We start from the raw sequence: 115,343 nt of genomic DNA on the forward strand, positions 1-115,343 counted from the left end.
AACCGTACAACTCATTGATACTCAAGGAGTTTTCCGTTTCGACTGCGCCGGAAGTGGGGCGAATTATAGGCCGTTAGAATTTTGAGTCAAGGGTTAATTTTGACTTATATGACGGCATCGGATTTCTTCTTATATAGACGGGTAATTCCACGCTTCACCGCCGGCAATCGCATCAACATCAGACCACCCCCCATAACCGCATAGATAGCCCACTCCTTGAGATCAGCTCGCACAATCCACAGCATATGCAGCAAAGCCAACCCCAAAACCACGTATACCAAACGATGTAGCGTCTTCCAGCGCGCTCCTAAGCGTCTTTGGCTATATCGATTGGATGTCACCGCCAATGCCAATAGGCAAACAAATCCCAAGCTCCCCACAATAATGTACGGTCGCTTACGCAGCTCCACGCCCAACTGCGACCAATCAAGTCCCAACACAAAAACTAAATAAGCACACAGGTGCAACCCCACGTAAGCAAAACACCACAATCCAAGCTGACGACGCACAGCAATCCAGCCCGACCAACCTGTCAGCCTCTGCATTGGCGTCATGCTGAGCGTCAAAAGCAGCAAGATCAACGCACCCAACCCAAGTCGATCAACCAAAACCTTTCCTGGATCAGGCCCCAAAGTAAAACTCCACGCTTCATACAACCAATACAAAGGCCACATAGCAGCAGCGATGAAGACGATCAGGCGCCAAAAAGTAAATCGCATCAATAGTTCGCCTTCAAATCCAAGCCTCTATATAAAGAAGCGACCTCATCGGCATAACCATTGAACATTTGAGTATCACGAACATTAGGACTGAAGAGGCTACTCGGCAGTCGCCGCTCTCTCGCTTGAGTCCAACGAGGATGATCTACCTGCGGATTCACATTCGCATAAAACCCATACTCATCCGCCGCAATGCTTTGCCAAGTGGTTTTAGGCTGATGCTCCACCAAACTGATACGCACAATAGATTTCACGCTTTTGAAGCCATATTTCCACGGAACCACCAAACGCAGCGGCGCACCATTTTGATTGGGCAGTTCGCGCCCATACATCCCCACTGCAAGGATGGCCAATGGATTCATAGCCTCGTCCAAACGCAAGCCTTCCACGTAAGGCCATTCAATTAGCGCAAATCCTGAACGTTGCCCCGGCATGACTTTTGGGTCCTGCAACGTTTCAAAACGTATGTATTTGGCCTTGGAGGTTGGCTCAACCTGCTTAAGAAGCGCCGACAATGGGAATCCGATCCACGGGATCACCATTGACCACGCCTCCACACAGCGCAATCGATAAATCCGCTCCTCCAACTGATAGGGCTTCATGAAGTCCTCAAGTGCGCACCTCCCCGGCTTGGCCACCTCACCATCGACCACCACAGTCCAAGGCTCGGTCTTCAGCGCGCCCGCATTTTGAGCGGGGTCCCCTTTATCGACGCCAAATTCATAGAAGTTGTTGTAGTGCGTTGCATCCTTGAAAGGCGTAATGGCCTCCCCTTGGACGGTAATCGCCTGCCATTGGGTCTGCGGGAGTTTTTCAAGAAACCAACCTGGCGCCTTGCCCGGCTCAACATCCGCATAACGCACAACCTCATCTGCACTCGCCCATCGAGGAATAGCGCCCACAGCTAATCCCGTAAGCGAACTGCTCAACAATGTACGACGAGATAAATAGAAGGATTCAGGCGTGACTTCCGACTCTGTACAGTCAGACGCCCTAGGAAGCTTGATAAGCATGGCAACTCCGTAGCATTGGAGGACTGATGCTCCAATAGACTACGGAGTTTAGGGAAAATTACATTACTCGCCGCTTTTGTGACGACGCAAATGCAATAAATACTGAACCGGGCCCGACGCTGCATACGCAAGGAAAACCAGCAACAAAATGCGCGGAGGGTCACTGAACACAACAGCAAACACCAGCACAACAGCCAAAATCGCTACGAACGGGACGCGCCCCTTCAAATCCAACTCTTTGAAGCTGTTGTATTTGATATTGCTCACCATCAGCATGCCTGCCGCTGCCACAAGCAACGCAACCAGGAACGACATTTTCGACCCCTGAATCCCGTAGTCGCTGAACGCCCAAACGATACCTGCAACAACACCCGCAGCCGCAGGGCTGGCCAAGCCAATAAAGTAGCGTTTGTCGGCCGTGCCAACTTGCGTATTAAAACGCGCCAAACGCAGTGCTGCCCCCGCGACATAGATGAAGGCGACCATCCAGCCGACCTTACCCATATCACCCAACGCCCAACCAAAAGCCAACAGCGCAGGCGCAACACCAAAAGCAACCATGTCAGACAAAGAGTCGTACTCGGCACCAAAAGCGCTTTCGGTATTGGTCATACGTGCAACTCGGCCATCAAGGCCGTCCAGCACCATCGCCACAAAAATCGCGATGGCTGCAAAAGCAAAATACTTGCTGGCTCCTGCGGCATCTCCAGCACTCATGGCGCTTTGTGCGCTCATTGAGTTAATAATCGAGTAAAAACCGGCGAACAAATTCGCAGTTGTGAAAAGATTCGGCAGCAGATAGATACCACGATGCCGGACTTTACGGCCTTCGGCGTCATGCCCTTCTTCGACATGCTCATCGATAGGCAGGAGGCTATCGGCGTCAGAAGCCTGTTTTGGCTCTTCGGGACGTTCGCTCATGGACATTACCTTGCAACGATATGGAAAGTTTCAATAGAGGCTTGGGGCAAAAAATCACCCACAAACGATCCAGCTTTATACCAGATGCCGACGCTTAAACGAAAAAACGCGGCCTAGGCCGCGTTTTCTCTACACTCTATTAGCTTAGTTCTTTGCTTTGTCGACGATTTTGTTCGCGCCGATCCAAGGCATCATTGAGCGCAGTTGCTCGCCGATAACTTCGATACCGTGAGCCGCGTTGTTACGACGCTTTGCCGTCATCGATGGGTAGCCAGTAGCCCCCTCGCTGATGAACATCTTCGCGTACTCACCATCTTGAATACGCTTCAGAGCGTTACGCATTGCTTGACGGGACTCAGCGTTGATCACTTCTGGCCCAGTAACGTACTCACCGTACTCAGCGTTGTTGGAGATCGAGTAGTTCATGTTGGCGATACCGCCTTCGTACATGAGGTCAACGATCAACTTCAGCTCATGCAAGCACTCGAAGTAAGCCATTTCTGGCGCGTAGCCTGCTTCAACCAGCGTCTCAAAACCGGCCTTAACCAGTTCAACAGTACCGCCACACAGAACAGCCTGCTCACCGAACAAGTCAGTTTCAGTCTCGTCTTTAAACGTCGTCTCGATGATGCCGGTACGACCGCCACCCACGCCAGCCGCATACGACAGCGCTACATTTTTAGCGTTGCCCGAAGCGTCCTGATAGATTGCGATCAGATCAGGGATGCCGCCGCCTTTCACGAACTCGGAGCGAACAGTGTGACCCGGTGCTTTTGGCGCGATCATGATCACGTCAAGATCAGCGCGCGGCACAACCTGGTTGTAGTGAATTGCGAAACCGTGGGAGAACGCCAAAGTAGCGCCCTTCTTGATGTTTGGCTCAATTTCGTTTTTGTACAGCGAAGACTGGAATTCGTCCGGGGTCAGAATCATGACCAGATCAGCAGCTGCAACAGCGCTGGCAACGTCAGTCACTTTCAAACCATGAGCTTCAGCCTTGCCAACAGTGGCCGAACCTTTACGCAGACCTACAGTAACGTCTACACCGGAGTCTTTCAGGTTGCACGCTTGAGCGTGGCCTTGAGAGCCGTAACCAATGATGGCTACTTTTTTGCCCTGGATGATCGAAAGGTCGCAGTCTTTGTCGTAATAAACTTTCATGATTTTCCCTTATATCCAGGCCATTCAGGCCATTAGCACTTATTAGTTTTAGATGCTGAGTACTTTGTCGCCACGGGCAATCCCGGTGACGCCACTGCGAACTGTTTCCAGGATCGAAGCGGTACCAATCGACTGAATGAAGCTGTCGAGTTTGTCACTGGTGCCGGTCAATTGCACGGTGTAAACACTGGCGCTGACATCAACTATCTGCCCACGGAAAATATCCGTAGTGCGTTTGATTTCCGCGCGCTGAGCACCTGTTGCCTTGACCTTGACCAACATCAGTTCACGCTCAATGTGAGCACTCTCCGACAAGTCCACCAGCTTGACCACTTCGATCAGCTTGTTCAGGTTTTTGGTGATCTGTTCGATGATCTCATCGTGCCCTACAGTGGTCAGCGTCAGACGCGACAAAGTCGGGTCTTCAGTAGGCGCCACTGTCAGGCTTTCGATGTTGTAGTTACGTTGCGAAAAAAGCCCGACAACACGAGACAAAGCACCGGGTTCGTTTTCAAGAAGCAAAGAAATAATGTGCCGCATGATTAAGTACGCTCCGTCTTGCTCAGCCACATGTCGCGCATGGAGCCATCTTTGATCTGCATCGGGTAAACGTGCTCACTGGTATCGACCTGAATATCCAGGAACACCAGACGATCTTTCATGGCAAAGGCTTCTTCCATTTTCGGCTTCAGATCTTTCAGATCGGTGATCCGAATCCCCACATGCCCATAGGCCTCAGCCAGCTTGACGAAGTCAGGTAGCGATTCCATATAAGAGTGCGAGTGACGACTGCCGTAGTTCATGTCCTGCCACTGACGCACCATACCCAGAACACCGTTGTTCAAGCTGATGATTTTTACTGGCAAGTCATACTGCAAACACGTCGACAATTCCTGAATGTTCATCTGAATACTGCCCTCGCCTGTCACACAGGCAACGTCAGCCTCAGGGAAATTCAGCTTCACACCCATAGCCGCCGGGAAACCGAAGCCCATCGTGCCCAAACCACCCGAGTTGATCCAGCGATTAGGCTTGTTGAACCGGTAGTACTGAGCAGCAAACATCTGGTGCTGACCTACGTCGGACGTTACATAAGCATCGCCCTTGGTCACCTCACAAAGCATTTCGATCACAGCTTGTGGCTTGATCTTGCTGCCGTCGCCCTTGTCATAAGGGAACAGACCGCGGTCACCACGCCATTCGTCGATTTGCTTCCACCAACTGGCAACCGCCTCAGCATTTGGCTTCTCGCCAATGTCTTTGAGGATGGCGACCATTTCGGTCATCACGCTCTCCACAGGACCGACAATCGGCACATCAGCCTTAATGGTTTTGGAGATAGATGCCGGATCGATATCCACATGGATGATCTTGGCATTTGGGCAGAACTTGGAGGGACCATTGATTACACGGTCATCAAAACGAGCGCCCACCGCCAGAATGACGTCCGCGTTATGCATGGTCATGTTGGCCGTGAAGCTGCCGTGCATACCGAGCATGCCGATGAACTGACGATCCGTGCCAGGGTATGCCCCCAAGCCCATCAACGTATTGGTCACTGGGATGTTGAGCATTTTCGCCAACTCGGTCAGCGGTGCTGCACCGCCACCCAAGATAACGCCGCCGCCTGCGTAAAGAACCGGACGTTTGGCCGCCAGAAGCATTTCTGCTGCTTTGCGGATTTGGCCCGAGTGACCGCGCACAGCCGGGCTGTACGAACGCAGCTTGGCTTTTTTCGGGAAAACGTATTCGAACTTTTCAGCCGGGTTGGTCATGTCTTTGGGGATATCGACCACAACTGGGCCTGGACGACCTGACTGCGCGAGGTAGAACGCCTTTTTCATGACTTCCGGGATTTCCGAAGCATGCTTGATCATAAAGCTGTGCTTCACGATCGGCCGGGAGATACCGATCATGTCGGTTTCCTGGAATGCATCGGTTCCGACCATAGTGCTCGCCACTTGACCGGAAATGATCACCATTGGAATGGAGTCCATGTAGGCCGTCGCGATACCGGTGATGGCGTTGGTAGCCCCCGGCCCAGAAGTCACCAGCACTACACCGGCTTTACCGGTAGCACGGGCATAGCCGTCAGCCATATGGGTAGCAGCTTGTTCGTGACGAACCAGAATGTGGGTAACTTCCGGCTCTTTGAACAATGCATCGTAAACATGCAGAAGAGCACCACCAGGGTACCCGTAGATATGTTTGACACCTTCGTCGCGCAAAAAGCGGACAAGCATCTCACCGCCAGATAAAAGCTCCACGTTGTTCACCTCTAAAACGCCAGAATACCGTCCACTAAAAGGCGAACGGGTCTTAATAGGTTTACTTTTTCAGCAGAGCATGAGCGACGGTAGTCGCCGACTACGTCAGCACTGACTGAGCAAGTATTGGGAACTCCCCAAGTATTGCGGGGGTTTCCCACCCAGCGCGAGGTAACGCGTTGCGGGTGTAGCAGGTCGGCGCGGGTGTGCGCCTCATGATCTGCTGAGAGGGTCTGCTTCTGGCAATCCCTCTACAGCGGACTTTCGATTCTTCTCATTCACCCCATCCAAGTCAAGTCATGAATTCAATTAATTCGCATAATTTGACAAGAACGCACAAAAAAACGCGTCTAACGGCAAAAAACGACAAGAAAAATAAAGGCTGCCAGCTAAAACTGGCAGCGACAGTCTCACCCCGAAGGGCTAATTAACAGGTCAAATGCTTCAAAATGTTTAAGCAATGGCTTCCAGTTTCCGCGACGCTGGCCAAAAACATGTTCCGCCATATGCCGAATCCCCGAAACATTGGGCAGGGTCTGCCCTTCCTCAATGATGCGCTTCATTTTTGGCAAGAAAATCCACTGCACCCACTGCTCGAAGTCCAGCCTGTCCACACTGAATGGCTCCGGGCTGGACAAGTCTTGCTCGCTGGGGATCGCGTCACTCCACAACCCCTGCGTGCGCATCTCTTGCTCAATCAGCAACAAATACTCGGCAATTTCGGAAATTCGCGAATCCATGGCCATCAGAGGCTCACCTTGGCTTTTTGACGGGCCAATGCAGCGCCAGCCGCATCACCTTGCTTATCACGGGCTTGAGCGATCAGGCCCCACAAGCTGGCCTGCAAATCAGGACGGCCATTGGCAAAGCTCAGGCCACGACGAGCAAACTGCTCGGCTTGAGCGGCATCACCTTGAGCCATGCGCACCTGCGCCAAACGATAAAGCACTTGCGGCTCACGAGGGGCCACACGTTGCGCACGCTCAAGACTTGAGGATGCGCCGTTTAAGTCGCCACTGGCTTGCTGTTGTTGAGCAGTAGTCAGCAATGCCAATACCGGACCATCAAGCTGCTCATCCGCAGCCAGCCCGCCACCGTTGGACGGAATGCCGCTGGGCGTAATCGGCGCTGGGGCGCTGTAGGTGGTGTTCGGCGTGTAACTGCCTGTACTGATTGGCGCTGCTGCCGGGCCGGGAGTAATCGGCCCTGGCGTGAACGGCTCACTGCTGATGGGCGTTGAAACGGCCGCCCCGCCACCCGGAATCATCACGACAACGCCCGAGTCTTGAGGAATGGCCTGCGCCTGCGTTGTACGCGGCGCAGTGGCCTGTGGATAACTACCGGCTGTACGTTGAGCCGAAATACGTTCGTTATTCGACACCGGCACACCAGAGTCGACCACAGGGATCGAACCCTGCGGCACGCTGGCACAACCATTGAGCAAAGCCAGGGCTGAAACAGCCGGAATCCACCACTTATTCACGTCAAACCCTCATTGCTTAATTCAACCAGCCCTTGACCCAATCCATCACGGCATCACCTGTAGCGGGCTCTTGCCCAGCACAACTGGCCCCGGCGGGTGGCTCACTGCCGCGAATATACGGCATCTGCACTGCGCCCGGGCAGTTGGCATCAGAGCCTTGCCCTGTATGCGGATCAATCCAGGCTTGAACGATGTTATCGGGCTGCGGCATGTCCAATGGCAACGGATCAGCTTTACTCATAAAGCTGGTCCAAACCTGTAGGGCACCGGTCGCACCAGTGAAGGGCGTTTTACCGTTGTCATCTCGCCCCAGCCAAACCACTGCCAGCAAATCCTGACTGAAACCCGCAAACCAACTGTCGCGCGAATCGTTGCTGGTACCGGTTTTACCCGCAAGCGCCAAATTTTTAGGCAAGACGTTGTACACCGAACGCCCTGTACCTTCGCGCATCACGTGCTGCATCGCGTTCTGGATCAAATAGATTGAGGCCGGATCAAAGCGTTGCTGGATCTGGAACGGGTAGCGTTTAAGGGGCTCTCCCTCAGCAGTCAGTACACTGCGAATCCCGCGCATTGGGGTATTGAAGCCCCCGTTGGCCAACGTCTGATACATGGCCGCAACTTCCATCGGGCTCAACGCGCCCGCCCCCAGCAACATCGACGGAAACGCCGGAAAATCACGTTCAACACCAAGCCGCGCAAGGGTTTTGAGCACGTTAGGCACACCCACTTCCTGCCCCAGCCTCACCGTCCCCAAGTTGTAGGAGTTCATCATCGACTGATAGAGGAAGACCGTACCGTGCGAGCGGCGATCATAGTTCTGAGGTTTCCAGACCTGGCCATCCGCACCTTTGATCGACAAAGGCTCATCCGACAACCAACTGGTCAGCGTGTACTGACTCGGCCGCTCAAGTGCCGTCAGATAAACCGCAGGTTTGATCAACGAGCCAATCGGACGTACAGCGTCCAACGCGCGGTTAAAGCCTGCATAGCCCGGCATACGGCTGCCAATCAGTGCCTGAACTTCACCCGTTTCGGGGTTGGTCACCACCATTGCAGCTTCAACTTCATCCGCCCCCTTACGCCCTGCAAGGCGTTTGAAGGTCTCACCTACAGCTGCTTCTGACTTCATTTGCAGAATAGGGTCAAAGCTGGTGAAAATCCGCAGCCCTTCTTCGGTCAAATCTTCGTCGCGATAATCTTCACGCAGTTGTCGCTTGACCAAATCCAGAAAACCCGGGAACGAACTGTCTGCCAAGCTACCGCGCTTGGTCACACCCAACGGCATCTTCTTGGCGGCGGCAACTTGTTCAGCCGTGGCAACACCTTGCTGCTCCAGCAAATCGAGCACCAGATTACGACGCTCTAACGCACGTTCCGGATAACGACGCGGGTTGTAGGCAGACGGCCCTTTGACCATGCCCACCAACAACGCTACTTGGTGCAGCTTTAGCTCTGAAAGCGGCTGACTAAAGAAGAACTGACTGGCCAGACCAAAACCATGCACCGCGCGCTGGCCATCCTGACCAACAAACACCTCATTGAGGTAAGCCTCAAGGATCTCGCGTTTGTCGTAATGCAATTCAAGCAGTAACGCCATCATCGCTTCAGTCAGCTTGCGCGAAAGGCTGCGCTCATTGGTCAGATAGAAGTTTTTGACCAACTGTTGAGTTAGCGTACTGCCGCCCTGACGCATCTGCCCGGACGAGGAGTTAACCCAGATAGCACGGGCGATCGACTTCGGTGAAACACCCAAATGATGATAAAAATCGCGATCTTCAACCGCCACCAGCGTTTCCAACAGGAACGGCGGCACCTGATCAATATTGATCAAAATCCGATCTTCAAGGTTTTTCGGGTAAAGCCCGCCAATCAGCAATGGCTCAAGGCGTACCACTGGCAGTTTTGAACCATTGGTCGACGAAAGCTCGGCCACGTAATCGCCAGAGAAGCGAACGCGAACCGGCTGAGCCTTTTCTGCGCCTTCATAAAACTGGAAGCCGCGCGTATTAAGGTCAACCGTATTGCCATTGACGGCCGCCGCGCCAGGGCCATTGACCACGCTTTCGCGGCGATATCCCAGCGCATCAAGCTCTGTGAGGAAATCATTCTTGCCCAGCTTTTGGCCGACGAACAACTCCAGAGGCCGTGCATAAACCTTGGCCGGAATCGTCCAGCGCTTGCCAGAAAACTTCTCCTGAACGATGGCATCGAGGTAAACAGCAAAGCCTGCCAGCACAACCAGGCCCACCAGACTGAGCTTAAGCGCCCAGCCCAGCCAGGGGCGAAGGCCGCCAGAGGGACGTTTGGAACGGGAACGAGGGGATCGGGTACGAGTCATGGCGCCGGATTATACGCACTTTATTGATGTTCATCATGCGCAGCCCAGCGGTTTGCAGTACCGCTGTCAACCGCCATAATGGCGCATTGAATTTTCCAGACTTGAAGGATCAACCGTGAGCCAGAACCTGATTGCCGCGCTACAGAACCCGAACCTCTACCCTCATGAAGTCGAAGGGTTTCAGGTTATCGAAACGCACATTTCCTGGGTGATCCTCACAGGCCCATACGCCTACAAGATGAAGAAGCCTGTCAATTTCGGCTTTCTTGATTTCACTGAGCTCAGCGCTCGAGAGTTCTTCTGTCACGAAGAGTTGCGCCTCAACCAGCGCCTGACCGAGGGTTTGTACTTGGAAGTGCTGCCAATTACTGGCACCGCCGAACAGCCAGTATTGGGCGGCGAAGGGCCCGCCATTGAGTACCTGCTCAAAATGCGTCAATTCCCTCAGAGCCAATTACTCAGCACACTGCAGGCCAACGGCGAACTGAACGCGGCGCATATCGACGAAATGGCTCAGCAAATCGCCCGCTTCCATACGCATGCCCCCCATGTCCCGCTGGAGCATTACCAAGGCACGCCAGAGGCGGTCATGGAGCCAGTACGTCAAAACTTCGATCAAATTCGTCCGTTTCTGACAGACAAAGCAGACCTGTTGCAACTGGATGCCCTTCAAGCCTGGGCAGAGGCCAGCTTTACCCGCCTCAAGCCCCTCTTGGCACAACGTAAGGCTGAAGGGTTTATCCGCGAGTGCCACGGTGATATCCACCTGGGTAACGCGACCCTCATTGATGGCAAAGTCGTTATTTTTGACTGCATCGAATTCAACGAGCCTTTCCGCTTCACTGACATCTATGCTGACGCCGCGTTCCTGGCGATGGATTTGGAAGACCGTGGCCTCAAATGCTTGGCGCGACGTTTTATCAGTCAATACTTGGAATTGACGGGCGACTATCAAGGCCTTGAGCTGCTGAACTTCTACAAAGCCTACCGAGCACTGGTTCGCGCCAAAGTCAGCTTGTTCAGCATGCCCGCCGAAGCCAGTGCCGTTCAACGTGCCGCAACCCTGCGTCAATACCGCAACTACGCCAATCTGGCCGAAAGCTACAGCACCATCCCTTCTCGCTTTTTGACCGTTACCCACGGTGTATCTGCCGTAGGCAAAAGCTCAGTGGCCATGCGTTTGGTCGAAGCGCTAGGCGCCATTCGCCTGCGCTCAGACGTCGTGCGCAAGCAGATGTTTGGCGAGCAAGTGAATAACAACCCGGTTGATGGCGGCATCTATGTCCCTGAAGCCAGCGTTGCAACCTACAACAAGTTGCATGAACTGGCAGGTATTGTGCTGCGCGCAGGCTTCCCGGTTGTGATTGACGCCACCTACCTTAAACGCGAGCAACGCGATGCGGCTGCCAAAGTGGCAGAAGCAACAGGTGTGCCGTGCTTGATTCTTGATTGCACCGCCCCCGACGCTGTGATCGAAGGCTGGCTGGCTCATCGCAAAACTTTGGGCACCGACCCGTCTGACGCAACAATGGAAGTGGTCAAGTTGCAGCAGTCCAGTCGTGAAGCGTTGGGCGAAGATGAAATCCTGCGCACCAAGCGGGTTGAAACTCACAACAGCGCCAGCCTCGACAGCCTGATCGCTGACATTCGCCAGCGCTTACCAGGCCTGTAAACGTATGCGTGCGCCGTGAAATCTCAAAGGTTTCACGGCGCCGCAATAGTGGCACTATAATGGCGTCATAATTCCAACAGGAGACGCATCATGAGTCGCCCAACACTGCTTGATTCAGCGCTCTACGCTTTGCTGCATAAAGACGACATCCAAGGCTTTAACCAGCAGCGCCCCCAAGGCTCTATCGACATGCGTGGCGGTGATTTTCGCGGGCTGGATTTGCGAGAGCTGAACGCCGACGGCATTGATTTTACCGACGCTTACTTTCGTTCAGCCGACTTGCGTGGTCTGGATTTACGCACCGCCAGTATTGAAGGTGCCAGCTTGGCGCACGCACAAATTTCGGGAGCTTACTTCCCAGTTGAACTGACCGCAGACGAGATTTTGATGTCCGTTAACTTCGGCACCCGCCTGCGCTACCGCACAAAATAGTACAAATGCGACATCTGGTCCGACGCTATCGCGTCGCAGTGGACCAGCCCCTCTCATCGTCATGATCGCTCTAGCATCGTGCGCTCCCGCGCTCGTAAGTTTTCTCTTACGACCAAAAAAGACTATTCAGCATGCCTCCTTGCTTCAAAACCGACTAACAGACAGCGCTTTTCCTACGTAGCGCTACACTTCACTGAGGTCGCTTTATCTCGTAAACGCTGTGATCGCGCCGTCGCAAGGAGGCTTGATGAACGATGAACTCCAGCATTTGAGAAATCTGGGAAAGACATCGGCGCAATGGTTGCACGCTGTAGGTATTCACAGTATTTCGGATTTAAGACGCTTGGGAGCGGTTGATGCTTATCGTGCCGTCAAGGCACGGGGTTTCAGAGCCTCGAAAGTGTTGCTCTATGCCATTGAAGGCGCTCTGCTGGATGTTCACTGGAACGACATACCGCCAGAACGCAAAGATTTCTTGAACAAACAGGTGGAAGTTTTAGCCAATCAAAACAAAGCCTGAAGTGCCGTTTATCGGAGCCGTTTAAAAAGCCGAAAAACAGGTGTTGACTTGGAAATGAGAATTGTTATGATTACGCCATCTGGTCGCGAGACCAGCCGATTTTCTGAAAGACCCTTGGTTCGGACTCTCAGATAATCTCCTCATCAGGCTAATCACGGTTATTTGACCCGGCTCTTGCCGGGTCTTTTTTTGCCTGAAAAAAAGCGCCGAAACTCATGTCTGGCGCAATGACTCAGCGTGCAATGATCAGCGGATGCCCAAGTTCGGGGTGCGGCTGCACCAGCACGTCCAAACCAAAAACAGCTTTTAACGCCTCGGGCTGCAACACCTCTTGCGGACAAGCCAGCGCACGCGGACGCCCTTCTTCAAGCAGCAATAGACGATCGCAATAGCGCGCTGCCAGATTCAGGTCATGCAGGATGATCAACACTGCCGCACCGCGATCAGCAAATGCCCGAATCGCCTTCAGCGTCGTGTGCTGATGCAACGGGTCGAGCATCGAAGTCGGCTCATCCAGCAATAACGTTTGGCCGCTCTGCCCCGGCCACAGCTGCGCCAGCACTCTGGCCAAGTGAACCCGCTGTCGTTCACCGCCCGACAACGCCAAATAACTGCGCCCTGCTAAATGCTCAACATCTGCCGCCTGTAATGAGGCTTGTACAATTTCGGCATCCCGCACTTGCCCGGTCTGATGTGGCAAGCGGCCCATTCCCACAACTTCTTCTACACGGAATGCAAAATCCAGCGTCGAGGTTTGCGGCAATACTGCCAAGCGCTGAGCCCGCAGCGCACCACTCCAGTGATTCAAGGGTTTGTGATCCAGCCAAATTTGCCCTTGGCTGGGCGACAATTCACCACATAACGCCGCAAGCAATGTGCTTTTACCAGCACCATTGGGGCCCAGCACGCCCAAGACCTCGCCCGGACGCAGATCCAGCGTGACATCCGCCAGCACCACTTTCTGCCCACGACGAATCTGCAAGTTTTCTGTGCGCAGCATCAGTGGCGGCCTCGCAGCAGTAAATAAAGAAAAAATGGCGCACCTAAAAACGCCGTGACAATGCCAATCGGTAATTCTGCCGGGGCCAAGGCCAGTCGCGCGATCAGGTCTGCGAACAGCAGCAAACTCGCACCCGCAAGCACTGACGCAGGCAACAGCACCCGATGATCAGGCCCCGCCAGCAGCCGCACCAAATGCGGAACCACCAACCCGATAAACCCAATCATCCCCGCCGCTGCCACAGCGGCACCCACACCCAGCGCCGTGCAGAACACCAGCTCACGCTTAAGGCCTTCGACATTAATCCCAAGATGATTGGCCTCCGACTCCCCCAACAGCAACGCATTGAGCGCATCAGCCCGACGAGGTAACCACAATGCGACCCCGACCGTGACCACCAGCAGCGGCCATAATCGTGCGTAACTGGCGCCATTGAGGCTGCCCAAGTTCCAGAATGTCAGTGTGCGTAATGTCGCGTCGTCCGCCATATAAGTGAACAAACCCACGGCCGAGCTAGCCAGCGCAGTTAAGGCAATACCTGCCAACAGCATGACCGCGACATTGGTTTGGCCATTACGCCGCCCCAGCCGATACACCAGCGCGGTAACACCAAGCCCACCAAGGAATGCGCAAAGCGACAACAAATACGGGCCGATAAACTCTGGCAACCCACCAAAAGCAGCCCCGCCGACAATTGCAATCGCCGCACCGAGCGCCGCGCCACTGGAAACCCCTACCAGCCCCGGATCAGCCAGTGGATTGCGAAACAGCCCTTGCATCGCCACACCCGACAACGCCAACACACCTCCAACAGCCAACCCCAGCAAGGTGCGCGGCAAGCGAATCTGACCAAGGATTAACTCGGCCTGCTCCAGCCCCTCGCCTTGAATGGGCACACCCAACAAGCGCAGTGCGGCACGCAGCGTGTCCAACAAAGGCAAACTCACCGGCCCCAACGCCAGCGACAACCACGTCGCTAACAGGCACAACGCACCCAAGCCTATAAATAAAGAACGCGGTTTAACCAACGTCCTCATGGGTTAACCGAGGCCGTAGGGTAAAAATCAGCCGTCAGTTGCTTCAAACTCGTGGGCAAACGCGGCCCCAAACCACCCACTAATAAGGTGGGGTCCAACTCATAAATCCGTCCGTCCTTGGCCGCTCGGATAGATGCCAAAATCGGGTTTTCTTTCATTAGCGCTTGTCGAGCGGCCTCGCCTGTCAGGCTGCGATCAGCAAACACCAACACCTCGGGGTTCAGCCCCGCCAATGCTTCAATCGAAAACGGCTTGTAACCCGTATGAGTGGCGAGGTTATGCCCGCCCGCTTGCGTCAGCAGCCAATCAGCGGCAGTGTCTTTGCCAGCAATCAAGGGTTTGCCACCTGCATGCCCCAGCAACAGCAAAACGCCGGGCGCCTTGTTCTGGGCCTGAAGTCGGGCAACCTGCTGCCCGTGCAACGTCAGTTGCTGTTGGTAATCCTTGAACAATTGCTCAGCCTGAGCCTCATCCCCCAGCAAACGGCCCAAATGCTTCAACGTAGCGTGCAGGTTGTCGAGATCGGGCTGCGCCGAAAACATCTCAACTGGCACGCCTGCGCTACGGATTTGCGCCAGCACCGGCGGCGGCCCCATCTCGTCAGTCCCGATTAATACATCAGGCTTTAAGCTCAAAATGCCTTCTGCCGACAACTGACGTTGATACCCAATGCTGGGCAGCAATTTAAGTGATTCAGGATGTTGGCTGGTAGTATCAACCCCAACCAATTTAGACTCTGCGCCTAACGCACTGACCCATTCTGAAAGTGCCCCTCCGGCACTGACCCAACGTTGTGGCAACTCGCCAGCCACGCTGGCATGACTAATCAGAAGGCCTGCACAAAGCGTCATCAGGCGGGTACTCAAGCGCATACAGAGAAGTTCCTTGAAAAGAGGGCTCGACGGGACATGTCTAAATCCCGTGCAGTAAGAACAGCACATCGCGGAGCAAGCGGTCATTTGATAATTGTTTGCATTTGCACGTCAACCTATTAACCCGCTCTAACGCACGCTAGCGCTACAAACCTGCGCGTGGCTTAAGGACTGTAATGATATTTTTATGCCCTTCACAGGCATTGCCCGAAGGTACGAGTCGCGGCTTCGAATACGAAGAGATGCGCCTGCTCGCAGTGCGTCGGGAGGGGCAAGTGTATGCCTACAAAAATCGCTGCCCGCATCGGGGTGTCCCTCTTGAATGGCTGCCAGATCAATTCCTCGATACCAGCGCCAGCCTGATCCAATGCGCCACACACGGGGCATTGTTTTTGATCGAAACGGGAGAGTGCGTTGCCGGGCCTTGCGCCGGGCAAATGCTCATACGCCTTGACTGCCAAGAAGACAGCCAAGGTATTTGGGTTAGCGCAGCGCAGTCAGAGGATGACGTCTAATCGGCGATCCACCACCACGGCTTGCGGTGTCAAGCTGACGCCATACGCCAACACCTGCACCCCGGCTTCAACGGCTTCACGCAAGGCGCCAGCGTAACCCGGATCAATCTCTTGGGCCGGGCGAACAGCATCGATCCCTGTGAGGTTGACGCAATACAGTTGCACCGCGCGCACGCCCTCACGCGCCAAGGTCGCAAGTTCACGTAAGTGTTTGGCACCACGTTGTGTCACCGCATCCGGAAACGCTGCTACCCGCGTGTCGTTAAACCCCAAAGTGACACTTTTAACTTCGACAAAAGCAAAACCCTGCGGGTACTCCAGACGGAAATCAATGCGGCTTTTTTCCTGCCCATACGCCACTTCACGCTTGAGCGCCGTAAAGCCGTTAAGCTCAGTAATCACGCCTCCCAGCAACGCCTCCTCAATCAAACGATTAGCCCGCCCAGTGTTCACACACGCCAGCCGTCCTTGCGGGGTTTCACTGATCTCCCAAGTGCCCGGCAACTTGCGTTTGGGGTCGTTTGAGCGGCTGAACCACACTTGCCCGCCTTCAACCATGCAGTTGAGCATCGACCCCGTATTGGGGCAGTGAATCGTCATTAACTCGCCGCTGGTTGTTTCAATGTCGGCTAAAAAACGCTTGTAACGCTTGAGCAAACGCCCCTCTTCCAGCGCGGGTGAAAACTGCATCAGTGACTCCAACTTTTTAGGCCGCGAGCGATTCGCTCCACAGCCTCCTGCAGGCGCGGCAGGCTTTGGGTGTATGCAAATCGAACATGGTGCCCAGCCTGAAAACGGCCAAAATCCAGACCTGGCGTAAAGGCCACGTGTTCGGTTTCAAGAAAGTGTCGGCAAAAGGCAAAAGCATCGCCGCCAAACGCGCTGATATCGGCGTAAAGGTAAAACGCCCCTTCAGGCTCGACTGCAATGCCAAAACCCAATTCGCGCAAGGCGGGTAACAAGAAGTCACGGCGGCAGGCGAATTCAGCGCGGCGCTCTTCAAGAATGGCCAGTGTGTCTGGCTCAAAACAGGCCAGCGCAGCGTACTGCGCCATGCTCGGGGCGCTGATGTAAAGGTTTTGCGCCAGTTTCTCAAGATCAGCCACAGCCTCTGGCGGAGCCACCAGCCAGCCCAGCCTCCAGCCGGTCATACCGAAGTACTTGGAAAAGCTATTAAGCACAAAAGCGCTGTCATCGACTTCCAGCACACTGGCGGCATCGCAACCATAGGTCAGGCCGTGATAGATCTCATCCACTACCAAATGCCCATTACGGGCCTTGATTGCGGTTGAAAGCGAGGCCAATTCGTCACGGGTCAAAATAGTACCGGTCGGGTTGGCAGGTGAGGCGACCAAAGCACCCACACTGTCCTGATCCCAATAACGCTCTACCAAATCCGCAGTCAGTTGATAACGCACGTCTGGCCCGACCGGCACCAACTGCGCAGCCCCTTCAACCAAGCGTAAGAAGTGTCGGTTACATGGGTAGCCGGGATCTGCAAGAAGCCAATGCTTTCCCGGATCTACCAGTAGGCTACTGGCTAATAACAGCGCGCCAGAACCGCCCGGCGTAATCAGAATTCTCCCAGGATCAATATTCAAGTTGTAACGCTGCTGATAAAAACCTGAAATCGCTTCACGCAGCTCCGGCAAACCACGGGCTGCGGTGTAGCGCGTCTTGCCAGCCGCCAAAGCCGCCTGCCCGGCCGCAATAATCGGCTCTGCCGTGGTGAAGTCAGGCTCTCCGATCTCCAGGTGAATCACATCGTGTCCTGCCGCCTGCAACTCGTTGGCCCGCGCCAACAACGCCATCACGTGGAAAGGTTCGATCGCGCGACTGCGCGCACTGTAAGACTGAGCCATGAGCCTGCCTTCCTGGGTAAGCAAAAGGCTGATTCTACCCAAGCGCCGACTCAAGAGAGAGCTAAAAGCAGTCTTAGCGTGCCCGTGAGTAGAACCAAAGGGCGCAAGCCCCGGTCATAGCTCGACTAAAATTATTATTCAGCCACTAATCTCAAGCATCACAGGCTCTGCACACAATCACAGGCCACAGGCCAGACAACAGGGAGTAGCGCGGCCCGATTTGATCTGGTAAGTTCGCCCGCTTGCAGCCGCAGGGCCGGCAGGTGTCGGTGATGTTGCAATCCTGCGCAATGGATTAGAAGAATGAGAGGCGGTCCATTTCATGCCCACACAAGCAAAGCAACAGAATAGTCAACTTAGCGGCTTCGAACCCTACGTTGAAAAGAAGGGTGAAGAGTACATGGGCGAACCCATGCGCAAACACTTCACCAAGATTCTGCAAAAGTGGAAACAGGACTTGATGCAGGAAGTCGACCGCACCGTTGATCACATGAAAGACGAAGCGGCAAACTTTCCTGACCCGGCCGACCGCGCTAGCCAGGAAGAAGAATTCAGCCTGGAACTGCGTGCCCGCGATCGCGAGCGCAAGCTGATCAAGAAAATCGACAAAACGCTGCAACTGATCGAAGACGAAGAATACGGTTGGTGTGAATCCTGCGGTGTCGAAATCGGTATCCGCCGACTCGAAGCCCGCCCTACTGCTGACATGTGCGTAGACTGCAAAACCTTGGCTGAAATCAAGGAAAAACAAGTCGGCAAGTAATCGCCGGGTTGACCAAATGGGGCGTGCGAACGCCCCATTTTTGTTTCTGAAATTTGATCGCGGCACGCCTCATACCCTGTAGGCGCCGAGCGTGCTCGCGACGAGGCTATCGCGAGTAAGCTCGACGCCTACAGGAGGTTCCTCATGATTGCACCCTCGCCCTACATCGGGCGCTTCGCCCCAACGCCCAGCGGGCATTTGCACTTTGGCTCGTTGGTGGCCGCCCTCGCCTCCTACCTTGATGCCCGTGCTGTCGGTGGACGCTGGCTACTGCGCATGGAAGACCTCGACCCTCCGCGCGAAATGCCCGGTGCTCAAGCGGCGATTCTCGATGCTCTGGAGCGTTATGGCTTTGAGTGGGACGGCGAACTGGTTCGCCAAAGCGAGCGGCATGACGCCTACGCCTATGTGCTTGATCGTTTATTCAGCCAAGGCTTGGCGTATGCCTGCACCTGCTCGCGCAAACAACTAGAAGGCTATAACGGGATTTACCCGGGCTTATGCCGCAATGCGGGCCACTCTATGGAAAACGCGGCCATTCGCCTGCGGGTTCCTGAGTTGGAATACGCAGTTCAAGATCGCGTGCAGGGTGAATTTCGCCAGCATTTGGCCCGCGATGTCGGCGATTTTGTCATTCGCCGCCGTGATGGGCTTTACGCCTACCAATTAGCTGTCGTGCTTGATGATGCCGCACAAGGTGTTACCGATATCGTGCGCGGCGCCGATCTGCTGGACTCCACGCCGCGCCAGCTCTATGTGCAAGAACTGCTGGGCTTGTCTGAACCGCGTTACCTGCATGTGCCATTGATTGTTCAACCTGACGGCCACAAGCTGGGCAAGTCCTACCGCTCGCCCCCCTTGACTCCCGATCAGGCGTCGCCATTGCTGCTTCGCGCCTTACGTGCACTGGGGCAAAATCCTGACGAAGCGCTAAACAATGCCCCCCCGCGAGAAATCCTGGACTGGGCCATTGCTCACTGGAACCCCGGGCTTATCCCGCGCACGCCAACCTTGGCCGAAGCGCAATTACGCTGACAGCCCTTGCAGGTTGCCAGCCATCCGTTAACATCGCCGCACGTTTTTGGGCATGCGGCCTGTAAAAGTGAGGGCGGGATGTATATCTATCGATTGGTCCTGTTGCTGGTAGTCGGGATCTACCTGTTTTCTCCCGCCATCATGGATTGGTGGATTGACGCGACAGGTGCCTGGTACAGGCCTTATCTGCTCTGGCTGATTCTGATCGTCGTGACCTTTATTCTTCAGAGCCAAAAAGATGCCGATGAGCTTTAGCCTGACCCAGATGATCCTGATCAGTGCCGCCTACTTGCTGGTGCTGTTTGGCGTAGCCTGGATCAGCGAACGCGGCATGATCCCGCGCTCCATCATTCGTCACCCGCTGACGTACACCCTGTCGCTAGGTGTTTACGCCAGTGCGTGGGCTTTTTACGGCACAGTCGGGCTGGCTTACGAGTATGGCTACGGCTTTTTATCCAGCTACCTCGGAGTTTCGGGGGCGTTTCTGCTGGCGCCGGTGTTGCTCTATCCCATTTTAAAAATCACCCGCACCTACCAACTGTCCTCGCTGGCCGACTTGTTTGCGTTCCGTTTTCGCAGCTCATGGGCCGGAGCGCTGACCACCATTTTTATGTTGATCGGTGTGTTACCGCTGTTGGCCCTGCAAATTCAGGCGGTGGCTGACTCCATCAGCATCCTGACCCGCGAGCCAGTACAGCACCGCGTGGCCCTGAGCTTTTGCGCGCTGATTACCCTGTTTACGATTTTCTTCGGCTCGCGCCACATTGCGACCCGCGAGAAACACGAAGGTTTGGTGTTTGCCATTGCTTTTGAGTCGGTGATCAAACTCATCGCCATCGGCGGGGTTGGGCTCTACGCGCTGTACGGCGTATTCGACGGCCCGCAGCAACTTGAAGTGTGGCTGCTGCAAAACCAGACAGCCCTCGCCGCCTTGCACACGCCCTTACAAGAAGGCCCTTGGCGTACCTTGTTGCTGGTGTTTTTTGCCTCGGCCATCGTGATGCCGCACATGTATCACATGACCTTCACTGAGAACCTCAACCCTCGTGCGTTGGTCAGCGCCAGTTGGGGCCTGCCTCTGTTTTTACTGTTGATGAGCCTCGCCGTACCGCTCATTCTCTGGGCGGGCCTCAAGTTAGGTGCCACCACCAACCCTGAATATTTCACCCTCGGCGTGGGCATCGCCGCCAACAGCAAAGCATTAGCACTGCTGGCGTATGTAGGCGGGCTGTCGGCTTCAAGCGGGCTGATTATTGTCACTACCCTGGCACTCTCAGGTATGGCGCTCAACCATTTGGTACTGCCGCTGTATCAGCCTCCCGCAGAAGGCAATATCTACCGCTGGCTGAAGTGGACTCGCCGCGCACTGATCGTGGCCATCATCATGGCCGGCTACGGGTTTTATCTGTTGCTGGGGGCAGAGCAAGATCTGGCCAACCTCGGCATCGTGGCGTTTGTCGCCACCTTGCAGTTCCTGCCGGGCGTACTTTCGGTTTTGTATTGGCCAACGGCCAACCGACGCGGGTTTATTGCCGGGCTGCTGGCCGGCATTCTGGTGTGGATGGTCAGCATGCTGTTCCCGCTGGTCGGCAACTTCCAGGGTTTCTACATTCCGTGGCTGAACATGATCTACGTGCTGGATGACACCAGCTGGCACATGGCAGCCATCGCGTCGCTGGCAGCCAACGTGCTCATGTTCACCCTGATCTCGCTGTTTACCAACGCCAGCCCCGAAGAAACCAGTGCCGCTGAAGCCTGCGCTGTGGATAACGTGCGCCGCCCACAACGTCGTGAGCTGCATGCAGCGTCACCACAAGAGTTTGCGACCCAACTGGCCAAGCCCCTTGGCGCCAAAGCAGCACAAAAAGAAGTCGAGCAAGCCTTGCGCGATTTGTACTTACCGTTTGACGAGCGCCGCCCTTACGCCTTGCGTCGCCTGCGCGACCGAATCGAAGCCAACCTGTCCGGTTTGATGGGCCCCAGCGTCGCTCAAGATATGGTCGAGACCTTCTTGCCTTACAAGTCCAGCGGCGAAAACTACGTTACCGAAGACATTCACTTCATCGAAAGCCGACTTGAGGACTACCACTCACGCCTGACCGGTTTGGCGGCCGAACTCGACGCCTTGCGCCGTTATCACCGCCAAACCCTGCAAGAGCTGCCAATGGGCGTGTGTTCGCTGGCCAAGGATCAAGAGATCCTGATGTGGAACAAAGCTATGGAAGAGCTGACAAGCATTCCGGCTCAGCGTGTGGTGGGCTCGCGTTTAAGCACTCTGGCCGACCCTTGGCGCCAGTTGTTGCAAGGCTTCATTGACTTGCCCGACGAGCACTTGCACAAGCAACATTTGGCCCTTGATGGTCAAACCCGCTGGCTGAATCTGCACAAAGCGGCCATTGATGAGCCATTAGCGCCCGGTAACAGTGGCTTGGTGTTACTGGTCGAGGACCTCACTGAAACCCAAATGCTCGAAGACAAACTGGTGCATTCCGAGCGCCTGGCCAGCATTGGCCGCTTGGCCGCTGGGGTCGCCCATGAAATTGGTAACCCGATCACCGGCATTGCCTGCCTCGCGCAAAACCTGCGCGAAGAGCGCGAAGACGACAGCGAGCTGACGGAAATCAGCAGCCAGATCCTCGAACAAACCAAGCGTATTTCGCGCATCGTGCAGTCGTTGATGAGCTTCGCCCACGCCGGCAGCCATCAGCACAATGACGAGCGCGTGTGCCTGGCCGAAGTGGCGCAGGATGCCATTGGTCTGCTGGCCTTGAATCGACGCAACTTTGAGGTGCAGTTTTATAACCTGTGCGACCCCGATCATTGCGTTGATGGCGACCCGCAACGCTTGGCGCAAGTGTTGATCAACTTGCTGTCCAACGCCCGCGACGCCACGCCTGCCGGTGGTGCCGTGCGGGTCAAAAGCGAAGCCAACGAACACACCATAGACCTGATCGTCGAAGACGAAGGCAGCGGGATTCCCAAGAACATCATGGATCGATTGTTCGAACCCTTCTTCACCACCAAAGATCCTGGCGAAGGCACCGGTCTGGGCCTTGCACTGGTCTATTCCATCGTTGAAGAGCATTATGGACAAATCACCATCGACAGCCCGGCTGACATTCAAAGCCAACGCGGAACCCGTATCCGGGTGACACTACCGCGTCATGTCGAAGCGACGTCCGCTGTGAACTGAGACCGTCGAGAGAACCGAATCAATGCCGCATATTTTGATCGTCGAAGACGAAACAATCATCCGCTCCGCGTTGCGCCGTTTGTTGGAGCGTAATCAGTACCAAGTCAGCGAGGCTGGCTCGGTACAGGAAGCCCAAGAGCGTTTCAGCATTCCCTCGTTCGACTTGATAGTCAGCGACCTGCGTTTGCCAGGCGCTCCCGGCACTGAGCTGATCAAGCTCGGCCAAGGCCAGCCGGTGCTGATCATGACCAGCTATGCGAGCCTGCGCTCGGCCGTAGACTCGATGAAAATGGGGGCTGTCGACTACATCGCCAAGCCGTTCGATCACGACGAAATGCTGCAAGCTGTGGCGCGTATTCTGCGTGATCGCCAAAACGCCCAAAGTGCGCCAGCCGAGCGCGCAACCAAAATGCCCGCTGGCGATAAAAACGCTGTGGATAACAGCAATGGCGAAATTGGCATCATCGGCTCATGCCCACCCATGCAGGACATGTACAACAAAATCCGCAAAGTGGCGCCTACCGATTCCAATGTATTGATCCAGGGTGAGTCAGGCACGGGTAAAGAGCTGGTCGCCCGCGCCTTGCACAACCTGTCAAAGCGCGCCAAGGCACCGATGATTTCAGTGAACTGCGCCGCCATTCCTGAATCCTTGATCGAATCCGAATTGTTCGGCCATGAAAAAGGCGCATTCACCGGCGCCAGCGCAGGGCGTGCCGGGCTAGTTGAAGCCGCCGATGGCGGAACGTTGTTCCTCGATGAAATTGGCGAGTTACCGCTGGAAGCACAAGCGCGACTGCTGCGTGTACTGCAAGAAGGCGAAATTCGCCGCGTGGGCTCTGTGCAATCGCAAAAGGTCGATGTCCGCTTGATCGCAGCCACCCACCGCGACCTCAAGAGCCTGGCCAAAGTCGGTCAGTTCCGCGAAGACTTGTACTACCGCCTGCACGTAATCGCCCTAAAACTGCCCGCGTTGCGCGAGCGTGGTGCAGACGTTAATGAAATTGCTCACGCCTTCTTGGCCCGCCAAAGCGCGCGCGTGGGGCGTACTGACCTGAAATTTGCCCCAGATGCCGAACAAGCTATTCGCCATTATTCGTGGCCGGGTAACGTTCGGGAGCTGGAGAACGCCGTAGAACGCGCCGTGATTTTGTGCGAAAGCCCGGAAATCTCAGCCGAGCTACTCGGCATCGATATTGAATTGAGCGACTTGCAGGACGATGACTTTATCGGCCTGGCGCCACAACAAAGTATCGGCAGCGGTAACACCAGCCTTGATCCCACCGAAGACCTGTCACTGGAAGACTACTTTCAGCACTTCGTTTTGGAGCATCAAGACCACATGACCGAGACCGAACTGGCGCGCAAACTCGGCGTCAGCCGCAAATGCCTGTGGGAACGGCGCCAGCGCCTGGGTATTCCGCGCAGAAAAACCGGTGTCGCCAGCGAAAATTAAGTGGGGTAATGGCTCAGGTAACACTTGAGACTGTGAAAAAACTGTTACCGCCACCTAATCACGTAACAAAAGCCGGGTCTTACGGTAACGAAGACCCGGCTTTTTTTGGCCTGTCAAAAAGCAAAACCCGCTCTAAACCCTTATTTTGCTGGTCGCCGCAAAAGTTGGCACGCCTCCTGCTATATGTATTCGTACAAGAACAATAAGAATCACAGCAACACACAATAAAAATAAGACGTATCGACTCACGCATAACAAAAACAACACGGCGGAGGCGCAGCTAACTGATTCTTTTGGAGAGGTGTTGTCATTGGGGCTTGCCCCACGACTAGGCAGAGAACAACAAAAACTGCACTTACAAGCAGAGCCTGAACTAGTTGGATCACTGATCACATCAACACAGCGACCAAAGCAATCCGTTTGCTCTTATCTCCCGATTGGGAGGGTTACACAGGCAAAACCTCTGTAACCAGGGCGATTAACAAAAACAAAAAGCCCGCAATTAATAATAAAAATAGAGCATGCAACTACTTCTTGGGGAGCTTCGGCTCCCCTTGTAGTTTCTGTCATTCAACAAATCCCTCAAGCCCTCTGGCTCAGCCCTCTCGCGGCTTTTTTCACATCAAGCCTGCCGTTGCGGCCACACGAGAAGCTCAGCTTCCTACACCATCCCCTGACTAAATGCTAGAATCCCCGCCCATCATGCGGTCATTCTTCGTTTTGGCCGAACATTCCTTCAAACAGTGCATCCCATGCTGAAGAAGCTGTTCCAGTCATTCCGTTCTACCAAGCGTCGTACGCAACAACTGCGTAGCACCCCAGAAGTGCTCAACAGCAGTCAACATTCGCTGCAACGCGCCCAGTTCAGCCGTTACGCGGTCAATATCGTCGAGCGCCTGCAAAATGCCGGTTACCAGGCTTATCTGGTCGGTGGTTGCGTGCGCGACATGCTGCTCAACATCACGCCAAAAGACTTTGACGTCGCCACCAGCGCCACGCCAGAACAAGTGCGTGCCGAGTTTCGCAATGCGCGAATCATCGGTCGGCGTTTTAAGTTGGTGCATATCCACTTTGGTCGCGAAATCATCGAGGTCGCGACGTTCCGCGCCAATCACCCGCAAAACGACGAAGAGGAAGACAGCAACCAATCTTCGCGTAACGAAAGCGGGCGTATTTTGCGCGACAACGTTTACGGCACCCTTGAAGAAGACGCCCAGCGTCGCGATTTCACCATTAACGCCCTGTATTACGACCCGGTCAGCGAGCGCATTCTCGATTACGCCAATGGTGTACACGACATCCGCAACCGCTTGTTACGCCTGATCGGCGACCCACAACAGCGCTACCAGGAAGACCCGGTGCGCATGCTGCGGGCTGTGCGCTTTGCTGCCAAGCTCGACTTTGGCATTGAAAAGCACACCGCTGCGCCGATTCGCGAACTGGCGCCGATGCTGCGTGAAATCCCGTCTGCTCGCCTGTTTGAAGAAGTGCTTAAGCTGTTCCTCTCGGGCCACGCCTCTGACACCTTTGAAATGCTGGTCGACCTTGAGTTGTTCGACCCACTGTTCCCGGCCAGCGCCGAAGCACTGGAACACAACCCAACGTACACCCACACCCTGATCAGCGAAGCGCTACGCAACACCGATCTGCGCATCAAACAAGGCAAGCCAGTCACTCCGGCGTTCCTGTTTGCAGCCTTATTGTGGCCTGCCCTGCCCGCTCGCGTGCTGCGCCTGCAAGACCAAGGCATGCCGCCGATCCCGGCCATGCAAGAGGCGGCGCACGAGCTCATCAGCGAACAGTGCCAACGCATTGCCATCCCAAAACGCTTCACCATGCCGATCCGCGAGATCTGGGACATGCAAGAGCGCCTGCCGCGTCGCAGTGGCAAACGTGCTGACATGCTGCTCGATAACCCGCGTTTCCGCGCCGGTTATGACTTCTTGCTATTGCGTGAAAGCGCGGGTGAACAGACCAACGGGCTGGGCGAGTGGTGGACTGACTATCAAGACGCCAACGACAGCGGTCGACGCGACATGATTCGCGATCTGAGCAACGCCAAAGATGACGGCACAGGCCCCGCGCCACGCAAACGTCGCCGCACGGGTGGTAACAAGCGCAAACGTAGCGCCGCTGCGGACGAGTAACCGATGGAACGCGTTTACATTGGAATGGGCAGCAATCTGGCTGCCCCGGCAGAACAATTGCGTAGCGCCGTCCAGGCGCTGGCGCAACTGCCAGGCTCACGTTTGATAGGCGTTTCAGACTTTTACCAAAGCGACTCGCTACTGCCCGGCCAACCGCGTTACACCAACGCCGTAGCTGCCATTGAGACTGCAATGGCTCCGTTGGATCTGCTGGATGCGCTGCAAGCCATCGAGATTGATCAGGGGCGCGAACGGCACGAACGCTGGGGCCCACGCACGCTGGATCTCGACATCCTGCTGTTTGGCGATCGCTTGATCGATGAACCCCGCCTCAAAGTGCCGCATTACCACATGCAAGCCCGCGCTTTCGTGCTGTATCCACTGGCCGAATTAGCGCCAGCCTCGCTCACATTCGCTGACGGTCGCACCTTGGCCGAGCTGTTAGCGGCATGCCCATTTGTCGGGCTTGAACGCCTCTCCCCTAGCGCTGAATCGAATCAATTACCGCAGTAACACCTTTGCGGTAACACACGTAATTGACTTCCAGTGCCCTCGTCACGACTATAGGCATCCCGCTGCCGTCCACTGGACGGCGCACTGTGAAAAGCAGGTTATTAAGCACCCGACATAACGGTGTGCCTGCTCATAACGATGAATCACGCGCGTTACTCGCAGTGGTTATCACACTGCCTGACGAGGATCCTTTTCATGCCTGCTATCACCCTGACCACCCTGCAAAGCCTTAAGCAAAAAGGTGAAAAGATCACCATGCTGACGTGCTATGACGCCACCTTTGCCCATGCCTGTAATCAGGCGGGTGTAGAAGTGTTACTGGTCGGCGACTCCTTGGGCATGGTTCTACAAGGGCATGACAGCACGCTGCCAGTCTCCAATGACGAAATGGCCTACCACGTGGCGTGCGTCAAACGCGGCAATCAAGACGCCCTGATCCTTGCCGACCTGCCATTTATGGCCAACGCGACCCTAGAGCAAACCCTGAACAACAGCGCGCAACTGATGAGAGCCGGCGCGCACATGGTCAAGGTTGAGGGCGCAGTCTGGCTCGCCGAGTCGATTCGCCTGCTGACCGAACGCGGCATTCCCGTGTGCGCCCACATGGGCCTGACCCCGCAAACAGTCAACGTGCTGGGCGGTTATAAGGTGCAAGGGCGCAACGAAAATCAGGCACGCCAAATGCGCGCTGATGCCATCTCTCTGGAACAAGCGGGCGCCGCCATGCTGTTGCTCGAATGCGTTCCGAGTGAACTGGCCAAAGAAATCACCCACGCAGTCAAAATTCCGGTCATCGGCATTGGTGCCGGTAGCGACACTGACGGCCAAGTGCTGGTGTTGCACGACATGCTCGGCTTGTCCCTAACCGGACGCGTACCCAAGTTCGTAAAAAACTTCATGACCGGCCAGCCAGACATTCAGTCGGCGCTGAGCGCCTATGTGGCTGAAGTTAAAGCCGTCAGCTTTCCTGGCACTGAACACGGATTCTCTGCATGAACACAGTAAAAACCGTTCGCGAATTGCGCGCCGCTGTTGCTCGCGCACGCAGCGAAGGTAAGCAAATCGGTCTCGTCCCCACCATGGGCAATCTGCACAGTGGTCACGCTGCGCTGGTTACCAAAGCTGCACAACAAGTGGACTTTGTGGTGGCGAGCATTTTCGTCAATCCGTTGCAGTTTGGAGCCAACGAAGACCTCGACACCTATCCGCGCACCCTCGCGGCCGATCAGGAAACCCTCCTGCAAGCAGGTTGTCATTTGTTGTTCGCCCCGACCGTGGAAGAGATGTACCCCCACGGTATGACGGGCCTGACCCGCGTCAGCGCCGCTCAACTGAGCAACGAGCTGTGCGGCAGCCGCCGCCCCGGGCATTTCGACGGAGTCACCACGGTTGTCAGCAAGCTGTTCAACATGGTGCAGCCAGATCTAGCCATCTTTGGGCAAAAAGACTACCAGCAACTAGCCGTTATCCGCGCAATGGTTCACGACCTGAACATGCCGATCCAGATCATCGGCGAGCCAACGGTACGTGCTGAAGACGGTTTGGCGCTGTCTTCACGCAATGGTTATTTGACTGAAGAACAACGCGCATTGGCGCCTACCTTGTATCGCCAGTTGAACGAGATGGTGCAAGCCATCAAGGCCGGCGAGCGCAACTACCCAGCATTGGTGAGCCAACATGTAGCCCGCATCGAAGCCGCAGGCTTTCGGCCGGACTATCTGGAAATCCGCCACGCGCTGACACTCCAGCCGGCGCAAGCAGATGACCGCGATCTGGTGATTTTGGTCGCGGCTTATCTGGGCACTACCCGTCTGATCGACAACGTACACCTCAACTTCGACAGCTCATTGTGAAAGCGTTGACCTCGCGCAGTCGCGCATTGACCCGCACGCGATAACAAAATACTGAAACGATTCACCTGGAGTCACACGGCGGTGACAAAAGTTACCGCTCGTCGTAAGACAAAGCCAAGACAGAAGCAGGCGCGAGGTTTACTGTAAGCACCCTGCTTGTGTCTCAAAGGTGCATGCAGGCCAACTGAACACCTTCTGACTTAAAACGAAGGTTTCGGTGTTTTCAGTGTCCAACAGGCAGTTCAAGTAAAAAAGGATATCCGCAGCGATGGCGTACTACCGCACTCCTCACGACGTTACCGCTCTGCCCGCTTGGCAAGCGCTGAAGCTCCACCGCGCTGATATGCAGCATTTCAGCATGCGCGATGCCTTCAACAGCAACCCCAAGCGCTTTGAAGACTTCACCCTGAGCAGCTGCGGGCTGTTTCTGGATTACTCGAAAAACTTGATCACCGATCAGACCCGCGCGTTGCTGGTCGATCTGGCCAACGAAGTCGACCTTAAAGGCGCGATTAAATCGCTGTTTAACGGCGAAATCGTTAACGCCTCTGAAGGTCGTCCGGCCTTGCACACGGCGCTGCGTCGTCCTGTTGCCGACAAGCTGTCGGTCAACGGCGCGAACATCATGCCCGAGGTGCATAAAGTCCTGAATCAGATGACCGAGCTGGTGGGTCGAATTCATGACGGTCTATGGCGCGGTTACACCGAAAAGCCAATCACTGACATCGTCAACATTGGCATCGGTGGCTCGTTCCTCGGCCCTGAGCTGGTGTCCGAAGCGCTGTTGTCTTACGCACAAAAAGGCGTGCGCTGCCATTATCTGGCGAACATCGACGGCAGTGAGTTCCACGAGCTGTCCCACAAAATCCGTGCTGAAACCACACTGTTTATCGTGTCGTCCAAGTCGTTCAACACCCTCGAAACCCTGAAAAACGCCCAAGCCTCGCGCGCGTGGTACTTGGCGCAGGGCGGTTCCGAGGCTGAACTGCATCGCCATTTCATCGCCGTATCGAGCAACAATGCAGCGGCAGTAGCGTTCGGTATTCGCGAAGAAAACATCTTCCCGATGTGGGACTGGGTCGGCGGTCGTTACTCGCTGTGGTCGGCCATTGGCTTGCCGATTGCGCTGGCCATCGGCATGTCCAACTTCAAAGAGTTGCTGTCCGGTGCCTACAGCATGGATCAGCACTTCCAAAATGCTCCGTTTGAACAAAACATGCCGGTGTTAATGGCCGCGCTGGGTGTTTGGTATGGCAACTTCTGGGGCGCTCAAAGCCACGCGATCCTGCCTTACGATCACTACCTGCGTAACATCACCAAGCACTTGCAACAATTGGACATGGAGTCCAACGGCAAGAGCGTTCGCCAGGACGGCACGCCCGTATCGACAGATACCGGCCCCGTGATTTGGGGCGGCGTAGGCTGCAACGGTCAGCACGCGTATCACCAACTGCTGCACCAAGGCACCCAACTGATCCCGGCGGACTTTATTGTGCCGATCGTCAGCTTCAACCCAGTGGCAGATCACCATCAGTGGCTGTATGCCAACTGCTTGTCGCAAAGTCAGGCCCTGATGCTGGGTAAAACCCGCGCAGAAGCCGAAGCCGAATTGCGCGACAAGGGCATGGCCGAAGACGAGGTGCAAAAACTTGCGCCGCACAAGGTCATTCCGGGTAACCGTCCAAGTAACACCTTGGTGGTGGAGCGTATTAGCCCACGTCGTCTGGGGGCGCTGGTTGCGCTGTATGAACACAAAGTGTTCGTGCAAAGCGTGATTTGGGGCATCAACGCCTTCGATCAATGGGGCGTAGAGTTGGGCAAAGAACTGGGCAAAGGCGTTTACTATCGCCTCACCGGCAGCCTTGAAGAGCCTGCCGACGATGCGTCAACCCAAGGCCTGATCAACTACTTCCGCGGTCGCCATCGCGGTTGACTGAGCGCCAGCCAGTCTTCGCGACTGGCTGGCACAGCCGAGACCTCATGGAATTTATTCGCCGCCCCATCGAACGCCAAATCATGAGCCTGACCGGGCTGTCGCTCGGCCAGCTCGACCTCGAAAACCCCAAAGGCGACCCCGGGCTGTTTGGCCCGGACTCCATCAGTTGGCAGGTGCACGGTGACTTCACCAGCATGCTGATTGGCGGCATCAGCGCCTTGATGCTGCAAGCCTTGCACCCACTGGCATTGGCCGGGGTGTGGGATCACTCCAATTTCCGCCAGGACATGCTGGGCCGGTTACGTCGAACCGGGCAGTTCATTTCTGGCACCACCTTTGGCTCTGCCTCAGACGCCAACTGGTTGATCGACAAAGTACGCACCCTTCACCTGCACGTGGTCGGCACCGCGCTTGATGGCCGTCCGTACTCCGCCAGCGACCCTGAACTGTTGACGTGGGTGCATGTAGCAGAAGTCAGTAACTTTCTTGCCGCGCACCTGCGCTATCGAAATCCGGATTTATCAGGCGCTGATCAGGACAAGTACTACGACGAAATTGCTGTCATCGCTGAGCGTCTGGGTGCGCAGAACGTGCCACGCTCACGCCAGCAGATCGCCGACTACCTTGAGCGCATTCGCCCCCAGCTGGTATGCGACGAACGCAGCCATGAGGTCATCCGATTGCTGCTCAACGCCCCTGCGCCCAGCCTGCTGGCCAAGCCCTTTGGGGCGCTGATGATGCAGGCTGGCATTGATTTATTACCCGACTGGGCCAGCAATCATCTGGGCCAGCATCAACGCCCACTGACCCGAACGCTGATTCGTGCCAGCGTTAACAGCACGGCCCCCATTCTGCGCTGGGCTGTTCGTAATGGCTCAGTGCAAAGGGCGCGCAGGCGCATGGGCCTTGGCAGCTAAACGAAGCATTGCTGGCTCGCGATGAAGTCGTAACCAATTTATGACACCATGCCCGCCTGACTCCGAACGCAGCCGCACGACGGCTGCACCTCCAAAAATAATGAGGATTCGCGTAATGCAAGACGTCGTAATTGTTGCCGCCACTCGCACTGCTGTTGGCAGCTTTCAGGGCTCGCTGGCTCACGTACCCGCTGTTGAACTGGGCGCGGCAGTGATTCGCCAACTGCTGGAACAAACCGGCGTAGACGGTGCACACGTTGATGAAGTGATCATGGGCCAGGTATTGACTGCCGGTGCAGGGCAAAACCCTGCACGCCAGGCTGCAATCAAGGCCGGACTGCCTTTTGCTGTGCCTGCATTGACCCTCAACAAAGTCTGCGGCTCAGGCCTTAAAGCGCTGCACTTGGCAGCACAGGCCATTCGTTGCGGCGATGCCGAAGTGATCATTGCAGGCGGCCAAGAAAACATGAGCCTCTCCAACTACGTCATGCCCGGCGCCCGAACTGGCTTGCGCATGGGCCATAGCCAAATCGTCGATACCATGATCAGCGACGGTTTGTGGGATGCGTTCAACGATTACCACATGGGCATCACGGCCGAGAACCTTGTGGATAAGTACGGCATCAGCCGTGAAGAGCAAGACGCGTTCGCCGCCCTGTCCCAGCAAAAAGCGATTGCAGCCATCGAAGCCGGGCGTTTCGTGGATGAGATCACCCCGATTTTGATCCCTCAACGCAAAGGTGAACCTGTCGCTTTTGCCACCGATGAACAGCCGCGCGCAGGCACCACTGCCCAATCGCTGGCCAAGCTTAAGCCTGCGTTCAAAAAAGACGGATCTGTCACTGCGGGCAACGCGTCCTCACTCAATGATGGCGCCGCCGCCGTGATGCTCATGAGTGCGGCCAAAGCCAAAGCACTGGGCTTGCCAGTACTGGCCAAAATCGCCGCTTACGCCAACGCGGGTGTCGACCCAGCCATCATGGGCATCGGCCCAGTCAGCGCCACTCAGCGCTGCCTGAGCAAAGCCGGCTGGACGCTTGAGCAACTGGACTTGATCGAAGCCAACGAAGCGTTTGCAGCTCAAGCGTTGTCCGTGGGCAAAGAACTGAACTGGGACGCTAACAAGGTCAACGTCAACGGCGGCGCAATTGCCATTGGCCACCCGATCGGCGCGTCAGGTTGCCGCATTCTGGTCACGCTGCTTCACGAGATGCTCAAGCGTGATGCCAAAAAAGGCCTGGCAACTTTGTGCATCGGTGGCGGGCAAGGCGTAGCGCTGGCGATTGAGCGCGAGTAATGATGTTCTTGTAGTCGCTGGCGCAGGCTGCGAAAGGCAGGTTGCAAAGCAACTTGTTTCCCTTACGCAGCCTGCGCCAGCTGCTACATGTCCTCTTCTGCTAAACTGCCGCGCCTTATCTATCCCCCAAGGCGCATCGCATGTCTTCCTTGAATCAGGCGCTGCGCGCCGCCCTCGATAACCGTCACGACTTGCTGGCTGAGCTGCACGCTCAGGGCACTGATTGCTATCGCCTGTTCCACGGCAGCCAAGAGGGCGCTGGCGGTTTGACCATCGACCGTTACGGCCCACAGTTGCTGGTGCAAAGCTTCCATCAACGCCTTGAGCGCGATGATTTGCTGCAACTGCATGAGTCAATTAATCATCATCTTGGCCTCAACTTGTTACTGGTCTACAACGACCGCTCACAAGGCAACTCGCGCATTGATCGCGAAGACACGGTCTATCGCGCCGAAGACGCCGCGCTTGAAGACATGGTCGGCCATGAATGGGGGCTTAAATACCGGGTGCGTGGCCGCCATGCCGGCCAAGACCCGCTGCTGTTTCTCGACCTGCGCAACGCTCGCGGCTGGGTCAAGCAACACAGCACTGGCAAAAGCGTACTCAACCTCTTTGCTTACACCTGTGGCGTCGGCCTAAGCGCCGCGGCAGGGGGTGCCAGCGAGGTGTGCAACTTGGACTTTGCCGAGGGCAATCTGGCAGTAGGCCGTGAAAATGGCCTACTGAACCCCGAGCTGAAAAAAATGAAGTTCGTTCAGTCCGACTACTTTGCGGCGATTCGCCAATTGGCCGGGCTACCGATTGTTCAACGCCGCCACAAACTGCCCGCCTACCCTCGACTTGAGCCGCGTGAATACGATCTGGTGCTGTTAGATCCGCCAGCCTGGGCCAAGAGCGCTTTTGGCACCGTTGACCTGCTACGCGACTATCAGAGCCTACTCAAGCCTGCGGTGCTGGCCACGGCGCCAGATGGCGTCTTGATCTGTTGCAATAACCTGGCAAAAGTCAGCATGGACGACTGGCGAGAACAGGTTTTACGTTGCGCCGAAAAAGCCGGGCGCCCTGTGCGCGACTGGCAAGTGCTGACGCCAGCCGCAGACTTTCCGTCCTTGGATCAACAACCTCCGCTTAAAACACTGATCCTTCAGTTTTAATGCGCACCAAATAAGGCGATTAGTCCTACGCAAAATAAGGCGATTACTTCGGAACCGGAAACGCGTGCCATACTCAAAGGCACTTCCGACTGTAATAGACGACGCCTCACATGCCCAAAGGATTGATCCGCGCCATTGGCGCCGTGCTGATTGCTATCGCACTTTATAGCCTGCTGGGCTTTTTGATTTTGCCCGGCATCGGCTTACGCATCATTAACCAGCAACTGGCCAACTACGCCACGGTACCGGCCAAGCTCGACCGACTTGAGTTCAACCCGTTCAGCCTGGAACTGACGTTGTGGGGATTACGAGTCGGAGAGCCCGGCAAGGAACAAGTCGGATTCGAACGGTTTTACACCAACCTGCAAGCCGACAGCCTCTGGACCAAAGCCTTGCACTTGGCAGACGTGCAACTGGACAAACCCAAGACTGAGTTGCTGTTCAGTAAAGATGGCTCGCTCAATCTGACGCGGCTTTTCAAATTACCGGCCAGCGAGCCAACGCCCGCCGCACCCGACAGCAAACCCTTCCCGATGCGCATCGATAGCATCAAACTGGCTGACGGCTATTTGCACTTCGCCGACTTACGCCCAAGTGAACCCATTGAGTTTGTGTATGACTCCATGAACCTTGAGCTGAAAAACCTCAGCACCCTGCCCGATGACAACGCCGACATGACCCTTGTGGCTGCGGGCCCTGAGGGCGGGCGTATTGATTGGAGCGGCACACTGAGCCTGATTCCAATTGCCTCCGAGGGCAAACTCAAAGTCACAGACGGAAAGATGAAAGTCTGGTGGCCTTATGTGCGTGACGCCCTGCCGCTGGCCTTGGAAGACGGCGTGTTGAATTTCAGTACGGACTACAAACTGAATCTGGCCAAAGACACCGAGATGGTTCTGAGTAATGCCACAGCCAGTATCGCTCCCTTCAAAATCAACGCCCCCGACGGCCGCCCGCTGGTACGCCTAGAGCGCTTGGATGTCAGCGACACCACTGTGGACCTGGCCAAACAACAAGTGGTGGTTGGCAAGATCAACAGCAAGAATCTCGAAACCTGGGCTACACGCGAGAAAGACGGTCAACTTGATTGGCAAAAGCTGTTTGCCAGCGCTCCAGAAAAAACGACATCAAAAACCAAAGCCCCTGAGGCCGTCACGGTTGAAGCGCCAAAACCCGCGCCCGTAGCGCCCAGCAAGCCTTGGCAGGTACTGCTCAAGGATGTGCAACTTCGCGACTATCGCGTGCACCTTGCTGATAAAGAGCCAAAAACCCCAGTAGCGCTGGATATTGGCCCACTCAATCTGGATCTGAAAAACTTCGACAGCCTGAATCAATCACCCTTTACCCTCAACCTCGATACCGGGGTGGGCAAGCAAGGCAAGCTGACCGCTACGGGGGACGTTAACCTCAGCCCGATCAACGCCAAGCTCAAGGTCACAACCAAAGACATCGATCTGCGCATTGCTCAGGCTTATATCGAGCCATTTATTCGCCTGGAGCTACGTAGCGGCATGCTCGGCAGTGACTTGGCCGTCAACCTAAAAAGTGTTGAGCCGCTGGCGTTTACCGTAGATGGCCGAGCGCAGATTGATCAACTGCACACACTGGACACACTGAAAGATCGTGACTTCCTCAAGTGGCAGCGCTTGGTACTCGATGGCGTGAAGTATCAACATGGCGACACGCTCTCGATTGCCAGCGTCAATTTTGCACAACCCTATGTGCGTTTTATGATCAACGACGATCGCACCACCAACATCGATGACCTGCTGATCCCGCAGCCGGCCAACAGCAGCGCAAAAAGTGCTGCCAAGCCCGCGGCAAGCAAAGAAAAACCTCTGGGCATCCATATTGGCGGGATTGCGATCAATGACGGCTCAGCCAACTTTGCTGACTTTAGCCTGACGCCAAATTTTGCCACGGCCATTCAACAGCTCAACGGCCAAATCGGTAGCATCGATAGCCGCCGGGCCAAACCTGCCAGTGTGAATATCGCAGGCAAGGTGGATCGTTATGCACCCGTGACCATCAAAGGCAGCGTTAACCCGTTTGACCCAATGGCCAGCCTTGATATTGCCACCAGCTTCAAACGTGTCGAGCTCACAACCTTGACGCCTTACTCGGGCAAGTTTGCCGGTTACCGTATCCGCAAGGGTCGTTTGAGTCTGGATGTTCACTATTTGATTACCAAAGGTCAGCTCAAGGCTGAGAACAAAGTGATCATCGAGCAATTACAACTGGGCGAAAAAGTCGACAGCCCGGACGCGGTCAATCTGCCACTAAAACTGGCGATTGCATTACTCAAGGACAGTGACGGCACCATCTCTATTGAACTGCCGGTCACGGGTGACCTGAATAACCCGCAATTCAGCGTGATGCCCATTGTCTGGCAAACATTGCGCAACTTAGTGGTGCGAGCCGCGCAGGCGCCGTTCAAGCTATTAAGCGGCCTGGTCACCGGCGGCGGTGCCGAGGATTTGGGCACCGTATCGTTCGCCCCCGGATCGAGTGAGCTGAGCCCGCAAGCGCAGAAGGCTCTGGACTCCTTGGCCAGCGCCTTGAAACAACGCCCAACATTGCGTTTGGAGATTGAAGGCACAGCGGCACAAAGCAGCGACGGCCCGCATATTGCGCAGGATCGCCTAGAGCGCGAATACCAATACAACTATTACAAGATCCTCCAACGCCGAGGCGACAAGGTGCCTGCACAAGCGTCGTTGCTTAAGGTTCCAGACGATGAAAAAGGCCCCTTGCTGGAAGGGATTTATCGCACACGCTTGAAACAACAACCGCCTGCCGAATGGGCCAAGTTAAGCCGCGACGAACGTGCAAGCAAAATGAGCGCCGCCCTGATCGACTTCTGGAGCAAGAGCGAAGTGCTTCTGCGCCAACTGGGTCAAGAACGTGCCAGCAGCATCAAGGATTACCTGGTGGACAAAGGCCAACTGGCAGATGACCGTGTGTACTTTGTCGATGCCACCCTGGGTGAAGCTGAAAGTGACGGCCGAGTCGTTTCGCCACTGCATCTGGATAGCGAGTAAGTTGCACCCATAAGCTCAGTACAACATGCCGTAGGACAGCAGCTTTTTTCTGCCCTAAATAGAACAGCCCCCCGACGCAAACGCCGGGGGGCTGTAATGACCACATCCTTGTGGCCGTCGCATGAACCCTTCTAAAAGCTGGCAGGTGTAACACTTCAATCACCTGTTACAGCCTTCCTCGGGTCAACGAGGTAGACGCATTACTCAGATTTCAGGCCATCAGCCGAAACGGCTTGAACACCTTTGATTTTCTTGGCGATATCAACCGCGATTTTTTTCTGTGCGTCAGTCACTGCAACAGTGGAGGAAAGGGAAACCACACCTTTGTTGGTTTCGACCTTGATGTCAGTGCCCGGAATGCCTTTTTCTGTCAGCAGGTCGGATTTAACTTTGGTTGTGATCCAAGTATCAGAAGTAGCTTCCTTGGCTTTGGTGACTTCGCCCGCAGCCACGACCATTGGTGCTTGAGTGGTTGCTTGGGCAGCAAATGCAGCGTTTGCCATGGTCAGGGTCAGAGCGGTGGCAGTTGCAGCAGCGATAGCAAACTTCTTCATACGAGTAACTCCTGTCTTCTTCAGAATCTGCGCTGTATCACAGCAGCAGGGTTATCAGTACTGTTGCAGGGGCTGTGCCAACTTTTAATAAAAAATAAATCGTTATAAATCAATGAGTTGCAGATTATCGATTTTATGTCCGTCGTGCAGATTGCATGACCCTTGCCAATCCTGCATGCAAGTTGCGGCTTTTGGCTCATGGCCTTTAGCCCTCGACCCAAACTTTATTGCAGCCATAAAAAAAGGACCCCGAAGGGTCCTTTCTCAAGCCGGGGAGTTGGGAGCGATTAAGCTTCCGACGCCTTTGCAGCAGCGACGTCCTTGATGGACAGCTTGATACGGCCGCGGTTGTCCACGTCCAGTACCAACACTTCTACTTCCTGACCTTCCTTCAGAATGTCAGTCACTTTCTCAACGCGAGCATCGCTCAGCATAGAGATGTGAACCAGACCGTCTTTACCTGGCAGGATGTTAACGAATGCGCCGAAGTCGACGATGCGCTCAACCTTGCCCACGTAGATCTTGCCGATCTCAGCTTCTGCGGTGATGCCCAGAACGCGCTGACGCGCTGCTTCGGCAGCTTCTTTGGTTTCGCCGAAGATCTTGATCGAACCGTCGTCTTCGATGTCGATCGAAGCTTTGGTTTCTTCACAGATCGCACGAATGGTCGCGCCGCCTTTACCGATAACATCACGGATTTTGTCGGTGTCGATCTTCATCGCGATCATGGTCGGCGCGTTAGCCGACAGTTCGTTGCGCGACACAGCGATGATCTGGTTCATCTGACCCAAGATGTTCAGGCGAGCGTCCAGGGCTTGGCCCAGTGCGATCTCCATGATTTCTTCGGTGATGCCTTTGATCTTGATGTCCATCTGCAGCGCGGTAACACCTTTGGCGGTACCCGCTACTTTGAAGTCCATGTCGCCCAAGTGGTCTTCGTCACCCAGGATGTCGGTCAGAACAGCGAACTTCTCGCCTTCTTTAACCAGACCCATAGCGATACCGGCAACAGGTGCCTTCATCGGTACGCCTGCGTCCATCAGAGCCAGAGAAGCGCCGCAGACCGAAGCCATAGAGCTGGAGCCGTTGGACTCGGTGATTTCCGACACAACACGGATGGTGTACGGGAACACGTCAGCAGCAGGCAGCATGGCCTGAACCGAACGGCGTGCCAGACGGCCGTGACCGATTTCGCGACGACCAGCGCCACCCATACGACCACACTCACCTACCGAGAACGGAGGGAAGTTGTAGTGCAGCATGAACGGGTCTTTTTTCTCGCCTTCCAGGGTGTCGAGCAATTGCGCGTCACGGGCAGTACCCAGCGTGGCAACTACCAGAGCCTGAGTTTCACCACGGGTGAACAGAGCCGAACCGTGGGTTTTTGGCAGAACACCTACTTCGATGTTCAGAGGGCGAACAGTCTTGGTGTCGCGACCATCGATACGTGGCTTGCCGTTAACGATGTTTTCGCGAACGGTGCGGTATTCGATTTCGCCGAAAGCGGCTTTAACTTCGCTGGAAGAAGGCTGGCCTTCTTCACCGGACAGCTTAGCCACAACCTGATCTTTCAGCTCGCCAAGGCGCGCGTAACGATCGGCCTTAACGGTGATGGTGTAGGCCTGGGAGATCGCTTCGCCGAACTCGGCACGAATAGCGCCCAGCAGTGCAGTGGCTTCTGGCTGTGGAGCCCAGTCCCATGTAGGTTTTGCAGCTTCGGCAGCCAGCTCTTTAACAGCCTGGATAACGACTTGGAATTCGTCATGGGCGAACAGTACAGCGCCCAGCATTTGGTCTTCGGTCAGCTCTTTGGCTTCCGACTCAACCATCAACACGGCTTCCGAAGTACCGGCAACAACCATGTCCAGGCTCGACGCGGCCAGTTGCTCGTAAGTCGGGTTCAGCAGGTAGCCAGTGCTTTCGTGGAACGCAACGCGGGCAGCGCCGATTGGGCCATCAAAAGGAATACCGGAGATTGCCAACGCAGCCGAAGTACCGATCATTGCAGCAACGTCTGGATCAGTTTTTTTGCTGGTGGACAGAACGGTGCAAACAACCTGCACTTCGTTCATGAAGCCTTCTGGGAACAGCGGACGGATCGGACGGTCGATCAGACGCGAAGTCAGGGTTTCTTTCTCGGAAGGGCGACCTTCACGCTTGAAGAAACCGCCTGGGATTTTACCCGCGGCGTAGGTTTTTTCTTGGTAGTGAACCGACAGAGGGAAGAAGCCCTTGCCTGGATCAGCTTGCTTGGAACCGACTACAGTCACCAATACGCTGACGTCGTCGTCAACGGTGACCAATACTGCGCCGGAGGCCTGACGGGCGATACGGCCAGTCTCGAGGGTGACGGTCGACTGACCGAATTGGAATTTTTTGATAACCGGGTTCACGGTGTCCTACCTTCTCTTTGTGGCTCTTGGGGAACTGGTTTCTTGCGAAATTATTGGCCAGTGTCAGGCCCTAGCCCGACTCAAGATGCTTACGAAAACGGCCCTTAGGCGAGAGTTTTGGTAAGAATCCGGTTAGTCCAAATAAAACTTGAGGCTGGAAGCCTGACATGCGCCTGCGGGAAACCCGCAAACACACGACAGACGACCAGCCTCTAGCAACATCGCTATTAGCGACGCAGACCCAGGCGAGCGATCAGCGTTTTGTAACGCTCAACGTTCTTACCTTTGAGGTAGTCCAGCAGCTTGCGACGCTGGTTTACCATGCGGATCAGACCACGACGGGAGTGGTGGTCTTTGCTGTTTGCTTTGAAGTGACCTTGCAGCGTGTTGATGTTAAAGGTCAGCAGTGCAACCTGCACTTCTGGAGAACCTGTATCACCTGGAGCTTGCTGGTAGTCAGCTACGATTTCTGCTTTGTGTTCAACTGTCAGTGCCATGAGGCATTTCCTTTCTTTAGGGGTCTGCTTGCGAACAAGACAGATCCAATAGGCCGAGGACAAATCCTCGTATTTATAAATGAGATGTGACCGTGCCTAATAACAGCCACCCTCGTTCCAGTCCGGCCAAAGAGTATTACATCTTGGGCCAGCCTGTTCCGGTCATTCTGACCGAATCAGTCGACGCGGCGCGATGCGCCCGTCTTCGCTCACTTCACCGATACCGATAAAGCGACCGTTGTGATCTTGTACCCGCACCATGCCGAACTTCGGTGCATCTGGAGCGCGAACCGGTTGGCCATTGAGCCAATAGAATGCGCTGTGCTCCGAGAAGTGCAGCAAAGGCCAGTCCAGCAAACCGCTGTCCGATGGCATCAAGAAGCGATCAACTGCTTCGTTGCCACCTTCTGCATGTACCGCTTCAAGCTCTTCCAGGGTGACCGTTTGGGCCAGACTGAAAGGACCTGCCTGCGTACGACGCAGTTGTGCAACATACGCTCCGCAACCCAGTGCTTCACCGATATCTTCCACAAGGGTACGGATATAGGTGCCTTTGGTGCAGTCAACCGCCAAGCGCGCCGTGTCGCCTTCGCTGGCCAGTAATTCGAGGCGGGTAATAGTAACAGAACGCGGTTCACGCTCCACCACTTCGCCTGCACGAGCCAACTTGTAAAGCGGCTGACCATCGCGCTTGAGCGCAGAGTACATCGGCGGTATCTGACTGATTTGCCCACGAAATTTAGGCAAAACAGCTTCGATATCGGCGCGACCAACGGTCACTGGGCGAGTCTGTAAAACCTCACCTTCAGCATCTGCCGTGGTAGTGGTCTTGCCCAATTGCATCAAGGTTTCATAACCCTTGTCAGAATCGAGCAGGTATTGCGAAAACTTGGTGGCTTCGCCAAAGCACAGCGGCAGTACGCCACTGGCCAAGGGATCGAGGCTACCGGTGTGCCCTGCCTTCTCGGCATTGAGCAGCCAGCGAACTTTCTGCAAGGCCGCGTTGGACGTAAATCCTAGTGGCTTGTCGAGCAGGATGATGCCGCTGACGTTACGACGAATACGCTTAACCTGAGCCACCAGTTACTCCTTGGTGTCTTCGGGTGCGGTTGTTTCAGGGTGCTGATTATCTTCAGCCACTGCACGCTCAATCAAGGCGGACAGGTGAGCACCACGCACAACGCTTTCGTCGTAGTGGAAGTGCAACTGTGGAACGCTGCGCAGCTTCATTTCACGCGCCAGTTGCATGCGCAAGAAGCCCGCTGCCGAGTTCAGCACCTTGATGGTCTGAGCAATATCTGCGGCGTTGTCCTGCCCCATCACGGTGATGAAGATTTTAGCGTGACCAACGTCACGGCTAACTTCAACAGCAGTAATGGTGACCAGACCCACTCGTGGGTCTTTGACTTCACGACGGATCAGCTGTGCCAGCTCACGCTGCATCTGATCGCCGATACGTTGGGTACGGCTATATTCTTTTGCCATGTCTTGTTACCTGTTACTCACCCATGGGAAACCCATGCGTTCTGAAAGCGGCAAACGCCCGGCCAGACATAAGCCGGACCGGGCGTTGCGTTTAGAGTCCAGGCCGAGCGCGCTGCATGGGCATGCGACGGCTCGTCCTCGCTCTTGAGGCTCGCGATTTAGAGGCTGCGAGCAACCTGGACCTTCTCGAACACTTCGATCTTGTCACCGACTTTAACGTCGTTGTAGCTCTTGACGCCGATACCGCATTCCATGCCGGCACGCACTTCGGACATGTCATCTTTAAAGCGACGCAGGGATTCCAGCTCGCCTTCGTAGATAACAATGTCTTCACGCAATACGCGGATAGGACGGTTACGGTGAACAACACCTTCCAGCACCATACAACCTGCAACCGCACCAAACTTAGGCGAACGGAACACGTCGCGGACTTCAGCAATACCCAGGATGTTCTCCCGAACGTCGCTGCCAAGCATGCCGGTAAGGGCTTTCTTGACGTCTTCGATGATGTCGTAGATGACGTTGTAGTAACGCATGTCCAGGCCTTCTTGCTCGACAATCTTGCGAGCGCCAGCATCAGCACGCACGTTGAAACCGAACAATACAGCGTTGGAGGCCAGTGCCAAGTTAGCATCGCTCTCGGTGATACCACCGACACCGCCGCCCACTACGCGCACTTGCACTTCTTCGTTACCCAGGCCGCTTAGAGCGCCCTGCAGAGCTTCCAACGAACCACGGACGTCAGATTTGAGGACGATGTTAAGCGTCTTCTTCTCTTCCTGGCCCATGTTCTCGAAGATGTTTTCCAGCTTGCCTGCGTGAGCACGCGCCAGTTTCACTTCGCGGAATTTGCCTTGACGGAACAGGGCAACTTCACGCGCCTTCTTCTCGTCAGTCATCACGCTCATTTCGTCGCCAGCATCTGGCGTACCATCCAGGCCGAGAATCTCGACAGGGATGGACGGACCGGCTTCCTTGATAGGCTTGCCGTTCTCATCGAGCATGGCGCGGATGCGACCGTAGTTGGAACCAACCAGTACCATGTCGCCTTGGCGCAGAGTACCGTCTTGAACCAGAACAGTTGCTACAGGACCGCGGCCTTTGTCCAGACGGGACTCAACAACTACGCCACGGCCAGGAGCCGATGGAGTTGCTTTGAGTTCCAGAACTTCAGCTTGCAGCAATACTGCTTCGAGCAACTCGTCAACGCCGGTACCCATTTTCGCCGAGACCGAAACAAACGGAGTGTCACCACCCCACTCTTCCGACGTTACGCCGTGAACGGACAATTCGCTACGAATGCGATCGAGGTCAGCACCTGGCTTATCGATTTTGTTCACTGCAACAACCAACGGCACACCAGCCGCTTTCGCATGCTGAACAGCTTCGATGGTTTGCGGCATTACGCCGTCGTCTGCAGCAACAACCAGAATCACGATGTCAGTTGCCTTGGCACCACGTGCACGCATTGCGGTAAACGCAGCGTGACCCGGGGTGTCGAGGAACGTGACCATGCCGCGTTCGGTTTCAACGTGGTATGCACCGATGTGCTGAGTAATACCACCGGCTTCGCCAGCAGCTACCTTGGCACGACGGATGTAGTCGAGCAGGGATGTTTTACCGTGGTCAACGTGGCCCATTACGGTCACAACTGGCGCACGGGAGAACGACTCACCTTCGAACTTCAGGGACTCAGCCAAGGAATCTTCCAGGGCATTGTCGCTCACCAGAGTCACTTTATGGCCCAGTTCTTCAGCAACCAGTTGGGCAGTTTCCTGATCCAGTACCTGGTTGATGGTTGCTGGAGTACCCAGCTTAAACATGAACTTGATGACTTCAGCAGCCTTGACCGACATTTGTGCAGCCAAATCGCCGACAGTGATGGTCTCGCCAATCTGTACGTCACGAACTACAGGGCCGGTAGGGCTCTGGAAACCGTGAGCGTTACGCTTCTTCAGCTTGCCCTTGCCACGACCACCGCGACGGAAGCTATCGCTTTCTTCATCGGAAGTGCGCGGAGCAACACGTGGTGTCGGTGCTTTTTCTTTAACAGAAGCACGATGCGGCGCGTTCTTGCGATCGCCGTCACCACTACCGCGACGGTTGTTGTCGTCAGCACGTGGTTTGTCTGGGCGACGCTGCTCGTCACGCTTGCGCGCATCTGCTGCTGGAGCAGGGGCTGCTGCCGGTGCAGCTTGCACGGGTGCAGGTGCTGCAACAGCTGGTGCGGCAGACGGAGTAGCTGGCTGGCGGCGCGCTTCTTCTTCGGCGCGACGCTTGGACTCTTCTTCAGCCTTTTGACGTGCGGCATTTTCTACTGCACGGCGTTCATCCATCTCACGCTTACGCTCGGCTTCGATTTCTTCCGGGCTACGCTGTACGAAGACTTTCTTCTTACGTACTTCAACGCTAATGCTTTTGCTACCAGCTACACGCAGGGTACTGGTGGTTTTACGCTGCAAAGTGATTTTGCGCGGTTCTTCCACTTTCGCCTTGTGGCTGCTTTTCAAGTGAGTCAGCAGAGCTTGCTTCTCACTGTCGGTTACATTCTGCTCGGCGGCGTTGTGCGGCAGACCTGCCTCACGCATCTGCTGCAACAGGCGCTCAACCGGTGTTTTGACCTCATCGGCCAGTTGTTTCACCGTGACTTGCGTCATGCATTTCTCTCCTCAGGCCGCGCCTAATTACTCGAACCAATGGGCTCGGGCGGCCATGATCAACTTGCCGGCACGATCAGAGTCAATGCCGTCGATGTCGAGCAGGTCGTCAATAGACTGCTCGGCCAGGTCTTCGCGGGTAATTACGCCGCGCACCGCCAGTTCCATCGCCAAATCCTTGTCCATACCCTCAAGCGAGAGCAGGTCTTCGGCCGGATGGGCGTCTGCCAGCTTTTCCTCAGTAGCGATGGCTTTAGTCAACAAACGATCCTTGGCCCGAGCGCGAAGCTCGTTGACGGTATCTTCGTCAAAGCCATCGATGTTGAGCATTTCCTCCACCGGTACGTAGGCAATCTCTTCCAGGCTAGTAAAGCCTTCATCAACCAGTACCTGCGCCAGGTCTTCATCAACTTCAAGTTCTTCGATGAAGTTGCGCAGAATGTCGCCGGTTTCTGCTTGCTGCTTAGCCTGGATGTCCGATTCGGTCATCACGTTCAGGGTCCAGCCAGTCAACTGGCTAGCCAAACGTACGTTCTGACCGCCGCGACCAATCGCCTGGGCCAGATTGTCAGCGCCAACGGCGATGTCCATTGCATGGGCATCTTCGTCGACAATAATTGCCGCCACTTCAGCAGGCGACATTGCGTTGATCACGAACTGCGCCGGGTTGTCATCCCAAAGGACGATATCCACTCGCTCTCCGCCTAGTTCGCCGGACACTGCCTGAACACGCGAACCACGCATGCCAATGCAGGCACCTTGCGGATCAATGCGTTTGTCTTTGGAGCGAACGGCTATTTTAGCGCGTGATCCAGGATCGCGGGAGGCCGCCATCACTTCGATCAGGCCCTCAGCGATTTCTGGCACTTCGATACGGAACAGTTCAATCAACATCTCTGGCGCTGTACGCGACAGAATCAGTTGAGGGCCACGGTTCTCGGTGCGAATTTCTTTCAACAGTGCGCGAAGGCGTACACCCACGCGGAAAGTTTCACGCGAGATGATGTCTTCACGAGCCAGCAACGCTTCTGCGTTGTTGCCCAGATCAACGATCACATTGTCACGTGTAACTTTTTTAACTGTGCCAGAAATAATTTCGCCAAGACGCTCGCGATAGGCATCAACGACTTGAGCACGCTCAGCTTCGCGGACTTTTTGCACAATGACCTGCTTGGCCGTTTGTGCAGCGATCCGACCAAATTCGATAGAATCGATTTTCTCTTCGATAATATCGCCAGCTACAGCGCCTGGCTGTTTCGCTTGGGCCTGGTCTACCGCCAACTCGATTGCTGGATCATCCAGATCTTCGTCTTCGACCACAGTCCAGCGACGGAAAGTCTCATAGTTACCGGTGTGGCGATTGATTTCCACACGCAGTTCGACTTCGTCTTCAAAGCGCTTTTTAGTAGCGGTGGCCAGAGCCAGCTCCAGCGCTTCAAAAATAACGTTTGCCGGTACGCCCTTTTCATTGGACACCGACTCAACAACCAGCAGTACTTCTTTGCTCATCGTACGCCTCGCCTTTCGCAAGCCATTGGATCCGCGGGATCCGCGTCTCAGTCAAAACTGGGAATAATGTTGGCCTTGTCGATCATATCGATCGGCAACAGGAACTCGTGGTCTTCTACTTGCACCACAATATCCTGCTCCTCTACGCCGCGCAGAAGGCCCTGAAAGTTGCGACGCCCTTCAAAAGGCGATCGCAGCTTGATCTTCACTTGCTCACCGACATACTGGGCAAACTGTTCAAGAGTGAACAGTGGGCGTTCCATGCCAGGAGAAGAAACTTCAAGGGTGTATTCAACAGCGATAGGATCTTCGACATCCAGAACGCCGCTGATTTGACGGCTGACAATGGCACAGTCATCCACCAATACGCCGCCTTCCTTGTCGATATACACACGCAACATTGAATGGCGGCCTTGAGCCGAAAATTCAATACCCCAGCATTCATAGCCAAGGGCCACGATCACCGGGGCCAACAAGTCCTGCAACTGTTCTAGCTTGCTCGACACCTGAACCCCCTGTGCATGTTTGTGCATGCTGTGCAAAATGAAAAAATGGGCGAAGCGCCCATCTCTGAAACGTCGTTGAATACCGACGCTATAAAGTGTCCAGTTAACAAAAAGCCCCTAAGAAGGGGCTCCGCTAAAACTGGTTGCGGGAGCCGGATTTGAACCGACGACCTTCGGGTTATGAGCCCGACGAGCTACCAGACTGCTCCATCCCGCGACAAAGCTGGAGCGGAAGTATACGGTTGATCCTTTTCAGGGTCAATCCAACCTTCCACATACAAGAAAGCCCGCTACTGCGGGCATTCTTGATAATTGGTACCGAGAAGGGGACTCGAACCCCTACACCCTATGGGCACAACCACCTCAAGGTTGCGTGTCTACCAATTCCACCACCTCGGCAATACAACGTTACATCATGAAACCCGTTTTACTTTTGCTCTTGAGCTGGAGGTACGTCAGTCGCTGGAGTAGCCGACTTTTGCTCATTAAGCACCGGAACATCATCTGAAGCCGGCTTTTGCTTTGGAACTTCCAATACCGCTGGATCTGGCAAACCTACTTGAGTCAGCTGTTTAGCTTCTTCTTTAGCAAAGTAACCTAACCCCAAGCTGGTTATGAAAAAACCTGCGGCGAGTATAGCAGTAAACTTACTAAGAAAGGTAGAGGAACCTTGGCTTCCGAACACAGTATTTGATGCCCCTGCGCCGAAAGATGCTCCTGCATCCGCTCCTTTACCCTGTTGCAGCAATACCAAGGCAATTACACCCAATGCTGTCAGCAGATGAAAAACAATTACGACCTTATCCAGCATTTTTCAGTTTCCTGCGGCACGAATGATCGCACCGAACTCATCTGCATTCAGGGAAGCCCCACCAATGAGTCCCCCATCGATATCCGGCATGCTGAACAATTCGACCGCATTGGCCGCCTTCACGCTGCCGCCGTATAGAAGCCGCACACCTTGTGCGACCTCAGAATTCTGTTGCGCCAGTTGTGCGCGAATGGCCGCATGCACATCTTGCGCCTGCTGCGGTGACGCAGTCAGCCCAGTACCAATAGCCCAGACCGGCTCGTATGCAATCACAGCATTTACAAAAGCATCAATGCCAAACTCGTCAATTACGACATTCAACTGACGCCTTACCACTTCAAGCGTTTGTCCCGCTTCGCGCTGCTCCAGGGTCTCCCCTATGCACAGCACTGGCGTCAAACCAGAGGCTTGGACCGCTGCAAACTTGCGATTGAGCATCTCATCCTGCTCACCCAGAATCAGGCGACGCTCAGAGTGCCCCACAAGCACCAGCTTGCAACCTGCATCTGCCAACTGGCCAGATGAAATCTCGCCAGTCAGAGCGCCCTGCCCCGGCTCCACTGCCGCATCCTGAGCACCGATCAAAATCGGTGCGCCTTGCAAGCCATTGATAACACGATCAATAAACAGCTGAGGCGGGAATACTGCAACATCAACATCGTTTGGCAAGACCAGACTACGCAGACCGTCGATCAGCTCAGCGACGCTGGCGCGGGTACCGTGCATCTTCCAGTTACCAGCTACCATAGTGCGACGCATGCTTTACCTCGTCGGTCAAAGTGGGCGCAGATGTTACCCAACCACATCCGCGCTGGCAAGCCGAATTCAGGCACAAACTTCACTTACCAGTTTTGCCAGCTCTTCGGCATAGCCGCGAACCATGTTTTCGTCATCACCTTCAACCATGACACGAACCAACGGCTCAGTACCCGACTTACGCAAAAGCACTCGACCACGACCATTCATAGCCTCAGTTACGCGCGCGCAAGCCTCTTTAACAGCAGGGTGCTCAACCGGGTTTACTCCACCCGCAAATCGCACATTCAGTAGCACCTGAGGACACTTACGCAAGGCTTGACGCGCTTGAGCCAAGCTTTCTTCGCGACGACGCAACGACAGCAACACTTGAAGCGCCGCAATAATTGCATCGCCGGTAGTGGTGTGCTGGAAGCAAACGATATGCCCGGAGTTCTCCCCGCCAACCTGCCAATCACGCTCTTGCAAGCCCGCAATAACATAGCGGTCACCCACATTGGCGCGCACAAACGGAATACCCAAGTCCGCCAAAGCAAGCTCAAGGCCGAGATTACTCATCAGCGTACCCACCACGCCGCCCTGTAACTTGCCTCGCTCGTGCAGATCGCGCGCGATGATGAAAAGCAGCTCATCACCATCAACAATTGCTCCTGTATGGTCGACCATCAGAACCCGGTCACCATCACCATCAAAAGCAATACCCAGGTCTGCGTGCTCAGCCAAGACTGCCGCCTGCAACTGCCCCATGTGGGTCGACCCACAATTGTCATTAATGTTCAGACCATTAGGCTGAGCCGAAAGCACAGTTACCTGCGCACCCAACTCCTTGAACACGCTTGGAGCCACCTTATAAGTGGCACCATGAGCACAATCGATAACAATTTTCAGCCCATTGAAATTGGTGCTGGTCGGCACACTGCTTTTACAGAATTCAATATAACGACCCGACGCATCATTGATACGCGACACCTTGCCCAGCCTGCCCGAATCAACAACAGTCATGGGAGCTTCCAACAGCTCCTCGATCATCAATTCAACTTCGTCAGGCAGCTTAGTGCCCTCACCCGAAAAGAATTTGATCCCATTATCATCGTGCGGATTGTGCGAAGCGCTGATCACGATGCCCGCCTCAGCGTGAAAAGTACGCGTGAGATAAGCAATCGCCGGCGTGGGCATTGGCCCCAACAGCATCACATCAGCCCCAGCAGCAGACAAACCAGCCTCTAAAGCAGATTCAAACATATAGCCTGAGATGCGCGTGTCCTTGCCGACCAAAATCCGGCATGCACCCATACTGCGAAATGCCATACCAGCCGCCCAACCCAACTTGAGCATGAAATCAGGTGTAATGGGATAAACGCCGACCCGACCGCGAATGCCGTCGGTGCCAAAGTATTTCTTCGTCATAAGTACTCCATCATTCTTAGTCGGCGGACTCTACCGCTGCGATCATCCGTACCACATCAACTGTCTCAGCAACGTCATGAACACGCAAAATACGCGCTCCCTTAGTCACCGCCAGCGCAGCCAGCGCCAAGCCACCATATAGGCGCTCGTTCACAGGCCGACCTAACGTCTGGCCTATCATCGTTTTACGCGAGACACCCACCAGCAACGGGCGCCCCAACCGATGCAGGGCATCCATATGCTTAAACAAACTCAAGTTGTGCTGGAGCGTTTTAGCAAAGCCAAATCCTGGATCAAGCACAATGCGCTCAGGCGAAATTCCGGCAGCCGCACACTGATCCATCCGGTCGACCAAAAACGCAGAAACCTCACCCACAAGATCACCGTACTGAGGATTGTCCTGCATATCACCCGGCTCACCGAGCATATGCATTAGACATATCGGCAAACCTGTCGCCGCCGCAGCCTGCAAGGCGCCTTCGCGACGCAGTGAACGCACATCATTAATAAGCCCCGCACCCAAGCGCGCGACTTCAGTCATAACGATAGGGGCTGAGGTATCCACAGAGATAATCACATCAAGTTCGCGGCTGATGCGCTCCACTACAGGCGCGACACGATCAACCTCTTCTTGTGGCGTGACTACGCGCGCACCTGGGCGCGTTGACTCTCCACCCACATCAATAAGGGTAGCGCCCGCCAGGACCATCGCTTGCGCATGACGCAAAGCAGCATCCTGCTGAGCGAAGCGCCCACCGTCGGAAAAAGAGTCAGGGGTGACATTGAGAATACCCATAACATGCGTATGGGCTAAATCAAGAACCCGGTTGCCGCAAGGCAACCGGGTCAGGGACTGAACAGAAGTCATTTCAAGCCTTATTGATCAGCCGCAGGGCCGCCGATAGGTGTTTCCGGGCGCTCGGTTTTATCCAACGTTGGAGCAGTCGGAGTACCGCTACCACCACCTTCCCAGTCACGCGGTTCGCGTGGAGGGCGGCCAGCCATAATGTCATCAATCTGATCAGCATCGATCGTCTCGTACTTCATCAAAGCGTCAGCCATGGCCTCCAGCTTGTCACGATTGTCCGTCAGGATCTGCTTGGCCGTGCCGTAACACTGATCAATGATGCTGCGCACTTCAGAGTCAATCAGCTTGGCGGTTTCACCGGAAACACTCGAGTTCTGACCACCACCACGCCCCAAATACGACTCTTCGTCTTCGGCATACATCAACGGCCCCAGCTTCTCGGACAAACCCCACTTGGTCACCATGTTCCGAGCGATTTGACTGGCCCGCATGATGTCGTTGGACGCGCCCGTGGTCACACCATCAAAGCCCAAGGTCATTTCTTCAGCGATGCGACCGCCATACAGCGAACAAATCTGGCTAATCAGCGCTCGCTTGGACAGGCTGTAGCGATCCTCTTCCGGCAGGAACATGGTCACACCCAAAGCGCGACCACGAGGAATGATCGACACCTTGTAAACCGGATCATGCTCTGGAACAACGCGACCAACAATTGCGTGGCCCGCTTCGTGATAAGCCGTGTTGCGCTTTTCTTTATCCGACATGACCATCGATTTGCGCTCGGCGCCCATCATGATCTTGTCTTTAGCCAGCTCAAACTCTTTCATCTCGACAACACGCTTACCGGTGCGCGCCGCGAACAACGAAGCTTCGTTGACCAAGTTAGCCAAGTCAGCACCCGAGAAGCCCGGTGTACCGCGCGCAATCACTGCAGGCTGAACATCATCACCCATTGGCACTTTACGCATATGCACTTTGAGGATCTGTTCGCGACCACGAATATCCGGCAAGCCAACGACTACTTGACGGTCAAAACGACCTGGACGCAACAGCGCAGGGTCGAGTACGTCAGGACGGTTAGTGGCAGCAATCACAATGATGCCGTCGTTCATTTCAAAGCCGTCCATCTCAACCAGCAACTGGTTAAGGGTCTGCTCACGCTCATCATGACCGCCGCCCATGCCATTGCCACGGTGACGACCTACCGCATCAATCTCATCGATGAAGATGATGCAAGGTGCGTGCTTTTTAGCCTGTTCAAACATGTCACGAACACGGCTTGCACCAACACCCACAAACATTTCAACGAAGTCAGAGCCAGAGATCGTGAAAAACGGCACTTTGGCTTCACCGGCAATCGCCTTGGCGATCAGGGTCTTACCCGTGCCTGGCGGGCCAACCATCAGCACACCACGAGGAATTCGTCCGCCCAACCGCTGGAACTTGCCCGGATCACGGAGAAACTCAACCAGCTCACCCACTTCTTCTTTGGCTTCATCACAACCCGCTACGTCAGCCAGAGTCGTTTTGACCTGATCTTCAGATAACAGACGCGCCTTGCTCTTGCCAAAGCTCATCGGGCCGCCTTTACCACCGGCACCGCCCTGCATTTGACGCATGAAAAACATGAAGACCGCAATAATTACCAGAATAGGGAAGCTTGCAACCAGCAGCTGAGTCCAGATGCTTTGTTGCTCAGGTAATTTGCCCTCAACAGTCACATGGTTATCCACCAAGTCACCGATCAAACCGTTGTCCTGAATTGCCGGACGAATGGTTTTGAAGGTATCGCCATCACTGCGCTTGCCGGTAATCACGTAGCCATCCACGGCAACGCGCTCGACCTTGCCATCCTTAACTTGCTGGATGAAGTCGGAATAGTTGAGGGTTTGTGGCTCGTTTGGGCTGGAGAAGTTGTTCATCACTGTCACCAAGACAGCTGCGATGATCAACCACAGGATCAGATTCTTTGCCATATCGTTCAATTAGCTACCCTCTGAAGCAAGCTCCGCTACTGAAGCGTGCTTCGCATGATATTCACCGGCATAACTTACTACATTGCCTACAACCCTTGCAGGCTCCGTCTGTAACCCTTTGTGAAACTTTGACTACACAATATTCGTTATGCCAGATCTGTAAAGCGATACAAAAAAAGCTATCGCCTTAGTCAGAGACGCTCATCACTGGCAGAACCTTCCGCACCACGGAAGCCACGCCCCAGCAAATACTGCTCGCGGGACCGGTCTCGTGAAGACGAAGGCTTGCGCATCTGCACTTTGTCAAACACCTTACGAATGTCTTTGTGGTACTGATCGAAGCCTTCACCCTGGAAAACCTTAATCAGAAAATCACCACCTGGCCGTAACACCCGCCCGGCAAGATCCAATGCCAATTCGCAAAGGAACATCGCACGCGGCATATCTACAGCTGCCAATCCACTCATATTGGGGGCCATATCAGAAATCACAAGGTCTACTTGCGTATTTCCGACAGCCTCGAGGATCTGCGCAAGCACCGCATCCTCAGTAAAGTCACCTTTGATGAAGGTCACATCAGGAATGCTGTCCATGTCCAGGATGTCAGAAGCAATCAAACGTCCCTGACCGCCGATCAGACGACTGGTCACCTGCGACCAACCACCTGGAGCCGCGCCCAGATCAATAACTGTCATTCCCGGACGAATCAGGCGATCGCGCTCTTGAATCTCCAGCAGTTTGTAGCTGGCACGCGAGCGATACCCGTCTTTTTGCGCCATTTTGACGTACGGGTCGTTGAAATGCTCTTTCAGCCAGTTAAGGCTAGTCTTGGAACGGGCCACGGGCCACCTCAAAAATTTTAAACGGGTCGTGATTAACTGGGCGGTCTGGGACTCGCTCGGGTAAACTGGCCGCCGCTTTTTACAAGATCAGACACAGGGGTCAGATTATGCCGCTCACTCAAGAGCAGAAGAAACAGTACAAATCCATTGGCCACCATCTGAAACCAGTTTTGACTGTGGCTGACAATGGTTTGACTGAAGGTGTTTTAGCCGAACTCGAACGCGCATTGGGCGATCACGAGCTGATTAAAATCAAAGTCAACATTCTGGATCGCGAGTCCCGCTTGGAAGCCGTCGCACAAATGTGCAAGGCCGGCAAAGCAGAACTGGTACAGGTTATCGGCAAAATGGCGCTTCTGTACCGCAAAAACGTCAATGTAAACAAGCAACTGTCGAACATCCATCGTTTCAAGTGATGTCGACAAGGGTCAAGGGTGCGCCTGGCGCGCCCTGAAACTCTTCCAGAGTAAGCCCGAGAGCCATACAAACTGCCCGCGCAACGCATCAGGCAGCCAGAGACGCCCAACGCTCCACTTCCCCACTTGCTACATACCTCTTCACCAACAACGCTGCCGGTCACATTGCGGCCAGCACCGGTAAAAAATTCGCGTACAACCACTTCAAGCTGCCTACCCGAAAATCCGTGTCAGCAACCAAAACAGGGCGCCCGCACAAGGCGGGCGCTTTTTTTAGATGTGGCTTACTTTGACAATCTCGTACTCAATAACACCGCTTGGGGTCTTCACTGCCACCACATCACCCTCTTCCTTGGCAATCAAGGCACGAGCCAGTGGCGAACCTACGGAGATTTTCCCGAGTTTGAAGTCAGCTTCATCCTCACCAACGATCTGATAGGTCACACTGTCGTCAGTTTCAACGTTGGCGATCTCAACTGTCGTACCGAAAATCACCTTACCGGTATGAGGAATCGTCGTTACATCAATGATTACCGCGTTCTGCATACGGCCTTCAATGTCACGAATCCGCGCCTCAACCATACCTTGCTGCTCACGAGCAGCATGGTATTCAGCGTTTTCCTTCAGGTCGCCCAGCTCACGCGCAGTCCCGATGTCCTGGCTCAACTTAGGGCGAACCACCTTGGTCAGGTGTGCGTGTTCTTCTTCCAGGGCCTTTGCGCCCTGGACTGTCATTGGGTATTTGGTCATGCCTTCAATCCTGCGTGTAGGTCCTGCAAGCGACGTACGGTTTTTTCTGGACCGAATTTAAGCGCTTCACAGATCGCTTCGCCAGCAGCAATAGTCGTGGTGCAATAAATTTTGTGCTGCAAAGCATTGCGACGAATGGAGTAAGAGTCCGCAATCGACTGACGACCTTCGGTCGTGTTGATGATCAATGTCACTTCGTCATTCTTGATCATGTCGACCACGTGTGGGCGACCTTCGGTCACTTTATTCACACGACGCACCTTCAGGCCGGCCGCTTCGATGAACTTAGCTGTGCCAGCCGTCGAAACCACTTCAAAACCCAGCTCGATCAGGTCGCGCGCTACACCGGCAACCAACGGTTTGTCATCGTCACGCACACTGATGAACGCCACGCCGCCAGTTGGCAACACTTCGCTGGCACCCATCTGGGCCTTGGCAAAAGCCTCGCCGAAGGTGTCGCCAACGCCCATCACTTCGCCCGTAGACTTCATCTCAGGGCCGAGAATTGGGTCAACCCCAGGGAATTTGGCGAATGGGAACACCGCCTCTTTCACACTGTAGAAGTTAGGAATGATTTCTTTGGTGAAACCGATTTCCTTCAACGTTTTACCAGCCATCACACGCGCTGCGATCATCGCCAGAGAAACGCCGATGCACTTGGACACGAAAGGAACAGTACGCGAAGCGCGCGGGTTCACTTCGATCACGTAGATGTCTTCACCTTGCAAAGCCAATTGCACGTTCATCAGGCCGACAACACCCAACTCCAACGCCATCTTTTTGACCTGCTCACGCATCTCGTCCTGGATGTGCAGCGGCAGCGAGTACGGCGGCAAGGAGCACGCAGAGTCACCGGAGTGAACGCCCGCCTGCTCAATATGCTGCATGATTGCGCCGATCACGACATCAGTGCCGTCACACACAGCATCGACGTCCATTTCAATTGCACAGTTCAGGAAGTGATCCAGCAGCACCGGGCTGTCGTTGGACACTTTTACTGCATCGCGCAGATAACGCTTGAGTTCTTCTTCTTCGTAGACGATTTCCATCGCCCGGCCGCCCAACACGTAGGAAGGACGAACAACCAGCGGGTAACCAATCTTGCCTGCTGCACGAATCGCTTCGTCTTCGCTACGCACAGTCGCGTTTGGCGGCTGACGCAGATTCAAACGCTCAACCATTTGCTGAAAGCGCTCACGGTCTTCGGCACGGTCGATGGCGTCCGGGCTGGTACCGATGATCGGTACGCCTGCTTCTTCCAAAGCACGCGCCAGTTTCAGCGGGGTTTGGCCGCCGTACTGAACGATCACGCCCTTTGGCTTCTCGACGCGAACGATTTCGAGCACGTCTTCCAAGGTTACAGATTCGAAATACAAACGATCCGATGTGTCGTAGTCGGTGGAAACTGTTTCCGGGTTGCAGTTGACCATGATGGTTTCATAGCCATCAGCACGCAGCGCCAGAGCCGCGTGAACGCAGCAGTAGTCAAACTCGATGCCCTGACCAATTCGGTTCGGGCCACCACCCAAAATCATGATCTTGTCGCGATCAGATGGGTTCGCCTCACACTCTTCCTCATAGGTCGAGTACATGTAAGCCGTATCGGTTGCGAACTCGGCAGCACAGGTGTCAACACGCTTGTAAACCGGGAACACTTCAAGCTTGTGACGGTGGCGACGTAGGTTTTTCTCGGTCACGCCCAGCAGCACGGCCAGACGAGCATCAGAGAAACCTTTGCGCTTAAGACGGTACATGGTGTCGCGATCAATCGAAGCCAGGCCCATGGTCTTGATCTTTTCTTCGTCCTTGATCAGATCTTCGATCTGTACGAGGAACCAAGGATCAATCATGTTCATGCCGAAGATATCTTCAACCGTCATGCCCGCACGGAAAGCGTCAGCTACATACCAGATACGCTCGGCACCCGGCACCGTCAGCTCGCGCTTGAGCACTGCCATGCTCTCCGGGTTGCTCAAATCGAGCTTTGGATCAAGGCCGCTTACGCCTACTTCCAGACCGCGAAGGGCTTTTTGCAGCGACTCTTGGAAGGTACGGCCAATCGCCATAACCTCACCCACCGACTTCATCTGAGTGGTCAGGCGTGCATCCGCTTTCGCAAATTTCTCAAATGCAAAGCGAGGCAGCTTGGTCACAACGTAGTCGATGGACGGCTCAAAGGACGCTGGCGTGGCGCCACCCGTGATTTCGTTTTGCAGCTCGTCCAAGGTGTAGCCGATCGCCAGTTTTGCAGCGATACGTGCAATCGGGAAGCCAGTCGCTTTCGATGCCAGCGCCGAAGAGCGGGATACGCGCGGGTTCATCTCGATCACGACCATACGGCCGGTGTCAGGGCAAATACCGAACTGAACGTTGGAGCCGCCAGTTTCAACACCGATCTCACGCAGCACCGCCAACGAGGCGTTACGCATGATTTGATATTCCTTGTCCGTCAAGGTTTGCGCTGGAGCGACGGTGATCGAGTCGCCGGTGTGCACACCCATTGGATCAAAGTTTTCAATCGAGCACACGATGATGCAGTTGTCTTTTTTGTCGCGGACAACCTCCATTTCGTACTCTTTCCAGCCGATCAAGGATTCGTCGATCAACAACTCTTTAGTTGGCGACAGATCCAGACCGCGGGAGCAGATTTCTTCGAACTCTTCACGGTTGTAGGCAATACCGCCACCCGTACCGCCCATGGTGAACGATGGACGAATGATGCATGGGAAGCCTAGCTTCTCCAGCACTGCATTAGCTTCTTCCATGCTGTGCGCGATGCCGGAGCGCGGGCAGTCAAGGCCGATGGACTTCATTGCCTTGTCGAAACGCGAGCGGTCTTCAGCTTTATCGATGGTGTCGGCGTTAGCACCGATCATCTCTACACCGAACTTCTCCAGAACGCCTTCGCGCTCCAGATCCAGAGCACAGTTCAGAGCTGTTTGGCCGCCCATGGTTGGCAACAGTGCGTCAGGACGCTCTTTTTCGATAATTTTGGCTACGGTTTGCCACTTGATCGGCTCGATGTAGGTCGCATCCGCCATGTCCGGGTCGGTCATGATGGTGGCCGGGTTAGAGTTCACCAGAATGACTCGGTAACCCTCTTCACGCAGAGCCTTACACGCTTGGGCGCCGGAGTAGTCGAATTCGCAAGCCTGGCCGATAACAATCGGGCCAGCGCCGAGAATCAGGATGCTTTTAATGTCTGTACGTTTTGGCATGGGTTTGTCACTCAAATCCGCAGGTCAGTCGGCAAGCCGTCGATCAAGTCCTTGAAGAGCCCAAGGGGCCACCGAATTTCGGGGCCACCTTGGACGCCTTCGCTATAACAGGGGCGCGATCAGCGGCGCTTGGCCATCTCATTGATGAAACGGTCGAACAGCGGTGCTACGTCGTTCGGGCCCGGGCTTGCTTCAGGGTGACCCTGGAAGCTGAAAGCGCTCTTGTCAGTCAGTTCGATACCTTGCAAGGTGCCGTCGAACAACGACTTGTGGATAGCGCGCACGTTGGCAGGCAGGGTCGCCTCGTCAACCGCAAAACCGTGGTTCTGGCTGGTGATCATTACAACGCCAGTGTCCAGGTCTTGAACCGGATGGTTCGCGCCGTGGTGGCCATGACCCATTTTCACGGTCTTGGCACCCGAAGCCAAAGCCAGTAACTGGTGACCCAAGCAGATGCCGAATACTGGAATTTCAGTCTTCAGCACTTCCTGAATGGCGGTGATTGCGTAGTCGCAAGGCTCTGGATCGCCAGGGCCGTTGGACAGGAACACACCATCAGGGTTGAGAGCCAGTACGTCGCTGGCCGGGGTTTGTGCCGGCACCACGGTAACGCGGCAACCACGCTCAACCAACATGCGCAGGATGTTCCACTTCACGCCGTAGTCGTAGGCAACCACGTGGTAAGGCAGTTCACTTGCTTCAATGGTCGGATGACTGTCGGTGGCCAGACTCCATACGCTGGAGCGCCACTCGTAGGCTTTTTCAGTGCTGACAACCTTGGCCAGGTCCATGCCTTTGAGGCCCGGGAAGCCACGCGCAGCTGCAATCGCAGCTTCGTCAGAAATGTTGTCACCAGCCATGATGCAGCCATTCTGCGCGCCTTTCTCACGCAGAATGCGAGTCAGACGGCGAGTGTCGATACCTGCGATAGCCACAACATTGTTGGCCTTCAGGTAGTCAGACAGCGACATCGTATTACGCCAGTTGCTGGCAACCAGCGGCAGATCACGAATTACCAAACCTGCGGACCAGACACGATCAGACTCGGCGTCTTCCGGTGTAGTACCGGTATTGCCAACATGCGGGTAAGTCAGGGTCACGATTTGCTGAGCGTAGGATGGATCCGTCAGGATCTCCTGGTAGCCAGTCATTGCGGTGTTAAACACCACCTCACCAACGGTTTGACCGTCGGCCCCAATGGCTTCGCCGCGAAAAATGCTGCCATCAGCGAGGGCGAGTATGGCTTGCTTAGTCAAGAAGACCTCCCGTAAATAAAGCCTGAAAGGGCGATCGCAGGTTGTAAAAAAGCGGAGTGACGTATGGACACGTCACCCCGCTTCTTCATCGAATTATCTGCGCGCTTTTAGTGGACACACTAAAGCTGTAGCTTACAGAAAAAGGCTTTTTTGGTCTACCGCTAAAAGAGCCTTAAAGGCAGAGGAATGCGACAGAACATCGCTTAGCGGTTAAAAATCGGACTACTGGCACGCCAACAGCCCGATTTTACAGAGGCAACTCAACGCAGGTCGAGCACATCCTGCATGTCATACAGACCAGACTCACGCCCTTGCAACCACAAGGCGGCACGAACAGCGCCCTTGGCAAAGGTCATGCGACTGGATGCTTTGTGGGTGATTTCCAAGCGCTCACCCTCAGTCGCAAACAACACTGTGTGGTCGCCCACTACATCACCACCGCGAACGGTCGCAAAACCAATGGTCTCGCGCTCACGAGCGCCGGTATGACCTTCGCGACCATAAACCGCAACCTTCTGTAGATCACGACCCAGTGCATCAGCAATCACCTCACCCATGCGCATCGCCGTGCCCGACGGTGCGTCAACCTTATGGCGATGGTGAGCCTCAATGATTTCAATATCTGCATCATCACCCATCACTCGAGCTGCCATATCCAGCAGCTTTAGCGACAGATTGACACCCACACTGAAGTTCGCAGCAAAGACGATCGGAATGTCTTTACCAGCCTCAACCAACAACTGCTTTTGAGCAGCACTGAGCCCAGTAGTGCCAATCACCATCGCCTTGCCAGACTTACGGCAAACAGCCAGATTGTTAAGCATTACTTCAGGCAACGTGAAGTCGATCAGCACATCGAAGCGATCAGTCACACCTTCAAGGTCAGCAGACAACGGCACACCGATGCGACCCAAAGATGCCAACTCGCCAGCATCCGCGCCGACCAACGTGCTACCTGGACGAACAATTGCCGCCGTCAGACCACAGAGCGGCGAACGCTGCTGCACAGCTTCAACCAACACCTTGCCCATGCGCCCAGCAGCGCCCATCACAGCTATACGTTGCATGCCTGCCCCTTATAAGTCGCCGAAGAAACGCTTCACGCCTTCGAACCAGCCCGTTGCGTTTGGCGAATGACTGCTGTCGCCTTCCAACGTTGTGCGGAACTCCTCAATCAGCTCGCGCTGACGACGGCTCAGCTTGACTGGTGTTTCCACCACAACCCGACACATCAAGTCGCCAGCACCACCGCCACGCACAGGGGCAACACCTTTGCCACGCAAACGGAACTGCTTGCCTGTCTGAGTGCCTTCTGGAATTTTCAGCTTGACCCGACCATCCAGCGTCGGCACTTCAAGCTCAGCGCCCAATGCAGCATCAGCAAAGTTGATAGGCACTTCACAAAACAAATGCTTACCGTCACGCTGGAAAATCGCATGCTCGCGCACATCAATTACTACGTACAGGTCGCCCGTTGGCCCACCCTGCACGCCCGCCTCGCCTTCACCCGAAAGACGAATACGATCGCCTGTATCAACACCCGCCGGTACTTTCACAGAAAGCGTTTTGTACTCTTCTACGCGACCTTCGCCACGGCAGCTGTCGCAAGGGTCGGAAATGATCTTGCCCTGACCATGGCAACGCGGACAGGTTTGCTGAACAGCAAAGAACCCCTGCTGCATACGCACCTGGCCAATACCTCCACAGGTAGGGCAACCCACTGGCGAAGAACCTTTCTTCGCACCCGAGCCATCACACGGCTTGCAGTTGACCAGTGTCGGAACGCGAATATTGACCGTGGTCCCGCGCACAGCTTCTTCCAGGTCCAGTTCCAGCGTATAGCGCAAATCGCTACCACGCTGAGCACCACCCCGGGAACCGCCACGGCCACCGCCAAAGAAATCACTGAATACATCACCGAAAATATCGGAGAAGTTCTGCCCACCAAAACCAGCACCGCCGCCACCCATTTGCGGATCAACACCGGCATGACCGTATTGATCGTAGGCCGCACGTTTGCTGGCGTCTGACAGAACCTCATAAGCCTCATTGGCTTCTTTAAACAATTCTTCAGAAGCTTTGTCATCCGGATTACGGTCCGGGTGATGCTTCATTGCGAGGCGGCGGTACGCTTTTTTTAGCTCCACCTCGGTACTGGTGCGCTCAACACCCAAAATTTCGTAATAGTCGCGCTTTGCCATAATTCTTTGCACTCTCAAGGACGTTCAGCAAAACCCTCCCGAGCCTCACCAAACCTGCCAAGCCCGATAAAACTCAGACCCGACTCACGTCTTTTCAACGATATTGGTTTGTGTTTAACAGCCAACCTACTGGCCGACAGGAGCGGTTACCCATGATCAGAAACAATAAAGTCCCGAACCCAACCGCCAGCATTCGACCTTGTCGCATGCTGTAAAAAATCCTCTACTCCAGACACGCCAACGCGGGAGCAAGCTCCCGCGCGGCGACATCCTACCAGTCACCGTTAGAGCACGGTCAACCGGGCGACAAACAAGCTATTTACTTGTTGTCTTTTACTTCTTCGAACTCAGCGTCGACAACATCATCCGCTTTTTCTGCCGAATCAGCTGGCTGAGCCGCTGCATCTGCCGGGTTTGCTTGCTCTGCATACATCTTCTGAGCAACCGGAGCAGACACTTTAGACAGCTCTTCAACCTTGGCTTCGATAGCTGCTTTGTCGTCGCCTTTAACGGCGGCTTCAAGAGCAACTACAGCCGCTTCAATAGCAACTTTTTCGTCCTCGGTCACTTTATCGCCAGCATCAGCGACCATTTTGCGAGTCGAGTGAACCAGTGCATCACCCTGGTTACGAGCAGCTGCCAGTTCTTCGAACTTGCGGTCTTCTTCAGCGTTGACCTCAGCATCACGCACCATCTGAGCAATTTCTTCCTCGGACAGACCCGAGTTAGCCTTGATCACGATGGACTGAGACTTGCCAGTCGCTTTGTCTTTTGCACTTACGTGCAGGATGCCGTTGGCATCGATATCGAAAGTAACTTCGATCTGAGGCACACCACGTGGAGCAGGTGGAATGTCAGCCAGATCGAACTTGCCCAGAGACTTGTTCTGAGCTGCTTGCTTACGCTCACCTTGCAGCACATGAATAGTCACCGCGCCTTGGTTGTCGTCAGCCGTCGAGAACACTTGCGATTTCTTGGTAGGAATCGTGGTGTTTTTCTCGATCAGAGCAGTCATCACGCCACCCATGGTTTCGATACCCAGAGTCAGCGGGCTAACGTCCAGCAGCAACACGTCTTTCACGTCACCGGCCAATACCGCACCCTGGATTGCAGCACCCATGGCAACAGCTTCGTCTGGGTTCACGTCTTTACGTGCTTCTTTACCGAAGAACTCAGTGACCAGCTTCTGTACCAGCGGCATACGAGTTTGACCACCGACCAGAATCACGTCGTTGATCGCGCCAACGTCGATACCAGCATCCTTCAGAGCAATACGGCAAGGCTCGATGGTGCGCTGAACCAGGTCTTCAACCAGCGATTCCAACTTGGCGCGAGAAATCTTCACGTTCAAGTGCTTAGGACCGGTGGCGTCTGCAGTGATGTACGGCAGGTTCACGTCAGTCGACTGGCTCGAAGACAGCTCAATTTTGGCTTTTTCAGCAGCTTCTTTCAGACGCTGCATCGCCAGCGGATCACCTTTGAGGTTCATGCCGCTTTCTTTCTTGAACTCGTCAACCAGGTAGTCGATCAGACGAATATCAAAGTCCTCACCACCCAGGAACGTGTCACCGTTGGTCGCCAGCACTTCAAACTGGTGCTCACCATCAACTTCGGCAATTTCAATAACCGACACGTCGAAAGTACCGCCACCCAAGTCATAAACGATGACAGTGTGGTCGCCTTTCGCTTTGTCCATACCGTAAGCCAGAGCAGCTGCGGTTGGTTCGTTGATGATGCGTTTTACGTCCAAGCCTGCAATACGACCGGCATCTTTGGTCGCTTGACGCTGGCTGTCGTTGAAGTAAGCCGGAACAGTAATAACCGCTTCAGTTACTGGCTCGCCGAGGTAGTCTTCGGCAGTTTTCTTCATTTTTTTCAGAATTTCAGCCGAGATTTGAGGTGGAGCCATTTTCTGGCCGTTCACTTCAACCCAAGCATCGCCGTTATCAGCCTTGGCGATCTTGTAAGGCACCATCTGAATGTCTTTCTGTACAACTTCTTCGTCAAAACGACGACCGATCAGACGCTTCACCGCGTACAGGGTGTTATGCGGATTGGTCACTGCCTGACGCTTGGCGGACTGGCCAACCAGAATCTCGCCATCGTTAGCGTACGCAATGATCGACGGCGTAGTACGCGCGCCTTCTGCGTTTTCAATAACTTTTGCCTTACCGTTTTCCAGAACCGAAACACACGAGTTAGTGGTCCCGAGGTCAATACCGATAATTCTGCCCATGTTTACTCTCCCTAAATTTGAATTTTTTTGCCGCAGCAGTAATGACCAACTGCGGCATTACTTAAACGCTTGACATCTAAATGGGGGCCTTGCGACCGATTTCAAGCCTGCTCGTCAATCGATGGCGAAACCGGTGCTGGCGCCTTGCTGACTACGACCATAGCCGGGCGCAGTAAGCGACCATTGAGCTGATACCCTTTTTGAAACACCTTAAGCACGCTATTTGGCTCAAGGTCAGCGCTTTCCTGCATTGCCATCGCTTGGTGATGCTCAGCATTGAAGGGTTCGCCGTGCGGATCAATGGCTTCCAGCTGATAGCGTTTCAGAGTGTCCTGGAACATTTTCAGTGTCAGCTCGATCCCTTCACGCATAGGACGAATGTTTTCGTCGTCCGGGCTCGACAGCTCAAGACCACGCTCAAGACTGTCAATAACCGGCAATAGGTCACCGGCAAATTTTTCCAGCGCAAATTTGTGTGCTTTCTCAACGTCCTGCTCGGCACGGCGACGGACGTTCTGCAGATCGGCAGCTACACGCAGAGCTTGATCATTGGCGGCTGCCAGCTGCTCTTCAAGCACCTGCACACGGGCTACCAGATCTTCGCCTGCTGCATCGGCGGCCTGATTTGCATCTTGATTCTGCGTATCCATAGTCTGTTCGTCTGCCATAGATTTCTCCTTTCAAACTTCGTCCGCGAGCCTGACTCGCGCTTGTGCCAAGGTATATGGGGTCGCAATTTTCAGGTTCAAGAGCCAAAAACCAGTAAGCGTGGTCTTTGCCCCCATCAAACGCCTATCAGAAAAACAAAAACGTCCTAAAAAAACTAAAAAGCCAAGCAAATAGAACTAACGGCACCATTGTCAGCACGAAACAAAACACTGTATAAATAACCAGACATTACGTTTTGGAGCGGCTCCTATGCTGGTGCACCTGTCCGTACACAACTACGCCATCGTTGAACATCTCGACCTAGAGCTCGATCGCGGGATGAGTGTGATCACTGGCGAAACTGGCGCCGGCAAATCAATCATGCTCGACGCACTAGGCCTGACATTAGGTGACCGCGCAGACAGTGGGGTGGTTCGCCCGGGAGCCGATAAAGCTGACATCCTGGCCACCTTCGATCTGAGCGACATTTGCGAAGCACGTGCCTGGCTTACCGAACGAGACCTCGAAGGCGAAGGGCTGTGCATTCTACGCCGCGTTATCACCGCAGAAGGTCGCTCGCGCAGCTATATCAATGGCACGCCTTGCCCGCAAGGCGACCTAAAAGCGCTTGGCGAACTGCTGATTGATATTCACAGCCAACACGAACACCAATCCCTGCTCAAGCCCGAAACTCACCGGCGCCTGCTCGACGAATATGCAGGCGCTACCGATTTGGCTCGCCAGGTACAGCTTGCAGCGCAACGCTGGCGCCAAACCAAGCAAGAGTTTGAGCACCTCTCAAACTCCGGCGATGAGCAGCAAGCCCGTCATCAACTGCTCAGCTACCAGCTTGAAGAGCTGGAAAATCTGGCCCTTGGTGAAAAGGAACTCGAAGAACTGGAGCTAGAACATAAAAACCTGACCAATGCAGAAACCCTGCTCACTATCTGCCGTCAGGTGGTAGAGCAGTGCAGCGAAAGCGATTCCGGCAACGTGCTTAACGCCCTGACAGTCAGCCTCAATCGCCTGTCCAGCATCAATAACAGTACCGGGGCGCTCAATGAGGCCACCGACCTGCTTGCCAGCGCACAAATACAAGTCGAAGAAGCCGTAGGCGAACTCAATCGCTTCCTCGATCATTTCGATGCTGACCCAAGACGTTTGCAGTACCTCGAAGAGCGTCTGGACTCCATTTACACCTTGGCGCGCAAGCATCGAGTACAGCCAACAGATGTCTGCGCCTTGCAGCAAAAATTGATGGATGAACTCGAAACCCTCAATGCTAACGACGAGTCCATTGAGCGCTTGGCCAAAGAACTGACCGCTTTCGCCCGCCATTACCAAGAGTGCGCACGGGAGCTCAGCAGCCTGCGCGCTCAAGCCGCCACCCGCCTTGGTAGCGCCGTCGAAGAAGAAATCCAGCGCCTGGGCATGCCCGGCGGTCGTTTCGTCATTGAACTGCGCCCACAAAGCAGCAACGACCCAATGCCCTACGGCCTTGAACAGGTAGAACTGCTGGTAAGCGCCAACCCCGGGCAGCCACTCAAAGCCTTGGCCAAAGTCGCCTCTGGCGGTGAGTTGTCACGCATTAGCTTGGCGATTCAAGTCATCACCGCGCAAACCTCTCGGGTACCAACGTTAGTATTCGATGAAGTCGACGTAGGGATTGGCGGTCCGACGGCTGAGATCGTAGGCCAACTATTACGCCGTCTCGGAGAGCGGGGCCAAGTGCTGACCGTAACCCACTTGCCGCAAGTCGCTGCGCAATGCCACCAACATCTCTTTGTACACAAGGTTCGAGACAGCGAAGCCACTCGAACAGCCGTGTCCAAATTAAGTCAAAAAGAGCGCGTAGAAGAAGTCGCCCGCATGCTGGGCGGCATCGACCTGACCAAAGAATCACTGGCTCACGCAAAAAAAATGGTAATCACCGCAAAAAATCAGGCCGCTTGACGACGAACGGTCGTTAAAACCTGACCGACAGACAGCACGAAGGCGACTCTAGGGTCGCCTTCGATCGTTTCGCGAACCGAAATTCGCGCGACATGCTTACTTAACTTTTTTACGCACGTACAGCACCAAGTTGTGATCCACCAACTCAACACCGTGCTTGGCAGCGATCGCATGTTGCAGCTTTTCGATGTCTTCGTCGAAAAACTCGATCACTTCGCCGCTGTCCACGTTGACCATATGGTCGTGGTGGCCGCCATCGGCATCTGCCAGCTCAAACACTGCGTGGCCGCCGTCGAAATTATGACGAATAACCAGCCCAGCAGACTCGAATTGAGTCAGTACACGGTAAACCGTGGCCAGCCCAACATCCTCGCCTGCTTGCATAAGAGCCTTGTAAACATCCTCGGCGCTCATGTGACGCTGCTCAGCAGAATCAAGCATTTGTAGAATTTTGACTCGTGGCAGAGTCACCTTAAGACCAGCTTTGCGTAGTTCGCTATTTTCAACCATGGTTAGCTTTCTCGCGGAAGCTGCTTCGCAGCTCCTCTTAATACGGGTATGATCGGCGTTTACGTTGTCCCAGCCAAGATAGTGGAAGTCGCCCACCGATGCAAAACACCAAGCTCTTGCTAACCAGTTTCACCTTTGTGGGACTGCTCGCACTCGCCGGTTGTTCATTCCCCGGGGTTTACAAAATCGACATCCAGCAGGGCAATGTCGTCACGCAGGACATGATAAACCAGTTACGCCCGGGAATGACCCGCCGGCAAGTGCGGTTTATCATGGGGAACGCCCTGCTGACCGATACATTCCATCCGGATCGTTGGGATTATTTGTATAGCCTGCAGCCAGGCGGCGGTGAACGCCAACAAGAACGCGTCAGCGTGTTCTTCAACCAAAATGATCAGCTCGTCAGCTTGTCAGGCGATTTCATGCCTGGCGTAAGCCGCGACGAAGCCATTCTCGGCAAGGACGGTGGTGCAAATGTAACCACACCAGCAGCCCCGACCGAGAAGAGCGAAGTGCCAGCCAAACCTGGCTCACTGCTTGATCAAATCCAGAAAGACGTTGACGGGGTCGAAACCGTCCCTGTTCCGACGCCAGAACCTCTGGATACAACCGAACAATAAACGTTCGGCACAAAAAAACCCGGCTCGCCGGGTTTTTTGTTACCTGCAACAAAGCGCCTAGGACTGACTCTGTCGCTTGGCTTCAGCAGCCTTGGCCGCTCGCTGACGTCGAATTTCTTTGGGATCGGCCAGCAATGGGCGGTAAATCTCGATGCGATCCCCACTTTGCAGCATCCGCGCTTCAGGCGTCAGAACTTGCTTGCCAAAAATACCCACTGGGCACTGCGTCAAATCAAGCTCCGGGAATTCATGACCAATCCCGCAGACCAACAACGCAGCCCGCACAGTCGTGCCTTCCGGCACAACAAAAGTGAGCAACCGTTGACGATCAACAGCGGCATAAACCACTTCGACTTCAATCACAGGCTCAGCCATATAGCTGTTTTGCCCGCTGGCAAAAAGCATCAACCAAGGTATTCGCCGCCTGATTGAACAGCGGCCCAAGGGTCGCTTTGACGATCGCACCGGCGTAATCGAAGGTCATGTCCAAGCTGATTTTGCAGGCCTTCTCGCCCAACGGCTTGAACACCCATACGCCGTGCAGCTTGGTAAATGGCCCTTCCTCAAGGTTCATTTCAATCGACTGCCCCGGTACCAGTGTATTGCGCGTAACAAAGTGCTGGCTCAAGCCACCCTTTGCCACACCCAAACTGGCACGCATCAGCACCTCGGTGCTTTCAATAATCTCGGCCGACGAACACCACGGCAAAAATTCCGGATACTTTGCAACATCGTTAACCAGGTCATACAAAGCCTGAGCCGGATAAGGCAACAACGCGGAGCGTTGGATATGGGTAGTCATGTCAGCGTTACTTCCACAGCTGTGCGGCAAACACAATCAGAATGCCGAGTGGCGCCACATAGCGCATCAAAAAAAGAGTCAGAGCAAACAACATCGGGCTGCGCATCGACAATTCATCGCGTACCGCACCACGGCCCATGATCCAGCCAGCAAAGACCACGAAACAGAGCCCACCCAAGGGCAGCATGATACGCGAGGTCAGAAAGTCCACGACACCAAAGAAGTCCAGACCGTTAGCCGCCCCCCATTGGTAGAAGTGAAAACCGGTGTCTTCGTTCACAAAAAATTTGGCTTGTTTCCAAATATTGAATGAAAACACAGTCCCCAAACCGACAAACCAGCAGCTAAACGCTAGCCAAAACGTGACCCACAGTCGCCGCACCTTAGTTCGCTCAACCAGATACGCCACCATTGGCTCCAGCAATGAAATAGCCGAACTCCAGGCAGCAACAGCCACCAGTACGAAAAACACAACCCCCATCAATTGACCGAACGCCACGTTGCCGAAGGCAAAAGGCAGGGTCACAAACATCAGGCCTGGGCCCTCACCAGGGTTCAAACCCGATGCAAACACAATTGGAAACAATGCCAGCCCAGCCAGCAATGAGACAAACGTATCAATTAACGCCACACCAACCACAGTGCCTGAAATCGAAGCATCCTTAGGCATATATGCGCCGTAGATCATGATCGAGCCCACACCTACGCTCAGCGAAAAGAACGCATGCCCCATCGCAGCCAGCAATCCATCCATGACGCGATCAGGGTTGAAGTCGAACATAAAATGCACGCCTTCCATAAAGTGCCCCGTGGTCATGCTGTAACCCAGCAATACCAACAACAGCACAAACAGAATCGGCATCATGATGCGTAAGCTGCGCTCCAACCCCGCCACCACGCCTTTGGCGATGACATACGCTGACAGCAACATGAACGCGGTGTGCCAGAAGGTTAAACGCCAAGGATCAGAAATCACGTCACCGAAGTAAGCGCCTACCTGATCCGCCGTCGAGCCCTGAAAATCGCCCTTACCCATATTGATGATGTAGTCCAACGACCAGCCGCCGACCACACTGTAAAAAGAAAGAATCAACAGCGCAGTGATCATCCCGGCAAATGCCCACCACGACCAACGTGCAGAATGCCCCGCTTCCACAGCCAACACCTTCAAAGCGTTAGCCGGACTAAGCCGTGCGCGGCGTCCAATCAGGGTTTCAGCCAGCATCACTGGCACCCCAATCAAAGCGATACACGCCAAAAACACCAGTACAAAAGCGCCACCACCATAGACGCCAACCATGTATGGGAACTTCCAGATACTGCCCAAACCCACGGCAGAGCCGGTCGCAGCGAGAATAAAGACCCAACGGCTTGCCCAACTGCCGTGGACAGAAACCTTGTCTGTCGACATCGTTACTACGCCCAACCGATCAAAAAAGAGCGCGCATTGTCCGGGATTCAACCTACACGCTCAAGCACGCAGGTGCCCGTAGCAGACTCGCTCGCAACTGCCTATAATGCCGCCCCTATGGCTAAACAAAAGAAACACCCCACAGGGACCATCGCGCAGAATAAAAAAGCGCGACACGATTACTTCATCGAACATCGGTTCGAGGCTGGTCTGGTCCTGGCCGGCTGGGAAGTAAAAAGTCTGCGTGCAGGCAAAGCACAGCTGGTCGACAGCTATGTGCTACTCAAGGATGGTGAAGCCTGGCTGCTCGGTAGCCACATCGCCCCTCTGACGACTGCCAGCACGCACGTTATTGCCGACCCTACGCGCAGCCGCAAACTGCTGCTCAACCAGCGCGAGCTGGAAAAACTGTTTGCCTCTGTGCAGCAGAAGGGTTACGCCTGCGTCTGCCTCTCGCTTTACTGGAGCAAGCACTTGATCAAGTGCGAAATCGCCCTGGGCAAAGGCAAGAAGGAATACGACAAGCGCCACACTGAGCGCGAGCGTGATTCTGATCGCGAGCTGCAGCGTGCCGTGCGTAACAAGGGCAAGGAAGACTAGTTCCAGCCCTTAATTCTGTAGGACCGAGCTTGCTCGCGATGTAAACCACTGGGCGCATCATTTATTCCCGGCTGATCTACACGCGAGCAAGCTCACTCCTACAGAGGCCACCTTCATAGCCCATTACGTCGCTCGGCCCGCGCTGTGCGCTGAACTTCCTGACGCACCTCCTCTAAAACTTCCTGCACATACATCAGATGCCGGCTCGAAACTTCCCGCGCATCCTCTGCACGCCCTTCGATAATCGCCAAATACAACTCGCGATGCTGACTAATCAGCATGTCGCGCGTTTCGCTGCGCTGCTTGTACATCCCGCCAATGTTGGTCACTACGTTGCGTTTAAGCAGATCAAACAGCCCGCGAATCGTGTGCAGTAACACCGCGTTATGGCTTGCTTCAGCAATGGCCAGGTGAAAACTGGCATCCGCCTCACCCTCCTCAGCACGGCTCACTTCGTCGACTCTCGCGTAGCAATCCTGCAAGCGTTCAAACGCTGTACCCAGCCGTTCCCGGTCGACATCGGTAGCACGCAAGGCCGCATAAAAAGCGCAGGATGCCTCCAGCGTATGTCGAAACTCCAGTAAATCGCGCTGCGCTTCAGGGTTGCTTTCAAGCAGTTGCAACAGTGGATCGCTGAACGTTGAACCCAGCGAAGTCGCTACATAATTGCCGCCACCCTGGCGACTGACCAACAAACCTTTAGCGGCCAATTTTTGAATCGCCTCACGCAAAGACGGGCGCGAGACGCCAAATTGTTCAGCCAGCGCACGCTCAGCCGGCAGACGCTCACCTGACTTGAGCGTGCCTTCAAGGATCATTCCCTCCAACTGCTCGACAATATCGTCAGACAAACGGCGCTGACGAATTTGATCAAACCCCATAACTGCTCTCCACCATCCCGACCACGCGTCGGGCCCTCTATTCTCGCCGATTGGCGCAATTCAAACACCCAGCAGAATTACCGCAAATAAGCCCATCAGATGCGCAAACAACGATTTGTCCGACAAAAGATTTAGGGCGGCAAATTGACACATCCCACATAAGGCTTTTAACCTAGCCGACAGCGGTTGTAAATTGGTAATACCAATTAGCCAAGCGCGACCAGCAGCAATGACCAATAACAATTAGGGGCCACCCCATATGCAAACCTGGCAACAGATCTATAGTCCGCTCGGCAGCCTTGGCTTATCTGCACTCGCAGCCGTTATTCCGATCGTTTTCTTCTTCCTGGCTTTGGCCGTGTTCCGCCTCAAGGGTCACGTCGCAGGGAGCATTACCCTCGCCCTTTCGATTGTGGTGGCAATATTTGCCTTCCAAATGCCAGTCGATATGGCCTTCGCAGCAGCAGGCTATGGATTTGCCTACGGCCTTTGGCCAATTGCCTGGATCATCGTTGCCGCGGTGTTCCTCTACAAACTGACCGTTAAAAGCGGCCAATTCGAAATTATTCGCAGCTCGGTACTGTCGATCACTGACGACCAGCGTCTGCAAGTACTACTGATTGGTTTCTGCTTTGGTGCGTTCCTTGAAGGTGCTGCCGGTTTCGGCGCCCCAGTTGCCATTACTGCAGCATTGCTCGTCGGCTTGGGCTTTAACCCGCTGTACGCTGCCGGCCTGTGCCTGATCGCCAATACCGCGCCTGTAGCCTTCGGCGCGCTGGGCATTCCGATCATCGTTGCCGGCCAAGTGACCGGCATCGACGCGTTCAAGATCGGCGCAATGGCCGGTCGTCAACTGCCGCTGCTGTCGCTGTTCGTCCCGTTCTGGTTAGTGTTCATGATGGACGGCCTGCGCGGCGTACGTGAAACTTGGCCTGCCGCATTGGTTGCTGGCCTGAGCTTCGCAATCACCCAGTACTACACGTCGAACTACATTGGCCCAGAGCTGCCGGACATCACTTCAGCCCTCGCCAGCTTGGTCAGCCTGACGCTGTTTCTGAAAATCTGGCAGCCAAAACGCACTGCAGGCGCACAAATTGCGGGCGTGACTTCTGACGTTATCGTCACTGCCAGCGCAGGTGGTTTCGGCAAGCCGACCAACCTTATGGCATCGCCTTACAGCCTGATGCAAATCCTAAAAGCGTGGTCGCCGTTCTTGATCCTGACCGTGCTCGTCACCATCTGGACGCTCAAGCCATTCAAGGCCATGTTCGCCCCCGGCGGTTCGATGTATGGCTGGGTATTCAACTTCGCGATCCCGCACCTTGATCAACTCGTGATCAAAACAGCGCCAATCGTTAATGCCCCGACTGCAATTGCTGCCGTGTTCAAACTTGACCCGATTTCAGCCACCGGTACGGCGATTTTCTTCGCAGCGCTGATCTCGATGCTAGTGCTGAAAATCAACGTCAAGACTGGTCTGACCACTTTGAAGGAAACCTTCTTCGAACTGCGCTGGCCGATCTTGTCCATCGGCATGGTGCTGGCATTCGCCTTTGTGACCAACTACTCAGGCATGTCTTCGACGATGGCGTTGGTATTGGCCGGCACGGGCGCAGCTTTCCCGTTCTTCTCGCCTTTCCTCGGCTGGCTGGGCGTATTCCTGACAGGCTCCGACACCTCGTCCAACGCCCTGTTCAGCTCGCTGCAAGCTACCACTGCCCACCAGATCGGTGTCAGCGACACCTTGATGGTGGCCGCCAATACCAGTGGCGGCGTGACTGGCAAAATGATTTCCCCGCAATCTATTGCCGTGGCCTGTGCGGCGACTGGCTTGGTGGGTAAAGAATCCGACCTGTTCCGCTTCACTCTCAAACACAGCCTGTTCTTTGCCACCATCGTGGGCCTGATCACTCTGGCTCAGGCTTACTGGTTCACCGGCATGCTGGTGCACTAATAGCGCTATGGTTACTGCTTGTTAATGGCGCCGAGCTAACCCCTCGGCGCCAGTAATTCACAACCCGGTCTGCCCAGCGACTGAAGCGTTTTTCAACCGCTGCCGTGGACGCATAACCGGGACAACCCGGAGACGCCTGATGAGCGAGCTTTTTTACAACGCTGTGCCTAACGCGACTCGCGTCGCCCCGCCCCTTCCAAAGCCCCGCCAATACCCCGCGCAAAAGCCGCGTAAGGTCTACCTGTTCGGCACCTGTGTGGTTGACTTGTTCTTCCCCGAGGCCGGGATGGATGCGATCCATCTGCTTGAGCGCGAAGGCATTGAGGTCGAATATCCACAAGGTCAAAGCTGTTGCGGGCAACCAGCCTACACCTCGGGTTACACCGATCAGGCACGTGACGTCGCACGCTCGCAATTGGCGTTATTCGCGCAAGATTACCCCGTAGTCGTGCCGTCTGGCTCTTGTGCCGGTATGTTGCGCGAGCACTACGAAGACTTGTTCAAAGACGAACCCGAAACCTTGAAACGCGTTCATGCACTGGCTGAACGAACCTTCGAACTCACCGAATTCCTGCTGTTTGTGTGCAAGGTGCAGTTCAAAGACAGCGGCGCCCCCGTCAAAGTGGCGCTGCACACCTCCTGCTCTGCACGCCGAGAAATGAACACCCACCTGCATGGCCGCGAACTGCTGTCACAACTGACAAACGTCGAACGTATTGATCACAGCCACGAAAGTGAATGCTGTGGGTTTGGTGGGACATTCAGCGTTCGCATGCCTGATATTTCCGGTGCAATGGTGGCTGACAAAACCCGCTCTTTGATCGACACCGGCGCGCACCAAGTGCTCAGTGCCGACTGCGGCTGCCTGATGAACATCAACGGCTCGCTGGAAAAACAGAAACAAGCCCTGCGCGGCCAGCATCTGGCCAGTTTCTTGTGGCAGCGCACCGGAGGTGAACAATGAGCACCAGCACACTAATTCCTACCGTTGCCGTGGAAGAAGACTTCCGCGAGCGGGCTCACGAGGCTTTAGGAGACAAGCAACTGCGAAACAACTTTCGCAGTGCTATGGACTCTCTGATGACCAAACGTGCGGCGTCTTTCAGCGACGCCCACGAGCGCGAACACTTACGTGCGCTCGGCAATGCCATTCGTGCTCGCGCACTGTCCAAACTGCCCGACCTGCTCGAACGACTGGAAGCCAACCTGACACGCAACGGCGTGCAGGTTCACTGGGCCGAAACCGTCGAACAAGCCAACGACATCGTGCTATCCATCGCCCGCCGCCGTGCAGCCAAGCAAGTGATCAAAGGCAAGTCGATGGTCAGCGAAGAGATGGAGATGAACCACGTGCTCGGCGCCCAAGGCATTGAATGCCTTGAGTCCGACATGGGCGAGTACATCGTTCAGCTCGACAACGAAAAACCATCCCACATCATCATGCCCGCGATCCACAAAAACGCAGGGCAAGTAGCCGACTTGTTTCACGAAAAGCTCGGCGTGGAATACACCAAAGACGTCGACCAACTGATCCAGATCGGTCGTCGTGTGCTGCGCCAAAAATTCTTCGAAGCGGACATCGGTGTATCCGGGGTCAACTTCGCCGTGGCCGAAACCGGCACGCTGTTGTTGGTGGAAAACGAAGGCAACGGCCGCATGTCCACCACTGTTCCGCCCGTACACATTGCCGTCACCGGGATCGAAAAAGTCGTCGAAAACCTGCGCGATGTAGTGCCGCTGGTTTCGTTGCTGACCCGCTCTGCGCTCGGCCAGCCGATCACCACTTACGTCAACATGATCTCTGGCCCGCGCAAAACCGGCGAACTCGATGGCCCGGAAGAAGTGCACTTGGTGTTGCTGGACAATGGCCGCAGCCAAGCATTTGCCGACAGTGAATTGCGCCAAACCCTGAACTGCATTCGCTGTGGTGCCTGCATGAACCACTGCCCGGTTTACACCCGCATTGGCGGTCATGCCTACGGCGAGGTGTACCCCGGCCCTATCGGCGCGATCATCACCCCGCACATGGTGGGCTTGGCCAAAGTGCCAGATCACCCCAGCGCTTCATCGTTATGCGGTGCGTGCGGCGAAGTGTGTCCGGTAAAAATCCCGATCCCTGCCCTGTTGCGCCGCCTGCGTGAAGAGAACGTCAAAGCGCCAGACTCAGCCCCACGTATCATGCGCGGCCAAGGCAGCAAGTACTCACGCAAAGAGCGTTTCATCTGGAACGCTTGGGCCAAACTCAACAGCTCGCCCACTCTCTATCGTTTGTTCCTGAAGGCCGCCACCCGCCTGCGTGGGCTGACACCGAGCAATGTTGGGCCGTGGACACAAAACCACAGCGCCCCAAAACCTGCTGCCCGTTCGCTGCACGATCTGGCCCGCGAACACTTGGCTAAAAAGTCGGGAGACCAGTGATGAGCGCTAAACAAAATATCCTCAACAAGCTGCGCAACAGTCTGACTGGCACCACTCCAGTGGCTGACAACTTTGACGAGGCGCTGGTGACAGAGCCTTGGACATATGCCCCTGAGCAGCGCATTCCTCAATTACGTAAGTTGATGGAAGCCGTACACACCGAAATTCATCTCAGCACCGAACAAAACTGGCCCGCGTTGTTGGCGCAATTAGTCACCGATCGTCAGCTACCCAGCTTGCTGATTGCCCCGACGACACCTCACGGGCAAAAAGTAACTGCACACTGGAACCAGAATCCGACCCTGCCAACACTCAAGGCCTACAACCGGGTCGTGGAAGACTGGAAAGACGAACTGTTTAACGACACCCCCGCCAGCTTTACCACCACCTTGGGCGCAATCGCCGCCACTGGCAGCTTGATCATGTGGCCAACACCTGAAGAACCACGCCTCATGAGCCTGGTACCGCCCGTACATTTTGCGTTGCTCAAAGCCAGCGAAATTCGCGACAACTTTTACCAAGTACAGCGCGAAATGAACTGGGCTGCCGGTATGCCCACCAACGCTTTACTGGTGTCTGGCCCATCGAAGACTGCCGACATCGAGCAAGTGCTGGCCTATGGCGCCCACGGGCCGAAAGACTTGGTGGTGTTGATTCTGGAGGACGCATGAGCCTGCCCGCTAGCTTTGTGCGTGATGCCCAGCGGCTGATCCCGCAAGAACGTCGTTTTGATGATCCGCTCTCAACCTTGGCCTTCGGCACTGACGCAAGCTTTTATCGGCTGATTCCCAAGCTGGTCATTCGCGTTGAGTCCGAAGACGAAGTGGTTGAGTTGCTGCATCTCGCTCGCCGCGACCAAGTGTCGGTCACCTTTCGTGCTGCCGGGACAAGTTTGTCCGGCCAAGCCATCAGTGACTCGGTGCTCATCGTGCTGGGCGATAACTGGAACGCCAAAGAGATTCGTGGCCAAGGCACACAAATCCGCCTGCAACCTGGCGTGATTGGGGCGCAAGCCAACGCATGGCTTGCCCCATTCGGACGAAAAATCGGCCCCGACCCCGCCTCAATCAATGCCTGCAAAATTGGCGGAATTGTTGCTAACAACGCCAGCGGCATGTGCTGCGGCACAGCACAAAACACCTACCACACGCTGGCCGGCATGCGCGTGGTGCTGGCTGATGGCACCCGCGTAGACACTGAAGACGCGGCCAACATCGCCGCTTTTCGCCAAAGCCATGAAGACTTATTGGAGCAGTTAGCGACATTGGCGCGCGAGACACGCGCCAATACTGAATTAGCTGCAAAAATCCGCCACAAATACCGTCTGAAAAACACCACTGGCCTGTCACTCAATGCCTTGGTGGATTTCGATGAACCGCTGGATATTCTTAGCCATTTGCTGGTGGGCTCCGAAGGCACCTTGGGCTTTATCAGTTCGGTGACTTACGACACCGTGATTGATCACCCCAACAAGGCCTCGGCCTTGATCGTTTTTCCGGACGCTGAAACCTGTTGTAACGCAGTGACCGTCCTCAAAAGCCAGCCCGTGTCAGCGGTTGAACTGCTGGACCGACGCAGCTTGCGATCAGTGCAAGAAAAACCCGGCATGCCCGCCTTCGTACAGCAACTGTCGGCCAATGCCTGCGCGCTGTTGATCGAATCTCGCGCAGCCACACAGACGTTGCTGCACGAGCAGTTAGCGCAAATCATGGCCTCGCTGTCGGCATTTCCCGTCGAAAAACAAGTCGACTTCACCGAAGACCCGGCTGAAAACGCCAAGCTCTGGGCGATTCGCAAAGACACTTTCCCGGCTGTCGGGGCCGTGCGCAAAACCGGAACCACGGTCATCATCGAAGACGTGACCTTTCCGGTCGAACAACTGGCCATCGGGGTTAATCGCCTGATCGAACTGTTCGACAAGCACCACTATGACGAAGCCATCCTGTTCGGCCACGCGCTGGAAGGCAACCTGCATTTTGTGTTCACCCAAGGCTTCAACACCCCCGAAGAAGTCGCGCGCTATCAAGCATTCATGGATGACGTGGCGCAATTGGTGGCCGTGGAGTTCGGCGGCTCGCTCAAAGCTGAGCACGGCACAGGCCGTAACATGGCGCCGTTTGTGGAGCTTGAATGGGGCAGCGACGCTTACCAACTGATGTGGAAGCTCAAACGTTTGCTCGACCCGCAGGGCATCCTCAACCCAGACGTGGTGCTCAGCGAAGACCCGCAAATCCATCTCAAACACCTGAAACCGTTGCCTGCCGCTGACGAGATTGTGGATAAGTGCATCGAGTGCGGCTTCTGTGAGCCGGTGTGCCCATCGAAAGGCCTGACCCTGAGCCCGCGCCAGCGAATTGTGATCTGGCGTGATATTCAGGCAAAGAAGCGAGCAGGCATCGACACCCGCGAGCTGGAAAAAGCCTACGCCTACCAAGGCATTGATACCTGCGCAGCAACGGGGTTGTGCGCACAACGCTGTCCCGTGGGCATCAACACCGGCGAGCTGGTAAAAAAATTGCGCGCGCGCACTGCCAACAACCTCAAAGCAGCCGACTGGCTGGGCAATCACTTTGCAACCACTCTGCAAGGTGCGCGCTTCACCCTGCACGCCGCGAACGGTGCTCGCATGCTACTGGGAGCTCCCCGGTTGGCGAAAATATCGGCCGCACTGACCAACGTCAGCAAAGGCCGAGTGCCACTGTGGACCAACGCCATGCCGCAACCCGAGCGAGCGGTTCGCTTCAGCCCGCCAATCAAGGATGCACGGCCACGGGTGGTGTATCTGGTGGCCTGCGTATCGCGAGTGATGGGGCCTGCGGCCGGTGACACCGAACAAATGTCACTGCTGGCCAAAACCCAAGGCCTACTGGAAAAAGCCGGTTACCAAGTGGTGTTCCCAGACAACCTCGACACCCTGTGCTGCGGTCAACCATTCGCCTCTAAAGGCTACGCCGAACAAGCAGAACATAAGCGCCAGGAGTTAATTGGCGCACTGCTGCATGCCAGCCGCGGCGGGGTCGATCCGATCTACTGTGACACCAGCCCTTGCACCTTACGCTTAGTGCAAGACTTGGGCGAAACACGTCTAGACCTGTACGACCCAGTGCGTTTTATTCGCACCCACCTTGTGGACAAGCTCAACTTCACCCCACAAGCCGCGCCGATTGCAGTGCACGTCACCTGTAGCACCCAGCACTTGGGCGAAAGCCAAGCGTTGATCGACATTGCACGGCTGTGCAGCAACGACGTTGTAATCCCCGAAGGCATACATTGCTGCGGATTTGCTGGCGACAAGGGCTTCACCACGCCCGAGCTGAACGCACACTCACTGCGCACGCTAAAAGATGCCGTACAGCATTGCAGCGAGGGAATATCAACCAGCCGCACCTGCGAAATTGGCCTGACACAGCATGGCGGCATTGATTACCACAGCTTGGTGTACTTGGTAGATCGGGTGACAGGTGCCAAAGCGCTGTAAAAAGAGTGACTACGAAGGGGCGTTTTTACGCCCCTTTTTTGTGCGTTTTTTCCCCGAACAAAACATTCCCACTCATAGTGAAATAAAAGCAGAACCCTTGAGCGCAGCTATAGTCAATTGCCGTAAGGCCCCAGTGTTTGGGGCATATAACCGAGCCCGGAACCACCGGGCCTCTCATCTGCACAGGAGTTCTCCCCTATGAAGCGTACCGCTCTTACAGGTCTGTTTATTTGCGCAGTGATGTCGGTCTCTCCGGTGTTTGCGGCAGAAACAACGCCATCGCCCAAAGACTTGTGCGCCATCAACCTAGATAAAATCAACAGCTATTTGACAGCTCTGCCCACAACAAGTGAAAACACACTGGACAACCTCAAAACAGCTAGAGATAACGCCCAGCAAAAACAAAGCGAAGGTGACAACCAAGCCTGCGTTGATTTAACCAGCGCAGAAGTAGCAAAAATCTCAACGCTGAAGAATAGTCAGAACAACTAAGTCCCTTGAGGTTGGCCTTCTGCGCCAGATTGGCGTAGACTCCGCAAGCTTGCTGGTTATACACAGCAAGCATCGGGGCCGTTTAGGATTCGACGCCGGTTGCGAAACTCTAGGTGCATGCCGAGTTGGTAACAGAACTCGTAAATCCACTGTTGCAACTACTTATAGTTGCCAATGACGAAACCTACGAGGGTCAAGCTCTCGCAGCGTAAGCTGCCTTAGCCATCCTCCTGGTACCTTCGGGTCCAGCAATCACTAGGGGATGCCTGTAAACCTGAAGTGATTGTCATATAGAACAGGATCGCCGTGCAGTACGTTGTGGACGAAGCGGCTAAAACTTACACAACTCGCCCAAAGCACCCTGCCCTTCGGGTCGCTGAGGGTTAACTTAATAGATACGGCTAAGCATGTAGTACCGACAGCGGAGTACTGGCGGACGGGGGTTCAAATCCCCCCGGCTCCACCAAATGCAAGTTTCCACATGTTCCAACATGACCGGAAACACCCCTGAAAAGCCCGCCCCGTGCGGGCCTTCTTGTATCTGCACATCCCCACATGCGCCCCCATACAATTGCCCGCCGTGTATCCCGCCGTGTATCCTTTGATAAAAAGTGAACCGAGGGGATACACAAGTGAAGCGCAGTCAGATCAAGCGCCGCCCACTGGCCGACACCGTACTTTCCAGCCTGGAGCCAGAGCCTAAGGAATATCGAGAGCTAGACGGTGACGGCCTGTACTTCCGGGTCAAACCAGACGGATCAAAATCCTGGCAGCTGCGCTACAAAAAGGCGGATGGCAAGTGGTCATGGCTAGGTCTCGGCGGTTATGGCGCTGGTGACCACCAACTGACCGGCGAACAGGCGCGCCGCAAAGTTCGCCAACTGCGCGACCACACCGCAAAAGGCGGTAGCGTTCTCGCAACCAAGCAAGCCCAGAAGGCAGCCGAGCTAGAGGCAGCCAACAACACCTTCGAGCGCCTGGCGCGCGAGTGGTACAGCGCCAAATGCAAGACCTGGACAGAAGGGACTGCTGTCCGAACCATCGGAGCACTGGAAAAGCACGTTTTCCCCGTGTTCGGTAAACGGCCGTTCACCAGCATTCTGCCGATGGAATGGATGAACTTCCTGCGAGCCATGGAAGAGACAGGCATCGTCGAGCAAACAAGTCGCGTTCGCGGCATGTGCAGAGAAGTCTACGATCTCGCCAGGGTTACCGGACGCGCCACTCACAACCCGCTCGAAGGCCTGCATAAGTTCCTTCTGACCAAGCCTGTCGAAAATTTCGCCCATGTATCCCTTGATGAGCTTCCCGCACTGCTGAGGGCCATCCGCTCCTACCCTCACGCAACAGACGTGCGCCTTGGCTTGCAGCTACTCACGATGCTTGCCTGCCGCCCATCGGAGCTACGCGAAGCACGCTGGCAGGAGTTCGATCTCGATGCCGGGTTATGGCTGATTCCTGCTGAACGCATGAAGCGGCGCCGCGAACACCTCATACCTTTGCCCAGCCAAGCTATTGCACTGCTTCGAGAACTACACAACATCACAGGCAACTACCAGCTTCTTTTCCCCGGCCGCAGCGACATGACCAAGCCACGTAGCAACACCGTTTTTTTGATGGCCTTGCGTCGCCTGGGTTACGAAGGCCGGCAGACAGGCCATGGCTTCCGCCATCTGGCCAGTACCATTCTCAACGAGAATGGCTTCGACTCACAGCACGTTGAGGCTCAGCTCTCGCATGTAAAAGAAGGCGTCCGGGGCGTCTATGACAAAAGCACTTACCTGGAGCAACGCAAAATCATGATGCAGTGGTATGCCGACCATCTTGACAGACTGGCTGCTGGCAACGTGGTGCAAATCAAGCGCGCGTAGATACAAATGCCGGCCTACTCATCGAAGCACACCGACCCAGAGAGTGAGCGATACTGCATGCCAGTGATGAAATTCTATGCACCTTATGAAGCAGCCTTTCTTCCGCTTGAAGTTACGGCCTACATGCTGCACCCCGCAGACGAAAAACTGAGAAACGCATATCTCAGACGAAAAATGGCCGAATACACGCTTTTCTGTGCGAGCGGGGATGGGCTTGAATCAGTTCCCGTCGAGGTGCTCAAGGATCTGCTCGAAAGCCCTGCCACTGCAGGAGCGGATGCTATGGAAAGTCTCGCCATACGGGGGGCAGTTGCCGGCGAGATACTTCTGAATTTGATCAAGCTGAATGCCAGTGGCGAAGACGCCAGCGTCAACAAGGCAATCCACTTAGGAGCCCAGTATTTCCAGGAGGCCCGAAACTCGTTAGGAGGCAAGATATCCCCCGGAGAGAGATCTATTCGGCGAGCATGGTCAGCCTTCATGCCCGTAGCCCATTTCTGGGCGGCCCTCCAAATCCATGTCCAGTCGACCGCAAATCTTGCCACGCCCATCAGTTCGGATTCGTATCTGCAGCAACTGAGCCTGGGAAACGAACTCGGCAAACTTGCACCAAAGCTGACTAGCAAGAATGCAAGAGAGCCGATCTGCACCCCAAATGCGCTCTGGACACTGCCCTGCTCCGTTGAGCTGCCAAGCTGCACATTCAGGTGCCACGGTCTAGACGAACAAGAACGGGACTGGCTGCGCAACTACAGAGCCCCATCCATCAGCAAATTCGACAGCTAGAAACAACTACTGCCATGCGCCCCGACAGCAGTGTGCGGGCACATCGAGATGCATAACTTAGCGAGCGTCATCACCCAGGAGACGCCCGTATGCATCTGGACACACAGAAAACCCTAATCCGCCAAACCAGCCTGATTGAGCATCTGGACCTATCTAGGTCGGGTCTGGACAAGCTGCGCAAAAAAGACGCCACCTTCCCTAAGCCCATCAAAGACGGCCCCCACAGGCAGGCGACGAACTTCTACGTTGTCGCCGAGGTTGAAGCCTGGATACGAGCTCAGATTGAGAAGCGGGACAACGGTTGAAATGGGCCCGCTGACCAAGGTCAGGGAACTGGAGGCCAGGGCAAGCGCTACGACATCCGCCCTCCGCCCCGCTGATGCTCCAGCACCTCGCCTACAGAACTGGCGAGAACTCTATCGCGCACTGCCCAACGCAGTCTTGCGCTCGGCTTTGTTTGCAGTGATAGGCAAGGGCCAACGAGCCAGACTGGATGGAACTACGATCACCTCGCAGGCTGGTATTGCACTGACCTACAGCGGAGAACAGCTCGACCAGAGCGACCTAGACCTCTGGGCTACGCTGCTACACCTGCTGCGCAATCATCCCCTGGATCAGGAGTTCCACACGAGCATATACGCTCTGTTAAAAGGCCTGGGCATCACGGACACGGGCCCTAGCAGAACCAGCCTGAAACACAGACTGCTGCGCCTCAGCAGCTGCGAGCTGTCGATTCGTACAGCCTCGTTTGTATATGAGGGCAACCTGATTAAGGCGGATTACCTCGAAGGTAATAAACCGCTTGTCCTGGGCCTCAACCCCAGCATCATCGGGCTGTTCGCCAGCGATCAGTTCACGCTAGTTCACTGGGGCGTCAGATGCATGCTGAGCGGGAGCCCCCTGGCGCAGTGGCTGCACGGATATTATTCGACACATGCAGCCCCCTACCCGGTCCGCATCGACACATTGCACAAACTTTCGGGCAGCAAAACTGTTAGCCCGAGCAAATTTCTCCAGTTACTACGTAGAGCTCTGGACAGGCTGGCCCTAGCCAGCGCCGAACATGGCCAAAAATTTACGTATCAGATCGATGGTGAGTTGGTCAGCGTCAATAAGCGCCCAAGCCCCTCTCAGGAGCGCCACATCTCAAAACGCCAAAACCGTACCGTTACAGCGGGTAAACCTTACCGTCATAGCGGGTAATGATACCGTTATGACGGGTTTTCGAAGCCGTTTCTACAGGTAGCACATACCGTTGTCGCAGGTATTTTTAACAATACCTAGAACCAGCATCTACAAAGCTTAAGGCCAAAAAACCGATACCCGCTAATCGCTTTTAAATCGTTATTTAATCTGTGCACCAGCCAATCCATGCAAAAAACTTTACAGTAACTATTTACACCTGCGCTGCTGCCATCCAGAATCCGGCTACGCAAATGCTCAGGCCGGACCCATGCCCCCTCTCAAGCACCAGACGCTTCTTCGCTATCGCGCTATTGAGCTGATTGCTCTCTGGGAAGGCCGCCTGATTACAGCTCAACTGATGGAACGGTTCGGTATCACTCGGCAGCAAGCCTCGGCCGACATCAACCGCTATAACAACGAACTCAACCCGCAAGCCCTGCTGCATAGTCCTTCCATCAAGGGCTACATCCCAGCCAATGGATTCAAGCCCGTGCTTTGTTCGGGGCATATCAACGAGTACCTTGAGCTGCTGACAAGTAATGGTTCTCAGCCGATAAATCTGGTACTGGAATCCCAACCAGGGGTAGCGGCAGTCCAACTGCCTGAGCGAGCCGTCAGGCCCGATGTTGTACGTGAATTGGTAAAGGCCTGTCGCAACAGAGCCAGTCTCAAAGTCGCCTACAGCTCAATGCGCAATCCCGAGCAACATGAACGGGTCATTTCACCGCACACCCTTATCTACTCAGGTTTTCGTTGGCACACTCGCGCCTTTTGCCACAAATCCCAGAGCTACCGGGACTTTCTAATCTCGCGCATTAGCGGCACGCCTCAGCCTAGTGATGAACATGCTCCGCCCAGCGAGCCTGACAACGCCTGGAATGAGCAGACCACCCTGCACATCATCCCCAACCGGCACCTAAGCGAAGCACAGCAAGCCATGGTCGCTCGCGACTACTCCATGACAGATGGGCAACTCCCCATCACCGTCAGAAAAGCTCTTACCCACTACATGCTGCAGCGTTACCAGGCCGCAATCACTGACGAGCAGTGTTCTCGGGTCGCAGAACATCCAGTACAGCTGTCCCCCGAAGATCGTGAGCTGCTTTTGCCTTACCTGTTCGGAGGGGAAGTCGCTTGATCATGCAGACTTTCAGCTATGACTCCGATCTTATCGGCGGCTCACTGCAAGTACGGGAATGCCGAGTCATCGCAGATCTACTGCTGCAACAGGCTTCCCCAGAGCAGTGGGCAGAAGAAATCCAGCAACACAATCGCCTGCAGAAGCGCTCACCAGCCTCGGCCAGACGAGTTGCTCAAGCGCTGCGTAAACGCCTGGAGCGCCTGGATCAACCTTTCTGGCGAGCCCTACGTGATGGTGACGACGAACTCGCCACCCAAGTCGCCTTCTGCGCGGCGCTTGAGCGCAACCTGCTGCTGGTGGAATTCATCGAAACCGTCCTGCGTGATGCCTACCTGACCAAGGCAGAACATCTCGAGCCCTGGCATTGGCATGACTTCCTAGAGGAGCGCAGCCATCGCGACCCTGCCATCGAGACCTGGACGGAATCCAGCCGTAAGAAAATGGGCCAAGTCGTCTATCGCATGCTGGCCGAGGCCAAGCTGCTCAAAAGTACGCGCAGCATGCAGTTGCAGACCTTGCTGGTCCGCCCTGAGGTTCGCACCCTGCTGGACGACAGTTACCGCCATCGCATCAAAGCCTGCCTGGAAGTGTCCAGCAGCACCCTCTGACAGGCAGTACCAAGGAATGAACGCATGAACCAGCAGCTACAGGATCGGCTGAACCAGATCCCAGAAAAAATCCTCACCGAGGAGTTTCTCAAAAGCCAAGGGCTGGGCAACGAAATCGGCTTCTGGATCTTCGACTACGCCCCCGAGGATGAGCTGCAGGTGCGCCAATACCTCGACTTCCTCAAAAGTTTTCTAGATAAAAAACACAGTCAGATGAAGGTTGTGAACATCAATCTGCTGCACGCCATGAAGGACTATCTGGATCAGCGCAACTTCACTGATAAGGCCATCCAGATGCAGACCACCAAGGGCGACTTGGCACTGCTCAAAGCGCTTGCCGGCCCGCTGCACATGGACAAGTTCGCGCCCTACCTGATGGAGCATTACCGCGCCACGGAACACGATGTTGTGCTCATTACAGGCGTGGGCTCTGTATGGCCTGTGCTTCGCGCCCATAACCTGCTCAACAAACTGCATGCCCTGCTCGGCCACAAGCCGCTAGTACTGTTTTACCCGGGGCACTACTCTGGCCAGTCGCTGGCCCTGTTCAACCGTATTACCAGCAACAACTATTACCGCGCATTCAAGCTGGTGCCCTGATCAATAAGGATGATGGCCGTGAGCATTAAAGAAATCTTCTTCAAGGAACTCGACCGCCCGATTAACGGTGTGGTCAAGGCGGATCAGGCTGATGACGCCACCGTGCACCAGGAGCTCGACGAATACGTCGTCACCAATGAGCTGGAAAAACACTTCCGTAGCTTCTTCGAGTCCTACAGTACCGACCTCAGTGATCCCTCCATCGCCAACCGAGTGGGCGTATGGATCAGCGGCTTCTTTGGCTCAGGTAAGTCGCACTTCCTGAAAACGCTGTCTTACCTGCTGGCCAACATCGAAGCCCATGATGCCCGAGGCAACAGCAAGCGCGCCGTTGCCTTCTTCGACCAGAACAAAGTGCGCGACGCCATGATCCGCGCCGACATCGACAAGGCGGTAGCCAACAGCGCCGATGTCATTCTGTTCAACATCGACAGCAAAGCTAGCTCCAACGACGCAGGTAACCCGATCCTCAACGTCTTCCTGCGCGTGTTCAACGAACACCAGGGTTTCAGCGGCGACCATCCGCACATCGCCCATATGGAACGCCACCTCACTCAGCGCGGTGTGTATGAGCAGTTCAAGCAAGCCTTCAACACAGCCACAGGCCTGGAGTGGGTCGATGAGCGTGACGGCTATCAGTTCTACCAGGACGACATCGAAAAGGCGCTTGCCAGTGCGCTAGGTCTCTCTGCCGAAGCCGCTCACAAGTGGTTCGAAGCCTCAGAGCAAACCTTCAGCGTGTCGGTGGAGAACTTCTGCAACTGGGTGAAGGAATACCTCGACACCCAGCCCGCCAAGCACCGCGTACTGTTCCTGGTCGACGAAGTGGGTCAGTTCATCGGCAGCGATACCCGACTGATGCTTACCCTGCAGACCATCACCGAAAATCTCGGCACCATCTGTAAAGGCCGCGCCTGGATCATCGTCACCTCCCAGGCTGATATGGATGCTGTGCTCGGCGAGTTGTCCTCCACCAAAGCCAATGACTTCTCCAAGATCGCCGGGCGTTTCAAAACCCGCCTCTCGCTTTCCAGCTCCAACACCGACGAAGTCATCCAGAAACGCCTTCTACGCAAGACAGAAGCTGCCGAGGCGGAACTGCGCGCGCTCTGGGAGCAGAAGGGCGACATCCTGCGCAACCAGATTACCTTCGATCGCTCGGGCCCAACGCTGAAGAATTACGACGGCCCGGACAGCTTCGTCGCCAACTACCCGTTCGCGCCTTACCACTTCCAACTGGTGCAAAAAGTCTTCGAGGAAATTCGCAAGGTCGGTGCCACCGGTGCTCACCTGGCCTATGGCGAACGCTCCATGCTCGATGCCTTCCAAATGGCCGCCCTGTCACTCAAGGACAAACCCTTGGGCGCATTGGTGCCCATGTACAGTTTTTACCGTGCGGTGGAAGGCTTCCTCGACACCGCCGTCAAGCGCACCATCGACCAGGCCAGTGAAAGTGAAGTGCTCGATGACTTCGACGTACAGATCCTGCGCACCCTGTTCATGATTCGCTATGTCGACTTGATCAAAGGCACGCTCGATAACCTGGTCACTCTGTCCATCGAAGAGGTCGACACCGACAAGCTTGCCCTGCGTCGCCGTCTTGAAGGCACCCTGCAGCGCCTGGAAAAGGAAAACCTGGTCATCCGCAATGGAGACGAGTTCGTCTTCCTCACCAACGAAGAGCGCGACATCACCCGTAAGATCAAGGCCACTGAAATCGCCTCCTCGGACGAGAACAAGGCGCTTGCCGAGCTCATCTACAAGGACCTACTCAAGGACAAGAACAAGTTCCGCTACAACCTGACCAAAACCGACTACAGCATCGGTCGTTTCCTCGATGGTCACAGCCTTGAAGGCCGCTACGAGCAGGATCTGCGCGTCGAGGTTATCTCCCCGCTAGACCCTGACTACGCCCTTTATGGCGAAGCCAGTTGCCTCAACAAGAGCAACGAAGCGCCAGCAGGCCTCGCACTGTTCAAACTCCCCGACAGCAGTGAGCTGTTCGGCGAGCTGCGCATTTGGCTCAAAACCAACAAATTTATTCGCCTCAACAACGATGACAACCAGCCCGATCTCAGCCGCATCCTGTCCGACCGTGGCCGTGAAAACCAAGAACGTAAAAAACGCCTGCGTCTGATGCTCGAAGCGCTGCTGGAGCGTGCTGAAATTTACGCCCTCGGCCAGCACCTCAAACTCAGCGGCAACAACATCCAGACCCGTTTCGACGAAGCCTGCCAATACCTGCTGGAGAACACTTACAACAAGCTTGGCTACCTGCGCGTCTTGCAACAGGAGCCCGAGCGCGAGCTGCATGCCGTACTGCACAATGATGATATTGCCCAGCTTGGCCTCACCCTGGATGGGGAAGACGGCAACGCCCAGGCCATCAAGGAAGTCGAGCAATTCATAACCCTGCGCGCCTCCGGTAATGACCGCCTGCTGGTTGCCGACATCATCGAGCGCTTCAACAAGCGCCCCTTCGGCTGGCCCGATGGCGAAATCCTCCTGCTGATCGGCCGCCTCGCCGCCGCTGGGCGTATCTCCTTCCACGTTGCAGGCCCAAGCCTCGCGCTGCCGGATGCTTTCGAGTACCTGACCAACAGCCGCAAGCGGCGAGAAATCTCGGTGCAGAAGAAGCGCCAGACCGATGAGGTATTGCTCAAGAAAGTCCGCAATCTCAGTCAGGATCTATTCAACGCCATAGGCCCGGCCGGTGAGAAAGAGCTCTATGCCTTCTACCGCAGCCGCCTGGAAACCTGGCTCTCCGAACTCAAGAGCTACAAGAGCAAGGTTGATGTCGGTCGCTTCCCAGGCAAAAGCACAATCGAGAAGTCTCTACTGACCCTGCAGCGTCTGCTGGGCAACAGCGATAGCGTCGATTTCTTCAAGGAGGTGGTCGACAACTCGAACGATTACCTCGACCTCGAAGAGGACTACCGTGACCTCAACGAGTTCTTCACCAACCAGTTGCACAGCTGGCAGCAGCTGCAACAGGCATTGCGCCGCTTTGATAAAAACCGCAATGCCCTGGAGAAAAACGACAGCGCCCGCAAGGCTCTGGCCGAACTGCAGGCCATCGAAAGCCACGCCAGTCCCTACAACCAGCTACACAAGGTCTCTGGCCTGGTGGAAACCGTTGAGGCTGTCAACGTCAGCATTCTCACGGAACAGCGCGAGCAGGCGCTGGTAGCGATTGACCAGAAGATCGCCCTGCTGCAGGCCGAAATCGCCAAGAGCGGCATCGAAAGCCCTGAGCTAAGCAATCGCCTGCTGCGTCCGCTCCAGCTGCTTAAAGCCGAAGCCGAGACTGAAACCAGCCTGGCCCACATCTACCAACTGGAAAGCCAAACCGCCGAAGAACGCCTGCAAGACGGCATCTTCGAGCTGGAGCGCGCCATTCAATCCGAGGTGGATCGCCAGCAAAAGCTGCAGCAGCAAGCTGACAAAGCAGCACAGCAAGCTGCCCAGGGCAGCAACCAGATTAAGGAAGAGCGCACACCACCTCTCGTTCCGGTCAAGCCGGTCGCCCCACCCAAGCCAGTAGTCGAAATCGCGGCTACCAGTGTTTTCAACAAGCTGGGTAATGGCGTTTACCTAGAAAGTCAGAGCGATGTGGAGCGCTTCGTCGAGGCGCTAAAGGCTGAGCTTGTAGCAGCCATCCAGCAGGAGAAACGTATCAGGATTCGTTAAACCGGCAACTGCACAAAAAAAATGCTAATAATGCCAATCTGCGCAATAAAAACAGGATTCGCACAAATTTTCCTTAGCGCAACACGGTATTCAAGAAGGAACTGAGCCATGCAACCGGTCGGGTACAACCGCCTGCTTCAGGAGTCGACAGTCAAGACGCTGCCACCGGCGCGCCTGGCGGAAGTCCGTGCGGTCACCCGCAAGGAAGTCATCGGCCAAACCTTGGCAGTACCCGCCAGCATGGCACCGGCCGCCGACGATCTGCTCGGCCATATCCTCTTCGCCCTCAAGCACGAGGGCGTTGAGCTGGCCATCCTGGCCCAGTGCCTGCCGCTGATTACTGAACCAGAGCTACGCGCCGCTATCGAGGCCAGCCCCACCAGCCAGTACCTGCGTAAAGCGGCGTACTTGTGGGAGCACTTCACCGGTCAGTGCATCCAGCATCAGGCAGGCAACCTGCGCACCGCCTACGTGCCGCTGTTTGACCCTGCTCAGTACATCACAGTTGCAGGGGCGAAGAACAACCGTTGGCGCGTGCTGTTCAACGGCATCGGCAACCTCGACTACTGCATCACCCTACGCCGTACCGATGCGCTGCAGACGCTGCTGGATCGCAACCTGCTGCAACAGGCCACCGCGTTCAGTGAATCGCTACCGCGTGACATCCTCAACCGCGCCCTGGCGTGGGCCTACCTGCACGAAACCCGCGACTCCTACGCCATTGAGAACGAAACCCCCAGCCAAGACAAAGCCGGCCGTTTCGTTGACTTGCTCAAGCAGGCCCACCAGCCTCGCCAGCTGGATGAAGACTATTTCGTCGAGCTGCAAAACGCCGTCATCAGTAACCCCTATGCCCAGGCGGCTGCATTTCGTCATCAGCAGAACTACCTCAGCAACGGCCTGCGCGGCGCACTCGGCGTTACCTATCTACCGCCACCGCCCGAACTCGGCCGTGAGCTGATGGAGCAGCTGATTCAGCTGGCCAACCAGCCGCCCCAAGACCTCGACCCGCTGCTGTTGGCCAGCATTGTCTCCTTTGGTTTTGTGTTTATTCACCCCTTTATGGATGGCAACGGCCGCCTGTCACGCTTTCTCTTCCATCAGGTGCTCTGCCAGCGCGGGGCACTGAAGCACGGCCTGCTGCTGCCGGTATCCGTAGCCCTGCGTCAGAACGAGGCCGACTACCTGGCTACCCTGCAGGCGTTCTCCGAACCCGCGCGGCGTTTCTGGGACGTGACCTTTATCGACGAGGGCCAGTTCGCCTTCGACTTCACCGGCCACGAAGCGCTTTACCGTTACTGGGATGGCACCGCCTGCGCCGAATTTATGCTGCGCGCCACCGAGCAGGCGCTCGAACGACACCTCAAGGAAGAAACCCAGTTTCTCAATCGCTACGACGCCATCTACCGCCGTATTGATCAGCAATTTGACATCCCCAGCAGCACCCTCGCGCGGCTGGTGATGTTCTGCCTCGACCAAAACGGCACGCTCTCGCAAAACCGCCGTAAGCAATACCTGCATCAGGTGCCGGAAGCCGTCTTCGACGCCCTGGAATCCGCCTGGCGTGAGGTCATCAACAATGGCTAACACCGCACAGCATCTGCGTGCCAATCAGGCAATTGGCCGCGACCGAATCAGGCAATCAGCCGCCAGCCGCCAGCCGGCCACTCGAACAGCGGCCCGCCCAAACACCATTCAGCGCACTGCATAGCAGCCCTATTCAGGACACCCCATGAACACCAGCCACATCAAAAGCTACGCCCCCAAGGCCCGTACCGCCTTTATCGCCGCCATGACCAAGCGCGCGGCGCTGTTTGGCATTCGCGAATCCAGCATCCCCGCCATGGGCATTGCGCCCGTGGAGCAAAAGGGCGATCTGGTCCTGATCGGCGACCGCGCCTTGCCGGCCAGCGTCATTCGCCCGCGCGCCGCATTGGTGAAAAAGGTCGAGCAACTGGGCTTTGCCCAGGCCATGGAACAGGCCGCCTACAGCTGGTTCAACCGCCTGTGCGCCATCCGTTATATGGAGCTGCAGGACTACCTCGACCACGGCCGCCGCGTGCTCAGCGCCGCCGATGGCAGCGCGGGCACCCCGCAAATTCTGGAAGACTGTTTAGAGATCGACCTGCCGGGCCTCGATAAACAGCTGATTACCGAGCTCAAGCTCGACGGCAACAAAGACGAAGAACTCTACCGCGAACTGCTGCTGGCCCAGTGTCACGCCCTGCACCAGGCCATGCCGTTTCTCTTCGAGGCGGTGGATGACGCCACCGAGCTGCTGCTGCCCGACAACCTGACCAAAACCGACTCGCTGATCCGCGAGCTGGTCAGCGCCATTCCAGAAGAAGACTGGGCCAATATCGAGATCATCGGCTGGCTCTACCAGTTCTACATCTCCGAGAAGAAGGACCAGGTCATCGGCAAGGTGGTAAAAAGCGAGGACATTCCCGCCGCCACCCAGCTGTTCACGCCCAACTGGATCGTCAAGTACATGGTGCAGAACTCCCTGGGCGCGCAGTGGCTGGCGACCTACCCGGACTCGCCGCTCAAAGCGCAGATGGAGTACTACATCGAGCCCGCCGAGCAGACCGCCGAGGTCAACGCCCAGCTCGCCGCCATCACCCCGGAAAGCCTCAACCCAGAAGCACTGACCCTGATCGACCCGGCCAGCGGCTCCGGGCACATCCTGGTGGAAGGCTATGACCTATTCAAAGCCATTTACCTGGAGCGCGGCTACCGGCAGCGCGACGTGGCTCAGCTGATCCTGGAGAAGAACCTGTTTGGCCTCGACATCGACGGCCGCGCCACACAGCTGACTGGCTTTGCCCTCATGATGAAAGGCAGAGCGGATGACCGCCGCCTCTTCGAGCGCGGGATAAAGCTCAATGTCATGGCGCTGGTGGACAGTGCAGGGTTCGATCCTGAGGTATTGGCTAACGGTTTAAAGCTGGCGGATTACGGGTTGCAGCTGGGCGATCTAAACGAGCTGAAGCGTTTGTTTGAGCACGCCACGACCTTTGGGTCGTTGATTCAGGTGCCAGAGGGGCTAGCGAAGAAGCTACTAGGGCTGAAGCAGCTTTGCGAAGCAACCAGTCTCGATCTGTTTGTGACGGAATCGTTCAAGCGCCTAGGACCGTTGGTTCATCAGGCAGAGCTGCTCGCAGCGCAGTACGACGCGGTAGTGATGAATCCGCCGTACATGGGCAGTAGTGGGATGAACAGCCCCCTGAAAAAGTACGCCAAGGACAAATTCCCCGAAGCGAAGGAAAACCTGTTCGCTTGTTTCATTGAGCGATGCTGCCTGCTGGCAAAAGATACCGGACAGAGCGCTTTGGTGACGATGCACAACTGGATGTTCCTATCTTCATTCCAGAAGATGCGCGAGCGCTTGCTGAGGATGAAAACGATCACAACGATGGCTCATCTCGGGGCAGGCGCCTTTGGGAGCATCTCGGGGGAGGTCGTTCAGGCAGCAACCTTTGTGTTGAAGAACGCTCCACCGCGGGGCTATCGGCCAGTCTTCTTCCGGTTACTGGATGGCGGCGAGGAAAGAAAACGAACAGCTCTTCGTCTTGGCGAGAACCGCTTCGCCGAGGCAGCGCAGAGCGAGTTCGAAAAGATCCCCGGAAGCCCGATTGCCTACTGGGTGACTGCGAAAGTACGAGAGTCTTTCGTGGAATTCCCTGCTGCTTCAGCGTCACTTGATCCAAGGGAAGGGCTGGCCACCGGCAACAACGACCGATACGTCCGCTGCTGGCCAGAAGTGTCTATTGAAGAAATCGGGCTTGGTTGTGAAGACCGCACTGCAGCAAAGGAAACAGGCAGGCGCTGGTTTCCATATAACAAGGGGGGGGAGCTTCGGAAGTGGGCTGGCAACATTTGGTTCTTGGTGGACTGGTTAGACGATGGCGAAGAGCTCCAAACGAAGCTACATCCATCGGGAGCCCGGGTCTGGGCCCATAACTTCAATCTAGATTTCATCTTCCGTCCGTTCCTAACCTGGTCTGACATAACGTCGAAGGGGCTTTCAGTTCGCCTCTACCCTGCAGGCTTCCTATTTGACGCCACGGGCCTATCCGCGTTTGCTAAGGACGGCGCGTTTGGGGGCGCGATTGAGCGAGCGACCGCTTTGGGAAACTCACATCTTGGTACGATGTTCGCCCAGATTCTTAATCCAACCCTGCACTTCAAATCTGGCAACTTCGGTGTTCTCCCTGTCAACGAGACGCTGGATTTGTCAGCATCGGTTCGGCAAGCAGTTGCTGTCGCGACTAAGGACTGGGATGCATATGAACGCTCCTGGGACTTCAAATCTCTCCCGCTCCTGTCGGCCACCTTCGACTCCACGCGTAACCTTGAAGGCAGCTACACCGCATGGATCACCCAAAACCGCGCCACCATCGCCGAGATGCAGCGGCTCGAAGAGGAGAACAACCGACTCTTTATCGACGCCTATGGCCTAGCGGATGAGCTCACCCCAGACGTGCCCATCGAGCAGATCACTCTCACAGTCAACCCGGCCTACCGCTACGGCGGCAAGCTGAGTGAAGCCGAGCTGTGGACGCGTTTTCGCGAGGACAGCATGCAGGAACTGGTGTCCTACGCCATCGGCTGCATGCTCGGTCGCTACAGCCTCGATGAGCCCGGCCTGATCTACGCCCATAGCGGCAACCAGGGCTTCGACCCCAGCCGCTACACCCGCTTCCCGGCCGATGCCGACGGCATCCTGCCGCTCACCGATAAAGAGTGGTTTGCCGACGATGCGGCCAACCGCCTGATCGAGTTTATTTCAGTGGCTTGGGATAAGGCCCACCTCGAAGCCAACCTGCGCTTTCTCGCCGATAGCCTTTCGCCGAAAAAGACCGAGTCCAGCCGCGACACCCTGCGCCGCTACCTCTGCGACAACTTTTTCAAAGACCACCTGCAAACCTACAAAAAACGCCCGATCTACTGGCTATTCAGCAGCGGCAAACAAAAAGCCTTCCAGTGCCTGGTCTACCTGCACCGCTACAACGAAGGCACCCTGGCACGCATGCGCACCGAATACGTCATCCCCCTCAGCGCCAAACTGAGCAGCTACGCCGCCAAACTGGAAAAAGACATCGAAGCCAGCAACAGCACCGCCGAAAAGAAAGCCCTGGAAAAGCAGCTTTCAACCCTGCACAACCAACAAGCCGAACTCGCCACCTTCGACGAAAAACTCCGCCACCACGCCGACCAACGCATCAGCCTGGATCTGGATGACGGAGTGAAGGTCAACTACGGCAAGTTTGGCGACTTGTTGGCCGAGGTGAAGGCAGTGACGGGTGATAAGGCTGAGTGATATGGAATTTCGCGGGACCCTTTAGAAAAGGGTTCCGTTCACATGGATGAAGTGGGGAAACAACGATGCCAACTATTGGCTGGATAGAAGAAACCGGATTGGATCGGTACTGGGAAACTGGGAGCCCACTTGACTATTCATCCGTGCCCGACAGCTACCCATGCCGCCACTGCGAATTGATCTTTGATTCCATTGCTCAGCGCGAGAGGCACGAGGTCGTGCATCCGATACAGAACCCTACCCTGTATTTTCAGGATCGGGATATTGCCGGCAAGCAACTGCGGATCATCGCGCCACTCAAGCCCGGTGACCTAGGTGCGCGCAATGTTGATGCACTGACCATCAACGGTGCTGAAAACCAGTCGGTTGACGATCTATTTGAGTGCATACAGGCGGTGCAGAAGGGCTACATCGATGTGAGTTATGGCAGCTCGGCTTTGCAGAAAAACTTGAAAATCGAGGTATGCATTGCCGACAAGCAGGAACTGCATAAGGTCGACCAGGCATTCGCACTGCATTTCTCCAAGGACGACTTCACCAGTAGTGATATTGCTGCATTTATCGACAATGTGAAGCAGTACAGCACGGTGATCGAGTACACCAACGGACTGGTGCGCTACCTGCACGGTGTGATGGCCAAGGATCGACGTTCGGATAGCATGCCATTTGAAGACTTTGATACTCGCTTCAACCAGGCTGTGCAGTCGCTGCAGGATTACCGTACAGGCCTTTGCATGGGTGTAAGGGCCGTGATTCGCTTTAATCGGAATGACTTCAGTAGCCTGCAAGGCTGCGGCTTGCCGGAAATAGAAGCTGCCATGCAGTTCTTCAGGGGCGAGCCCTATACGGTACCAGTGCATGTCGGCAGTAGCGTCAGAATGCCGGTGGACTTCTCAACAGAGTTCATTCTCAAGGAGCTACTGGATAGCTTTCAGCAAGCTTCGCTGCAGGATATGGAGCAGCAGATTGCGGCGCTATCGGCGAACAATCTGTCGCTGCAGGATAGAAGCAAGTTCGACTACATCTGTTACAGAAAGGCAGTTGCGCAAGATGATGTTTCTGCGATCGATAAATACCGGAAAAAACTCAAAATTGACGATGTGTTTCATACGCTTATTGGGGAGCAATGACAGATGACTGGCATTGAGCATGAAATCGCCGAACCCAAATCGGGCGATGCTAAAAAGCCCAAGCAGAGCAAGGCCGAGCCAAAATCTGTTGAGCAAATACTCACAGAGGCTTTTGCAATAACCATGGACAAAGATAAGAACATCAAGCCGGCAAGTATCACCAAGGCCGACCTGAAGTCGTTGATGACCTATCCGCAGGATACGCGCCTGAGCAGTGAACTTGCCGAGAGCATTACTGCTGCTGCCTGCAAGACGGATCCGGAGCTCAAAGTTCTTTCACTCATCACGCTGGCAGCCTTCAAGTGTCAGCGTGATGGGCTACGCCATCAGCTGATGGCCTTCTGTGTGCGCCTGGCCAGTTCACTTTGGATTCAGCGTCATCGCGGGTCATTAGACCTATACCGGGACATCATGGAGGCCGACAAGGGTCTGGACAGCAGTCCGCTGACCTTCCTGAGTAACGCCATCACAGAGCAATACCGAAAGCGGATTGACTCGGTTGGACGACAGGCCAGTGAAGCGCCAAGCCCGAGCACAAGTAATGCCGAGGCAAATGAATCTACCGCATTGGATGTATTGTCCAAGAAAGAGCTGGCGGCACAGAGAAACAATATTCTGCTCATTGGCGCTCTGTGGCTGATGGCCCAAGGTAAGACGGATCTCAACGCCGCTATCGAGTTCTTCTCGGGCCTGCTGAATGAGCAAACCTCGCCCACCCAGAGCCCGCGTGCGGTTGCAGTTTTTCTTGCGGAGCAATATGCCAATCAGGACAGCCTGCTGGCCGACACCATCGATTACTTCAAGAAACAGTTCACGGAGCTGGCAGGCCAGCAAAAATTCTTGCAGTCGAAACATAACGCGCAAGAGGTTGAGCTTAAGGCTTTGCAAACCAAGGTCATGACGCAGATCACTGCGATCGCTGACAAGGATCAGCAAATTGCTCGACTAATGGCTGAAGTCGAGCAGCTGAAGCTGGCACAGCATGAGCAGCAGCTGGATGAGCGTGCTACACGAACACATCTGCGTGACAACGCTGGGCAGGCCAAGGCCAAGGCATTCAATCTTCTTACTGAGGATGTGCTTGAGCCGCTGAAGCTCTCCCTGGCAGCCTTGCAGCGTGAAAAACCCAAAACAGAAGTTGCCGTGCATCAAATCGAATTGGCAGTGGAAAGTATTGAAAGGGATATCAAATGGTTCAGCGAGTAGGCATTGACTTCGGCACCACAAATAGTCTCATTTCAGTAATTACCCGAGCGGGTCTAGCAAAGTGTTTCGACGATACCGGGCGTCCACATCCTTCAGTTGTGCGCTATGAAGGCGAAAAGGTTATCTGCGGGAAAAAGGCACGGGACAAGCTTGAGAAGCTGGTTATTGGTGTGCTGGGTAACACGGTGCGCGGCCCGAAAAAGCTGCTGGGTAGCGAGCATATCAACGTTGATGGCCGGATCATGACGCCGGTCGAGGTCATTGCCGATTACATCAAATACCTAGTGGCTGATGCTGACGATAGCGATATTGATCAGATTGCAGATCTGACACGTGCCGTAGTGACCATTCCGGTGGCTCTGGACGGACGGGGCAGGCAAACATTGCGCGAAGCAATGCTCAATGCCGGCGTATACGTTGAAACCTTCGTGCACGAGCCATTGGCAGCGCTTTATGGCTATTTCAAAGACCAGCCGAATACTCGAGACGTTCTTGCGTACTACGACGGCAAGATGGTTTTGGTTTTTGATTGGGGTGGCGGCACGCTGGACCTTACGCTATGCAAGATAGTCAATGGCTCCATCGTTCAGGTGCTCAACCGCGGCAACAATCTGGTCGGTGGTGATTATCTGGATGACGCCATTCTCAGTCATGTGACTGACGAGCATGCGCGCAAGTTTGGCTTGAGCGCTGAAAGCAAGCTAACGACCAATCCCGGCATGCGCGCGAAGCTGATCACTCAGTGCGAGCAGGCAAAAATCACGCTATCAACCCGCGACAAGACCAATATATTTCTACCCAATTATTTTCAGGGTACTGATGAAGAATCTGAAATTGATATCTGGTTGACCAGAGAGACTCTGGAAAGTATTTGCAACCGTCTGATCAATCAGGGCATCGACGAAATCGACAGTCTGCTGGACAAGGCCGATGTAGACCCACAGACGCTTGCGCTATGCCTTGCGACCGGCGGCATGGTCAATATGCCGGTGATAAAAAACAAGCTAACTGAAAAATTTGGTGTTTCCGCACTGCATATTTCCGAGAAGGGTGACCGGATTATTTCCGAAGGTGCAGCCTGGATCGCGCACGACAATCTTGAGCTGGCCCTGGCAAAACCGTTTGAACTGGCTGAAGCGAGAAACTCGTTGCTCACAGTGATTCATGAGGGCACCCGCTTGCCACAGAGGGGCGAGTCAATCCAAAAACAGCAATCCATGTATTGCTCTGATCCTCGCGATGGCAAAGCCATTTTCACCTTCAAGCGCCCACAGATGGTTCAGAAGTCAGCTGCGGCTGATCCGCGCACCAACTATGGCAGCCTGGTGGTTGAAGTGAATCCAGACTTCCCCCCACTTGAGGAGCGGATTGAGCTTACGATAACCATCGATGACAACCTGATTTTGCATGCCCGGGCGATGGCCGAAGACTTCAGGGAACCTGCAGTAGAGGAATACTACGATCTGGAATTTTCGTTAGTGGTTAAAAAGGCGGCGGATGACTCAATCGAAAAAAAAAACCGCTTAAGGCAGGCAGTTAAAAAAAGCGGACCGGCACAATTATTCGTGCGGGCCAACGTCACGAACGATAAGGATCGCTGGGACACCGTGCCGGGTGAGTTACTCAAAGAATACAACGCCAAATATGTCTATCTGCAGAAGCCTATGACCAGAGTGCAAAACGAAGAGGACGTCCGCTATCAGCCTTGTTCTGGATGTGGTGCGAAATGGAGGAAAAACTGTTGCACTGCTGGATCTTTTACGGGATAGAAAAACTCCTAATAGGACGGGCCTCGCACTCCGCCAGAAAGCTGAGCCAGCCATCTTCGACTCTTGCCCGGGATTAGAGCGTGAAGGTGACATGGCTAGTTTGGCGAGCGGCTGGCTGAAGTGAAGGCTGTAACCGGTGACAAGTCGAGCGACTGAAGCGCTCAACCATCGCATAGGGAGTATCAACGGTGGCATTAAAAGCATTCCGTGGCAGGCCTTTCGACCATACCCACGAGAACCGGGCCTTCAACGACCTGTTTGACGCGCTGCAACAGCATTGCATAGCCACTGAGCAGGACTGGTACCTGCTCGGTAACTTCTTTGTGGGCAGCCGCGAACTGGATGCGATGGTGATCAAGCCCAACGCGCTGATCATCATCGACTTCAAAGAATTCAGCGGAGCCCTGCATTTTTCCGAAGAAGGTCCATGGCTGATCAGTAGCGCCGAAACGGGCGACAGCGTGACGGTTAAGGGTGGCGCGAGTATCAATCCGCTGCGCCAGCTACGCCTCAACAAAAGTGCCATGCTCGACTTCCTGAGCCGCAACCTGGCGGAGCTGAACCCGGTATGCAACTGGCGGCACACGGCCGCACTGGTAGCCTTTCAGGGTAAGGTCGAGTTCGATCGGCAACAGCTGCCGGGGTCTATCAAGCCCTGGTTCCATATCAGCGATACGCGATCCGTCGTCAGGGATCTTGACGCTATTGTCAGCAGGGAAATCAGGCTCTCGCCCGAAAATATTGAAGATATCGTCGGCAAACTTGGGCTTGAGGTTTTTGTACCTTCCGGCATACCCACAACTAGAGAGCTGGGACATCCGCCAATACGTGAAAATGCCGTCTGCCGATTGACCACTCGGCAAGACGAGGCACTGCATGACTTTCGCAGCTGGCTGCAGAACGGCACTGGGGTATTTCGCGTCACAGGCATGGCTTCGACCGGAAAGCGCTTCCTGTTTCCTCGTCTGGTGGAGGCAATCGATGAAGCCGGACGGGAACTGTTGCTGCTGACGCCTAGTGTGCGGATCTCCTCGACTTACCAGCATCCTCTGGCGCAGCCGACCTCTATCTATAGTTGGTTGTATACCCATCAGCCCAAGCGCTTCGAGAAGCAGGACGACCGCCAGATCGGCATTCACGAGATCAGGGACGAGCTGTTTTTAGAGGGTAGGATTCCGGTTCTGGTGGATGCTCATCTGTTGAGCGATGAAGAGTTTGAGGTCGGTGACAGGCGCTATGGGTCTGGCCGACTGCTGCATGATTTTCTTTCAGTCATCGCCAAAACCAAGACGCCCTTTGTGATCATCGGTGACCCATATCAGATGCCCAGAGGCTCCCTGCAACGCAGCCTAGTCAGTGGCACCATGCTGGAGAAGTTGGGACTGGCAGTTGATCACTGCGCGCTGACCGAGCAGATCGTCATGGATGAAGACGATGCACTCAAACACATGCAGGCGCACCTAGCCGACAGCCTGAACAAGAACTGCTTTAACAGGCTGCCACACCTCTCGGGTAAGCGCCTTGAAATTCTCGATGCCGGAAATTCCAGGAGCTGGACGCCAGATGTCAGCAATGTCCGAGCCGAGTCCATTCTGATCTGCGCCACCCATGAGCAGAACAGCAAGCTCAATGCGGCGGTAAAAAGCAGGGTTCTGGGGCACGCCAGCCCAACACGACTGGCTGCTGGTGACCGAATCGACTTCTACAACCGCACACCCATCCTTGCATCGACTGAGGGATCTTTGAGCCTTGAGGCGCTGCGCTGGGTTAGCTCCGGCGAGATTGCGCTGGTCGATTCGGTTGACGATACTGTTGAAACCCACTTTGTCGAGCTGCGTGGCCGTAAGGAAGCCATCCGCTTGTGCTTCCAGTGCGCCAGTTGCCGTCTACCTGGCTTGGGTGAAGTAGGCTTCCGCTATCTGGTGGACTACTTCGAGGCCGATCGTCCGGAGCTGGCCAGCGAGCAATACCTGGCATTGCAGGTATTGGCCCGGCAGCTGGCCAGACCATTACTGCAGCCGCTGAAAGCCAGGCTTCCGGATAAGCAAAGTACGGACTACAAGGAGGCAAGAACCGAGTACGACCGGCTCGAATATCAGATCCTGCAGAGTCAAGGCTATCTATCCGCCGCACTCATTCGCCCTGCACATGCGATGACGCTGCATCGTGCTCAGGGCAGACGCTGGCCCAGTGTCTGGGTCAACGCGGCGCGCAGTGCCTCGAGTACAACGGCCAATAACGCTGACTATTTCCGTTGGTTGTACACAGCAACCGTGCTGGCAGATGAGCAATGCGTCATTCGTCAGATGCCTGCTCTCACTCCGCTGAGTAACGCCTGTATAAGCCGCGCCCATGACTTGAAAATAGCCCCCCTTCCACTTAGGCAGGGCCTGTTCTACGACACAACCAGGCAGCCTACGGAGCAGGAAGCCTTGCTGAGCACCCCGTCAGGGTTCTCCAACATGGCGCTACTTCCTCTCTTCCTGACATTGCATGAGCGGCTTTCAGACTCCAACTGGAGCATTGCGGACTGGAGCGAGCATAGCTACCAGGTCGTTATGGGGCTTACCGACCGGCAATCGATGGCCAGCGTGCGGCTTAGGTTGCATTACGACAAGAAGTTTGCCGTCAGCAATCTGGTTTTTGCCGATGGCAGCCAGCCTGAGCAGGATGCAATCAGCACTCTGTTGTGCCAGCCATTCAGGCCGCAGAGTGAAACCCTGGCGCAAGCACTCGAAGCCTTTAAGGAGCAGATCAGCACGCTGGGCTTTAGCCTGGTGGAGGCCAAGGAGTCGAACTATCGACTGCAACTGACGCTGGCCATTGACGATGAAGCCGTCGAGACTCAGGTAGATTGCGACAAGGAAGGGATGATCAGCTCGGTGCGTATTCTGAAAGCATCTTCCGAGGAAGTAATTAATCGTCTGGAAGAGGCTTTGGTGTTCTCGGCATGAGTGTTTTTGATGAAATTCGAGAACATAAATCACGCCATGACTTGGAAGGTGCCTGGCAGGCCGGCTTTAAAGTCCTGGAAGTTGAGCCCAACAATGAGTTCCTGAAAACCTCACTGTTCTGGGTGAATTACGCAGCGCTCAAACCTTTGCTCGAGCCCATCAAATCCCGTGAAAACAAGGCTCCTTTACCTCACGAGCAGGCGAAGATCGACCTGTGGGCCTCACGCATCGCCACTCTTCAGCTAGCGCTTCCCAGTGAAAACATCGATTTCAGGCTATGGAATCTGTTTGGCGAAACTGGGAAGTTCTGCGAGCCACTCTGCACATTTATCTTGCACAGTGGCAGCAAGCTTTTTACGCCAGGTGATCACCAGCCATTCGTTTCGGAGAAAGGTGAGTCCCCCAGCGTGGTCATGAAGCTGGCCCGTATGGTCGCCGCCGGCTTTCTCGTAAATGGTGCTAGCAGCCCACTGCCTGCAAATCGAGTCACTGGGTTTCTGAAGTATGCAGAGGCCCATACGGAGGATTCGTCAGAGCGCAAAGTGTGGCTTGAGTGGGACAAGGCACGAATATATTTCACAGTAGGTGAATTCTCCCGCGCCAGAGACTCCTACCTGGCCGTGCTGAAAAAGAAGCGTCGAGAGCCGTGGGCTTGGTTCGGCCTGGCCAAGACCTACGCGGCCGAGCCGGAAAAGGCGATCTGCCTGATCGCCTCCGGCCTGACCTATGCCCATGATCCAAAGTTCAGCATTCCGGGGCTGGTCGAACTTGCCGAGCGCCTCGCGGAAACAGGGGCTTACGAGAACGCCTCAAAAGCCCTAGTCAAACTGGTGGCAATCTATAGTCAGAACAGTTGGACGCCCAAGGACAATATCGTAAAGCTGACATCCTACTCATGGTTTGACGCTGCGATTGATATCAGTGATTTTGATGCCGTGGTGAAGAGGCTCGCGGAGAACGCCAGCCTCTATACCATCTCCAGGCCGGGCTACTTCCAGGGCGTACTGCAGTCCGTGCACGCTTCCAACAAAGGGGCGAACATTTACATCGCGAGAGATCTTGTCATCTCTGCGCGCAAGGCCGTTTTCCCGGGACGGCAAATACCACCACTGGGAACCTTCGTGAAGGTTCTCTGCGATATGGACGCAGAGGAAAAGGAGGTTATTGCCGCAGAAATCGTTCAGGAATTCAGCTGCGACGACATCCGCGCCTTCAGTGGCCCGCTGACAGTTAGTGAAAAAGGCTTCGGATTTGTAAACAGAGAGATCTTTCTTCCGGCAGCACTGATATCTGGTATTCAGCCTGATGCTCAAGTGGCAGGAATGGCAGTCATGTCATTCGACAAGGTCAAAAATAAATATAGCTGGAAGGCAGTTACCGCGACATGTCCATAACCCCCTTTCAACTTGACGTCCAGCTAGGCTCTGTCTGTGTGCACATACTACGGAACAGGCCTGGCGGCTTGCTGCAGCGGAAGAGCGGTCACACTCACTGCGCCTGCGTCGCATCAACCGCGATCGCATTGATCTCTGATTGCTAGCGACTGAGGGCCACACTTATCCAGGATTTTATCCCCACTCAGGGGTAACCGGGCTGGAAAGGTCCGGGGGAAACCGGTACCGAACTGGAGTCCACGACTGTTCCGATCAGCTATCCTCGTCAATAAACCAAGCATAGAAGCGATAGCCCGCCCAGATCGCAACAGCATTGGTCAGTAGTGTTAGCCATGGATATATGCCTTCGATACCGGCCAGCCATTGCAGCTTGAACAGCAGCGCCCCCACCATGACGCATGCAAGGACTCCCAGGCCGAACCCTATGAGCCAGAAAACTCGCTCATGAAAGCTTGGATTGCCACCGTGCCAGTTATCACTCAGACAGAACGGGCAATGACTGCTGGTGGGCGAGTACCCTAACAAACTTCGACTATAAGTCGTACGTGGCACCATGATTTTTCCGCAACAATGACAGGCAACAGTTGAGTGACGCATAACATCTCCTGGTAGGGATTGGACTATGCGATTCAAGATTGCAAAGGCTCAGATAAACCCAAGCGATACCAAAAACCCACCAAAGCTCTGTGCAAATGCCGACTTCCCCGGCAGGTAGAACGGGCTACATCGCAAGGAAATGCAATGAATAATTTGGCGGTTTTGCCTACCCCCAGCAATGTGTTTTGGGCATTGCTAACCGCTACCGGTTATCGCCCATTGCTGGAGGGCAAAGGATTGGGTCGCTGATCACGCATTCGCACCGGCCATGCTATGCAACTCTTCCGGTAAACTGCTGCCAGCCCCTATGGGGAATCTTTATTCGCGCGCCCAAGGAATTCCTGGATGGACTCAAAGCAGCTGACCCAAGGCCTGCACCAGGCTTTTTTCGCTGAAAACCATCGAATCGTCTTCTGGTATGACCCCGAGCAAAACTTTGCCGATGCACTGAACGAGCTCGACTTGCCTGATGTGCAGGTGCTGAACATGCAGGGCAAGTCGACCTTTGGCACTAAGTTGCAGCTGGAGCTTGCAGATACCCAGGGTAAATACCTGCTCTATTTCCCCTGTGCCGAGCCTGACGCGGAAGATGACTGGCTGCTTGATATAAAACTGTTCTCACGTAGCTTTTATGCAGACCGGGTGTCGATGATTTTTAACGAGTTGGGTTTGCAGCAAGTGAGCCTGCGTGAGCATCTATCTCGTAGAGAAAGCTTCCTCAAAAGTACCGCGCGGGTTTCTGCGCTCAAGCGCCTTATCCAATCAAATGCGACTGCCGAAGAGTTGGACCAGGCCATGATTGCGGTGCTTCTGGGGTCTGCGGCGTGCGATATCACCACCTTGCTTTGCACGTTGGCGGATCAGGTCGTTCGGGATGATCTCGGTCTTGAGAGCAATCCAGGAGTTATCGACGAGTTGTATCAGCATGAGCTGATGCCAGCGTTACTGCAGGCACTACGTGACGAGGTGGGTTACCCGGCCAGTGCTGAAGAAATAAGTGGTGAGAAGCCATTCAGCTTTGGGCATTTTCTGATTCGCCTTTTGGCAACCGGCTTCTGTGAAAGCATTTCTGAGATCCCTGACTGGGCTTCTGCAATCGCAATCCCGTCAGCCAGCGCCCGGGCCACATCTCGCGCCCTGCTATCGCGCTGGCGAGACAGCTCTCGATTTTACAAAAGCTATGACGTTGTATCTTCCTGGGTGGGAGAGGCATTGCGCATCTCCGACAAGCTTGGCGAGTTCTCGCTGGAAACCCTGGCCAATATCGCCACCTTCGAGGCAGTCGAGCGTCAGATCATTATCGATCTGACCCAAGCTATCCCTAGCGCCGCTCCAAGCGACCTTCAGGTGTTTTCTCGAATCATCGGCGAGCGCCTGGACAACTACTGGGCATCCCGACACAAGGACGACGATATACGTCGTAAGTATCGACTGCTCTACAGTGCCCTTGCCGCAGCCATCGAGTTATTCGGTCTACGCCTGCAGTTTGGTGCCGGCTTTCATTACGCCGGCACGGAGGCTCTCTACAAGGCTTACGAGGGTGAGTTGTACCGCTTTGATAGCGCATATAGACGCTATGTGGCGGCGTCGCAACGTGCTCGTGTGGAACTGTTGAAAAAGCTCGATGAAGCCGTTGAGCACTGCTACGCCTACTGGTACCTGGATCAATTAGGCCGCAACTGGGGTGACTGCGTAGAAGCCGAACAACGCCTGGCACATTGGAATATTGCCGGTGTGCCCAGCCAGCAGAATTTCTACGAGCGTTGGGTACAACCGCAGTTCGAGAAGCACCGAAGTAAGCGTGTAGTCGTGATCATCAGTGATGCTTTCCGCTACGAGGCCGCAGTCGAGCTACGCGAGCGCATCAATGAAAAACGCTACAGCGAGGCAACCCTGTCCAGCCAATTGGGCGTTCTACCCAGCTATACGACCCTGGGTATGGCCTCCCTCCTCCCACACCAGAAACTTGAATACCGAGAGAGTGCCGCCGATACAGTTTTTGTCGATGGCCAGTCCACCGCCGGCACCGTACAGCGAGACAAGATCCTCGCTCAGTACCAGGGTATCGCCGTAACAGCTGATGAGGTTAAGGCCTGGTCGCGCGACGAAGGTCGCGAAAGGCTCAAGGATAAACAGTTGGTTTACGTCTACCACAATGTGATCGACGACCGCAGTGACAGCGGTGGTCCGTCAGAGTCAGATACCTTCCAGCATGTGGAAGTGGCCATCGAAGAGCTGACCGAGCTGACCCGCAAGATTCTCATGCACTTCAACACCAGCACGGTGGTCGTCACTGCAGACCACGGTTTTCTCTTCCAGCAAAGCAAGCTGGAGGCGGCTAACCGCACTGCGCTGGTCGACAAGCCAGATAGCGCTTTCAAGAGTAAAAAGCGTTATGTCCTTGGCCATACGCTGCCAGAGGCCAAGGATGCCTGGCAGGGGTCAACAAAGCAGACGGCGGGCACCGAATCGGATACACGCTTCTGGATACCTAAGGGAGCCAATCGCTTTCATTTCGTCGGCGGCGCGCGTTTCGTTCATGGCGGTGCGATGCCTCAGGAGATCGTTGTACCAGTGCTGACAGTCAATCAGCTGCGAGGTGAGAAAGCCGAAAAGCGCACGCGCCGTAAAGTAGGGGTGATTTCGCCCAAGTCCGTTCTCAAGATGGTTAACAGCATTCAGCGCTTCGACCTGATGCAGACTGAAGCGGTCAGGGAGCAGGTACTCCCGGTGACGGTAGCGGTTGCTATTTTCGAAGGCGGACAGATGATTTCCAGTGAAGAAGTGGTCACTTTCGACTGCACGACTGACTCCATGAATGACCGCTTGAAACAGGTACGACTATCGCTGGCAGGCAGTGACTTTGATCGCAAGAGAGATTATTTCCTGGTCATCCGCGACAAGGATCTGAATACCGAGTTGGAGCGCTACCGGGTCACGATAGACCTGGCCTTCACTGATGATTTCCTTTAAGAGCAGGCACGCATGGACATCGAACTCAATAAAGACCTCGATCATCTGCTGAACGAGCACTTTGCCGGGCGTGTTGTACGCAAGGATCTGACCAAGCTCATCAAGGAAGGGGCAAATGTACCCGTCTACGTGCTTGAGTACCTGCTGGGCATGTACTGTGCCTCGGATGATGCAGAAGTCATCGCGCAGGGTTTGAAGAACGTCAAAACGGTGCTGGCTGAAAACTATGTCCGCCCTGATGAAGCCGAGAAGGTTAAATCGCTGGTACGTGAGCGCGGCACCTACAAGGTCATCGACCGTGTAACCGTACGCCTTAATGAAAGAAAAGACCGCTACGAGGCATCCTTCAGCAACTTGGGCATCAAGGACGCCGAAATCTCCGCTGGCATCGTCAAAGAGTACGAAAAACTTCTGGTCGGCGGCATCTGGGTTATCGCGACCCTGAGTTATTACCACGAGGAGGGTCAGTCAGGATCGCCCTTCGGTGTAACTCTGCTGAAACCCATTCAGATGCCTAACATGAACATGCAGGAGCTGTTCACCGGTCGCTCGGCGCTGACCACCCTGCAGTGGCGCGAGACGTTGATCCGTTCAATCGGCATGGAACCTTCGACCCTGGATGAGTCAGTTCAGTGGCACCTTCTTGCGCGCATGGTTCCCTTTGTCGAGAACAACTACAACGTCTGCGAACTGGGGCCACGAGGTACAGGCAAGAGTCATATCTACAAGGAGTGCTCACCCAACAGCATGCTGGTATCAGGTGGCCAGACCACAGTAGCCAACCTGTTCTACAACATGAGCAGCCGGCGCATCGGCTTGGTTGGTCTCTGGGATGTCGTCGCATTCGACGAAGTCGCGGGAATCAACTTCAAGGATAACGATGGCGTACAGATCATGAAGGATTACATGGCCTCGGGCTCCTTCGGTCGCGGCCGTGAGCAGATGGAAGCCTCAGCTTCGATGGTCTTCGTCGGCAATATCAACCAGAGCGTTGAGTCACTGGTGAAAACCAGCCATCTGCTAGCTCCTTTCCCGGAGCAAATGATCGACTCAGCCTTCTTCGACCGTTTCCACGCCTATATCCCTGGCTGGGAAATTCCAAAGATGCGTCCGGAGTTCTTCACAAACAAATACGGCCTGATCGTCGACTATCTGGCCGAGTTTTTCCGCGAAATGCGCAAGCGCAGCTTTGCCGATGCCATCGACAAACACTTCAAGCTGGGCAACAACCTCAACCAGCGTGATGTGATCGCGGTGCGCAAAACAGTGTCTGGCTTGCTCAAGTTGCTTTATCCGCATGATGTTTTCAGCAAAGAAGATGTGCGCCAGTGCCTGGAGTACGCCCTACAGGTACGCCGTAGGGTGAAGGAACAGCTGAAGAAGATCGGAGGTATGGAGTTCTACGATGTGCACTTCAGCTACATCGACAATGAGAGCCTCGAAGAGCACTTTGTCACCGTAAAGGAGCAAGGCGGCGGCGGCTTAATCCCCGAAGGCCCCGGCAAGCCCGGCTTCATCCATACCATCGGCTTGAGCAGCAAGGGCATGCCAGGCTTGTACCGGATCGAGCTACAGGTCACCAAGGGCAGTGGCAAGCTGGTCACCTCTGGCCTCTGGAATTCAACTCAGGCCAAGGAGCAGGTGAAGATCGCCTTCGACTACTTCAAAGCCAACGCCTCGCGAATTAGCGCTTCGGCCAAGGTACTGGAGCACGACTTCCATCTGCATGTGGTTGAACTGCAGAACACCGGCCCGCTGACACACATGGCTCTCGCCAGCCTGGTGGCCTTTGCCTCCGGCCTGATGGGTCGTCCCGCACAAGGGCAGATGGTGGTACTCGGCGATATGAGCCTGGGCGGCAGCATCACTCCGGTGGAAAGCATAGCGGAGTGCCTACAGGTAGCCTTCGACGCTGGCGGTAAGCGCGTTTGCCTACCAATGAGCAGCGCCATGGACATTCCGACCATTCCGGCAGAGCTGTTTACCAAGTTCCAAACCAGCTTCTATGGTGAGCCCGTGGAAGCTGTTTTCAAGGCGCTGGGGGTGGACTAAGCCCGCTAGTTTCGTGCCCAGCAAATCATACAGTTTGGCACGGCGAGGCCGGCCTCAGGCCGCAGTCAAAAACCGCTGAGTCAAGGCAGCTGCAAAGTGCGCGGGGCAGTTGTACGAGCATCGGCGCGCATGACATCCGTTTCGATTCAGCGCTGCAGCAGAGTTGCGCCAACTTCAGAGCTAGCCCTCGCAAGTGACTGCAGATAAGCCCTGATCCTTGGGGCGCTTTTCTTGAACATGCTGCGGCGAACACCAGGTTTTGGCCCTGTGTTTGTGAGGTGATTTTCGGTTGTTGTGACAACACATGGACGTTAAATGACGATGTGACACCTTGTCTATCATTGATCTCGCAAACGAGGTAACAGGCGGACGTCAAATGACGACGATGTCTTCGTCTGTCATTTATTTTTTACCGTGTACCAGTGCTACTGCTTTTCTAAAATATTTGATGTGGGTAATTTCCGACGATAAAAGCGTCTAAAATCAAGCTTTTGACATGTTTGAAATAACCATGATGGGGCTCTCAGCCTGAAGAGCCAATAGTCATGAATGAGTCAACAAAAATTGTCGCCCTACTGGATCAGCAATACGAGCAGCTGTTGGTGGAAGCGAGACGCCTGGTAGCCAACTATGTGGATGCGTCCATGAAGCTGTACAAGAAGACCGGGGTCAAATCTGTTGTGGCTGCCGTGTCAATCAAGCAGACAAGTCCGAATGCGTATTCGATCTACTGGTGCAAACTGGTGCCGCTGCAAGGACAAAAAAACAAATTCGCGCCCCTGACTATTGCCAAGGGAAATGGCAAACATAAATATCCGACTTCCTCGTTTGAGTTTGTTGAATATCCATACCGTCACCTCGTTCTGCAAGTTGAGGAGCAGCTTGCAGAGATTCGCCGCGTTGCGAGCGAGAATCGTCAGCTACGTCGGACGTTGGTCGCTTATGAGAAGAAGCTGTCTAGATACCAAGCGCTTAATCATGGCGTCCTCTATTCGGCAGAGTAGCGGCTGAGTACCTATAAGCAGTGCCGAACAGATTTGACCCGATTGTAAATCCCGAAAGCCCCGTGCAGCTTGGTCTGGCGGGGCTTTCTCTTATCAGCAGTGAACTCCGGCGAGATATATTGCTGCGCTTGATCAGGGAAGGCGACGGGTTCGGGCTATAAGCAGTGTAGGGCGCTAAATCTACTCGCTGTCAGCCAGCAGGCCCATGCAGGCGGGGGCGGAGGCCGTATTTGCTATTAGCAGTGACGCTTAAGACCAAGTCAGCCGGCCAGCTTTGATCTGTATTAGTAGTGAAAGGCTTCACTTTCATAAAATAAACATTGGTAGGTGCCGTTCCAGCAGGTACCTGTGTCGCGCAGCGGGTGGTGACGGTAACGCGCTACCCCTCTCTGCCTCGCTGCTGTTCGAATGCAATGCGGTTCATTACGCAGATGGGGATGGGGTAGCCCTGGATGTGGGTCGTGAGAGCCTCGTTGCCTGCGATCACCATGATGCAGGATAGGCCTCTGCGGAAGCGCATCCCTCGTCTCGAGTAGTTGCGCGGGATGATCTCCCATGATTCGTCGTCGTAGTAACAACCAACGATTTCTGACCAGTGTAATTGGATGCCCGCGCCCATGATGCCTACTGGGGCCAGGCAGAAAATTTCTACCTGGGTTTCCTGCCCAAGAGGTACAGCGTAAACCCGACCGTTTGGTGTAATAGGTGGGAAGTACTGCCCGTTACCGAGGTAACGAAATTCCATAGTGGCGCTCTCGGTGGATGAGGTCTCTAGACACTCTCCGGTAGTTCTAAGAAAACCCAAGGTCAGACGATGCATGCGAGGTAGCGCAAGTGCTTTAGCCGTTCTGGGCGAGCGACTCACCAGATTTAGAAGTAAGCATGCCGTAGATTTATGAGATTCGGTGCCTGAGGCATTTCCGCATTGACCTGCAGCAGGCTACATATCCAAGGTAATCACCGGCCTAATGGGCAGGGTGGCAAATACAGCCGCAGGGTTCGGGTAGGCACCCGCTGCCGGTGAAAAGGCAGCGGACACCCTCTTGATACGCAGCGGGTCATACCACTGATGATGACTCAGTCGTCGCCACGCCTCTTATCCAGATATGCCGCGACCATGTAGCCAACAGCACCTGATATGGTCAACGCACTGATAACGGCAACTACCGCATATACCAACAATTCAAAACGATCCACGCTCTGGCTCCTCTCGGGGTGAGCTGATCTTAAATAAACCTACGCCAATGCCAAATTTTAGGAGCTGGGAATACCAATGCTCTAGTGGCTGGTAACGGCGGTTTATGCTTCAAGCAGTGTTGATCTGAAGCCAAGATACGCATCGGCTTTACCAGATCCGTACACCTAGGCTACTCAGGGCTAGGAAAGGATGATTTGAATCCCAGAAGAGGACCTGAATCGGCTAGTGTCGTCGGTTGCCTACTTCAGATTTTCGTGTATCCCCATCTGTATCCCTACGCTTTTAAAAAAGATAAAAATCTTTGTAAAACAAACACTTTAAATACTAGTTCAAACGACCCCGGCTCCACCACTTCATCATCTAAAGACGTCCACGGACGTCTTTTTTTGTGCCTGAAATTCAGTAAATACAGGGGCTTCAGCGCTTATGGGAGCTTTGGAGAGTTTCTGAGTTCCAGCCGCTTTGGTATCCCAGGTGGTATCCCAGGTGGTATCCCGGACTGCCAAATGCTATTTTCAGGATACCAAAACGGTGCTGGAGGTAGCCCCATGCCTACTAACGCAACCCGCCTTTCCGATCGCCAGCTCAAGGCAGTCAAGGCAACTGGTAAAGATTTCGTCCTCAGCGACGGCGATGGCTTACAGCTTCGAGTCCGCGCGAGCGGCTCAATGATGTGGAGTTTCAATTACCGCGAGCCCCTGACCAGAAGCCGTATCAATATGGCGCTTGGTCCATACCCCGACCTTTCGCTAGCCAACGCCCGGAAGAAAGCCGCAGAGGCGCGTGAGCTGCTCGCTTTGGGCACTGATCCCAAAACCCAGCGTGATGAAGTAAGGCAAGCCAAACTTGCTGAGACTGAACACACTTTCGAGAAGGTGGCCACCGCCTGGTTCGAGCTGAAGAAAGACTCCGTAACCAAAGCCTACGCCGAAGACATTTGGAGATCGCTGACACTCCATGTTTTCCCAAGCATGAAAACAACCCCGCTCTCTCAAATCACCGCTCCGATGGTTATCAAGATCCTTCGCCCAATCGAGGCCAAAGGGAGCCTCGAAACCGTGAAACGATTGAGTCAACTGTAGTGGTCTAATGAAACCGGACACCCATTTAGGCGAGAATGCTCGCGATATCAAGGTGTCAGATGACCAAACAACGCCGTATCTTTTCCGCTGAATTCAAACGCGAGGCTGCTGACCTCGTACTCAAGCAAAATTACAGCTTCATCGAAGCCAGTCGCTCACTCGGCATTGGCGAGTCGGCTCTGCGCCGTTGGGTTGGCCAGCTTCAGCAGGAACGCACAGGCGTCACCCCGCAGAGCAAGGCGTTGACTCCGGAGCAGCAAAAAATCCAGGAGCTGGAAGCTCGAATCGCTCGTCTCGAACGAGAGAAATCGATACTAAAAAAGGCTACCGCGCTCTTGATGTCGGAAGATCTCGAGCGTACGCGCTGATCCATCAGCTAAGCGCCCACGAACCTGTTGAAAGCTTGTGCGAGGTGTTCGAAGTCACCCGTTCAACTTACTACGCTCATCGCCTCAGAAGGTTGACTTCGAGCGTTGAGCGCATTCGTTTACGCAGTCGCGTTAACGAACTGTTCACCCAAAGTCGAAGCGCTGCTGGCAGCCGCAGTATCGTGTCGATGATGCAGGAAGATGGCGAGCAAATCGGTCGCTTCAAGGTGCGTGGGTTGATGCGGGAGCTAGGGTTAATCAGCAAGCAACCGGGCTCTCATGCCTACAAAAAAGCAACGGTCGAGCGGCCTGATATTCCAAACACACTGAATCGTGAGTTTGATGTTCCCGAGCCAAACAAGGTTTGGTGCGGTGATATCACCTACAGTGTGCCCGGAGTTCAGGGCGAGCATGGATGCTCAAATGAACCACGAGTCTATCTGGAATGTTGAACTGGGAACTCATGATGAGGAACCAAACACCCCACCGACTGTGACGGTGGTGAGTCTGAGCGGCAGTGACCTGTGGCATGCCTGCAGGGTGATGTAACCCGCTGACAACGGGGATTGAGGCGAGATCACTAAGCCAAGATGATCCTCAAGACTGAGTGTTGAAAGGCTGAAGAACATGAACCCATTAATCCGCCTCTGAGGGTTGAAATGTCACCACGGCTTACGTGATCTGATAAGCCGTACAGAGGGAACAGGCAGTGACAAGTATGCGCTGCCGATCGAAGGAGCTTTGATATGTATGCAGAGCTCTGGGACAGCAGAATCCATCACAGATCGGACTGCTGCTTTCTGTCAACTTGCGGCAAGCAAGGATAAAGAGTGCGATGAGCAGCCTCCTCAACATGCTTGAGTCCAGTCCAGATAGGTGAACCGGGGAAGGTCAATGACGGATGCCAAGGGGGCATGGCCCCGATGACGCATTGACTGGCGGAGCTTCCGTAGTAGTCCGAGATGGGGAAAGCCCATTACATGGCGAAGGGGAGCAGTTTAAATGTGTTTGCCACGCGAATTAACTGACCTAATGAGGTGAATACCTTTGATAATCAGCGAAATGCAACGCAAGCTTGCCACATGGACAGCAACTGATCCGTCTCAACGGGTAGATGCGCTTGATAGCACAGCCGGACTGGTTGGTAGAGGCAGCTCGAATTACCCTGTCATCGAAAGGTGCACGTACGCCTGGCGTTGATGGAGTAGACAAAGCAATGCTGCAAGCCAGACTGGCGGATGTATTGCAAAAACTCAGGGAAGATCTTCTCTCGGGTAACTACCAGCCACTGCCGGCCAGACGGATCTATATCCCCAAGGCAAATGGCAAGCAACGACCACTCGGCATCCCAACTCTGCGAGATCGTATTGTCCAACGGGCTATGCTGATGGCCATGGAGCCCATTTGGGAGGGTGAGTTTCATACGCTCTCGTATGGTTTTCGGCCGGAACGCAGTGTCCACCATGCAATCCGTACTGTGAAACTTCAACTCACAGACAATGCAGAGACGAGGGGCCGCTGGGTCATTGAAGGTGATTTATCCAGCTACTTCGATACCGTGCATCACCGCCTGCTGATGAAAGCCGTACGCCGCAGAATCAGAGACACTCGTTTCTTGGAACTGCTGTGGAAAACAATCAAAGCTGGCCATGTCGATGCCGGACTCTTCCGGGCCGCCAGTGAAGGAGTACCGCAGGGTGGTGTTATATCGCCATTACTGTCGAACATCATGCTCAATGAGTTCGATCAGTACCTGCATGAACACTACCTGAATCCGAAGGCTCGAAAAGATCGATGGTACTGGAACCACAGCATCCAGCGTGGTCGAAGCACGGCGATCAGAGAGAACTGGCAATGGAAGCCAGCCGTTGCTTACTGCCGATACGCCGATGACTTTGTGATCATCGTCAAAGGCACTAAAGCACAAGCGCAAGCCATCAGAGAAGAATGCCGGAGTGTGCTCGAAGACAGCCTGAAACTAAGGCTGAACATGGAGAAGACCAAGATCACTCATGTGAACGACGGATTTGTCTTTCTAGGGCATCGGATTATCCGCAAGCGTAGCCGCTCCGGCGATATGCGCGTGGTAACGACGATACCACGAGACAAAGCCAGAAGCTTCGTAGCATCACTGACGGCACTGTTATCAGGCAACTACAGTGAAAGCAAAATCGATATGGTTGAGTCGATCAACCGAAAACTGAAAGGCTGGGCAGCGTTTTATCAATTCGTTGATTTCAAAGCCAAAGTGTTCAGTTATATCGACCGTGTCGTGTTCTGGAAACTGGCCCATTGGCTGGCTCATAAATACCGTTCCCGTATCAAGCCCCTGATGCGCCAATGGTGCAAAGCACCTAAGCCTGGCCAAAGTAATACCTGGGTTTTATTTGGCAAGACTAATAACGGCAAGCTCAGTGGTGAAACACTGTATCGGTTAGTTGGGCAAGGCAAGAAGCTGTTCCGGTGGCGCCTGCCCGAAGGTAATCCCTACCTGAGGTCGGAACCCAGGAACACATGGACCTCGCGGTTCACTGAAGTGGCTATGGCGTTCGCCAGCGTTTAAACGGAGAGCCGGATGCATTGAAAGGTGCACGTCCGGTTCGGTGAGGAGAGGCAGGGAAATAGTCCGACTACGCCCTGCCTCTTACTCAACTCTGGGCGCAAGGAAAATGGCACTACCTGGCCGTGGTTATGGATCTCTATGCTGGCCGGATAGTGGGCTGGGCGTTGTCAGGAAACCCGGATGCTGACTTGGTCACCAAAGCGCTGGATATGGCCTATGAGCAACGCGGGAAGCCTCAAGGATTGCTGTTCCATTCGGATCAGGGGTCGCAATATGGAAGTCGCCACTTCCGTCAGCGTCTGTGGCGGTACCGCATCAGCCAGAGCATGAGTCGCCGGGGTAATTGCTACGACAATTCGCCGATGGAACGTGTATTTCGGAGTTTGAAAACCGAGTGGATACCTTCGGTGGGTTACATGTCGGTTCAGCAGGCGCAAAAGGACATCAGCCATTATTTGATGCATCGCTACAACTGGATACGGCCTCATACATTCAATGGCGGGCTAACGCCCGCTCAGGCCGAGAAAAAACTTAACGTCGTGTCCGGGATTAGTTGACCACTACAAGGCCGTATTTATCAGCAGACCTTCGTTGATACTTACAGCAAAGTCGCGTTTACCAAGCTCTATACAACGAAGACGCCAATCACCGCAGCAGACCTGCTCAACGACAAAGTGCTGCCGT

88 protein-coding genes, 2 tRNA genes, 1 other RNA gene and 4 pseudogenes (1 of these 95 running past the window's edge) are annotated in these 115,343 nt (G+C 55.0%); 52 read left to right on the forward strand and 43 right to left on the reverse strand.

The genetic code is table 11. The annotated features are described in order from the left end of the window. Positions 1-104: 104 nt before the first annotated feature. From msrQ to mrcB, 9 genes are all read right to left on the reverse strand, one after another. Positions 105-719, reverse strand: a complete 615-nt coding sequence (gene msrQ, locus ACZRJQ_RS19515; protein WP_463979969.1) for a protein-methionine-sulfoxide reductase heme-binding subunit MsrQ — start codon at positions 717-719, stop codon at positions 105-107. Further along, on the reverse strand, positions 719-1,732 hold the full coding sequence (gene msrP / locus ACZRJQ_RS19520) for a protein-methionine-sulfoxide reductase catalytic subunit MsrP (RefSeq protein WP_463979970.1): 1,014 nt from the start codon (positions 1,730-1,732) through the stop codon (positions 719-721). Before msrP ends, msrQ begins: the two co-directional genes overlap by 1 nt. 63 nt (positions 1,733-1,795) lie before the next feature. Further along, positions 1,796-2,653 (reverse strand): CDP-diacylglycerol--serine O-phosphatidyltransferase, encoded by an 858-nt coding sequence (gene pssA / locus ACZRJQ_RS19525; RefSeq protein ID WP_463979971.1) that lies wholly within the window; start codon positions 2,651-2,653, stop codon positions 1,796-1,798. Positions 2,654-2,797: 144 nt separating this feature from the next. Then, positions 2,798-3,814: a ketol-acid reductoisomerase gene (gene ilvC / locus ACZRJQ_RS19530; protein WP_463979972.1), complete on the reverse strand. Its 1,017-nt coding sequence runs from the start codon at positions 3,812-3,814 to the stop codon at positions 2,798-2,800. A gap of 48 nt (positions 3,815-3,862) precedes the next feature. Then, the gene (gene ilvN / locus ACZRJQ_RS19535) at positions 3,863-4,354 is read right to left on the reverse strand and encodes an acetolactate synthase small subunit (protein ID WP_018609360.1); all 492 of its coding nucleotides are present in this window, start codon (positions 4,352-4,354) and stop codon (positions 3,863-3,865) included. A gap of 2 nt (positions 4,355-4,356) precedes the next feature. Then, on the reverse strand, positions 4,357-6,081 hold the full coding sequence (locus tag ACZRJQ_RS19540; RefSeq protein ID WP_463979973.1) for an acetolactate synthase 3 large subunit: 1,725 nt from the start codon (positions 6,079-6,081) through the stop codon (positions 4,357-4,359). Positions 6,082-6,491: 410 nt separating this feature from the next. Next, positions 6,492-6,821: a YqcC family protein gene (locus ACZRJQ_RS19545; protein ID WP_463980028.1), complete on the reverse strand. Its 330-nt coding sequence runs from the start codon at positions 6,819-6,821 to the stop codon at positions 6,492-6,494. Positions 6,822-6,826: 5 nt separating this feature from the next. Beyond that, positions 6,827-7,564, reverse strand: a complete 738-nt coding sequence (locus tag ACZRJQ_RS19550) for a tetratricopeptide repeat protein (RefSeq protein WP_463979974.1) — start codon at positions 7,562-7,564, stop codon at positions 6,827-6,829. 16 nt (positions 7,565-7,580) lie between these two features. Further along, positions 7,581-9,905 (reverse strand): penicillin-binding protein 1B, encoded by a 2,325-nt coding sequence (gene mrcB, locus ACZRJQ_RS19555; protein ID WP_463979975.1) that lies wholly within the window; start codon positions 9,903-9,905, stop codon positions 7,581-7,583. A gap of 115 nt (positions 9,906-10,020) precedes the next feature. Here mrcB and ACZRJQ_RS19560 point away from each other — a divergent pair, with 115 nt between their 5' ends. The 3 genes from ACZRJQ_RS19560 to ACZRJQ_RS19570 all read left to right on the forward strand — a co-directional run bounded on the left by ACZRJQ_RS19560 (position 10,021) and on the right by ACZRJQ_RS19570 (position 12,529). Next, positions 10,021-11,577, forward strand: a complete 1,557-nt coding sequence (locus ACZRJQ_RS19560) for a bifunctional aminoglycoside phosphotransferase/ATP-binding protein (protein WP_463979976.1) — start codon at positions 10,021-10,023, stop codon at positions 11,575-11,577. 90 nt (positions 11,578-11,667) lie between these two features. Next, positions 11,668-12,009 carry a pentapeptide repeat-containing protein gene (locus ACZRJQ_RS19565; RefSeq protein WP_463979977.1) on the forward strand — a complete coding sequence of 114 codons (342 nt, stop codon included), beginning with the start codon at positions 11,668-11,670 and terminating at the stop codon, positions 12,007-12,009. Positions 12,010-12,256: 247 nt separating this feature from the next. Continuing rightward, complete coding sequence (locus tag ACZRJQ_RS19570) at positions 12,257-12,529, forward strand: TfoX/Sxy family protein (RefSeq protein WP_463979978.1); 273 nt, start codon at positions 12,257-12,259, stop codon at positions 12,527-12,529. Between the two features lie 232 nt (positions 12,530-12,761). Here the strand turns inward: ACZRJQ_RS19570 and ACZRJQ_RS19575 are convergent, their stop codons facing one another. The 3 genes from ACZRJQ_RS19575 to ACZRJQ_RS19585 are packed head-to-tail and all read right to left on the reverse strand — an operon-like array spanning position 12,762 to position 15,438. Beyond that, entirely contained in the window at positions 12,762-13,604 is an 843-nt protein-coding gene (locus ACZRJQ_RS19575; protein WP_463980029.1) for a heme ABC transporter ATP-binding protein, read from the reverse strand. Continuing rightward, positions 13,529-14,512: a FecCD family ABC transporter permease gene (locus ACZRJQ_RS19580; RefSeq protein ID WP_463980030.1), complete on the reverse strand. Its 984-nt coding sequence runs from the start codon at positions 14,510-14,512 to the stop codon at positions 13,529-13,531. Before ACZRJQ_RS19580 ends, ACZRJQ_RS19575 begins: the two co-directional genes overlap by 76 nt. Positions 14,513-14,562: 50 nt before the next feature. Beyond that, complete coding sequence (locus ACZRJQ_RS19585; RefSeq protein ID WP_463979979.1) at positions 14,563-15,438, reverse strand: heme/hemin ABC transporter substrate-binding protein; 876 nt, start codon at positions 15,436-15,438, stop codon at positions 14,563-14,565. A 176-nt stretch (positions 15,439-15,614) separates the two neighbouring features. Between ACZRJQ_RS19585 and ACZRJQ_RS19590 the strand changes: the two genes are divergently transcribed. After that, on the forward strand, positions 15,615-15,953 hold the full coding sequence (locus ACZRJQ_RS19590) for a Rieske (2Fe-2S) protein (protein ID WP_463979980.1): 339 nt from the start codon (positions 15,615-15,617) through the stop codon (positions 15,951-15,953). Here ACZRJQ_RS19590 and sfsA read toward each other — a convergent pair. Further along, positions 15,936-16,643: a DNA/RNA nuclease SfsA gene (sfsA, locus tag ACZRJQ_RS19595; protein WP_463979981.1), complete on the reverse strand. Its 708-nt coding sequence runs from the start codon at positions 16,641-16,643 to the stop codon at positions 15,936-15,938. The two genes, ACZRJQ_RS19590 and sfsA, sit on opposite strands and share 18 nt — an antisense overlap. Further along, positions 16,643-17,815 (reverse strand): pyridoxal phosphate-dependent aminotransferase, encoded by a 1,173-nt coding sequence (locus tag ACZRJQ_RS19600; RefSeq protein ID WP_463979982.1) that lies wholly within the window; start codon positions 17,813-17,815, stop codon positions 16,643-16,645. Before ACZRJQ_RS19600 ends, sfsA begins: the two co-directional genes overlap by 1 nt. A gap of 322 nt (positions 17,816-18,137) precedes the next feature. Here ACZRJQ_RS19600 and dksA point away from each other — a divergent pair, with 322 nt between their 5' ends. The 14 genes from dksA (at position 18,138) to ACZRJQ_RS19670 (ending at position 37,120) form a co-directional block, all read left to right on the forward strand. After that, the gene (gene dksA, locus ACZRJQ_RS19605) at positions 18,138-18,578 is read left to right on the forward strand and encodes an RNA polymerase-binding protein DksA (protein WP_003439669.1); all 441 of its coding nucleotides are present in this window, start codon (positions 18,138-18,140) and stop codon (positions 18,576-18,578) included. A gap of 144 nt (positions 18,579-18,722) precedes the next feature. Beyond that, positions 18,723-19,613 carry a tRNA glutamyl-Q(34) synthetase GluQRS gene (gene gluQRS, locus ACZRJQ_RS19610; RefSeq protein ID WP_463979983.1) on the forward strand — a complete coding sequence of 297 codons (891 nt, stop codon included), beginning with the start codon at positions 18,723-18,725 and terminating at the stop codon, positions 19,611-19,613. A gap of 78 nt (positions 19,614-19,691) precedes the next feature. Then, positions 19,692-19,868, forward strand: a complete 177-nt coding sequence (locus tag ACZRJQ_RS19615) for a hypothetical protein (protein WP_003176118.1) — start codon at positions 19,692-19,694, stop codon at positions 19,866-19,868. Then, on the forward strand, positions 19,852-22,806 hold the full coding sequence (locus ACZRJQ_RS19620; RefSeq protein WP_463979984.1) for a sensor histidine kinase: 2,955 nt from the start codon (positions 19,852-19,854) through the stop codon (positions 22,804-22,806). Before ACZRJQ_RS19615 ends, ACZRJQ_RS19620 begins: the two co-directional genes overlap by 17 nt. 22 nt (positions 22,807-22,828) lie before the next feature. Continuing rightward, the gene (locus ACZRJQ_RS19625) at positions 22,829-24,262 is read left to right on the forward strand and encodes a sigma-54-dependent transcriptional regulator (protein ID WP_463979985.1); all 1,434 of its coding nucleotides are present in this window, start codon (positions 22,829-22,831) and stop codon (positions 24,260-24,262) included. Positions 24,263-25,014: 752 nt separating this feature from the next. Then, on the forward strand, positions 25,015-26,409 hold the full coding sequence (locus ACZRJQ_RS19630; RefSeq protein WP_463979986.1) for a polynucleotide adenylyltransferase PcnB: 1,395 nt from the start codon (positions 25,015-25,017) through the stop codon (positions 26,407-26,409). A gap of 3 nt (positions 26,410-26,412) precedes the next feature. Continuing rightward, positions 26,413-26,922 (forward strand): 2-amino-4-hydroxy-6-hydroxymethyldihydropteridine diphosphokinase, encoded by a 510-nt coding sequence (gene folK, locus ACZRJQ_RS19635; RefSeq protein ID WP_463979987.1) that lies wholly within the window; start codon positions 26,413-26,415, stop codon positions 26,920-26,922. Between the two features lie 195 nt (positions 26,923-27,117). Then, positions 27,118-27,918 (forward strand): 3-methyl-2-oxobutanoate hydroxymethyltransferase, encoded by an 801-nt coding sequence (gene panB, locus ACZRJQ_RS19640; protein ID WP_463979988.1) that lies wholly within the window; start codon positions 27,118-27,120, stop codon positions 27,916-27,918. Continuing rightward, complete coding sequence (panC, locus tag ACZRJQ_RS19645; RefSeq protein WP_463979989.1) at positions 27,915-28,775, forward strand: pantoate--beta-alanine ligase; 861 nt, start codon at positions 27,915-27,917, stop codon at positions 28,773-28,775. Before panB ends, panC begins: the two co-directional genes overlap by 4 nt. A gap of 268 nt (positions 28,776-29,043) precedes the next feature. Further along, positions 29,044-30,708, forward strand: coding sequence for a glucose-6-phosphate isomerase (gene pgi / locus ACZRJQ_RS19650; RefSeq protein ID WP_463979990.1), 1,665 nt, complete (start codon positions 29,044-29,046; stop codon positions 30,706-30,708). 47 nt (positions 30,709-30,755) lie between these two features. Beyond that, the gene (locus ACZRJQ_RS19655) at positions 30,756-31,628 is read left to right on the forward strand and encodes an oxygenase MpaB family protein (protein ID WP_463979991.1); all 873 of its coding nucleotides are present in this window, start codon (positions 30,756-30,758) and stop codon (positions 31,626-31,628) included. A 115-nt stretch (positions 31,629-31,743) separates the two neighbouring features. Further along, the gene (locus ACZRJQ_RS19660; protein WP_463979992.1) at positions 31,744-32,925 is read left to right on the forward strand and encodes an acetyl-CoA C-acetyltransferase; all 1,182 of its coding nucleotides are present in this window, start codon (positions 31,744-31,746) and stop codon (positions 32,923-32,925) included. Between the two features lie 140 nt (positions 32,926-33,065). Further along, a complete protein-coding gene (locus tag ACZRJQ_RS19665; protein ID WP_463979993.1) occupies positions 33,066-34,079 on the forward strand; it encodes a class I SAM-dependent rRNA methyltransferase in 1,014 nt (337 codons plus the stop codon). Between the two features lie 110 nt (positions 34,080-34,189). Continuing rightward, positions 34,190-37,120: a DUF748 domain-containing protein gene (locus tag ACZRJQ_RS19670; RefSeq protein ID WP_463979994.1), complete on the forward strand. Its 2,931-nt coding sequence runs from the start codon at positions 34,190-34,192 to the stop codon at positions 37,118-37,120. A gap of 200 nt (positions 37,121-37,320) precedes the next feature. Here the strand turns inward: ACZRJQ_RS19670 and ACZRJQ_RS19675 are convergent, their stop codons facing one another. The 16 genes from ACZRJQ_RS19675 to rlmE all read right to left on the reverse strand — a co-directional run bounded on the left by ACZRJQ_RS19675 (position 37,321) and on the right by rlmE (position 53,321). Next, entirely contained in the window at positions 37,321-37,674 is a 354-nt protein-coding gene (locus ACZRJQ_RS19675; RefSeq protein WP_463979995.1) for a BON domain-containing protein, read from the reverse strand. Positions 37,675-37,961: 287 nt separating this feature from the next. Further along, positions 37,962-40,067 carry a polyribonucleotide nucleotidyltransferase gene (pnp, locus tag ACZRJQ_RS19680; protein ID WP_463979996.1) on the reverse strand — a complete coding sequence of 702 codons (2,106 nt, stop codon included), beginning with the start codon at positions 40,065-40,067 and terminating at the stop codon, positions 37,962-37,964. Between the two features lie 227 nt (positions 40,068-40,294). Next, positions 40,295-40,564: a 30S ribosomal protein S15 gene (gene rpsO / locus ACZRJQ_RS19685; RefSeq protein ID WP_261739728.1), complete on the reverse strand. Its 270-nt coding sequence runs from the start codon at positions 40,562-40,564 to the stop codon at positions 40,295-40,297. Positions 40,565-40,726: 162 nt separating this feature from the next. Further along, the gene (gene truB / locus ACZRJQ_RS19690) at positions 40,727-41,644 is read right to left on the reverse strand and encodes a tRNA pseudouridine(55) synthase TruB (RefSeq protein ID WP_463979997.1); all 918 of its coding nucleotides are present in this window, start codon (positions 41,642-41,644) and stop codon (positions 40,727-40,729) included. A 3-nt stretch (positions 41,645-41,647) separates the two neighbouring features. Continuing rightward, positions 41,648-42,049 carry a 30S ribosome-binding factor RbfA gene (rbfA, locus tag ACZRJQ_RS19695; RefSeq protein WP_463979998.1) on the reverse strand — a complete coding sequence of 134 codons (402 nt, stop codon included), beginning with the start codon at positions 42,047-42,049 and terminating at the stop codon, positions 41,648-41,650. Between the two features lie 158 nt (positions 42,050-42,207). Continuing rightward, positions 42,208-44,706: a translation initiation factor IF-2 gene (infB, locus tag ACZRJQ_RS19700; protein WP_463979999.1), complete on the reverse strand. Its 2,499-nt coding sequence runs from the start codon at positions 44,704-44,706 to the stop codon at positions 42,208-42,210. A 27-nt stretch (positions 44,707-44,733) separates the two neighbouring features. Further along, entirely contained in the window at positions 44,734-46,215 is a 1,482-nt protein-coding gene (gene nusA, locus ACZRJQ_RS19705) for a transcription termination factor NusA (protein WP_463980000.1), read from the reverse strand. A 47-nt stretch (positions 46,216-46,262) separates the two neighbouring features. After that, positions 46,263-46,721 (reverse strand): ribosome maturation factor RimP, encoded by a 459-nt coding sequence (gene rimP / locus ACZRJQ_RS19710; protein ID WP_463980001.1) that lies wholly within the window; start codon positions 46,719-46,721, stop codon positions 46,263-46,265. A 140-nt stretch (positions 46,722-46,861) separates the two neighbouring features. Then, positions 46,862-46,938, reverse strand: a tRNA-Met gene (locus tag ACZRJQ_RS19715). Positions 46,939-47,034: 96 nt separating this feature from the next. Next, a tRNA-Leu gene (locus ACZRJQ_RS19720) sits at positions 47,035-47,120 on the reverse strand. Positions 47,121-47,148: 28 nt separating this feature from the next. Then, positions 47,149-47,532 (reverse strand): preprotein translocase subunit SecG, encoded by a 384-nt coding sequence (gene secG / locus ACZRJQ_RS19725; RefSeq protein WP_463980002.1) that lies wholly within the window; start codon positions 47,530-47,532, stop codon positions 47,149-47,151. Between the two features lie 3 nt (positions 47,533-47,535). Next, positions 47,536-48,291 (reverse strand): triose-phosphate isomerase, encoded by a 756-nt coding sequence (gene tpiA / locus ACZRJQ_RS19730; RefSeq protein ID WP_463980003.1) that lies wholly within the window; start codon positions 48,289-48,291, stop codon positions 47,536-47,538. Between the two features lie 66 nt (positions 48,292-48,357). After that, positions 48,358-49,695, reverse strand: coding sequence for a phosphoglucosamine mutase (gene glmM / locus ACZRJQ_RS19735; RefSeq protein ID WP_463980004.1), 1,338 nt, complete (start codon positions 49,693-49,695; stop codon positions 48,358-48,360). Positions 49,696-49,711: 16 nt separating this feature from the next. Beyond that, a complete protein-coding gene (folP, locus tag ACZRJQ_RS19740) occupies positions 49,712-50,563 on the reverse strand; it encodes a dihydropteroate synthase (protein ID WP_463980005.1) in 852 nt (283 codons plus the stop codon). 8 nt (positions 50,564-50,571) lie between these two features. Further along, a complete protein-coding gene (gene ftsH, locus ACZRJQ_RS19745; protein WP_463980006.1) occupies positions 50,572-52,479 on the reverse strand; it encodes an ATP-dependent zinc metalloprotease FtsH in 1,908 nt (635 codons plus the stop codon). Between the two features lie 191 nt (positions 52,480-52,670). Beyond that, a complete protein-coding gene (gene rlmE, locus ACZRJQ_RS19750) occupies positions 52,671-53,321 on the reverse strand; it encodes a 23S rRNA (uridine(2552)-2'-O)-methyltransferase RlmE (protein WP_463980007.1) in 651 nt (216 codons plus the stop codon). A gap of 107 nt (positions 53,322-53,428) precedes the next feature. Between rlmE and yhbY the strand changes: the two genes are divergently transcribed. Beyond that, positions 53,429-53,737: a ribosome assembly RNA-binding protein YhbY gene (gene yhbY, locus ACZRJQ_RS19755; protein WP_019825905.1), complete on the forward strand. Its 309-nt coding sequence runs from the start codon at positions 53,429-53,431 to the stop codon at positions 53,735-53,737. Positions 53,738-54,010: 273 nt separating this feature from the next. On the opposite strand, the gene greA is transcribed toward yhbY, so the two are convergent. The 7 genes from greA to grpE form a co-directional block, all read right to left on the reverse strand. Beyond that, positions 54,011-54,487 (reverse strand): transcription elongation factor GreA, encoded by a 477-nt coding sequence (gene greA / locus ACZRJQ_RS19760; protein ID WP_463980008.1) that lies wholly within the window; start codon positions 54,485-54,487, stop codon positions 54,011-54,013. Further along, entirely contained in the window at positions 54,484-57,705 is a 3,222-nt protein-coding gene (gene carB, locus ACZRJQ_RS19765; protein WP_463980009.1) for a carbamoyl-phosphate synthase large subunit, read from the reverse strand. The genes greA and carB overlap by 4 nt, the downstream gene beginning before the upstream one ends. Positions 57,706-57,824: 119 nt before the next feature. Next, positions 57,825-58,961: a glutamine-hydrolyzing carbamoyl-phosphate synthase small subunit gene (carA, locus tag ACZRJQ_RS19770; protein WP_463980010.1), complete on the reverse strand. Its 1,137-nt coding sequence runs from the start codon at positions 58,959-58,961 to the stop codon at positions 57,825-57,827. Positions 58,962-59,221: 260 nt separating this feature from the next. Continuing rightward, on the reverse strand, positions 59,222-60,028 hold the full coding sequence (gene dapB / locus ACZRJQ_RS19775; protein ID WP_463980011.1) for a 4-hydroxy-tetrahydrodipicolinate reductase: 807 nt from the start codon (positions 60,026-60,028) through the stop codon (positions 59,222-59,224). Between the two features lie 9 nt (positions 60,029-60,037). Next, on the reverse strand, positions 60,038-61,162 hold the full coding sequence (dnaJ, locus tag ACZRJQ_RS19780) for a molecular chaperone DnaJ (RefSeq protein WP_463980012.1): 1,125 nt from the start codon (positions 61,160-61,162) through the stop codon (positions 60,038-60,040). A gap of 319 nt (positions 61,163-61,481) precedes the next feature. Beyond that, positions 61,482-63,398 carry a molecular chaperone DnaK gene (gene dnaK, locus ACZRJQ_RS19785; RefSeq protein ID WP_463980013.1) on the reverse strand — a complete coding sequence of 639 codons (1,917 nt, stop codon included), beginning with the start codon at positions 63,396-63,398 and terminating at the stop codon, positions 61,482-61,484. Between the two features lie 101 nt (positions 63,399-63,499). After that, positions 63,500-64,066: a nucleotide exchange factor GrpE gene (gene grpE / locus ACZRJQ_RS19790; RefSeq protein ID WP_463980014.1), complete on the reverse strand. Its 567-nt coding sequence runs from the start codon at positions 64,064-64,066 to the stop codon at positions 63,500-63,502. Between the two features lie 250 nt (positions 64,067-64,316). On the opposite strand from grpE, the gene recN reads away from it, so the two are divergent. Further along, positions 64,317-65,999, forward strand: a complete 1,683-nt coding sequence (gene recN / locus ACZRJQ_RS19795) for a DNA repair protein RecN (protein WP_463980015.1) — start codon at positions 64,317-64,319, stop codon at positions 65,997-65,999. A 96-nt stretch (positions 66,000-66,095) separates the two neighbouring features. Here recN and fur read toward each other — a convergent pair whose 3' ends face one another. Then, positions 66,096-66,509 carry a ferric iron uptake transcriptional regulator gene (fur, locus tag ACZRJQ_RS19800; RefSeq protein WP_048362124.1) on the reverse strand — a complete coding sequence of 138 codons (414 nt, stop codon included), beginning with the start codon at positions 66,507-66,509 and terminating at the stop codon, positions 66,096-66,098. Positions 66,510-66,607: 98 nt separating this feature from the next. Here fur and ACZRJQ_RS19805 point away from each other — a divergent pair, with 98 nt between their 5' ends. After that, positions 66,608-67,129, forward strand: a complete 522-nt coding sequence (locus ACZRJQ_RS19805) for an outer membrane protein assembly factor BamE (protein WP_463980016.1) — start codon at positions 66,608-66,610, stop codon at positions 67,127-67,129. Positions 67,130-67,186: 57 nt separating this feature from the next. On the opposite strand, the gene ACZRJQ_RS19810 is transcribed toward ACZRJQ_RS19805, so the two are convergent. From ACZRJQ_RS19810 to ACZRJQ_RS19820, 3 genes are read right to left on the reverse strand one after another with little or no spacing between them, the layout of a single operon-like run. Further along, positions 67,187-67,504 carry an RnfH family protein gene (locus tag ACZRJQ_RS19810; RefSeq protein WP_463980017.1) on the reverse strand — a complete coding sequence of 106 codons (318 nt, stop codon included), beginning with the start codon at positions 67,502-67,504 and terminating at the stop codon, positions 67,187-67,189. After that, a complete protein-coding gene (locus ACZRJQ_RS19815; protein WP_463980018.1) occupies positions 67,497-67,931 on the reverse strand; it encodes a type II toxin-antitoxin system RatA family toxin in 435 nt (144 codons plus the stop codon). Before ACZRJQ_RS19815 ends, ACZRJQ_RS19810 begins: the two co-directional genes overlap by 8 nt. A 7-nt stretch (positions 67,932-67,938) precedes the next feature. Beyond that, positions 67,939-69,342 carry a sodium-dependent transporter gene (locus ACZRJQ_RS19820; protein ID WP_463980019.1) on the reverse strand — a complete coding sequence of 468 codons (1,404 nt, stop codon included), beginning with the start codon at positions 69,340-69,342 and terminating at the stop codon, positions 67,939-67,941. A gap of 117 nt (positions 69,343-69,459) precedes the next feature. Between ACZRJQ_RS19820 and smpB the strand changes: the two genes are divergently transcribed. Then, the gene (gene smpB, locus ACZRJQ_RS19825) at positions 69,460-69,942 is read left to right on the forward strand and encodes an SsrA-binding protein SmpB (RefSeq protein WP_048383611.1); all 483 of its coding nucleotides are present in this window, start codon (positions 69,460-69,462) and stop codon (positions 69,940-69,942) included. Positions 69,943-70,055: 113 nt separating this feature from the next. Here smpB and ACZRJQ_RS19830 read toward each other — a convergent pair whose 3' ends face one another. Beyond that, entirely contained in the window at positions 70,056-70,823 is a 768-nt protein-coding gene (locus tag ACZRJQ_RS19830) for a GntR family transcriptional regulator (RefSeq protein WP_463980020.1), read from the reverse strand. A gap of 259 nt (positions 70,824-71,082) precedes the next feature. On the opposite strand from ACZRJQ_RS19830, the gene ACZRJQ_RS19835 reads away from it, so the two are divergent. The 22 genes from ACZRJQ_RS19835 to ACZRJQ_RS19940 all read left to right on the forward strand — a co-directional run bounded on the left by ACZRJQ_RS19835 (position 71,083) and on the right by ACZRJQ_RS19940 (position 102,822). Then, positions 71,083-72,777: a lactate permease LctP family transporter gene (locus ACZRJQ_RS19835; protein ID WP_463980021.1), complete on the forward strand. Its 1,695-nt coding sequence runs from the start codon at positions 71,083-71,085 to the stop codon at positions 72,775-72,777. A 139-nt stretch (positions 72,778-72,916) separates the two neighbouring features. Continuing rightward, a complete protein-coding gene (locus ACZRJQ_RS19840) occupies positions 72,917-73,741 on the forward strand; it encodes a (Fe-S)-binding protein (protein ID WP_463980022.1) in 825 nt (274 codons plus the stop codon). Further along, the gene (locus tag ACZRJQ_RS19845; RefSeq protein ID WP_463980023.1) at positions 73,738-75,195 is read left to right on the forward strand and encodes a LutB/LldF family L-lactate oxidation iron-sulfur protein; all 1,458 of its coding nucleotides are present in this window, start codon (positions 73,738-73,740) and stop codon (positions 75,193-75,195) included. Before ACZRJQ_RS19840 ends, ACZRJQ_RS19845 begins: the two co-directional genes overlap by 4 nt. After that, entirely contained in the window at positions 75,195-75,866 is a 672-nt protein-coding gene (locus ACZRJQ_RS19850) for a LutC/YkgG family protein (protein WP_463980024.1), read from the forward strand. Before ACZRJQ_RS19845 ends, ACZRJQ_RS19850 begins: the two co-directional genes overlap by 1 nt. Beyond that, complete coding sequence (locus ACZRJQ_RS19855; protein WP_463980025.1) at positions 75,863-78,673, forward strand: FAD-binding and (Fe-S)-binding domain-containing protein; 2,811 nt, start codon at positions 75,863-75,865, stop codon at positions 78,671-78,673. The genes ACZRJQ_RS19850 and ACZRJQ_RS19855 overlap by 4 nt, the downstream gene beginning before the upstream one ends. 198 nt (positions 78,674-78,871) lie before the next feature. Next, on the forward strand, positions 78,872-79,165 hold the full coding sequence (locus ACZRJQ_RS19860) for a hypothetical protein (RefSeq protein ID WP_463980026.1): 294 nt from the start codon (positions 78,872-78,874) through the stop codon (positions 79,163-79,165). A 74-nt stretch (positions 79,166-79,239) separates the two neighbouring features. After that, positions 79,240-79,631, forward strand: a transfer-messenger RNA (tmRNA) gene (ssrA, locus tag ACZRJQ_RS19865). Positions 79,632-79,797: 166 nt separating this feature from the next. After that, the gene (locus ACZRJQ_RS19870) at positions 79,798-81,036 is read left to right on the forward strand and encodes a tyrosine-type recombinase/integrase (protein WP_003439556.1); all 1,239 of its coding nucleotides are present in this window, start codon (positions 79,798-79,800) and stop codon (positions 81,034-81,036) included. A 57-nt stretch (positions 81,037-81,093) separates the two neighbouring features. Then, a complete protein-coding gene (locus tag ACZRJQ_RS19875) occupies positions 81,094-81,822 on the forward strand; it encodes a hypothetical protein (protein WP_003439549.1) in 729 nt (242 codons plus the stop codon). An 89-nt stretch (positions 81,823-81,911) separates the two neighbouring features. Continuing rightward, positions 81,912-82,127, forward strand: a complete 216-nt coding sequence (locus tag ACZRJQ_RS19880; RefSeq protein WP_003439546.1) for a helix-turn-helix transcriptional regulator — start codon at positions 81,912-81,914, stop codon at positions 82,125-82,127. Between the two features lies 1 nt (position 82,128). Continuing rightward, positions 82,129-83,025 (forward strand): plasmid replication initiator TrfA, encoded by an 897-nt coding sequence (trfA, locus tag ACZRJQ_RS19885; protein WP_003439544.1) that lies wholly within the window; start codon positions 82,129-82,131, stop codon positions 83,023-83,025. Between the two features lie 250 nt (positions 83,026-83,275). Next, positions 83,276-84,145 (forward strand): helix-turn-helix transcriptional regulator, encoded by an 870-nt coding sequence (locus tag ACZRJQ_RS19890; RefSeq protein WP_003439542.1) that lies wholly within the window; start codon positions 83,276-83,278, stop codon positions 84,143-84,145. 2 nt (positions 84,146-84,147) lie between these two features. After that, positions 84,148-84,756, forward strand: coding sequence for a DUF1819 family protein (locus ACZRJQ_RS19895; protein WP_222933619.1), 609 nt, complete (start codon positions 84,148-84,150; stop codon positions 84,754-84,756). Positions 84,757-84,780: 24 nt separating this feature from the next. Beyond that, positions 84,781-85,356 carry a DUF1788 domain-containing protein gene (locus tag ACZRJQ_RS19900; protein ID WP_003439535.1) on the forward strand — a complete coding sequence of 192 codons (576 nt, stop codon included), beginning with the start codon at positions 84,781-84,783 and terminating at the stop codon, positions 85,354-85,356. A 12-nt stretch (positions 85,357-85,368) separates the two neighbouring features. Then, positions 85,369-89,046 carry a BREX system P-loop protein BrxC gene (gene brxC, locus ACZRJQ_RS19905; protein ID WP_463980031.1) on the forward strand — a complete coding sequence of 1,226 codons (3,678 nt, stop codon included), beginning with the start codon at positions 85,369-85,371 and terminating at the stop codon, positions 89,044-89,046. A 108-nt stretch (positions 89,047-89,154) separates the two neighbouring features. Beyond that, the gene (locus ACZRJQ_RS19910) at positions 89,155-90,633 is read left to right on the forward strand and encodes a Fic family protein (RefSeq protein ID WP_003439531.1); all 1,479 of its coding nucleotides are present in this window, start codon (positions 89,155-89,157) and stop codon (positions 90,631-90,633) included. A 145-nt stretch (positions 90,634-90,778) separates the two neighbouring features. After that, complete coding sequence (pglX, locus tag ACZRJQ_RS19915) at positions 90,779-94,369, forward strand: BREX-1 system adenine-specific DNA-methyltransferase PglX (protein WP_003439530.1); 3,591 nt, start codon at positions 90,779-90,781, stop codon at positions 94,367-94,369. A gap of 65 nt (positions 94,370-94,434) precedes the next feature. After that, entirely contained in the window at positions 94,435-95,499 is a 1,065-nt protein-coding gene (locus ACZRJQ_RS19920) for a hypothetical protein (protein WP_003439528.1), read from the forward strand. Positions 95,500-95,502: 3 nt separating this feature from the next. Further along, complete coding sequence (locus ACZRJQ_RS19925) at positions 95,503-96,705, forward strand: hypothetical protein (RefSeq protein WP_003439526.1); 1,203 nt, start codon at positions 95,503-95,505, stop codon at positions 96,703-96,705. Next, positions 96,690-98,474, forward strand: coding sequence for an Hsp70 family protein (locus ACZRJQ_RS19930; protein WP_060765746.1), 1,785 nt, complete (start codon positions 96,690-96,692; stop codon positions 98,472-98,474). The genes ACZRJQ_RS19925 and ACZRJQ_RS19930 overlap by 16 nt, the downstream gene beginning before the upstream one ends. 188 nt (positions 98,475-98,662) lie before the next feature. Next, complete coding sequence (locus ACZRJQ_RS19935; RefSeq protein ID WP_003439519.1) at positions 98,663-101,428, forward strand: NERD domain-containing protein; 2,766 nt, start codon at positions 98,663-98,665, stop codon at positions 101,426-101,428. After that, a complete protein-coding gene (locus ACZRJQ_RS19940) occupies positions 101,425-102,822 on the forward strand; it encodes a tetratricopeptide repeat protein (protein ID WP_060765747.1) in 1,398 nt (465 codons plus the stop codon). Before ACZRJQ_RS19935 ends, ACZRJQ_RS19940 begins: the two co-directional genes overlap by 4 nt. Positions 102,823-103,074: 252 nt before the next feature. Here the strand turns inward: ACZRJQ_RS19940 and ACZRJQ_RS19945 are convergent, their stop codons facing one another. Then, a complete protein-coding gene (locus tag ACZRJQ_RS19945) occupies positions 103,075-103,419 on the reverse strand; it encodes a hypothetical protein (protein WP_148666183.1) in 345 nt (114 codons plus the stop codon). A 345-nt stretch (positions 103,420-103,764) separates the two neighbouring features. On the opposite strand from ACZRJQ_RS19945, the gene pglZ reads away from it, so the two are divergent. From pglZ to ACZRJQ_RS19985, 8 genes and pseudogenes are all read left to right on the forward strand, one after another. Next, positions 103,765-106,392 (forward strand): BREX-1 system phosphatase PglZ type A, encoded by a 2,628-nt coding sequence (pglZ, locus tag ACZRJQ_RS19950; RefSeq protein WP_060765686.1) that lies wholly within the window; start codon positions 103,765-103,767, stop codon positions 106,390-106,392. A 12-nt stretch (positions 106,393-106,404) separates the two neighbouring features. Continuing rightward, entirely contained in the window at positions 106,405-108,444 is a 2,040-nt protein-coding gene (gene brxL / locus ACZRJQ_RS19955; RefSeq protein WP_003439508.1) for a protease Lon-related BREX system protein BrxL, read from the forward strand. A gap of 545 nt (positions 108,445-108,989) precedes the next feature. Continuing rightward, positions 108,990-109,448 (forward strand): conjugative transfer protein MobI(A/C), encoded by a 459-nt coding sequence (gene mobI / locus ACZRJQ_RS19960; protein WP_003439507.1) that lies wholly within the window; start codon positions 108,990-108,992, stop codon positions 109,446-109,448. Positions 109,449-111,194: 1,746 nt separating this feature from the next. Beyond that, positions 111,195-111,722, forward strand: a pseudogene (locus ACZRJQ_RS19965) (integrase arm-type DNA-binding domain-containing protein); the annotation flags it as partial. 65 nt (positions 111,723-111,787) lie between these two features. After that, positions 111,788-112,482 (forward strand): annotated as a pseudogene (locus tag ACZRJQ_RS19970) (IS3 family transposase); the annotation flags it as partial. Positions 112,483-113,210: 728 nt separating this feature from the next. After that, positions 113,211-114,659 (forward strand): group II intron reverse transcriptase/maturase, encoded by a 1,449-nt coding sequence (gene ltrA, locus ACZRJQ_RS19975; protein ID WP_463980027.1) that lies wholly within the window; start codon positions 113,211-113,213, stop codon positions 114,657-114,659. 80 nt (positions 114,660-114,739) lie between these two features. Continuing rightward, a pseudogene (locus tag ACZRJQ_RS19980) lies at positions 114,740-115,216 on the forward strand (IS3 family transposase); the annotation flags it as partial. Between the two features lie 9 nt (positions 115,217-115,225). Continuing rightward, positions 115,226-115,343: pseudogene (locus ACZRJQ_RS19985) on the forward strand (IS481 family transposase) (its annotated part continues 30 nt past the right edge of the window); the annotation flags it as partial.

It is taken from the genome of Pseudomonas sp. E315 (genome assembly GCF_055406205.1).

Coding starts and splice junctions, on each gene's coding strand:
- ltrA (WP_463980027.1), top strand. CDS start 113,211: ATGCGCTTGATAGCACAGCCGGACTGGTTGGTAGAGGCAGCTCGAATT.
- glmM (WP_463980004.1), bottom strand. CDS start 49,695: ATGACGAAGAAATACTTTGGCACCGACGGCATTCGCGGTCGGGTCGGC.
- ACZRJQ_RS19840 (WP_463980022.1), top strand. CDS start 72,917: ATGAGCGAGCTTTTTTACAACGCTGTGCCTAACGCGACTCGCGTCGCC.
- ACZRJQ_RS19830 (WP_463980020.1), bottom strand. CDS start 70,823: ATGGGGTTTGATCAAATTCGTCAGCGCCGTTTGTCTGACGATATTGTC.
- brxC (WP_463980031.1), top strand. CDS start 85,369: ATGGCCGTGAGCATTAAAGAAATCTTCTTCAAGGAACTCGACCGCCCG.
- infB (WP_463979999.1), bottom strand. CDS start 44,706: ATGACGCAAGTCACGGTGAAACAACTGGCCGATGAGGTCAAAACACCG.
- recN (WP_463980015.1), top strand. CDS start 64,317: ATGCTGGTGCACCTGTCCGTACACAACTACGCCATCGTTGAACATCTC.
- ACZRJQ_RS19880 (WP_003439546.1), top strand. CDS start 81,912: ATGCATCTGGACACACAGAAAACCCTAATCCGCCAAACCAGCCTGATT.
- ACZRJQ_RS19855 (WP_463980025.1), top strand. CDS start 75,863: ATGAGCCTGCCCGCTAGCTTTGTGCGTGATGCCCAGCGGCTGATCCCG.
- yhbY (WP_019825905.1), top strand. CDS start 53,429: ATGCCGCTCACTCAAGAGCAGAAGAAACAGTACAAATCCATTGGCCAC.
- dksA (WP_003439669.1), top strand. CDS start 18,138: ATGCCCACACAAGCAAAGCAACAGAATAGTCAACTTAGCGGCTTCGAA.
- ACZRJQ_RS19820 (WP_463980019.1), bottom strand. CDS start 69,342: ATGTCGACAGACAAGGTTTCTGTCCACGGCAGTTGGGCAAGCCGTTGG.
- ACZRJQ_RS19615 (WP_003176118.1), top strand. CDS start 19,692: ATGTATATCTATCGATTGGTCCTGTTGCTGGTAGTCGGGATCTACCTG.
- pglX (WP_003439530.1), top strand. CDS start 90,779: ATGAACACCAGCCACATCAAAAGCTACGCCCCCAAGGCCCGTACCGCC.
- ACZRJQ_RS19835 (WP_463980021.1), top strand. CDS start 71,083: ATGCAAACCTGGCAACAGATCTATAGTCCGCTCGGCAGCCTTGGCTTA.
- greA (WP_463980008.1), bottom strand. CDS start 54,487: ATGACCAAATACCCAATGACAGTCCAGGGCGCAAAGGCCCTGGAAGAA.
- nusA (WP_463980000.1), bottom strand. CDS start 46,215: ATGAGCAAAGAAGTACTGCTGGTTGTTGAGTCGGTGTCCAATGAAAAG.
- smpB (WP_048383611.1), top strand. CDS start 69,460: ATGGCTAAACAAAAGAAACACCCCACAGGGACCATCGCGCAGAATAAA.
- rbfA (WP_463979998.1), bottom strand. CDS start 42,049: ATGGCAAAAGAATATAGCCGTACCCAACGTATCGGCGATCAGATGCAG.
- ACZRJQ_RS19850 (WP_463980024.1), top strand. CDS start 75,195: ATGAGCGCTAAACAAAATATCCTCAACAAGCTGCGCAACAGTCTGACT.
- ilvC (WP_463979972.1), bottom strand. CDS start 3,814: ATGAAAGTTTATTACGACAAAGACTGCGACCTTTCGATCATCCAGGGC.
- ACZRJQ_RS19925 (WP_003439526.1), top strand. CDS start 95,503: ATGACTGGCATTGAGCATGAAATCGCCGAACCCAAATCGGGCGATGCT.
- dapB (WP_463980011.1), bottom strand. CDS start 60,028: ATGCAACGTATAGCTGTGATGGGCGCTGCTGGGCGCATGGGCAAGGTG.
- ilvN (WP_018609360.1), bottom strand. CDS start 4,354: ATGCGGCACATTATTTCTTTGCTTCTTGAAAACGAACCCGGTGCTTTG.
- dnaJ (WP_463980012.1), bottom strand. CDS start 61,162: ATGGCAAAGCGCGACTATTACGAAATTTTGGGTGTTGAGCGCACCAGT.
- ACZRJQ_RS19565 (WP_463979977.1), top strand. CDS start 11,668: ATGAGTCGCCCAACACTGCTTGATTCAGCGCTCTACGCTTTGCTGCAT.
- ACZRJQ_RS19945 (WP_148666183.1), bottom strand. CDS start 103,419: ATGCGTCACTCAACTGTTGCCTGTCATTGTTGCGGAAAAATCATGGTG.
- ACZRJQ_RS19590 (WP_463979980.1), top strand. CDS start 15,615: ATGATATTTTTATGCCCTTCACAGGCATTGCCCGAAGGTACGAGTCGC.
- ACZRJQ_RS19660 (WP_463979992.1), top strand. CDS start 31,744: ATGCAAGACGTCGTAATTGTTGCCGCCACTCGCACTGCTGTTGGCAGC.
- ACZRJQ_RS19655 (WP_463979991.1), top strand. CDS start 30,756: ATGGAATTTATTCGCCGCCCCATCGAACGCCAAATCATGAGCCTGACC.
- ACZRJQ_RS19600 (WP_463979982.1), bottom strand. CDS start 17,815: ATGGCTCAGTCTTACAGTGCGCGCAGTCGCGCGATCGAACCTTTCCAC.
- secG (WP_463980002.1), bottom strand. CDS start 47,532: ATGCTGGATAAGGTCGTAATTGTTTTTCATCTGCTGACAGCATTGGGT.
- fur (WP_048362124.1), bottom strand. CDS start 66,509: ATGGTTGAAAATAGCGAACTACGCAAAGCTGGTCTTAAGGTGACTCTG.
- ACZRJQ_RS19900 (WP_003439535.1), top strand. CDS start 84,781: ATGAACCAGCAGCTACAGGATCGGCTGAACCAGATCCCAGAAAAAATC.
- ACZRJQ_RS19890 (WP_003439542.1), top strand. CDS start 83,276: ATGCCCCCTCTCAAGCACCAGACGCTTCTTCGCTATCGCGCTATTGAG.
- rpsO (WP_261739728.1), bottom strand. CDS start 40,564: ATGGCACTGACAGTTGAACACAAAGCAGAAATCGTAGCTGACTACCAG.
- ACZRJQ_RS19585 (WP_463979979.1), bottom strand. CDS start 15,438: ATGCGCTTGAGTACCCGCCTGATGACGCTTTGTGCAGGCCTTCTGATT.
- pgi (WP_463979990.1), top strand. CDS start 29,044: ATGGCGTACTACCGCACTCCTCACGACGTTACCGCTCTGCCCGCTTGG.
- panC (WP_463979989.1), top strand. CDS start 27,915: ATGAACACAGTAAAAACCGTTCGCGAATTGCGCGCCGCTGTTGCTCGC.
- trfA (WP_003439544.1), top strand. CDS start 82,129: ATGGGCCCGCTGACCAAGGTCAGGGAACTGGAGGCCAGGGCAAGCGCT.
- ACZRJQ_RS19670 (WP_463979994.1), top strand. CDS start 34,190: ATGCCCAAAGGATTGATCCGCGCCATTGGCGCCGTGCTGATTGCTATC.
- ACZRJQ_RS19630 (WP_463979986.1), top strand. CDS start 25,015: ATGCTGAAGAAGCTGTTCCAGTCATTCCGTTCTACCAAGCGTCGTACG.
- carB (WP_463980009.1), bottom strand. CDS start 57,705: ATGCCAAAACGTACAGACATTAAAAGCATCCTGATTCTCGGCGCTGGC.
- ACZRJQ_RS19930 (WP_060765746.1), top strand. CDS start 96,690: ATGGTTCAGCGAGTAGGCATTGACTTCGGCACCACAAATAGTCTCATT.
- panB (WP_463979988.1), top strand. CDS start 27,118: ATGCCTGCTATCACCCTGACCACCCTGCAAAGCCTTAAGCAAAAAGGT.
- ACZRJQ_RS19860 (WP_463980026.1), top strand. CDS start 78,872: ATGAAGCGTACCGCTCTTACAGGTCTGTTTATTTGCGCAGTGATGTCG.
- dnaK (WP_463980013.1), bottom strand. CDS start 63,398: ATGGGCAGAATTATCGGTATTGACCTCGGGACCACTAACTCGTGTGTT.
- pglZ (WP_060765686.1), top strand. CDS start 103,765: ATGGACTCAAAGCAGCTGACCCAAGGCCTGCACCAGGCTTTTTTCGCT.
- ACZRJQ_RS19920 (WP_003439528.1), top strand. CDS start 94,435: ATGCCAACTATTGGCTGGATAGAAGAAACCGGATTGGATCGGTACTGG.
- ACZRJQ_RS19940 (WP_060765747.1), top strand. CDS start 101,425: ATGAGTGTTTTTGATGAAATTCGAGAACATAAATCACGCCATGACTTG.
- pssA (WP_463979971.1), bottom strand. CDS start 2,653: ATGAGCGAACGTCCCGAAGAGCCAAAACAGGCTTCTGACGCCGATAGC.
- ACZRJQ_RS19875 (WP_003439549.1), top strand. CDS start 81,094: ATGCCAGTGATGAAATTCTATGCACCTTATGAAGCAGCCTTTCTTCCG.
- mrcB (WP_463979975.1), bottom strand. CDS start 9,905: ATGACTCGTACCCGATCCCCTCGTTCCCGTTCCAAACGTCCCTCTGGC.
- ACZRJQ_RS19570 (WP_463979978.1), top strand. CDS start 12,257: ATGAACGATGAACTCCAGCATTTGAGAAATCTGGGAAAGACATCGGCG.
- ACZRJQ_RS19675 (WP_463979995.1), bottom strand. CDS start 37,674: ATGAAGAAGTTTGCTATCGCTGCTGCAACTGCCACCGCTCTGACCCTG.
- ACZRJQ_RS19845 (WP_463980023.1), top strand. CDS start 73,738: ATGAGCACCAGCACACTAATTCCTACCGTTGCCGTGGAAGAAGACTTC.
- brxL (WP_003439508.1), top strand. CDS start 106,405: ATGGACATCGAACTCAATAAAGACCTCGATCATCTGCTGAACGAGCAC.
- sfsA (WP_463979981.1), bottom strand. CDS start 16,643: ATGCAGTTTTCACCCGCGCTGGAAGAGGGGCGTTTGCTCAAGCGTTAC.
- ACZRJQ_RS19545 (WP_463980028.1), bottom strand. CDS start 6,821: ATGGATTCGCGAATTTCCGAAATTGCCGAGTATTTGTTGCTGATTGAG.
- mobI (WP_003439507.1), top strand. CDS start 108,990: ATGAATGAGTCAACAAAAATTGTCGCCCTACTGGATCAGCAATACGAG.
- ACZRJQ_RS19910 (WP_003439531.1), top strand. CDS start 89,155: ATGCAACCGGTCGGGTACAACCGCCTGCTTCAGGAGTCGACAGTCAAG.
- tpiA (WP_463980003.1), bottom strand. CDS start 48,291: ATGCGTCGCACTATGGTAGCTGGTAACTGGAAGATGCACGGTACCCGC.
- ACZRJQ_RS19805 (WP_463980016.1), top strand. CDS start 66,608: ATGCAAAACACCAAGCTCTTGCTAACCAGTTTCACCTTTGTGGGACTG.
- msrQ (WP_463979969.1), bottom strand. CDS start 719: ATGCGATTTACTTTTTGGCGCCTGATCGTCTTCATCGCTGCTGCTATG.
- msrP (WP_463979970.1), bottom strand. CDS start 1,732: ATGCTTATCAAGCTTCCTAGGGCGTCTGACTGTACAGAGTCGGAAGTC.
- folK (WP_463979987.1), top strand. CDS start 26,413: ATGGAACGCGTTTACATTGGAATGGGCAGCAATCTGGCTGCCCCGGCA.
- ftsH (WP_463980006.1), bottom strand. CDS start 52,479: ATGGCAAAGAATCTGATCCTGTGGTTGATCATCGCAGCTGTCTTGGTG.
- folP (WP_463980005.1), bottom strand. CDS start 50,563: ATGACTTCTGTTCAGTCCCTGACCCGGTTGCCTTGCGGCAACCGGGTT.
- ACZRJQ_RS19625 (WP_463979985.1), top strand. CDS start 22,829: ATGCCGCATATTTTGATCGTCGAAGACGAAACAATCATCCGCTCCGCG.
- gluQRS (WP_463979983.1), top strand. CDS start 18,723: ATGATTGCACCCTCGCCCTACATCGGGCGCTTCGCCCCAACGCCCAGC.
- ACZRJQ_RS19665 (WP_463979993.1), top strand. CDS start 33,066: ATGTCTTCCTTGAATCAGGCGCTGCGCGCCGCCCTCGATAACCGTCAC.
- ACZRJQ_RS19620 (WP_463979984.1), top strand. CDS start 19,852: ATGCCGATGAGCTTTAGCCTGACCCAGATGATCCTGATCAGTGCCGCC.
- ACZRJQ_RS19815 (WP_463980018.1), bottom strand. CDS start 67,931: ATGACTACCCATATCCAACGCTCCGCGTTGTTGCCTTATCCGGCTCAG.
- grpE (WP_463980014.1), bottom strand. CDS start 64,066: ATGGCAGACGAACAGACTATGGATACGCAGAATCAAGATGCAAATCAG.
- ACZRJQ_RS19810 (WP_463980017.1), bottom strand. CDS start 67,504: ATGGCTGAGCCTGTGATTGAAGTCGAAGTGGTTTATGCCGCTGTTGAT.
- ACZRJQ_RS19895 (WP_222933619.1), top strand. CDS start 84,148: ATGCAGACTTTCAGCTATGACTCCGATCTTATCGGCGGCTCACTGCAA.